104 protein-coding genes, 1 pseudogene and 3 riboswitches (2 of these 108 running past the window's edge) are annotated in these 113,943 nt (G+C 70.4%); of the genes and pseudogenes, 32 read left to right on the top strand and 73 right to left on the bottom strand.

The window, feature by feature from the left end; all coding sequences use genetic code 11:
• Positions 1–694 carry the 5' portion of an HAD family phosphatase gene (locus OG246_RS32355; protein ID WP_266471500.1) on the bottom strand. It extends 47 nt beyond the left edge of the window, so the window shows 694 of its 741 coding nt (coding positions 1–694); it begins with the start codon at positions 692–694; the stop codon falls past the left edge of the window.
• Between the two features lie 75 nt (positions 695–769).
• On the bottom strand, positions 770–922 hold the full coding sequence (locus tag OG246_RS32360; protein WP_266471501.1) for a hypothetical protein: 153 nt from the start codon (positions 920–922) through the stop codon (positions 770–772).
• 148 nt (positions 923–1,070) lie between these two features.
• On the opposite strand from OG246_RS32360, the gene OG246_RS32365 reads away from it, so the two are divergent.
• Together OG246_RS32365 and OG246_RS32370 are read left to right on the top strand one after the other, a co-directional pair.
• Entirely contained in the window at positions 1,071–1,391 is a 321-nt protein-coding gene (locus OG246_RS32365) for a DUF6191 domain-containing protein (RefSeq protein ID WP_266471503.1), read from the top strand.
• Positions 1,392–1,417: 26 nt separating this feature from the next.
• Complete coding sequence (locus OG246_RS32370; protein WP_266474904.1) at positions 1,418–2,113, top strand: nucleoside/nucleotide kinase family protein; 696 nt, start codon at positions 1,418–1,420, stop codon at positions 2,111–2,113.
• Here the strand turns inward: OG246_RS32370 and OG246_RS32375 are convergent.
• The 5 genes from OG246_RS32375 to OG246_RS32395 all read right to left on the bottom strand — a co-directional run bounded on the left by OG246_RS32375 (position 2,043) and on the right by OG246_RS32395 (position 8,556).
• Positions 2,043–3,875, bottom strand: a complete 1,833-nt coding sequence (locus OG246_RS32375) for a hypothetical protein (RefSeq protein ID WP_266471506.1) — start codon at positions 3,873–3,875, stop codon at positions 2,043–2,045. The genes OG246_RS32370 and OG246_RS32375 overlap by 71 nt on opposite strands.
• A 3-nt stretch (positions 3,876–3,878) precedes the next feature.
• A complete protein-coding gene (locus tag OG246_RS32380) occupies positions 3,879–4,766 on the bottom strand; it encodes a carbohydrate ABC transporter permease (RefSeq protein ID WP_266471507.1) in 888 nt (295 codons plus the stop codon).
• Positions 4,767–4,785: 19 nt separating this feature from the next.
• A complete protein-coding gene (locus tag OG246_RS32385) occupies positions 4,786–5,763 on the bottom strand; it encodes a carbohydrate ABC transporter permease (protein WP_266471509.1) in 978 nt (325 codons plus the stop codon).
• Positions 5,764–5,816: 53 nt separating this feature from the next.
• On the bottom strand, positions 5,817–7,148 hold the full coding sequence (locus OG246_RS32390; protein ID WP_266471512.1) for an ABC transporter substrate-binding protein: 1,332 nt from the start codon (positions 7,146–7,148) through the stop codon (positions 5,817–5,819).
• A gap of 274 nt (positions 7,149–7,422) precedes the next feature.
• A complete protein-coding gene (locus OG246_RS32395; protein ID WP_266471515.1) occupies positions 7,423–8,556 on the bottom strand; it encodes an ROK family protein in 1,134 nt (377 codons plus the stop codon).
• Positions 8,557–9,050: 494 nt separating this feature from the next.
• Between OG246_RS32395 and OG246_RS32400 the strand changes: the two genes are divergently transcribed.
• The 6 genes from OG246_RS32400 (at position 9,051) to OG246_RS32425 (ending at position 15,667) form a co-directional block, all read left to right on the top strand.
• The gene (locus OG246_RS32400; protein ID WP_266471519.1) at positions 9,051–9,950 is read left to right on the top strand and encodes a BadF/BadG/BcrA/BcrD ATPase family protein; all 900 of its coding nucleotides are present in this window, start codon (positions 9,051–9,053) and stop codon (positions 9,948–9,950) included.
• A gap of 172 nt (positions 9,951–10,122) precedes the next feature.
• Positions 10,123–12,060 carry a phosphatase PAP2 family protein gene (locus tag OG246_RS32405; protein WP_266471522.1) on the top strand — a complete coding sequence of 646 codons (1,938 nt, stop codon included), beginning with the start codon at positions 10,123–10,125 and terminating at the stop codon, positions 12,058–12,060.
• A gap of 99 nt (positions 12,061–12,159) precedes the next feature.
• Positions 12,160–13,647: an AlkA N-terminal domain-containing protein gene (locus OG246_RS32410; RefSeq protein WP_266471523.1), complete on the top strand. Its 1,488-nt coding sequence runs from the start codon at positions 12,160–12,162 to the stop codon at positions 13,645–13,647.
• Positions 13,648–13,737: 90 nt separating this feature from the next.
• Positions 13,738–14,256: a methylated-DNA--[protein]-cysteine S-methyltransferase gene (locus tag OG246_RS32415; protein WP_266471525.1), complete on the top strand. Its 519-nt coding sequence runs from the start codon at positions 13,738–13,740 to the stop codon at positions 14,254–14,256.
• Entirely contained in the window at positions 14,253–14,999 is a 747-nt protein-coding gene (locus OG246_RS32420) for a 2OG-Fe(II) oxygenase (RefSeq protein WP_266471528.1), read from the top strand. The genes OG246_RS32415 and OG246_RS32420 overlap by 4 nt, the downstream gene beginning before the upstream one ends.
• A 212-nt stretch (positions 15,000–15,211) precedes the next feature.
• Complete coding sequence (locus OG246_RS32425) at positions 15,212–15,667, top strand: GNAT family N-acetyltransferase (protein ID WP_266471530.1); 456 nt, start codon at positions 15,212–15,214, stop codon at positions 15,665–15,667.
• 33 nt (positions 15,668–15,700) lie between these two features.
• On the opposite strand, the gene OG246_RS32430 is transcribed toward OG246_RS32425, so the two are convergent.
• From OG246_RS32430 to OG246_RS42845, 5 genes are all read right to left on the bottom strand, one after another.
• Entirely contained in the window at positions 15,701–16,828 is a 1,128-nt protein-coding gene (locus tag OG246_RS32430) for an LLM class flavin-dependent oxidoreductase (protein WP_266471532.1), read from the bottom strand.
• Positions 16,829–16,843: 15 nt separating this feature from the next.
• Positions 16,844–17,980 (bottom strand): LLM class flavin-dependent oxidoreductase, encoded by a 1,137-nt coding sequence (locus tag OG246_RS32435; protein ID WP_266471534.1) that lies wholly within the window; start codon positions 17,978–17,980, stop codon positions 16,844–16,846.
• A complete protein-coding gene (locus tag OG246_RS32440; protein ID WP_266471536.1) occupies positions 17,977–19,365 on the bottom strand; it encodes an NtaA/DmoA family FMN-dependent monooxygenase in 1,389 nt (462 codons plus the stop codon). The genes OG246_RS32435 and OG246_RS32440 overlap by 4 nt, the downstream gene beginning before the upstream one ends.
• Positions 19,366–19,383: 18 nt before the next feature.
• Entirely contained in the window at positions 19,384–20,643 is a 1,260-nt protein-coding gene (locus OG246_RS32445) for an LLM class flavin-dependent oxidoreductase (RefSeq protein WP_266471539.1), read from the bottom strand.
• Positions 20,644–20,720: 77 nt separating this feature from the next.
• Positions 20,721–20,837, bottom strand: coding sequence for a putative leader peptide (locus OG246_RS42845; protein WP_323178354.1), 117 nt, complete (start codon positions 20,835–20,837; stop codon positions 20,721–20,723).
• Between the two features lie 45 nt (positions 20,838–20,882).
• A riboswitch (SAM riboswitch) is annotated at positions 20,883–20,996 on the bottom strand.
• Between the two features lie 216 nt (positions 20,997–21,212).
• Positions 21,213–21,358: riboswitch (SAM riboswitch) on the top strand.
• Positions 21,359–21,394: 36 nt separating this feature from the next.
• Here OG246_RS42845 and OG246_RS42925 point away from each other — a divergent pair.
• Positions 21,395–21,460 carry a putative leader peptide gene (locus tag OG246_RS42925; RefSeq protein WP_353962418.1) on the top strand — a complete coding sequence of 22 codons (66 nt, stop codon included), beginning with the start codon at positions 21,395–21,397 and terminating at the stop codon, positions 21,458–21,460.
• Between the two features lie 140 nt (positions 21,461–21,600).
• Positions 21,601–22,335: a glutathione S-transferase C-terminal domain-containing protein gene (locus tag OG246_RS32450; RefSeq protein WP_266471555.1), complete on the top strand. Its 735-nt coding sequence runs from the start codon at positions 21,601–21,603 to the stop codon at positions 22,333–22,335.
• A 25-nt stretch (positions 22,336–22,360) separates the two neighbouring features.
• On the opposite strand, the gene OG246_RS32455 is transcribed toward OG246_RS32450, so the two are convergent.
• Positions 22,361–23,056: a peptidoglycan-binding protein gene (locus tag OG246_RS32455; protein ID WP_266471559.1), complete on the bottom strand. Its 696-nt coding sequence runs from the start codon at positions 23,054–23,056 to the stop codon at positions 22,361–22,363.
• A 165-nt stretch (positions 23,057–23,221) separates the two neighbouring features.
• On the opposite strand from OG246_RS32455, the gene OG246_RS32460 reads away from it, so the two are divergent.
• Positions 23,222–25,684, top strand: coding sequence for a polysaccharide lyase 8 family protein (locus OG246_RS32460; RefSeq protein ID WP_266471562.1), 2,463 nt, complete (start codon positions 23,222–23,224; stop codon positions 25,682–25,684).
• Between the two features lie 7 nt (positions 25,685–25,691).
• Here OG246_RS32460 and OG246_RS32465 read toward each other — a convergent pair.
• The 6 genes and pseudogenes from OG246_RS32465 to OG246_RS32490 all read right to left on the bottom strand — a co-directional run.
• Positions 25,692–26,504, bottom strand: a pseudogene (locus OG246_RS32465) (alkaline phosphatase family protein); the annotation flags it as partial.
• A 13-nt stretch (positions 26,505–26,517) separates the two neighbouring features.
• Positions 26,518–27,564 (bottom strand): hydroxyacid dehydrogenase, encoded by a 1,047-nt coding sequence (locus OG246_RS32470; RefSeq protein ID WP_266471565.1) that lies wholly within the window; start codon positions 27,562–27,564, stop codon positions 26,518–26,520.
• A 2-nt stretch (positions 27,565–27,566) separates the two neighbouring features.
• Positions 27,567–28,484 carry a carbohydrate ABC transporter permease gene (locus OG246_RS32475; protein ID WP_266471567.1) on the bottom strand — a complete coding sequence of 306 codons (918 nt, stop codon included), beginning with the start codon at positions 28,482–28,484 and terminating at the stop codon, positions 27,567–27,569.
• A complete protein-coding gene (locus OG246_RS32480) occupies positions 28,481–29,410 on the bottom strand; it encodes a carbohydrate ABC transporter permease (protein ID WP_266474905.1) in 930 nt (309 codons plus the stop codon). The genes OG246_RS32475 and OG246_RS32480 overlap by 4 nt, the downstream gene beginning before the upstream one ends.
• A 161-nt stretch (positions 29,411–29,571) precedes the next feature.
• A complete protein-coding gene (locus OG246_RS32485) occupies positions 29,572–30,879 on the bottom strand; it encodes an ABC transporter substrate-binding protein (RefSeq protein WP_266471570.1) in 1,308 nt (435 codons plus the stop codon).
• 115 nt (positions 30,880–30,994) lie between these two features.
• Entirely contained in the window at positions 30,995–32,086 is a 1,092-nt protein-coding gene (locus tag OG246_RS32490) for a substrate-binding domain-containing protein (protein ID WP_266471572.1), read from the bottom strand.
• A gap of 309 nt (positions 32,087–32,395) precedes the next feature.
• Between OG246_RS32490 and OG246_RS32495 the strand changes: the two genes are divergently transcribed.
• Positions 32,396–34,858 (top strand): SpoIIE family protein phosphatase, encoded by a 2,463-nt coding sequence (locus OG246_RS32495; RefSeq protein WP_266471573.1) that lies wholly within the window; start codon positions 32,396–32,398, stop codon positions 34,856–34,858.
• A 58-nt stretch (positions 34,859–34,916) separates the two neighbouring features.
• On the opposite strand, the gene OG246_RS32500 is transcribed toward OG246_RS32495, so the two are convergent.
• The 3 genes from OG246_RS32500 to rpmF form a co-directional block, all read right to left on the bottom strand.
• Complete coding sequence (locus OG246_RS32500; protein WP_266471574.1) at positions 34,917–35,309, bottom strand: SCO5389 family protein; 393 nt, start codon at positions 35,307–35,309, stop codon at positions 34,917–34,919.
• A gap of 134 nt (positions 35,310–35,443) precedes the next feature.
• Positions 35,444–36,406, bottom strand: coding sequence for an ATP-binding protein (locus tag OG246_RS32505; RefSeq protein WP_266471575.1), 963 nt, complete (start codon positions 36,404–36,406; stop codon positions 35,444–35,446).
• Between the two features lies 1 nt (position 36,407).
• Complete coding sequence (gene rpmF / locus OG246_RS32510) at positions 36,408–36,578, bottom strand: 50S ribosomal protein L32 (protein WP_266471576.1); 171 nt, start codon at positions 36,576–36,578, stop codon at positions 36,408–36,410.
• A 343-nt stretch (positions 36,579–36,921) separates the two neighbouring features.
• Between rpmF and OG246_RS32515 the strand changes: the two genes are divergently transcribed.
• The gene (locus tag OG246_RS32515) at positions 36,922–37,608 is read left to right on the top strand and encodes a phosphatase PAP2 family protein (protein WP_266471577.1); all 687 of its coding nucleotides are present in this window, start codon (positions 36,922–36,924) and stop codon (positions 37,606–37,608) included.
• A 7-nt stretch (positions 37,609–37,615) separates the two neighbouring features.
• Here OG246_RS32515 and OG246_RS32520 read toward each other — a convergent pair whose 3' ends face one another.
• The 21 genes from OG246_RS32520 to OG246_RS32620 all read right to left on the bottom strand — a co-directional run bounded on the left by OG246_RS32520 (position 37,616) and on the right by OG246_RS32620 (position 65,184).
• Complete coding sequence (locus OG246_RS32520) at positions 37,616–38,950, bottom strand: glutamate-1-semialdehyde 2,1-aminomutase (protein WP_266471578.1); 1,335 nt, start codon at positions 38,948–38,950, stop codon at positions 37,616–37,618.
• A 7-nt stretch (positions 38,951–38,957) separates the two neighbouring features.
• A complete protein-coding gene (locus OG246_RS32525; RefSeq protein WP_266471579.1) occupies positions 38,958–39,509 on the bottom strand; it encodes a dTDP-4-dehydrorhamnose 3,5-epimerase family protein in 552 nt (183 codons plus the stop codon).
• Complete coding sequence (locus OG246_RS32530; RefSeq protein ID WP_266471580.1) at positions 39,506–40,747, bottom strand: polysaccharide pyruvyl transferase family protein; 1,242 nt, start codon at positions 40,745–40,747, stop codon at positions 39,506–39,508. The genes OG246_RS32525 and OG246_RS32530 overlap by 4 nt, the downstream gene beginning before the upstream one ends.
• Positions 40,744–41,691 (bottom strand): glycosyltransferase family 2 protein, encoded by a 948-nt coding sequence (locus OG246_RS32535; protein WP_266471582.1) that lies wholly within the window; start codon positions 41,689–41,691, stop codon positions 40,744–40,746. The genes OG246_RS32530 and OG246_RS32535 overlap by 4 nt, the downstream gene beginning before the upstream one ends.
• The gene (locus tag OG246_RS32540) at positions 41,688–42,977 is read right to left on the bottom strand and encodes a hypothetical protein (RefSeq protein WP_266471584.1); all 1,290 of its coding nucleotides are present in this window, start codon (positions 42,975–42,977) and stop codon (positions 41,688–41,690) included. Before OG246_RS32540 ends, OG246_RS32535 begins: the two co-directional genes overlap by 4 nt.
• 5 nt (positions 42,978–42,982) lie before the next feature.
• The gene (locus OG246_RS32545) at positions 42,983–44,266 is read right to left on the bottom strand and encodes a DUF4910 domain-containing protein (RefSeq protein ID WP_266471585.1); all 1,284 of its coding nucleotides are present in this window, start codon (positions 44,264–44,266) and stop codon (positions 42,983–42,985) included.
• A complete protein-coding gene (locus OG246_RS32550; protein WP_266471587.1) occupies positions 44,254–45,279 on the bottom strand; it encodes an NAD(P)-dependent oxidoreductase in 1,026 nt (341 codons plus the stop codon). The genes OG246_RS32545 and OG246_RS32550 overlap by 13 nt, the downstream gene beginning before the upstream one ends.
• A gap of 3 nt (positions 45,280–45,282) precedes the next feature.
• Complete coding sequence (locus tag OG246_RS32555) at positions 45,283–45,930, bottom strand: PIG-L deacetylase family protein (protein WP_266471589.1); 648 nt, start codon at positions 45,928–45,930, stop codon at positions 45,283–45,285.
• Positions 45,927–46,721, bottom strand: a complete 795-nt coding sequence (locus tag OG246_RS32560) for a glucose-1-phosphate cytidylyltransferase (protein WP_266471591.1) — start codon at positions 46,719–46,721, stop codon at positions 45,927–45,929. Before OG246_RS32560 ends, OG246_RS32555 begins: the two co-directional genes overlap by 4 nt.
• Positions 46,718–47,968, bottom strand: a complete 1,251-nt coding sequence (locus OG246_RS32565) for a class I SAM-dependent methyltransferase (RefSeq protein ID WP_266471593.1) — start codon at positions 47,966–47,968, stop codon at positions 46,718–46,720. Before OG246_RS32565 ends, OG246_RS32560 begins: the two co-directional genes overlap by 4 nt.
• Positions 47,965–49,206, bottom strand: a complete 1,242-nt coding sequence (locus OG246_RS32570; protein WP_266471597.1) for a glycosyltransferase — start codon at positions 49,204–49,206, stop codon at positions 47,965–47,967. The genes OG246_RS32565 and OG246_RS32570 overlap by 4 nt, the downstream gene beginning before the upstream one ends.
• 2 nt (positions 49,207–49,208) lie before the next feature.
• Positions 49,209–50,513, bottom strand: a complete 1,305-nt coding sequence (locus OG246_RS32575) for an O-antigen ligase domain-containing protein (protein ID WP_266471599.1) — start codon at positions 50,511–50,513, stop codon at positions 49,209–49,211.
• Position 50,514: 1 nt separating this feature from the next.
• Positions 50,515–52,056 (bottom strand): right-handed parallel beta-helix repeat-containing protein, encoded by a 1,542-nt coding sequence (locus tag OG246_RS32580; protein ID WP_266471601.1) that lies wholly within the window; start codon positions 52,054–52,056, stop codon positions 50,515–50,517.
• Between the two features lie 9 nt (positions 52,057–52,065).
• On the bottom strand, positions 52,066–54,024 hold the full coding sequence (locus OG246_RS32585) for an alginate lyase family protein (RefSeq protein WP_266471604.1): 1,959 nt from the start codon (positions 54,022–54,024) through the stop codon (positions 52,066–52,068).
• On the bottom strand, positions 54,021–56,192 hold the full coding sequence (locus OG246_RS32590; RefSeq protein WP_266471608.1) for a bi-domain-containing oxidoreductase: 2,172 nt from the start codon (positions 56,190–56,192) through the stop codon (positions 54,021–54,023). The genes OG246_RS32585 and OG246_RS32590 overlap by 4 nt, the downstream gene beginning before the upstream one ends.
• 47 nt (positions 56,193–56,239) lie before the next feature.
• Positions 56,240–58,174, bottom strand: coding sequence for an asparagine synthase (glutamine-hydrolyzing) (asnB, locus tag OG246_RS32595; protein WP_266471611.1), 1,935 nt, complete (start codon positions 58,172–58,174; stop codon positions 56,240–56,242).
• Positions 58,175–58,177: 3 nt separating this feature from the next.
• Entirely contained in the window at positions 58,178–59,692 is a 1,515-nt protein-coding gene (locus OG246_RS32600; protein WP_266471614.1) for a Wzz/FepE/Etk N-terminal domain-containing protein, read from the bottom strand.
• Positions 59,689–61,056, bottom strand: coding sequence for a Wzz/FepE/Etk N-terminal domain-containing protein (locus OG246_RS32605; protein ID WP_266471617.1), 1,368 nt, complete (start codon positions 61,054–61,056; stop codon positions 59,689–59,691). Before OG246_RS32605 ends, OG246_RS32600 begins: the two co-directional genes overlap by 4 nt.
• Positions 61,046–62,332, bottom strand: coding sequence for a glycosyltransferase family 4 protein (locus tag OG246_RS32610; RefSeq protein WP_266471620.1), 1,287 nt, complete (start codon positions 62,330–62,332; stop codon positions 61,046–61,048). The genes OG246_RS32605 and OG246_RS32610 overlap by 11 nt, the downstream gene beginning before the upstream one ends.
• Complete coding sequence (locus OG246_RS32615; RefSeq protein ID WP_266471623.1) at positions 62,322–63,638, bottom strand: nucleotide sugar dehydrogenase; 1,317 nt, start codon at positions 63,636–63,638, stop codon at positions 62,322–62,324. Before OG246_RS32615 ends, OG246_RS32610 begins: the two co-directional genes overlap by 11 nt.
• A gap of 82 nt (positions 63,639–63,720) precedes the next feature.
• A complete protein-coding gene (locus tag OG246_RS32620) occupies positions 63,721–65,184 on the bottom strand; it encodes a sugar transferase (protein WP_323178378.1) in 1,464 nt (487 codons plus the stop codon).
• Positions 65,185–66,214: 1,030 nt separating this feature from the next.
• Between OG246_RS32620 and OG246_RS32625 the strand changes: the two genes are divergently transcribed.
• Positions 66,215–66,598 (top strand): luciferase family protein, encoded by a 384-nt coding sequence (locus OG246_RS32625; RefSeq protein WP_266471628.1) that lies wholly within the window; start codon positions 66,215–66,217, stop codon positions 66,596–66,598.
• Positions 66,599–66,607: 9 nt separating this feature from the next.
• On the opposite strand, the gene OG246_RS32630 is transcribed toward OG246_RS32625, so the two are convergent.
• Positions 66,608–67,330, bottom strand: a complete 723-nt coding sequence (locus OG246_RS32630; protein ID WP_266471631.1) for a transporter substrate-binding domain-containing protein — start codon at positions 67,328–67,330, stop codon at positions 66,608–66,610.
• Between the two features lie 150 nt (positions 67,331–67,480).
• Entirely contained in the window at positions 67,481–68,422 is a 942-nt protein-coding gene (locus tag OG246_RS32635) for an LAETG motif-containing sortase-dependent surface protein (RefSeq protein WP_266471633.1), read from the bottom strand.
• A 498-nt stretch (positions 68,423–68,920) separates the two neighbouring features.
• On the opposite strand from OG246_RS32635, the gene OG246_RS32640 reads away from it, so the two are divergent.
• Together OG246_RS32640 and OG246_RS32645 are read left to right on the top strand one after the other, a co-directional pair.
• Positions 68,921–69,589, top strand: coding sequence for a TetR family transcriptional regulator (locus OG246_RS32640; RefSeq protein WP_266474907.1), 669 nt, complete (start codon positions 68,921–68,923; stop codon positions 69,587–69,589).
• A 170-nt stretch (positions 69,590–69,759) separates the two neighbouring features.
• On the top strand, positions 69,760–70,155 hold the full coding sequence (locus OG246_RS32645; RefSeq protein WP_266474908.1) for a Zn-ribbon domain-containing OB-fold protein: 396 nt from the start codon (positions 69,760–69,762) through the stop codon (positions 70,153–70,155).
• 76 nt (positions 70,156–70,231) lie between these two features.
• On the opposite strand, the gene OG246_RS32650 is transcribed toward OG246_RS32645, so the two are convergent.
• The 3 genes from OG246_RS32650 to OG246_RS32660 form a co-directional block, all read right to left on the bottom strand.
• Positions 70,232–71,038 carry a pectate lyase gene (locus OG246_RS32650; RefSeq protein ID WP_266471636.1) on the bottom strand — a complete coding sequence of 269 codons (807 nt, stop codon included), beginning with the start codon at positions 71,036–71,038 and terminating at the stop codon, positions 70,232–70,234.
• A gap of 33 nt (positions 71,039–71,071) precedes the next feature.
• Complete coding sequence (locus OG246_RS32655) at positions 71,072–72,052, bottom strand: polysaccharide lyase family 1 protein (protein WP_266471640.1); 981 nt, start codon at positions 72,050–72,052, stop codon at positions 71,072–71,074.
• A 272-nt stretch (positions 72,053–72,324) separates the two neighbouring features.
• Positions 72,325–73,875 carry a sigma-70 family RNA polymerase sigma factor gene (locus tag OG246_RS32660; protein WP_266471643.1) on the bottom strand — a complete coding sequence of 517 codons (1,551 nt, stop codon included), beginning with the start codon at positions 73,873–73,875 and terminating at the stop codon, positions 72,325–72,327.
• 263 nt (positions 73,876–74,138) lie between these two features.
• On the opposite strand from OG246_RS32660, the gene OG246_RS32665 reads away from it, so the two are divergent.
• The gene (locus OG246_RS32665; protein ID WP_266471646.1) at positions 74,139–74,813 is read left to right on the top strand and encodes a hypothetical protein; all 675 of its coding nucleotides are present in this window, start codon (positions 74,139–74,141) and stop codon (positions 74,811–74,813) included.
• Positions 74,814–74,867: 54 nt separating this feature from the next.
• On the opposite strand, the gene OG246_RS32670 is transcribed toward OG246_RS32665, so the two are convergent.
• Positions 74,868–75,254, bottom strand: coding sequence for a PPOX class F420-dependent oxidoreductase (locus OG246_RS32670; protein WP_266471649.1), 387 nt, complete (start codon positions 75,252–75,254; stop codon positions 74,868–74,870).
• Positions 75,255–75,277: 23 nt separating this feature from the next.
• Positions 75,278–75,916 (bottom strand): HAD family acid phosphatase, encoded by a 639-nt coding sequence (locus tag OG246_RS32675; protein ID WP_266471651.1) that lies wholly within the window; start codon positions 75,914–75,916, stop codon positions 75,278–75,280.
• Between the two features lie 231 nt (positions 75,917–76,147).
• Here OG246_RS32675 and OG246_RS32680 point away from each other — a divergent pair, with 231 nt between their 5' ends.
• Positions 76,148–77,494 (top strand): NAD(P)/FAD-dependent oxidoreductase, encoded by a 1,347-nt coding sequence (locus tag OG246_RS32680; RefSeq protein ID WP_266471654.1) that lies wholly within the window; start codon positions 76,148–76,150, stop codon positions 77,492–77,494.
• A 129-nt stretch (positions 77,495–77,623) separates the two neighbouring features.
• Entirely contained in the window at positions 77,624–79,003 is a 1,380-nt protein-coding gene (locus OG246_RS32685) for a S1 family peptidase (protein WP_266471657.1), read from the top strand.
• Between the two features lie 49 nt (positions 79,004–79,052).
• Here the strand turns inward: OG246_RS32685 and OG246_RS32690 are convergent, their stop codons facing one another.
• The 3 genes from OG246_RS32690 to OG246_RS32700 all read right to left on the bottom strand — a co-directional run bounded on the left by OG246_RS32690 (position 79,053) and on the right by OG246_RS32700 (position 81,699).
• A complete protein-coding gene (locus OG246_RS32690) occupies positions 79,053–79,241 on the bottom strand; it encodes a hypothetical protein (protein WP_266471659.1) in 189 nt (62 codons plus the stop codon).
• Between the two features lie 184 nt (positions 79,242–79,425).
• Positions 79,426–80,121, bottom strand: a complete 696-nt coding sequence (locus OG246_RS32695; protein WP_266471662.1) for a L,D-transpeptidase family protein — start codon at positions 80,119–80,121, stop codon at positions 79,426–79,428.
• A 186-nt stretch (positions 80,122–80,307) separates the two neighbouring features.
• Positions 80,308–81,699 carry a PLP-dependent aminotransferase family protein gene (locus tag OG246_RS32700; RefSeq protein ID WP_266471665.1) on the bottom strand — a complete coding sequence of 464 codons (1,392 nt, stop codon included), beginning with the start codon at positions 81,697–81,699 and terminating at the stop codon, positions 80,308–80,310.
• Positions 81,700–81,759: 60 nt separating this feature from the next.
• Between OG246_RS32700 and OG246_RS32705 the strand changes: the two genes are divergently transcribed.
• A complete protein-coding gene (locus tag OG246_RS32705; RefSeq protein ID WP_266471668.1) occupies positions 81,760–83,160 on the top strand; it encodes a pyridoxal-dependent decarboxylase in 1,401 nt (466 codons plus the stop codon).
• A gap of 11 nt (positions 83,161–83,171) precedes the next feature.
• Here the strand turns inward: OG246_RS32705 and OG246_RS32710 are convergent, their stop codons facing one another.
• The gene (locus OG246_RS32710; RefSeq protein WP_266471671.1) at positions 83,172–83,969 is read right to left on the bottom strand and encodes an SDR family NAD(P)-dependent oxidoreductase; all 798 of its coding nucleotides are present in this window, start codon (positions 83,967–83,969) and stop codon (positions 83,172–83,174) included.
• 50 nt (positions 83,970–84,019) lie between these two features.
• Here OG246_RS32710 and OG246_RS32715 point away from each other — a divergent pair, with 50 nt between their 5' ends.
• On the top strand, positions 84,020–84,559 hold the full coding sequence (locus OG246_RS32715) for a hypothetical protein (RefSeq protein ID WP_266471673.1): 540 nt from the start codon (positions 84,020–84,022) through the stop codon (positions 84,557–84,559).
• A 2-nt stretch (positions 84,560–84,561) separates the two neighbouring features.
• Here OG246_RS32715 and OG246_RS32720 read toward each other — a convergent pair whose 3' ends face one another.
• The 11 genes from OG246_RS32720 to OG246_RS32770 form a co-directional block, all read right to left on the bottom strand.
• On the bottom strand, positions 84,562–85,488 hold the full coding sequence (locus tag OG246_RS32720) for an SDR family oxidoreductase (RefSeq protein WP_266471675.1): 927 nt from the start codon (positions 85,486–85,488) through the stop codon (positions 84,562–84,564).
• A gap of 124 nt (positions 85,489–85,612) precedes the next feature.
• The gene (locus OG246_RS32725) at positions 85,613–86,242 is read right to left on the bottom strand and encodes an MBL fold metallo-hydrolase (RefSeq protein ID WP_266471678.1); all 630 of its coding nucleotides are present in this window, start codon (positions 86,240–86,242) and stop codon (positions 85,613–85,615) included.
• The gene (locus tag OG246_RS32730; protein ID WP_266471681.1) at positions 86,242–87,327 is read right to left on the bottom strand and encodes an S-(hydroxymethyl)mycothiol dehydrogenase; all 1,086 of its coding nucleotides are present in this window, start codon (positions 87,325–87,327) and stop codon (positions 86,242–86,244) included. The genes OG246_RS32725 and OG246_RS32730 overlap by 1 nt, the downstream gene beginning before the upstream one ends.
• Before the next feature lie 86 nt (positions 87,328–87,413).
• Positions 87,414–88,493, bottom strand: a complete 1,080-nt coding sequence (locus OG246_RS32735) for an MSMEG_0565 family glycosyltransferase (protein ID WP_266471683.1) — start codon at positions 88,491–88,493, stop codon at positions 87,414–87,416.
• Positions 88,490–89,326 (bottom strand): carbon-nitrogen hydrolase family protein, encoded by an 837-nt coding sequence (locus OG246_RS32740; protein WP_266471685.1) that lies wholly within the window; start codon positions 89,324–89,326, stop codon positions 88,490–88,492. The genes OG246_RS32735 and OG246_RS32740 overlap by 4 nt, the downstream gene beginning before the upstream one ends.
• Positions 89,323–90,198, bottom strand: a complete 876-nt coding sequence (locus OG246_RS32745; RefSeq protein ID WP_266471687.1) for a carbon-nitrogen hydrolase family protein — start codon at positions 90,196–90,198, stop codon at positions 89,323–89,325. Before OG246_RS32745 ends, OG246_RS32740 begins: the two co-directional genes overlap by 4 nt.
• Positions 90,195–91,637, bottom strand: a complete 1,443-nt coding sequence (locus tag OG246_RS32750; protein ID WP_266471690.1) for an MSMEG_0567/sll0787 family protein — start codon at positions 91,635–91,637, stop codon at positions 90,195–90,197. Before OG246_RS32750 ends, OG246_RS32745 begins: the two co-directional genes overlap by 4 nt.
• Before the next feature lie 3 nt (positions 91,638–91,640).
• Positions 91,641–92,741: an MSMEG_0568 family radical SAM protein gene (locus tag OG246_RS32755; RefSeq protein ID WP_266471693.1), complete on the bottom strand. Its 1,101-nt coding sequence runs from the start codon at positions 92,739–92,741 to the stop codon at positions 91,641–91,643.
• A gap of 10 nt (positions 92,742–92,751) precedes the next feature.
• Positions 92,752–93,273: an MSMEG_0572/Sll0783 family nitrogen starvation response protein gene (locus OG246_RS32760; RefSeq protein ID WP_266471696.1), complete on the bottom strand. Its 522-nt coding sequence runs from the start codon at positions 93,271–93,273 to the stop codon at positions 92,752–92,754.
• A gap of 64 nt (positions 93,274–93,337) precedes the next feature.
• Complete coding sequence (locus tag OG246_RS32765) at positions 93,338–94,153, bottom strand: amidohydrolase family protein (protein WP_266471698.1); 816 nt, start codon at positions 94,151–94,153, stop codon at positions 93,338–93,340.
• Between the two features lie 10 nt (positions 94,154–94,163).
• Positions 94,164–95,471, bottom strand: a complete 1,308-nt coding sequence (locus tag OG246_RS32770) for an MSMEG_0569 family flavin-dependent oxidoreductase (protein WP_266471700.1) — start codon at positions 95,469–95,471, stop codon at positions 94,164–94,166.
• A 276-nt stretch (positions 95,472–95,747) separates the two neighbouring features.
• On the opposite strand from OG246_RS32770, the gene OG246_RS32775 reads away from it, so the two are divergent.
• On the top strand, positions 95,748–97,502 hold the full coding sequence (locus tag OG246_RS32775) for an ABC transporter ATP-binding protein (protein ID WP_266471702.1): 1,755 nt from the start codon (positions 95,748–95,750) through the stop codon (positions 97,500–97,502).
• 46 nt (positions 97,503–97,548) lie between these two features.
• Here OG246_RS32775 and OG246_RS32780 read toward each other — a convergent pair whose 3' ends face one another.
• Together OG246_RS32780 and OG246_RS32785 are read right to left on the bottom strand one after the other, a co-directional pair.
• Positions 97,549–99,009 carry an aldehyde dehydrogenase family protein gene (locus tag OG246_RS32780; protein WP_266471704.1) on the bottom strand — a complete coding sequence of 487 codons (1,461 nt, stop codon included), beginning with the start codon at positions 99,007–99,009 and terminating at the stop codon, positions 97,549–97,551.
• Between the two features lie 205 nt (positions 99,010–99,214).
• Positions 99,215–99,508 (bottom strand): hypothetical protein, encoded by a 294-nt coding sequence (locus OG246_RS32785; protein WP_266471707.1) that lies wholly within the window; start codon positions 99,506–99,508, stop codon positions 99,215–99,217.
• Positions 99,509–99,679: 171 nt separating this feature from the next.
• On the opposite strand from OG246_RS32785, the gene OG246_RS32790 reads away from it, so the two are divergent.
• Positions 99,680–100,045: a nuclear transport factor 2 family protein gene (locus OG246_RS32790; protein ID WP_266471709.1), complete on the top strand. Its 366-nt coding sequence runs from the start codon at positions 99,680–99,682 to the stop codon at positions 100,043–100,045.
• A 202-nt stretch (positions 100,046–100,247) separates the two neighbouring features.
• Here the strand turns inward: OG246_RS32790 and OG246_RS32795 are convergent, their stop codons facing one another.
• Positions 100,248–101,642: a hypothetical protein gene (locus OG246_RS32795; RefSeq protein WP_266471712.1), complete on the bottom strand. Its 1,395-nt coding sequence runs from the start codon at positions 101,640–101,642 to the stop codon at positions 100,248–100,250.
• A gap of 51 nt (positions 101,643–101,693) precedes the next feature.
• Positions 101,694–101,780: riboswitch (ZMP/ZTP riboswitch) on the top strand.
• A gap of 23 nt (positions 101,781–101,803) precedes the next feature.
• Between OG246_RS32795 and OG246_RS32800 the strand changes: the two genes are divergently transcribed.
• Positions 101,804–102,652, top strand: coding sequence for a bifunctional 5,10-methylenetetrahydrofolate dehydrogenase/5,10-methenyltetrahydrofolate cyclohydrolase (locus OG246_RS32800; protein WP_266471715.1), 849 nt, complete (start codon positions 101,804–101,806; stop codon positions 102,650–102,652).
• Here OG246_RS32800 and OG246_RS32805 read toward each other — a convergent pair whose 3' ends face one another.
• The gene (locus OG246_RS32805) at positions 102,653–103,504 is read right to left on the bottom strand and encodes a helix-turn-helix transcriptional regulator (protein WP_266471718.1); all 852 of its coding nucleotides are present in this window, start codon (positions 103,502–103,504) and stop codon (positions 102,653–102,655) included. It abuts the gene before it with no gap.
• Between the two features lie 100 nt (positions 103,505–103,604).
• Here OG246_RS32805 and OG246_RS32810 point away from each other — a divergent pair, with 100 nt between their 5' ends.
• Both OG246_RS32810 and OG246_RS32815 read left to right on the top strand, forming a co-directional pair.
• Positions 103,605–103,733 carry a hypothetical protein gene (locus OG246_RS32810; RefSeq protein ID WP_266471721.1) on the top strand — a complete coding sequence of 43 codons (129 nt, stop codon included), beginning with the start codon at positions 103,605–103,607 and terminating at the stop codon, positions 103,731–103,733.
• Positions 103,730–104,743 (top strand): PHB depolymerase family esterase, encoded by a 1,014-nt coding sequence (locus OG246_RS32815; protein WP_266471724.1) that lies wholly within the window; start codon positions 103,730–103,732, stop codon positions 104,741–104,743. The genes OG246_RS32810 and OG246_RS32815 overlap by 4 nt, the downstream gene beginning before the upstream one ends.
• A 16-nt stretch (positions 104,744–104,759) precedes the next feature.
• Here OG246_RS32815 and OG246_RS32820 read toward each other — a convergent pair whose 3' ends face one another.
• Positions 104,760–105,686 carry a LysR family transcriptional regulator gene (locus OG246_RS32820; protein ID WP_266471727.1) on the bottom strand — a complete coding sequence of 309 codons (927 nt, stop codon included), beginning with the start codon at positions 105,684–105,686 and terminating at the stop codon, positions 104,760–104,762.
• Positions 105,687–105,793: 107 nt separating this feature from the next.
• Between OG246_RS32820 and OG246_RS32825 the strand changes: the two genes are divergently transcribed.
• Positions 105,794–106,489: a type 1 glutamine amidotransferase domain-containing protein gene (locus OG246_RS32825; RefSeq protein ID WP_266471729.1), complete on the top strand. Its 696-nt coding sequence runs from the start codon at positions 105,794–105,796 to the stop codon at positions 106,487–106,489.
• 27 nt (positions 106,490–106,516) lie between these two features.
• Here OG246_RS32825 and OG246_RS32830 read toward each other — a convergent pair whose 3' ends face one another.
• Positions 106,517–106,978 carry a GNAT family N-acetyltransferase gene (locus tag OG246_RS32830; RefSeq protein WP_266471732.1) on the bottom strand — a complete coding sequence of 154 codons (462 nt, stop codon included), beginning with the start codon at positions 106,976–106,978 and terminating at the stop codon, positions 106,517–106,519.
• Between the two features lie 225 nt (positions 106,979–107,203).
• Between OG246_RS32830 and OG246_RS32835 the strand changes: the two genes are divergently transcribed.
• Together OG246_RS32835 and OG246_RS32840 are read left to right on the top strand one after the other, a co-directional pair.
• Positions 107,204–107,893: a DJ-1/PfpI family protein gene (locus tag OG246_RS32835; RefSeq protein WP_266471735.1), complete on the top strand. Its 690-nt coding sequence runs from the start codon at positions 107,204–107,206 to the stop codon at positions 107,891–107,893.
• A 56-nt stretch (positions 107,894–107,949) separates the two neighbouring features.
• Entirely contained in the window at positions 107,950–108,291 is a 342-nt protein-coding gene (locus OG246_RS32840) for a hypothetical protein (RefSeq protein ID WP_266471738.1), read from the top strand.
• A 30-nt stretch (positions 108,292–108,321) separates the two neighbouring features.
• Here the strand turns inward: OG246_RS32840 and OG246_RS32845 are convergent, their stop codons facing one another.
• On the bottom strand, positions 108,322–109,317 hold the full coding sequence (locus tag OG246_RS32845; RefSeq protein ID WP_266474909.1) for a polyprenyl synthetase family protein: 996 nt from the start codon (positions 109,315–109,317) through the stop codon (positions 108,322–108,324).
• A 253-nt stretch (positions 109,318–109,570) separates the two neighbouring features.
• Between OG246_RS32845 and OG246_RS32850 the strand changes: the two genes are divergently transcribed.
• Both OG246_RS32850 and OG246_RS32855 read left to right on the top strand, forming a co-directional pair.
• Positions 109,571–110,830, top strand: coding sequence for a glycosyltransferase (locus tag OG246_RS32850; RefSeq protein ID WP_266474910.1), 1,260 nt, complete (start codon positions 109,571–109,573; stop codon positions 110,828–110,830).
• 350 nt (positions 110,831–111,180) lie between these two features.
• Positions 111,181–112,614: a DUF4157 domain-containing protein gene (locus OG246_RS32855; RefSeq protein ID WP_266471739.1), complete on the top strand. Its 1,434-nt coding sequence runs from the start codon at positions 111,181–111,183 to the stop codon at positions 112,612–112,614.
• A 55-nt stretch (positions 112,615–112,669) separates the two neighbouring features.
• On the opposite strand, the gene OG246_RS32860 is transcribed toward OG246_RS32855, so the two are convergent.
• Positions 112,670–113,353, bottom strand: a complete 684-nt coding sequence (locus OG246_RS32860) for a TetR/AcrR family transcriptional regulator (protein WP_266471742.1) — start codon at positions 113,351–113,353, stop codon at positions 112,670–112,672.
• A 198-nt stretch (positions 113,354–113,551) separates the two neighbouring features.
• Here OG246_RS32860 and OG246_RS32865 point away from each other — a divergent pair, with 198 nt between their 5' ends.
• Positions 113,552–113,943 carry the 5' end (the start) of a YncE family protein gene (locus OG246_RS32865; protein WP_266471744.1) on the top strand. The gene runs 862 nt beyond the window's last position, so the window shows 392 of its 1,254 coding nt (coding positions 1–392); its start codon is at positions 113,552–113,554; its stop codon lies off the right edge, out of view.

The following is a 113,943-nucleotide window of genomic DNA, read 5'->3' on the forward strand; positions in this document are numbered from 1 at the left end:
CGCCGTGCGCGCGCAGGGCGGCTCCCTGGCCGACGCGGTCGACCCCGACGACGTACCCGAAGTGGCCCGAGCGGCCCGCGTCCATGCCGGCCAGCGCGTCCTCGAAGACGGCTGCCTGGGACGCGTCGGCTCCGAGGTCCCGCGCGGCTGCCAGGAAGGTGTCCGGCTTCGGCTTGCCCGGCAGTCTGCGCTCGGCTGCGACGACGCCGTCGATCCTGACCTCGAAGAGGGACTCGGCGCCCACCGCGCGCAGGATGTCCCGGCAGTTGGTGCTGGAGGAGACGACCGCGGTCCGCAGACCGCTCGCGCGGACCGCCTCGACATAGCGCAGTGTGCCGTCGTACGCCTCCACGCCGCCGCTGCGGATCAGTTCGAGGAGCAGGTTGTTCTTGCGGTTGCCAAGGCCTTGGACAGTCGGACTGTCCGGCGGGTCGTCGGGCGACCCCTCGGGCAGTTCGATTCCCCGCGAGGCGAGGAAGGCGCGGACGCCGTCGGCGCGCGGGCGTCCGTCCACGTGGTCGTTGTAGTCGGCGTCGGTGAAGGGACGGAACCCGTCGCCGTCACGTTGGTGGAGGAATTCGTCGAACGTCCGCTGCCAGGCGGCCGCGTGGACGACGGCGGTCTTGGTGATGACCCCGTCGAGATCGAAGAGGCAGGCCAGGATTTCTTTCGGAAGACCGAGCTGCTCTGTCATACGGTGCAGTGTGCCCCGAGGGGCCCCGGCCACGGGGTGGCGCACACCACACGGCCTCGGGGCGGTCGAGGTGCCCTAGGACTTCTTCAAGTCGGCCCGGTAGGTCCGGTAGAGCGCGGTGCCGTCGTCGCAGCGCCGTGGTGGGGTGCTGCACTTCGGGCAGCCGAGCAGGTGGTCGAAGTAGGCGCGATAGCTTTGGGGGGCGAGCGTGGGGCTCTGCTGCGACATGAAGTTTCTCCCCGTGTCCGGCCACTGCGGGCGCCAGATATTGACCAGAATTCAACAGCTGCATCAGCATAGGCCGAATTCACCGCGAAGAGGCCAAAGGCGATACCCGCCTGGCCGGAATCCACCTCCGGGCACGGATACTGGGGCCATGGGATTCGCCGTCTTCATGACCCTGCCCGGACTCGTCATCCTGCTGACGCTGCTGGCCTTCGTGGACCAACTGCTGCTGCGGGTGGGCCGGTCGGGCATGCTGCCCTGGCGGAACGGAGCGCGCCAGGGGCAGATATCCGCAACCGGGTTCGAGCAGCTCCACGCGAGTTTCTCGCCGGGCAAGCAGAACGAGCTCAAGGAGCGTCAGTCGGCGCTGGTGATGCGGGACGACGAGGAGGACGGGGCTCCGCCGAACCGGACGACCGTCGATCTGGACGGCGGGACGGCTGTCGTACGGATACTGCGGGCCGGCCGGTAGGAGGGTCCGTGACCTCGGACGAGCCGATGGCTTTCGACGACCTCCTGGGGCGTGCCGCGTCCCTCGTACGTCCTGGGCACCGCGCCCTCCTCGGCATCGCGGGCAGCCCGGGATCGGGCAAGACGACGCTCGCCGAGCGACTGGTCAAGGAACTGAACGGTGACGGGCCCGCCCGGGTCGCGCACGTGCCGATGGACGGGTTCCATCTCGCGGACGTCGAGTTGGACCGCCTGGGCCGCCGCGACCGCAAGGGTGCCCCCGACACGTTCGACGCGGCGGGGTACGCGGCGCTGCTGCGCCGGCTACGCGAGGACCAGGACGACCTGATCTACGCGCCCGGCTTCGAGCGCACCCTGGAACAGCCCATCGCGGGCGCCGTCCCCGTCCCCCGCACCGCCCGCCTGGTCATCACCGAGGGCAACTACCTGCTGCTCCGCGACGACGCGTGGACCCGGGTACGGTCGCAGCTGGACGAGGTCTGGTTCTGCGAGCTCGACGAGACCGAACGCGTACGCCGTCTCGTGGCCCGGCACGAGGAGTTCGGCAAGGACCACGACACGGCGGTCGCGTGGGTGCTCGGCACGGACCAGCGCAACGCCGACCTGGTCGCCGCCACGCGGGACCGCGCCGACCTGGTCGTCGGGGCTGCGGTCAGCGGGGACCGAGTTCCAGCTCCGGCTCCCCACGAGCATCGCCCGCGGGGTCCCCGATCAGGGCGGTGAACGCCTCGGTGCGGACGGTCAGTCCCGCGGGGGTGAGGTCGAAGACCGGGGTGAACGGGCCGCCGGGGCCGTAGCGCACGGCGAAGATGTGCAGGTCCTCCGGTGCGCCGGGAGCCGGTCCCGCTTCGAAGGCGGTGGAGGCGACGAGGTGGCGCCAGCCCTCGTCCGGGTTGCCGTAGCCGCGCGGGTCGGCCGCGAGGGCGAAGGCCGCCTGCTGCTGCGTCGTCTCCGCGCGGGCGTCGAAGTGGTCCACACTCTCCGTCGCCGGGTGGGTGAGGCGCAGGTCGCCGGCGGAGGTCACGTCGGCCTCAGCGGTCCTGCGCACCCGGTCGCCGTCGTCGGTGGCGTACGGCAGCCCGGCGAGCAGGTAGGGGGTTCCGTCCAGCCGTTCCACGGCGACGGTCATCCACAGGCTCGCGCCGTCCGTGACGTACAGGGATCGGACGTGGCGCAGGACGTGGTCGCGGCCGACGACGGGCTTGGTGACGAGTTTGGCCGTCAGCGCGTCGGTGCGCAGGTCGCGGACCCGGGTCTCGCCCATCGGGCGGCACAGCAGGAAACCGTCGGTGACCGGGCCGAAGCCGTGCTGGCGGTTGACGGCGGCGGGCAGGTAGTACGTGCCGCCCGCCTCGACGAGTGACGGGGTCATCCTGTCGTCGAAGGCCACCGAGACCGTGCCCGCGCGGAGTTGATGGCGTACGGGGTCCTTCGACGGCGTGCGGTGCCAGGGCGTGGTGTCCTGGATCTGCCAGACCAGCATGAAGGCGAAGTGGCCGTCGATGCCGCCGTCCCGCTGGACCGCGTGCCGGCCCCAGCGGGTGTCGCCCCGGTAGCGGCCGAGGTCGGCGCCGATGCGGTCGCCGAAGTAGCGCAGGCCGAGGACGGACTCGAACCCGGAGTGCTGTTCGCTGTAGCGCGGGCCGCCGTTGTCGAAGCCGCCGACGGTCAGGCGCGCGTCGAGGTAGCGGGCGAGCGCGTCACCGTCCTCGGCGAAGATCTCCTCGCCGCTGATCCGGTGGGCCTGGGCGAGGAAGGAGAGGGAGATCGGGCCGTAGTTGTTGTCGTAGGCGCCGCCGTGCTCCGGGGGCAGGAGGGCGCCCCGGTCTCGTACGCGATGGGCGCGGATCTCTTCGACGTACAGGCTGACCGCGTGCGAGCGGACCAACTCCCCTTCCCCCGAAGGGAGATGGCGAGAGAGCATCAGTCCGCCGACGATGCAACCGATGGCCTGGTTGCCGGCCTCCTGCGGATTGAAGAAGGTCGCCTCCGTCAGCCAACGCCAGTAGCCGACCGCCGACTTCAGCAGCTCATCCCGCTGTTCGTCGTCGACGAGCCCGTCGGCCGTATCCAGGACGTTGACCGCCTGGAGCAGCGCCCACACCGTGCTCGGCCAGTCACCGATGGGATGCGCGCCCGCCTCCACCACGTAACGGGCGTACGGCAGACCGGAGTTGCGCACACTCAGGTTCGGGTAGCCGGCGTTGTCCTCGGTGAACACCCGCTCGCGGAGGTGAAAGGCGAGGCTGCGCCGGACGGCCTCCGGCAGGCGCGGGTCCTTCGTGCGCCGCCAGGCGAGCGCGAGCAGGGAGGTGATGCCCAGCGACGTGTCCCCGATGTCGTCCACGGCGGCGGGGTGTTCGAGGCTGCCTTCCGGCGTGAGCCGGGCGAGGGCCTCCTCGGTGACGGCGGCGAGGACGGCGTCGTACGCGGCGGGATCGTCCGGCAGATCGTGCAACGGACCGCGCTGGTGAGGGAGATGCACGTGTCAGCCCTTCATGCCGGAGGTCGCCAGGCCTTCGACCAGCCTCTTCTGGAAGACCAGGAAACAGATGAGCGTGGGCAGGAGGGCGAGTGTCGACATGGCGAACATCGCGCCGTACGAGGAGCCGCTCGTCTGGTCCATGAACAGGGTCAGACCGAGGGGGACGGTGAACTTGTCGTTCTGCTGGAGGTAGACGAGCTGGTGGAGGAAGTCGTCGTAGGTCCAGATGAAGGTGAAGATCGTGGTGGTGATCAGGGCCGGCTTCATCAGCGGCAGGATGATCTTCCAGTAGATCTGCAGGGGGTTGGCGCCGTCCATCATGGCCGCCTGGTCCAGCTCGCGCGGGATGGAGCGGATGAACTGCACCATCAGGAAGATGAAGAAGGCGTCCGTGGCCAGGAACTTCGGCACGATGAGCGGCAGGTAGGTGTTGATCCAGGTCAGGTTGTAGAAGATCGTGTACTGCGGGATCAGGACGGCCTGCGTGGGCAGCATGAGCGTGCCGAGCATCAGGCCGAACCAGATCTTCTTGCCGCGGAACTCGAAGCGCGCGAAGGCGTAGGCGGCCAGCGAGCAGGAGATCACGTTGCCGATCACCGCGCCGATCGTGACGATCAGCGAGTTGGTGATGTAGAGGGAGAAGGAGTTGCCTGAGCCGCTCCAGCCCTCGGAGTAGTTCTCCGGGCGCAGCGCGTTGGGGATGAGCCCGGGGTGGGTGAAGATCTCGGTGTCGGGCTTGAAGGAGCTGCTGAGCATCCACAGCAGCGGGTAGAGCATGACGACCGCGACGCCGATGAGCAGGGTGTGCATGTAGATACGGCGGGAGCCGGTGGCCGAACGCAGCTTCTGGAGCGGCGACTTCGGGGACTGGGCCGGGGTGATGGCGGACATGGGGTAGCGGACTCCTCGCTCAGTCGTCGTAGTGGACCCAGTAGCGGCTGGCGATGAAGTTGACCGCCGTGAAGCCGGCGATGACCAGGAACAGCACCCAGGCCAGCGCGGAGGCGTACCCCATCTGAAGGTCGGTGAAGCCCTTCTTGTACAGGTACAGGGAGTACAGCATGGTCGAGTTGAGCGGCCCGCCCGAGCCGTTGCTGATCACGAAGGCGGGGGTGAACGTCTTGAACGCGTCGATGATCTGCAGGACGACGTTGAAGAACACGATCGGCGTCAGCAGCGGCAGGGTGATCTTGAAGAACCGGGTGACGGGCGAGGCGCCGTCGATCGCGGCCGCCTCGTACACGTCCTTCGGCAGCTGCTTCAGGCCGGCCAGGAAGATGACCATCGGGGTGCCGAACTGCCAGACGGCGAGCAGGACGAGCGTGTAGAGCGCGGTGTCGGGGCTGGAGATCCAGTCCTGGCCCTTGATGCCGAACCAGGCCAGGAAATCGTTGAAGAGGCCGTCGCCGCCGAAGACCTGGCGCCAGACGATGGCGATGGCCACCGCGCCGCCGAGCAGCGACGGCAGGTAGAAGGCGGCCCGGTAGAGCCCGATGCCCTTGAGGTCGCGGTTGAGCAGCATGGCCACGCCGAGCGCGAGCGCCAGCTTCAGCGGCACGGACACCACGACGTACACGAGCGTGGCGTGCACCGAGTCCCAGAAGACCGGGTCCTGGGTGAACATGCGCTCGTAGTTCTCGGTGCCGGTCCACTGCGGGGGTGTCAGCAGGTCGAAGTCGGTGAACGACAGGTACAGCGAGTCGAGCATCGGGTAGATCGTCAGCCCGAACAGGCCGATGAACCAGGGGGCCAGGAAGGCGTACGGCCACCAGCCTCCGCCCCGCCGTCTGGCGAGGCGGCGGCGCATGCGGTCGCGCTCCCGCTGGTCGGACGGGGTCGCCGGAACCGGCGGCTCCTTCACGACCTCGTCGGTCTTCGCGGTGGTCATACTCATCTCCCTGGCCCTCTCCCGGTGTTCGGTGGTGCGGCGGCGAGGCCGGCCTAGGCGCCCAGGATGCCGGGCGCCTGGTCGAAGAACTCGCTCAGCTGCGCCTTGATCGACTTCTTGCCGAAGGCGACGGCGAGGTTCGACTGGAACAGCAGGTCCCAGATCTGGTCGGCGCCCTGCGGCGGGGGCACCGGAGCGGGCAGGGCGTTGGTCGCCTTCCCGACGCGCTGGGAGATGTAGTCGGCGTTCGCCATGTTCAGCTTGTCCGTCTCGGTCAGGCCCGAGGCGATCAGGTTGCGCGCCTTCTCCGTCGGCGGGATGCCGCGCAGCAGCTGCATGTCCTTGATGGCCGTGTCGTCCTGCGCGAAGAACGACATGATCTTCACGGAGTCGGCGACCTTCTTGCTGGCCTTGGTGGCGCTCAGCAGGACACCGCCGTTGACGAAGTTGCCCTCGCGGGCGCCTGACCAGTCGCCCTGCGGGGTGGGCAGGAAGTCCAGCTGGGCGTCGGTGATGGAGCCACCCGCGCCGTAGACACCGGAGTCGAAGGTGAACAGGGCCTTGCCGATGACGACCGCGTTCTTGGTGAGGTCGTTGTGCGCGGCCGAGGTGATCGCCGGCGGCGGGGAGGCGTTGAGCTTGCGCATCTCGGCCCAGAACTCCCACCACTCCTGGAGGGTGGCGGAGGTGAAGCCGAGCTTCGTGCCGTCGTCGGAGAAGAAGGTCTCGCCCTTCTCACGGGCGAAGATCTCGAAGCACTGGAGGGCGCCACCGCCACCGTCGTCGACGCCGTAGATCTTGCCGCCGCTCTTCTTGTAGACGTCCTGGGAGATCTTCTTCAGGTCGGCCCAGGTCCACTCGCGGTCCGGCAGCTTCAGGCCGAGGTCCTCCAGGCCGCTGCGGTTGACGGTGAGCTGGTTGACGCCGATGCCGGACGGGACGCCGTACAGCTTGCCGTCGACGGTGCCCGCCGCGAGAAGCGTCTTGGCGAAGCCCGTCAGGTCCAGGGTCTTGCCGACGTACTCGTCGATCGGGGCGAGGACACCCTTGCGGGCGTACTGGGCGACCAGCGCGGTGTCCATCTGGAGCAGGTCGGGGGCGCTGCCGCCGGCGATGTTGGTGTTGAACTTGTCGAAGTACCCGTCGTATCCGGAGTAGGTCTCCTGGATCTTGATCTTCGGGTTCGACTTCTGGAACGTGGCGAGCGCCTTCTTGTAGGCGTTGTGCCGGTCGTCGCTGCCCCACCAGGTCATGGTCAGCTTGCTGCTCGTGGAGCCTGCCCCGGTACCTCCGGAGCAGGCGCTGAGCGAGCTGCCGAGCGCGCCGGCGACGGCGAGCCCGCTCGCGGTGCGGAAGAGGGTTCTGCGCGAGATCTGGTGACCCACCGGGTCCTCCTTGATGTGCGTGACGGAATTCCCGGCCAGTCGCACGGCACGGGCTGAATTCTGTTCGGAAGGGCACCTTCCGGAGCGCGGCCTCGCCCGGCCGCGCCATCCTGACGGGTGGGGATCCCCGGCCGCCATGGCCGTCGTCACACGAGCACGCCCTCGCGTGGCTGCCGTGCCTCTTGGTGCACGGGCGGGACGCTCACCCCAGGTCGGCGTCCCGGCCGACCTAGAAAGCGCTTGTCCGGACATTGGCAGACTGAGTCGGAAGCCGTCAATCCTTCGTTCGCGCGGCATCGGTCACGGTTCGGACTCCCCGGGCGACCGCGAGCCGGGCGGCGCCCACGACCGTGCCCAGGTCTCCGACGGTGCTGCTGGTCACCTCGGTGGGCCAGCTGAGCCGGGCCAGCTCGGCGCGCACACCGGGCAGGAGCTGCGGATCCGCGCCCGTACTGCCGCCGAGCACGAGCAGCCCCGGGTCCAGTACTGCGGTCACGGCGGCGGCGAGCCGGCCGACGTCGACGGCATGGCGGTCGACGACCGTGCGGGCCGCGGGTCTGCCCTCACCGGCAAGGGCGAAGAGCCGCTCGGCGGTTCGCGGGCACGGCCCGTCGGCGTCCTGCCAGGCCTCGGCGGCCCGTCGCAGCAGGGAGCGGGCGCCGATGTACTCCTCCAGGGCCTCGTGGCGCGGATCCAGGCCGTCGTCCCACGGGTAGGGCAGCCGGGCGAGCTCACCGGCGGCTCCGTTCGCGCCGCGCAGCACCTGGCCCCCGATCACGACACCGAGGCCGATACCGACGCCGACCCGCAGATAGCCGAAGGTGTGACGGCCTCGGGCAGCGCCCTCGTGGAGTTCGGCGAGCGCCGCGCAGTTGACGTTGTTCTCCAGGTGCACCGGAACGCCGGGCGGCAGCGCCACGGCCACGGCGTCGAAGACGGGTCCGCCCTTGTCGGTCGCCGGCCGTGTTCCGTCACCCTCGCGTTCCGGCGGGGTGACGTCGCCGACCGCGACGACGATGGTGCGCAGCGGCGCGTCCGCGCCGAGCACCGCGAGGGCCTCATGGACTACCTCCACGGCCTCCGCGCGTGAGCCGGTTGCCTCGGCGAGCAGGGTGCCGTCCAGGCCGCAGCCACGGACCCGGGTGAGGGCGGGGCCGAGGTCGACGGCAAGCACCGTGCCGGCGGCCGGCCCGATCCTGTATACGGCGGCGTTGCGACCGGTGCCGCTGGAGGCCGTGCCGGAATGCGCGGCGAGCCGGACGCCCTCCAGTTCCGCGACGGCGGAGGACACCGTCGGTTTGGACAGGCCCGCCAGGCTCGCGAGCTGCGGCCGGGTCGCGGTGCCCGCCTGGGCCAGCACGGCGAACACGGCGCTCGCGCTCTCGGTCAGACGGGGGGTGTTCGCCACATCGAGTTCCACAGTTCCCCCAGAGGTCACGGGCCGCGATGCCGGGTGGATCGGCTCTGCCGGATGCGGCGATGGAAGGCGCCGGCGTCACGCACCCCCCGCGCGGAGCGGTCGAGTGGGCGACACCTCTTGACGCACTGTACTTCGTTAGTTAACTTCCTAACGAACGTCACGGTACTCGCCTGCCGTGTTCCACCAGAGGCCCGTCCCGGGGCTTCCCTAAGGCCTGTCTGGCAATTCCCGTCTGCCTCGCGACGCCATGCACGCACTCTCACCGCACCGGGCGCAGACCCAAGTACGTCCAGTACGAGGGTCTACGCCCGGCACGCCGAGAGCACGCACCTACTGCGACACGAACTGCTGCCGCAGCGGGCGCGAGGCCGCCCTCCGGGCGACGACGGGAATTGCCAGACAGGCCCTGGTTCCTCCACTTCCCTTCCTCCAGGCACGGTTCGCCCGCCGTCGCAGCACCGCGGAACGACGAAAGAGGATCCGTGCAGGAATCCGCATGCCTGGTCGTCGGTATCGACGTGGGCGGCACCAAGACGCATCTCCGCGCGCTCTCGGGCGACACCCTCGTGGCCGACCGCGTGCGCGCGAGCGGCGGCTGGCGGCCGCACGATCCCGTGGCCGCCGCCGGGTGGCTGGCCGCACTGCTCGCCGACACCCTTCCGGCGGGGGTGCGCCCCTCCGCGCTCGCCGTCGGCGGACACGACTGCGAGACCCCGCGCCAGTGCGCGCAGATACGTACCGCTCTCCAACTCCACTTCGACGCGCCCGCACTGGTCGTCGGCGATGCCCAACTCCTCGTCCCCGCCGCGGGCCTGGACAAGGGTGTGGGGCTGGTCGCGGGCACCGGTTCGGTGGCGGTGGGTCTGCTCGCCGACGGCAGCCCCGTGCAGGTCGGCGGCTGGGGCGCGGTACTGGGTGACGAGGGCGGCGCGGCCGGCCTCGTCCGCGAGGCGGTCCGGGCCGCATGGGCGGCGCACGACCGCGGCGAGGAGCCCGACGCGCTCGCGCTCGGCCTGCTGTCCGCGTTCGACGTCTCCGAAGTCCCCTTGCTCTGCGGGGCCCTTGAGCGCGCCACGGACATCTCCGCCGAGTGGGGCCGCCACGCGCCCGCCGTGTTCGCGGCGGCCGAGGCCGGATCGTTCCTCGCCCGCACGGTGATCGCCGAGGGCGGGCGGGCACTTGCCGCGCTCGTCGCGCGGCTCGCCGCACGCGGCGTGACCGTCGACGACGTCGTGGTCGCGGGCAGTACGGTCCTCGCCCAACCGTCGTTGTACGAGGCGTTCGTGTCCTCCCTGGCGACCGCCGTCCCAACGGCCCGGCCGAGGCCTCTGCGGGCGCCGCCGGTCGAGGGAGCCGTCGCGATGGCCCGTTCACTCGTCTGACACGTGCTGGTCGTCGTGCCTCCCCCGTTCCGACATTACTCATCAGTAGTTCTTCGCTGGTGCGCCCCAGTAAGCGCATTCAGCACACATGTGTATCCCGGCGCCCCACGAGCCGGCACCGATCGCACCGACTCGCCGGCCGCAGGGCCGAAGAACTCAAGAGAGGCAGCCCATGCCGTCCTCCGCCGGGAAGCAGTCCCCCGCATCGCTCACCGAACGCGCCGTGAACCGACGCGGATTCCTCAAGACCTCCCTGGGCGCCACGGCCGGCGTGGTGGCCGCGCCCACCCTGGCCACCTGGCTTGCTGCCACGGACGCGAAGGCCGCCACGGGCTCCACCGCGTTCGTCGACAGCTACACCACCAACGTCGTGGCCAACACGACGCCGGAGACCAACGCGGTCATCCGGATTCTCGGCGGCATGAGCAAGGTGTGGAAGACCGGCGGCGCCTGGAACACGGGCACACCGCTGAAGCCCGAGGTATTGCGCGCGAACATGCGCTACTGCGCCAGGATCACCGCCGCCCGCACCGAGGCACAGGCGAAGGAGGCATTCATCTATGACCGGCAGCACCAGAGTTACGCGATGATCGCCGGCCTCGGCCCGCTCGCCGACCTCTACAAGTCGGGCGCCAAGGCGGTCACTTCGATCACCAGCGCACCCGACGGCACTCCTTCGGGCAAGATCAGCGACGCCGTGCCCGCCGACGCGCCCGCCGGTTCCGCCCAGGGCGCGGGCTCCTACGACTCCGCGCTCGGCACGGTCGCCAAGTTGGTCGACACGGTGCGCGGCCCGTTCGCCTCCGGCAACCCGGCCAAGTACTCCTTCCAGTACCCGCGTCCGTGGCGCATGACGGAGGACAGCGAGGTCGTCGACACGGGCAAGGTCGACGCGCTCGGCTACCCCGTGTACGACTCCGACGTGGTCGTCGCCCCGCAGTTGCTGTGGCAGCGCAGCGCGACCACGGCCGACGACGGCGGCTTCCCCAGCGGGCACACCAACGCCTTCTACCTGGCGGCCCTGGCGTTCGCGTACGCCGTGCCGGAGCGGTTCCAGGAGCTGGTGGCACGTGCCTCCGAGCTCAGCCACACCCGGATCATGTCGGGCATGCACTCGCCCGTCGACGTGATGGGCGGCCGGACCATGGCCACCGCGCTGGCCGCCGCCACGCTGGCCGATCCGCAGTACGCGGCCCTCAAGGCCGCGGCGCGCGCCCAGGCCGCCGCGTACTTCCAGCAGCAGACCGGTACGACGGCTGACACGCTGTACGCCTACGCGCACTCGGCGGACGTCGAGACCGACAAGTACGCCGACCGGGACGCCAACTCCCGCGCGCTCACCCCGCGTCTGACGTACATCCTGACGCGGCACGGCCGCTCCGAGGACATCACCGTGCCCAAGGGCGCCGAGGTCCTCCTCGAGACACGGCTCCCCTACCTCGACGCGGCCCAGCGCCGCGAGGTGCTCCGTACGACCGCGCTGCCCTCCGGGTACGTCCTGCTCGACGGCGACGAGCAGTGGGGGCGCCTCAACCTCTTCGCCGCCGCCGACGGGTACGGGGCCTTCGACTCCGACGTGACCGTCACCCTGAACGCGGCCGACGGGGGCTTCGGTGCCGCGGACACCTGGCGCAACGACATCTCCGGGTGCGGAGGCCTCGTCAAGCGCGGCAGCGGCTCGCTGACTCTGACGGGAGCCAACCGTCACACGGGCGGCACGGTGCTGGAAGCGGGCACGCTGGCCGCCGGTTCCGCGGGCGCGCTGGGACACGGTGACGTCCGGGTGCAGGGCGGCACACTGCGGGCGACCACGGCCACGCGGGTGCGCGGCTCCTACACACAGGCGTCCGGCGCGACCCTGGACGTGACGCTCCGCGCGGGGCGGATACCCGCGCTCACGGTGGACCGGCGGGTCCTGCTCGGCGGGGAGAGTGTCCTCTCGCTCCGGCTGGACGCTTCCCGTCCGCCGGCCACGGGGACCACGGTTCCGGTGATCGCGGCGCCCTCTCTGCGGGGCCAGTTCGGTCGTATCGAGGTACAGGCGGACGGGTACCGGGCGGTGCCCGTGTACACGGCCGCGGGCCTGTCCGTACGGCTGACCAGGCGCTGATCTTTTGCCCGGGGAGGTGCGGTGACCGGCACCCACCTCCCCGAGCGTGATGTCCGATTTCCGCCAGCGCAGAGCCGCGTCCTGGCACACAGTGGAAGCGTGACGACCGACGACAGCAGGTACGAGGCGGTGTGCAGCCGCGATGGCCGGTTCGACGGTGAGTTCTTCTTCGCCGTGTCCACGACCGGGATCTACTGCCGCCCCAGTTGCCCGGCGACCACACCCAAGCGGCACAACGTGCGCTTCTTCCCGACCGCGGCCGCAGCGCAGGGCTCCGGGTTCCGGGCCTGCCGCCGCTGCCGCCCCGACGCGGTGCCCGGCTCGGCCGAGTGGAACGCCCGCGCTGATGTGGTGGGCCGTGCGATGCGGCTGATCGGCGACGGTGTCGTGGACCGCGAGGGCGTGGCCGGGCTCGCCGCGCGCCTGGGCTACAGCGCCCGGCAGGTACAGCGGCAGCTGAACGCCGAGGTGGGCGCCGGACCGATCGCGCTGGCGCGGGCGCAGCGGGCCCACACCGCGCGGATCCTGCTCCAGACCACGACCCTGCAGGCCGCCGAGATCGCCTTCGCGGCCGGCTTCGCCAGCGTGCGGCAGTTCAACGACACCGTCCGGGAGATCTACGCACTCACGCCCAGCGGGCTCCGCGCGGCGAAACCGGGGCGGTCCACACGCTACGGATCGGTCGGTACGGCGAACGGAGCGGGCGGGGTGCCCCTGCGGCTCGCCCACCGCGGCCCGTACGCGGCCGCCGAGGTGTTCGACCACCTGGGCGAGCGGGCCATCACGGGCGTCGAGGAGATCACCGGCGAACGCGGTGCGCGGACGTACCGACGGACCCTGCACCTGCCCCATGGCACGGGTGTCGCGGAGGTCGGCGAGGTGCTCGGCTCCGGCTGGCTCACGTGCCATCTGCACCTCGGCGATCTGCGCGACCTGACGACGGCGACCCAGCGCGTCCGGCGTCTGTTCGACCTGGACGCCGACCCGTACGCGGTCGGCGAGCGGCTGGGCGCCGATCCCGCGCTCGCGCCGCTGGTCGCGCTGCGCCCGGGGCTACGGGCCCCGGGTTCCGCCGATCCGCACGAGCTCGCCGTCCGCGCGGTACTCGGCCAGCAGGTCTCCGTGGCCGCCGGGCGGAAGCTCGGCAGCGCTCTGGTCGCCGCCTACGGGCAGCCTCTCGCCGTGCCCAGTGGCGGGCTCACGCATGTCTTCCCCACCGCCGACGCCCTGGCCGAGGCGTCACTCGGCGAGCTCGGCATGCCCGACGCGCGCCGCGACACCGTGCGTACGGTCGCCGGCGCGCTCGCCGACGGCACCGTGAGCCTCGACGCGGGCGCCGACCGCGACGAGGCCGAGAAGGCTCTGCTCGGCCTGCGCGGTGTCGGCCCCTGGACCGCCGGCTACATCCGGATGCGCGCCCTGGGCGACCCGGACGTACTCCTCACCGGCGACGTGGCGATCCGGGCCGGGATGCGCCACGCGGGCGCCGAGGCGGTCGACGCCGAAGCCTGGCGGCCCTGGCGGACGTACGCCATGCACTACTTCTGGAGCGCCGCCGCCGACCGGCGCCGACCCGCCGGGGCGTGACGTCCGAATCCCGCCGGCATCGGTGCCCGCGACACCTCATTGTTGGAGGTGGAAGAGATGGAAACGGAATCGGAAGAGAGGACATGACTGATGACGGTCTACACGACGATCGACAGCCCCCTGGGTGAACTCCTGCTCGTGGGCGAGGAGTCGGCCACGGCGAAGGGCGGCACGGCGCTCGCCTCGCTGTCGATGCCCGGCCAGAAATCCGGTGCGGTCGTCCAGGATGGCTGGGTCGAGGACGCGGACGCGTTCGTGGAGATCGTCTCCCAGCTGCGCTCCTATTTCGACGGCAGGCTGACCCACTTCGACATCGAGTACGTCGGCGGCGGCAGCGAGTTCCAGCAGCGGGTGTGGAAGGCCCTCGAGGTCATCCCGTACGGGACCACCCTCAGCTACGGCGAGATCGCCGCGCAGATCGGCGCGTCGAGAGCTGCGGTGCGTGCCGTGGGTACGGCGATCGGCGCGAATCCGCTCCTTGTCGTGCGCCCCTGCCACCGCGTGATCGGCGCGAACGGCGCGCTCACCGGCTACGCGGGCGGGCTGGAGCGCAAGCAGCGGCTCCTGGAGCTGGAGAACGTGCTTCCGGCCGCTCTCCCGTCGTCATGACCGGCACAAGGCGGGCGGCGGTAGTGCACCCGGTCAGCCGCGTGGCAGATCGCGTCGGGGCCGGTGACTGGGACGCGTTGGCCGCCGAGCTCGACGAACACGGCAGCGCGCTCACCGGTCCGTTGCTGTCGCCCGACGAGTGCCACGAGATCGCCGCCCTGTACGACGACACCGACCGCTTCCGTACGACCGTCGACATGGCCAGGCACCGCTTCGGCTCCGGCCAGTACCGCTACTTCACCCACGAACTGCCGGTTGCAGTAAGGGAGTTGCGCGAGGCGTTCTACCCGCGTCTGCTGCCGATCGCCCGCGACTGGGCCGGCAGGCTCGGACAACCGGCGCCCTGGCCCGACCGCCTGGAGGAGTGGGTGGCGATGTGCCATGCGGCCGGGCAGGCCAAGTCCGCGCAGATCCTGCTGCGTTACGGGCCCGGCGACTGGAACGCCCTGCACCGCGACGTGTTCGGCGAGATGCTCTTCCCGCTCCAGGTCGTCGTCGGCCTCGACGCCCCCGGAGTGGACTTCACCGGCGGCGAGTTCATCATGACGGAGCAGCGTCCGCGTGCGCAGTCCCGCGCTTCCTCCACGACCCTGCCGCAGGGGCACGGCCTGGTCTTCACGACCCGCGACCGGCCGGTGGCCTCCAAGCGCGGCTGGTCGACCGGCCCGATGCGGCACGGGGTGAGCACCGTCCGCTCCGGGCGCCGTCACACGCTGGGCCTCGTCTTCCACGACGCCGCCTGACCTCACCTTTCGGCTCGGCCGCGAATCCGGCTCGCGGCTTGCGAACGCGGTGTTTCCGTTCTGCGAACAGGCAGCCGCAGCCGAAGACATGGGCTGACCGCCGGTGTGAGCATGTGCGCATGCTCCAGGGAGAAGATCACGCGGCCGGGCTCTCAGCCCACACCCGTTCACAAGGAACCGTCATACCCCTGCCGCCCACAACTGTCCGCTGGGTGACCGAGGACTGGGACGCCCCGGCTCCGGCCCTGCTCCGCGAACAGATGTCCGCCGAGCTGGCGCCGCGCTACGCACCGGTCGCCCACCGCCGTGTACGCCCGCCCCAGCCGACGGCCGAGGAGATCGTCGTCACCTGGGTCGCGTACGCGGACGGCGTCCCGGTGGCCACCGCCTCGCTGCGCAGGCTGCCCGACCGGCACGAGGTGAAGCGGGTGTTCGTCCATCCCGGTCACCGCGGCCGGGGTCTCGCCCGAGCGGCGCTCCGGGCGGTGGAGTCTTCCGCGCTCGGGCTCGGTGTCGGGCGGTTGTGGCTGCAGACGGGCGAGTTCCAGCCGGAGGCCCAGGCGCTCTACGCACGGGAGGGCTGGCAGCGGGTGCGGCCGTACGCTCCGTACGACCGCAACCCGTTCAGCATCTGCTTCACCAAAACGCTGCAGCCTCTGTCCCGTTGACGTGCACGCGGACCCCGCAGCCTGGGGCCCGCGTCACCTGCGCTGCCACTCCTTGGCCAGCAGCTCGTAGGAGCGCACCCGGTCGGCATGGCCGTGGGTGATGGTGGTGATCAGCAACTCGTCGGCGGCGGTGGCTTCCTGGAGTTGTTCCAGCTGGTCGGCGACCCGGCCCGGGGAGCCCACGAACTGGGTGTCGAGGCGGTCCTGGACCAGCGCCCGGTCCGCTTCGGTCCAGACGTGGGCGCGGGCCTCGTCGGGGGTGGGGAACTCGATCGCGCCCTCCGCCGTGCGGATGCTGCGAACCCAGGGGCCGTAGCCGGCGGCGAGTTCGCGGGCGGTGTCGTCGTCCTCGGCGACAACGACATCGGCGGAGACGCTGACATAGGGCTTGTCGAGTACGTCGGAGGGCTGGAACGCGGCACGGTAACCTTCCGCCGCCTCCAGTACCGTCGCCGGGCTGACGTGGTAGTTCGCCGCGAACCGCAGGCCGTTCCGGCCCGCGACGTCGGCGCTCAGTCCCCCACTGCTGCCCAGGATCCACACCTGTACGTCGGCGCCCTCGCCGGGGACGGCATGCGCCTCGATGCCGTCCGCGGAGCGGTAGGTGCCCGCCAGCAGCGCGAGGACGTCGTCGATCTGCTCGCCGTAGTCCTGCGACTCGGCGTTCGGCTGCTGGAGCAGCTTGCGCTGGAGCGCGATGCGGGGTGAGCCGAGCAGGTACTCGAAGGAGAACCGCGGTGGGATCCGCAGCCCGTTCGGGGCAAGGCCGTCGACGACCGGGGTGGCGGTCGGCAGCGGCGTGGCGGGCCCACCGGGCGGGCGCCCGCCGGAGCGACCGAGCCCCAGATCGAGGCGCCCGGGGTACAGCGCGTCGATCAGCCCGAACTCCTCGACCGTGGAGAGCGCGGTGCGGTGACCGAGCTGTACGGCCCCGGAGCCGAGCCGGATCGTCGAGGTCGCGGAGGCGGTCAGGGCGAGGACGACCGCCGGTGAGGTGCCGGCCACGCCCGGGTTGAGATGGTGCTCGGCGAACCAGTAGCGGGCGTACCCGAATTGCTCGGTCCGCCGGGCCAGGTCGATGGAGTTTCGCAGCGCGTCGGCGGCGGTGGAGCCGGACGGGATCGGGACGAGGTCGAGTACGCCGAGGGGGATGTCGGACATGGGAATCGGTCCTCCTCAGCGGTCGACGGGCTCAGGGACGGACGCGCGCTCTGGTGCATCCGTGACCGGCGGACCGGACGTCGCCGCCGACGGCTCGGCGAACACCGGCCCCCACGCGAACGGCGGGTCCGCAATCTCCCGCCGCAGCACGGGCGCGATGTCGGACTGGAAGAGTTCGAGTGAGGCGCGATGCTGGGCACCGGTCAGCCCGCTCGCGTCCGCGTGCAGGTGCAGCACGGTGTGCCCGAACTGCTCGTGGTAGCGGTGCACCTTCTCGATCACCTGCTGCGGGCTGCCGATGAGCGCCGAGCTGCGCTCCACGAAGTCCTCCAGGGTCGGGAACACGGGCTCCAGGCCCAGCCTCTTCTGGAATGCCAACTGCCCCTCGAAGACCGGCCGGTAGGCGGCGATCGCCTCCTGCGACGTACGGGCCGCGTAGTAGCCCGCCGTCCCGGCGCCGACCGCGATCCTCGCCGGATCGTGGCCGTGGAACTCCCAGCGCTCACGGTAGTAGCGGATCAACTCGGCATACGGCTCGATGGGGTTGGTGACGTTCGCCGAGAACAGCGGGTCGCCGTAGCGAGCGGCGAGATCCACCGACTCCTTGCTGGTCGCGCTGCCGTGCCAGACCCGGATCGGCTGCTGGAACGGCCGGGGCCACACCTCCGCCTCGCTGAGCTCGGGGCGGAAGCGGGTCGCGGCGGTCACCTTGTCCTGCCGCCAGAGCTGCCGGAACACCTCGTAACTCTCGGCGTTGCGGTCCCACTGGTCCTCGGGCGTGACGTGGAACAGCTCCCGCTGGGCGGTGCCGTTGCCCTTGCCGATGATCAACTCCAGCCGTCCGCCGGAGAGATGGTCCAGGGTCGCGTAGTCCTCGTACGCGCGCACCGGGTCGAGGAGGCTGAGCGTGGTGACCGCGGTGAACAGCCGGATCCGGGAGGTGAGCGCGGCGATGTGGCTGAGGACGACGGGCGGCGAGGAGGAGATGAACGGCCGCTCGTGCCGCTCCCCCACACCGAAGCCGTCGAAGCCCAACTCCTCGGCAAGGAGCGCGTTGTCGATGACCTCCCGGAAACGCTCGTTGGTCGGTTTCTTCAGGCCGGTCACCGGGTCCGGCGCGTGCACGATCAGGGTGATGGCGAGGAACTTCATGACGCGGCTCGTTCGGCCGGCGCCTCGGCGTCGGGGTGGGCCAGGCCGAGGTGGTCGCGCAGGGTGGTGCCCTCGTACTCCGTGCGGAAGACACCGCGCTCCTGGAGCAGCGGGACTACGGTGTCGGCGAAGCCGTCGAGGCCGCCCGGCGTGATGTGCGGGACGAGGATGAAGCCGTCGCTCGCGTCCGCCTGGACGAAGTCGTTGATGGTCTCGGCGACGGTGGCCGGGGAGCCGATGAACGCCTGGCGGTTGCCTGTCTCGATGACGAGATCGCGGATGGACCACTTGTTGGCGGCCGCGCGCTCCCGCCACTCGCGGGCGGTGGCCAGCGGGTCGCGGTACATCCGCACCTGGGCGCGCCCCCGGGCGATGGTGTGCTCGCCGAGGTCCGGATCGATGTCGGGAAGCGGGCCTTCCGGGTCGTACGCGGACAGGTCGCGGTTCCACACGAACTCGAGGTGCTTGATGGCGGTGGCGCCGCTCACCTGCAGGCGCCGCACCTCGCGGGAGATCTCCTCCGCCTCGGCGTCCGTGTCACCGAGGACGAAGGTCGCGGCGGGCAGGATCAGCAGCTGGTCGTGGGTGCGGCCGTGGCGGGCCAGGCGCCCCTTGACGTCCGTGTAGAACGCCTGTCCTTCCTTGAGAGTGCTGTACCGGCTGAAGATCGCGTCCGCGCCGGCGGCGGCGAACTCGCGTCCATCCTCGGAGTCTCCGGCCTGGAAGACGACCGGGCGGCCCTGCGGACTGCGCGGCACGTTGAACTGCCCCTCGATGTCGAAGTGCTGTCCCTTGTGCACGAAGGCCCCGGCCTTCGCGTCCCGCAGGAAGGTGCCGCTCGCCTGGTCGGCGACGATCTCGTCCCCGTGCCAGGAGTCGAACAGTTCATTGGCGGTGGCCAGGAACTCCTTGGCCCTGGAGTACCGCTCCTCCTGCGGGAGGAAGCCGCCGCGGCGGAAGTTCTCGCCGGTGAAGGCGTCCCAGGAGGTGACGACGTTCCAGGCGGCGCGCCCGCCGGAGAGGTGGTCGAGGCTCGCGAACTGGCGGGCCACCTCGTAGGGCTCGTTGAACGTGGAGTTGATGGTGCCGGTCAGGCCGAGGTGTTCGGTGACGGCGGCGAGCGCGCTGAGGACGGTGAAGGTGTCGGGCCGTCCGACGACGTCCAAGTCGTAGATCTTGCCGCCCTGTTCACGCAGCCGCAGGCCTTCGGCGAGGAACAGGAAGTCGAACTTGGCGCGTTCGGCGGTCCGCGCGAAGTGCGCGAAGGAGCTGAACTCGATGTGGCTGCCGGCCTCGGGGTCGCTCCACACGGTGGTGTTGTTGACGCCGGGGAAGTGCGCCGCGAGGTGGATCTGCTTGAGCGGCTTGCTCGTTGACTTGCTCATGAGTTGGGTCCCTCCGGCTCAGGCGTGGGCGGCGGCGTAGCGGTTGGCGGGGCGGGCGAGGCCCAGCAGTCCGCGCAGGGTGTCGGCCTCGTACGAGTGCCGGAAGGCGTCGCGGCGCTGGAGTTCGGGTACCAGTCCCCGGGTGATCGCCGGGAGGTCGTGGCCGGCGACGGCGGGACGCAGCCGGAAGCCGGTCAGTCCGGCCTGCTGCAACTCCTGGAGCAGGTCGGCGAGTTGCACAGGGGTACCCGTGAACACCTTCGCGTCGCTGGTGTACGGGTAGCCCGCGAGGGCATCGAGACGCTCCTTACGGGCCACGGCCGCGGCGGGGTCGTTGTCCAGGAACACCACCAGGTCACCGAAGAGGTGCAACGGCTCCTCGGCGCGTCCGGCCGCTTCCTGTTCGGTGCGGACCGCGGCGACGATGGCACGCGCCTCATCGACGTCGTGCGGAGTGACGTATCCGATGTCGGTGCTGCGACCGAGCAGCCGGAAGGGCGCGCCCGTCGTGGACTCATGGGCCAGTGCGGTGACCAGGGGCTGACCCTGCGGCGGACGGGGCGTGATCGAGGGGCCCTTGACGCTGAAGTGCTTGCCCTCGAAGTCGATGTAGTGCAGTTTGTCGCGGTCGACGAAGCGGCCGGTGGCGACGTCCCGGATCTCCGCGTCGTCCTCCCAGCTGTCCCACAGCCGGCGCACCGCCTCAACGTAGTCGGCGGCCTCGTCGAAGAGGTCGACGATCAACTCCCGCAGGGCCGGGGTCTCCAGGTCCTCGATACGGAGCTTCGGGAACGAACGGCGTCCGAAGTGCGCGGCCTCGTGTCGCCGCGCGGACGCCTGGACCCGCAGTCCCGCGCGGCCGGTGCTCACATAGTCGAGGGTGGCGATGGCCTTGGAGATATGGAACGGCTCCGTGTGTGTGGCCACCACGGTCGGCACCAGTCCTATATGGCTGGTCAACGGCGCGACGCGGGCGGCGATGAGGACGGCGTCGAGTCGGCCGCGTACCTGGTCGGTGCGTCCGTCCGGTTCGCTTAGGCGCGCGGACTGGGGGCCGAGCCCGTCCTCGATGGTCACGAAGTCCAGCAGGCCGCGTTCGGCCTCGCTGACCAGATCGGTCCAGTACGAGGCGGTGAACAGTTCGTCGGGGCGGGCCACCGGTTCGCGCCAGGCGGCCGGGTGCCAGCCCGCGCTGTCGAGAGCGACGGCGAGGTGCAGTGCGGCGGAAGAAGGGGAGGAGGGAGGGGTGGGAGAGGGCAGCGAGGATGACGACGACACGACTGGGTGCCTTCCTGATCGACCGTATGAGATCACCGGGCCCTCGGGATCGGAGGGTGCGGCGGCGAGGTGACAGGTCAGGGACGACAGAGCGCGCCGGCCACGCGCTGAAGGTCGATGTGCGGCCGGGAGTACAGGTGCACGCGGCGGCGCGGGGCGAGAACCATGACACGGAGGCGGGGCACAGTCTGCACGTCCGTCACCTCCGCCCTTTCGGCTCGGCGGACTGGAGACCGCCGGCGTCGCGCTTGCGGAACCCGGGACGGGCACCGCCTGGTCGTCACCTGGAGCACCCCGCCGCGAAGGAGGGTTGCCGGTCAGCAAGCCAGGGCTTGACGCTGACGCTCATAACCTGCTGGGGACGTTACGGGAGGCCACAGCGGTGCGCAATGCCCGGAGATCATGGTCGTTCTCACATCGCCGTGCCTCCCCGGAAGGGTCAACCACCCTGCCGCGCAATCTGTTCCACCCCGCGACGCCGGCCTGAGGCGCGCCCGGTGACCACCTGGTGAGACTGCGCCGGAGGCCTTCTTGACGGCCTCACGGAGCGCACCGACACTGACGAGGACGGTCACGATTGTCAGCGCCCCTCGGGCAGGTTTCCTCTGCCCGTACGGTTATCGGCCCCGGCCCGCTGGCAGGCAACCCTTCCACCGCGACGGGGTGCCCCGGGTGACGACCGGGTTCCGCCGGTGCGGCGGGACAAGCGTGGTCTCGCGTCTCGCGAGCCCCGAGTGTGGGACCGGTGGGAATGACCAAGAGCGGTTTGACGAGGCGCCTGCACATCGATCTGTTGCGGGTCTCCAGCGCCTACTAGTCCGAGCGGTACGGACCGGTACGCAGCGCAGTCACTCCGTTCCGCCGCGGTGCCCACAAGGCGACCGTGGCCTCCTCGTCCCAGGGAGAGTCATGTCCGAGACCCTGTCCTCGCACGTCTCAAACACCGGAACGTCCCGCGTGTGTACCCCAACCACGTGCGCCCCCAGCCCACTTGACGCGATCCCGCACCCCCGGATCACCGCCACGCCCGCCACGCGCCAGCACCGCTTCCGCAGCCGCATCGGCGTCGGTCTCGCCGGCGGCTTCTACCCGGCCCCGCACCGCTACGAGTTGTATCTGTCCGCGCACTGTCCCCTCTCGCTGCGCGTCTCCATCACGCTCGACCTGCTGGGCCTCAAGGACTCCGTCGCCACCACGCTCCTGGCGCTCCCCGCCGACACTCCCCGCGCGTTCTCCTCGTTGCGCAGCGCGTACGAGGCAACCTGGCACCACTACGACGGTCCGCTGACCGCGCCCGCGCTGTGCGACCGGTGGAGCGGACGCGTCGTCAGCAATCACACGCCCGATATCCTGCGCGACCTCGCCGACCTCCTCACCGACCGGGCCGGATCCTGCCACTGCCCGCTTCGCCCGTCGGCCCTCGCCGCCGACATCGACGCCCTGCGCGACCTCCTCGACCGGGATGTCACCCCCGGCGCGCCGCCGGAGAGGCGGTCGACGGCCCTCGACCTGCTGGACCGTCAACTCGCCTCCGGCCCCTATGCGTTGGGCGAAGAACTCACCGCGGCGGATGTGGACCTCTGGGTCGCCCTCGCCCCTCTCGAAGCGGCCGGCGACCTGTCCTCGTACGCATTCCTCCAGGACTATGTGCGACGCCTCGACGCCCACCCGGCCTTCCGACGGCATCTGTGATCGGACTGCCGGGCAGGGCCTCTCGTCACGTACGGGATTCCAGGGCGGCCCGGGTGTCGTTGCCGTAGACGCCCGTCTCGTCGCCCCGGATCCCGTACCAGAGCTGGAAGCGGGCCACGGCGGCGGTGAGCGTGGGGTCGTAGGTGCCGCTCGTGGTGCCGTCGGCGTACACGTCCGGGATGTCGAGGAGCCGCTGCTGGAGCTCCGTCACCTCCGTGCCGCTGTCTCCCTCCCGAAGGGTGCCCGCGCCGTCCGGGTCGGCGGCTCCGGAAGGGGGCTGGGCGACGGGTGCCGTGGCGGACGGGACGGCACCGGACTGCGATTCGGCGTCCGCGTCGCCGCCGGGCAGCAGAAGTGCCAGGGCGAATCCGGTCAGTGCGGCTGCCGCCACTCCGACGACCACCGCGGCTCGGCGCAGACCCTTGTCGCGCCCGTCGTCATGCCTGAATTCACGCCCAAGCGGTGCGGCGCCCTTGGCCTCCGCCCCACCGGTGTAGTCCTCGCCGACCAGGACGGGCGGCAGTTCCTCCGTCTCGCCCTCCTGCGCCCGAGGTAAGGCGATCGACTCGTATCTTTCCTCCACGTCCGCGCTCTGCTGGTCCTCACGGAACTCCCTCAGCAGTTCGGCGAGGGCCTCCGTCCGGCGGCGGCGCTGGACATACGTGGGTTCGAGCGCCGGGCGGCGCACAGGCTGCCCCCCGCGTTCGGGCGGTGTCGACACACTGCTCTCCTTCCGTGCGCGCGGTCTCCCGCCATCCCCGTGAAGAGATACGGAGGCACCGGCTCGGGAGTTCAGCCGAACACCACATCACCGCAAGCGATCGATACGCTCAATTCATCAACAGGTATTGAGCGTTTGAGCGATCCCGTGCTAGAAACCGCCGTCATGACGACTCGTTGGTCACGCCGTGGTTTCCTCGCCGCCGGCAGCGGTACCGCCCTCGCGCTCGGGGTGCACACCACCGCCGGCGCCGCTCCCCTCACCTCCACCGAGATCACCTCCACCGAGATCTCCGCCGCCGCGGACGAGTTCGCGAGCCTGCGCGCGAAATGGCGCACCCTGATCCTCGGCGAGGGCTTCAGCCCCACAGCCGAACCCTTCAAGACCCGGCTCAGCGAACTGGGCACCACCGTAGGCCAGTTGCAGGCCACCATGGCGCCCACGTCCGGCTCACTGTGGCCGGACCTCGGCTACGCCGATCCTGAACCGGACACCGACCAGGAGTCGTACGGCTACTCCGGCAACCTCAACGCCAGTTACAACCGGCTCAACACGCTCGCCCAGGCGTACACGCAGCAGGGCACCGGACTCACCGGCGACACCGGTCTCAGGGACGACATCCTCACCGGGCTCGACCACCTCTACTCCGAGGTCTACAACGAGACCCAGGTCCGCTACGGCAACTGGTACAGCTGGCAGATCGGCGCGCCGCAGGCGCTGCTCGACGTGTGCGTCCTGATGTACGACCAGTTGTCGGCCGCGCAGCTCACCGACTACCTCAACGCGGTGGACCACTTCGTACCGGACTCGGCGGTCTCCTCCTACACCGGCACGAGCACCGGCGCCAACCGGGTCGACCTGTGCCGGGTCCTTGCGCTGCGGGGCGTCGTCGGCGCGAGCTCCGCGAAGGTCGCGCTGGCCCGGGACGCGCTCTCCCCCGTCTTCCCTTACGTGAGCGGCGGGGACGGGCTCTACACCGACGGCTCGTTCATCCAGCACACCACCGTGCCCTACACCGGTTCCTACGGTTCGGTGATGCTGGGCGGCCTCGGCATGCTCTTCGCGCTGCTCACCGGATCCACCTGGGAAGTCACCGACTCCAACCGGCAGATCGTCTTCGACGCGGTGGAGAACGCCTGGGCGCCCTTCCTCTACAACGGGCTCGTCATGGACGGCGTCTCCGGGCGGGCGGTCAGCCGCGGTCTGTCCGCGTCCGACGCCAAGCAGATCCAGCAGGACGACCATCTGCGCGGCCATCCGATCCTCGCCGCGATCGTGCTGCTCGGGCAGGGCGCGAGCAACACGGAGAACGCCCGGTGGCGTGGCCTGGTGAAGGGCTGGATGCAGCGCGACTACTACAGCCCGCCCATGAGCAACCCCTCCATCGGGCTCACAAGTCTCGCCCGCCTCAAGGGAGTTCAGGACGACACCACGGTCTCCGCCGTCGCCGAGCCCACCGGGCACCGGCTGTTCACCAACATGTCCCGGGCCACGCACCGCCGCCCCGGCTGGGCCGCGTCGATCAGCATGGCCGACCGCCGGATCACGTACTACGAGACCGGCAACGGAGAGAACCTGCACGGCTGGCACACCGGTTCCGGAATGCTCTATTGGTGGGGCGACACGTTCGGCAACGGCCAGTACAGCGACGCCTTCTGGCCCACCGTCGACCCCTACCGGCTGCCCGGCACCACCGCCTCGCGCAAGGTGCTCGCGGACGCGGCGGGCGGTGACTGGGGCGCCTCCCTGCCGGACGTGAACTGGGTCGGCGGCGCCACGGACGGTCAGCGGGCCGCGATCGGCCAGTACCTCAAGGGCCTGCAGAGCACCCTGCTGGCGAAGAAGTCGTGGTTCTGCCTGGACGACTCGATCGTCTGTCTCGGCGCCGGCATCAAATGCACGGACGGTACGGCGGTCGAGTCGACGATCGAGAACCGCAACCTCGGGCCCACCGGCAGCACCCCCTTCCAGGTCGACGGCGTCACCAAGCCGGCCAGCTACCCGTGGTCGGAGACGCTCACCGGCGCGACGTGGGCGCACATCGGCGGGCACGGAGGGTACGTCTTCCCCGGCGGAGCGACCTTCACGGCGCTGCGCGACGCCCGCGACGGCAAGTGGAGCGCCATCAACACGGGTGGCGCCACCACGGTCCTGAACCGCAAGTACCTGACGATGTACGTCGACCACGGCACCAACCCGACCGGCGGCTCGTACGCCTATCTGCTCATGCCGGGCGCGACCGCCGCCCAGACGCAGACGCGTGCCGCCGCCACGAGCTGGCTGACCGTCCTCGCCAACACGGACAGCCAGCAGGGCGTCAGCGTCCCCTCACTCGGCTTCACCGGGGTCAACTTCTGGTTCGGCGGTACGGTCGGCGATCTCACCGCGAGCAATCCGTGCGCCGTGATGATCAGCGAGAAGAGCGACGGCACGGCGGTCATCTGCGTCAGCGACCCGATGCGCATGCAGACCGGCCTCACCCTCACCTGGAACAGGGCCGTCGCCTCGGTGACCGCCAAGCCGTCGACCGTCACCTCGGCGACCACGGGCTCCGCCCTGACGCTCACCTTCGGCAACCTCAGCACCACCGCGGGCGTCACCCAGAAGATCACCGTCAAGCTCGGCTGAAAGACCGCCCGTCGAGAGTCCAGTGCCGGTCGGCGGAGCAGCCCAGGGACGCGAACACCTGGGCTGCGACGTCGACATGGCGCACCTGTGGGGGCGCGGAGGTGATGCCGGGGCCGTCGGCGATGAGCCAGGCCGTGCGTTCCTCCACGGAACGGCCGCCGTGCCCGCCCGCGTCGACATGGCCGTGGTCGGTCACGACGAGCACCGTCCACCTTTCGCCGTCGTACGCGGGCCGGGAGCGCACGGCGTCCAGCAGGCGTCCCACGCGTTCGTCGGCGCGCAGCACCGCCTCCTCGTACGCGGCTCCGCAGCCGAGGACGTGCGCGGTCTCGTCGGGAGCGCCGAGGTAGACGAAGGACGCGTCGATGTCGTCGCGCGCGAGGACTCCTGCCGCCTCCTCGGTGATCCGTTCGTCGCACTGCTCCCATGCCGCAGGGGTGTCCTCGGCCGGGGCGATGTACGCGGACCTGGACGGGGCCCTGAACAGCGGTCCTCCGTCGCGGACCTGCATGAGCGGCTGCCAGCCGGCGGCGACGAAGGTGCGGCGGCCGTCCTGCCGGGCGAGGCGGGTGGCGAAGTCGGGGAAGACGTCGAGGCGGTGGCCGGTGAAGTCGTTGCTCCACACGCCGTGCTTGTCGACGCCCACTCCGGTGACGACGGTCGCCCAGCAGGGGCCGGACATAGTGGGCGTGCGCGCGTCTACCTCGACCGGCGTGAGGAAGCCGTCGGCCGCGAGGGCGTCCAGGTGCGGGGTGGGCAGCCGGCGCAGCACATCGAGGCGTACGCCGTCGATGCCGACGACCAGGACATGGTCGGCCATGTGGTGCTCCTGTTCAGGCCGAGCGGGTCAGCTCGTCCGGGCCGACTCCGTAGGTGAACGGGAGGCCTTGGGCGTAGCGCCGCACCTCGTCGACGGCCCAGTGCGTCATACGGCCGAGTTCGTTGCCGAGGGAGCCCGCGATGTGCGGGGTGAGCAGCACGTTGGGGAGCGTGTAGAGCGGGGAAGCGGCGGGGGGTACGTCCGGTTCGGTCACGTCCAGAACGGCGTGAACGCGCCCGGAGACGAGGCGCTCGATGAGCGCGTCGGTGTCGACCAGGGAGCCGCGCGCCGTGTTGATGAGCGTCGCGCCGTCCTGGAGGAGGGCGAGCCGGCGCGCGTCGAACATGTGCCGTGTTTCGGGGAGTTGGGGTGCGTGGATGGTGACCACGTGGCTGCGCCGGACGAGTTCGTCGAGGTCGACTAGGTCGACGCCGAGGGCTCGGGCCTCGTTCCGGTCCAGGTAGGGGTCGTAGAGGAGGACGTCGAGGTCGAGCGGGCGGAGCAGTTCGGCGACGCGGCGTCCGATGCGGGAGGCGCCGACGATGCCGACGGTGCGGTGGTAGTTGCCGTATCCGGTGAAGTACGGGAGGAGCGCGGGCTGTTCGCGTGCCTGGGTGTAGGCGCGGGCGGCATCCAGGACCCGTTTGTTCGCGAAGAGGATGGCGGCAAGGGTGAACTCCGCGACGGGGAGGGCGTTGGCGGCTGCCGCGGAGGAGACGGCGATACCGCGCTCCCAGACGGATTCGGTGACGTGGTGCTTGATGGAACCTGCCGCGTGGATGACGGCCCGCAGCCGGGGCATACGGCGCAGCGCTTCCTCGGTGAGCAGCGGGGCGCCCCAGTGGGTGAAGAGGACCTCGGTGTCGGCCAGGACGGCGGGATCCGCGCGGGTGAAGTCCGTGATGTGCAGCGAGGTGTCCACCGAGGCGACATGTCGCAGCCGGTCGAAGGCGGCGTCGGCGAGCAGGGAACCGTGGATCTCGCTGCCCATGGCAAGGACGGTGCGCGGAGACGGTACGACGTGCGGGCCGTTCAAGAGGGTGCCTTCCGGTACGGGCATGGTCACTTCACCGCGCCGGCGGTCAGGCCAGAGCGCCAGAAGCGCTGGAGGCAGACGAAGGCGACGATCAGCGGGACGACGGCGACGAGTGAGCCGGTGATGACGAGCGAGTAGTACTCGGGCTGCTGCTGCGTGACGCTGTTCCACATGAACAGGCCGAGGTTGACCGGATAGAGCTTCTCGTCGTTGAGCATCACGAGGGCGCCGAAGAAGTTGTTCCAGCTGGCGGTGAACGAGAACAGGAAGATGGTCATGAAGCCGGGCGCGAGCATGGGCAGGGCGATCCCGGCGAAGGTGCGCAGCTCGCCCGCGCCGTCGACGCGGGCGGCCTCCAGGACCTCGTTCGGGACGTATCCCTCGGAGAAGACGCGGGCGAGGTAGACGCCGAAGGGGTTGACCAGGGCGGGCAGCAGCAGCGCCCAGTAGGTGTTGACGACGCCGGCCTTGGTGGCGAGGAGGTACATCGGGAGCTGGATGACCGTGGTGGGGACCAGCACTCCGCCAAGGACCAGGCCGAACAGCTTCTCCTTGCCCCGGAAGTCGTACTTGTCGAAGGCGTAGCCGGTGGCGACGCACAGGAACGTCGAGGCGGCGGAGCCGACGACCGAGTACAGGATGCTGTTGCCGAACCAGCGCAGGTAGATGCCCTCGTTGAAGGTGAACACGTGGTGCAGGTTGGCGAAGAGGTTGAAGTCTCCGAAGGAGAAGCCCGCTGTGGCGAAGAGGTCGCCGTGGTTCTTGGTGGCGGCGAAGAGCAGCCAGGTGACAGGCATCAGGGTGTACAGGGCGGCGACGATCAGCAGGCCGTTGACGATGCCCTTGGAGAGCAGAGCGTTGGGCGAGCGGCGGCGGGCGGCCGGGGCCGGCTTGCGCTCGGCGGGTGCCGCGGCCGGGTCTGCCGCCTGGGTGAGGGTGCTCATGACGCCGCCTTCCACCGGTTGCCGAGCTGGGTGACGACGTAGGAGAGGACGACGCCGAGCAGCGCGAGGATCAGGGACGCGGCGGCGGCGAGACCGTAGTCGTGCTGCACGAAGCCGGCCTTCCAGATGAACAGGGTGGGTGACCACTCGGTGTCGATGGTGGGCGCACCCCGCTGATTGAGGAGCTTGGGCTCGGTGAAGATCTGGATCGCGCCGACACAGGTGAACAGAACGGTCATGACGACCGCCGAGGCGATCATCGGGACCTTGATCCGCAGGGCGGTGCGGATGGCGCCCGCTCCGTCGACGACGGCCGCCTCGATCACTTCGCGCGGTACGGCCTGGAGGGCGGCATAGAAGATGACCGTGTTGTAGCCGATCCACTGCCAGGCGCAGAGGTTGACCATCGACGAGAGCACGTGGTCGTTGCTGTAGAAGTTCCATGAGCCGCCGAGGGCGCCGATCCAGTCGAGCACGGGGCTCAGGCCCGGGGTGTACAGGTAGATCCAGATGATCGAGGCGATCAGCCCCGGGATCGCGTGCGGCACGAACAGCGCGAGCTGGAAGAACCGCTTGGCGCGGGCAAGTGCGGAGTCGACCAGCAGCGCGAGAAGGAGCGATCCGCCGATCATCACCGGGATGTAGAGCGCGCAGTACTGCGCGATGTGTACGAAGGAGTCCCGGAAGCCCGCGTCCGACAGGGCCTTGGTGAAGTTGCCGAATCCGGAGAACACCCGCTCCGTGCCGCCGAATCCAAGGCCCGAGGAGTGCTCCTGGAAGAGGCTCATCCACACGGCGTAGCCGATGGGCGCGGCCATGACCACGGCGAAGAGGACGAAGAACGGGGTGATGAGGAGGGCGACGGCGCGGCGCTGACTGCGTCGGAGATTCGAGGTGTCCCGGGGTTTCCCCGGGAGTCTGCTCACGGGCTTCGCGGTTCGGGCGAGGGGTACTGCCACGGTGGGCTCCTTGGCGGGCTGGGCGCTTCAGGGAGGCTTGGGCGGGAGACAGCCGGTGGCGGGGGCCGGCGACGGCCCGTGTCCGAGCCCCGTGCGGACACGGGCCGTCGACGACCGGACCCGCCACGTCACTCGGCGAGCTTCAGCCCGCGCTCCTTGATGCCCGACTCGGCCTTCTCCTGACCGGCGTCGACGCCGCCGGTGAAGCCGGACTTGGCCGCCGCGTCCTGGACCGCGGTGTAGACGTCCACCTGGTTCGGGCCCCACGTCCAGCCGGGGACGATGGTGTCGACCTGCTCGGAGGCGAGCGTGTAGAGGTCCTGGCCGTTCAGGTACGAGGTGTCGAACCTCGCGGCGGCGACCTCACGCATCTCCGGGTTGGCCGGCAGGGCGCTGCTCGGCGACTCCAGGTCCGCGAGGCGGGCCTCGACGCCCGCCTTGTTCGTGGTGAGCCACTCGATGAACTCGGCGGCGGCCTCGGCGTGTTCGCTGCCCTTCAGGACGCCGTAGGAGCTGCCGCCGTAGCTGCCGCTGGCGGCTGTGCCCCAGTTGGGCATGGGAGCGACGGCCCACTTGCCCGAGAGGTCCGGCATCGCGGTCTTCATGCCTCCCGCGGACCAGGAGGCGCCGAGGAAGGAAAGCGTGTCGCCGGAGGTGCGGGCCTTGGTCTCCTCGGGGCTGTAGCCGGTGAAGGACTGCACGAGGTCGTCCTTGATGAGGCCGTCCCAGTAGGCGGCGACCTTCTTGGTGGCGGCGTCGTTCACGGCAGGCTTCCAGGCGTCGCCCTCGGTGGCGAACCACTTGCCGCCCGCCTGCCAGGACAGGGCCGCGAGCAGCGCGGGGTCGGACTTCGGCATGGAGGCCAGGCGGGCGTTCTTGTCCTGCTTCTTGACCTTCGCGGCGGCCGTCTTGAACTCGTCCCAGGTCTTGGGGACTTCGATGCCGTACTTCTTGAACAGGTCGGTGCGGTAGTAGTAGAGCTGCGGTGCGACGTCGTAGGGAACGGTCCAGGTCTTGCCGCCGAAGTTCACCAGGCTCTGGACGGACTCGGGGAACTTCGACTTGACCGTTTCACCGGCGTACTCGGTCAGATCGACCAGGTTTCCCTGGCTCGCGAACTCCGGGACCATCTGGTACTCGATGGTCGCCACGTCGGGTGCGTTGCCCGCCTTCACCGCGTTGGCCAGCTTGCTGTAGCCCTCGGTCCCGCTGGGGATCTCGCTGAACTCGACCTGGATGTCCTTGTGCGTCTTGTTGAACGCCTCGGCCGTCGATTCGGCCCCGAGAGTCCAGGTCCAGTACTCGATGGTCACCGGTTTGCCGTCCGACTTCGTGTCGGTCGAACCGCCGTCGCCACCGCATGCGGTGGCGAACATTCCCAGGGCGGCGATGGTGGCGGTGGCGGCTATGCGGAACGAGCGTGAAGTGCGCGACATGACACGTCTCCTACAAGACCTCGTACGGGAAGAGGCGGATGCAGGACATCTTTTGTGCGCGCACGATCAGAGTCAAGAGCGTTCGACCAATACAATCACAACGATCGAAAAACGCTCATGCCTCGAGCGCTTCGCCACCGCAGGACGAACGGATCCTCAACTCGGGAAGAAGTTCGAGGTGTTGACGGGGCGCCGGATGCTGTCCGCTCCGGCGTTCCGCGAGGCGCTGGAGCAGCAGTTTCGCGGCCAGCTCCCCCACCGAGCGCTTGGGCGGGGCGATGGCCGTCAGGGGCACGTCCGAGAGGCCGGCGACCTCGTCGTCGTACGCGATCAGGGCGAGGTCCCCGGGCACGCTGATGCCGCGCGCCTGGAGCTTGGGCACCAGCACGATCGCGTCCTCGTCGCTGTGTACGAGGGCCGCCGTCACGCCCCGCTTCTCCACGGCCTCGGCCAGATAGTCGAGGGAGGCTTCGTAGTCGCCGTGCTCGCGGACGGTCGGCGCGCCCTCGTCGACGTCCAGGCCCAGCGACCGCACCGCCGCGAGATAGCCCGCCGAGATCTGCGCGGCGTGCGGCCCCTCCTGCAGCACGGCGGTGATGCGGCGGTGCCCCAGGGACGCGAAGTGACCGACGGCGACCGCCGCCCCGTGCGCCCGGTCCGTCCGCACCCGGTCGAGAGCCGCCGCGGGGTTCCCGGCCGGCGCGGAGCGCTCGACCAGGACGGTCGGCACCTCGCACTCCAGGAGCCATTTCTCCTGGCCGCCGGCGGGGACGCCGCCGAACCAGCTTGGCGCGACGAGCAGTCCCTGCGCGCCCCCCGCGATCAGGTGCTCCGCCTGCATCGGGTCCTCGGTGTCGACATAGCCGGACATGCCGAGCACGAGGCGGCCCCCCTGGGCCCCGACGGCCTCGCGGGCGCCTCGCACAATGTCCGCGAAGATGTAGTTCGTGGTCGGCACGATCATTCCGATCACGGCGCCTTCGGCGCTCTCCTGCCGGGGTTCCGCCTCGGCGGTGGTGTCGCCCGGCCAGACCACCGCGCCGTGCAGCCGCTGCACCCGGCCCTGCGCGGCGAGTGTCTCCACGTCACGCCTCAAGGTCACCGCCGAGACACCGAGTTCGGCCGCGAGGTCGGCGACCCGGAGGCTGCCGCGCTCCCGGACGAGTTCGAGTACGCGCTCGTGACGCTGGTCGACGTGCAGTCGCATGGGCTCCCCCTGAGGCAAGGCCGGACGGACGAACTACGGGCGAACGCGGAGCGTGATCCCGTGTGGTCACTGTACGCCCACAAGCGTATCGATCACTTTCGTTCAATACGATCGCCCGAGCTCCGGCCACCTGCGACCAGCACACCGAGGGGCTCTTCGGACGCCACGGGCCGAGGGCCGCCGCGAAATCCGCATCCGGCCCCGGCACGGCCCGCCGTGCGACTCACCAAAGCCCGCGCGACAGTCGTACAACGTGAAGAATGGGCAACGAGGGGGTAAGACCACCTTCGGGGAGCGGAGAGGGTCGCGGTGGGTTCGAGCAAGGAACGGGACGTGCCGGCCCGGCAGCGCTTCGACATGGCGGACGCCGTGCCACTGCTCCTCGATGCCCGTATGGCGGTGACCAGCTGGACCGCCGACGCCGAACGGCTGCTGGGGTACCCCGCGGGCGAGGTGCTGGGACGGCCCGCGGCCGACCTGCTGATTCCCGAGGACGCGGCGCGCATCCCCGACCTGGCCGATCGGTGCCACGAAGACGGCGGCTGGGTCGGGCTGCTGTCCGCGCGGCACCGGGACGGGCACCCGCTCAAGCTGATGGTGCGTGTCGTCCCCCTGCGGGCGACCGGGGCCCCGGTGCGCTCCGTGGTGCTGCTCGCCGAGCTGGCCGACGGCCCCGGGTGGCACATGAGCCGGTCGGTCCTTGAGCGGATCACCTCGCGTTCCCCGGTGGGCATCGCGATCGTGGACCCGGACCTGCGGTACGTCTGGTCGAACGCCGCGCTGGAGCAGTTCGGCGGGGGCCCGCCCGAGCAGCGGCTGGGACGGCGGCTCGCCGACATCCAGCCCGGCCTCGACGCCGAGCGGATCGAGGCGCAGATGCTCCGGGTGCTGGAGACCGGCGACCCGGTGGTCGCGTACGAGCACGTGGGCCGCCTACGCTCCGCGCCGCACCGCGAGACGTCCCACGCCATGTCGTTCATCCGTCTGGAGGACGACCACGGCCATCCGATCGGTGTGTACTACACCGTCGTCGACATCGGCGAGAGCTACCGCGCCCGGCGGCGGCTCGCCCTGCTCGACCGGGCCGGCGAGCACATCGGCCGCAGCCTGGACGTCATGCAGACCGCGCAGGAACTGGCCGATGTCGCCGTGCCGGGGCTGGCCGACTTCGTCGCGGTCGACCTGCTGGAGTCCGTGCTCAAGGGAGGCGAGCCGGCGCCCGGTCCACGGAGCGACGCGGACGCCGTGCCGTTGCGTCGTGCCGGGCACCAGTCGGTGCAGGGCGGGGTCCCCGAAACCGCCGTCGGCATCGGCGATGTGGCGTCCTACGTGGCCGGGTCTCCCCCGATCAGATCTCTCACCGACGGCGAGTCCTGGCGAGAGGAACGGCTGGACCCGCTGGCCAAGGAGTGGACCACGGGTACACCCGGGAGCCGGGCCGCCTCCTTCCTCGATCTCGGGCTGCACAGCGTGATGATCGTGCCCGTCCGGGCCCGCGGCGTCACCCTGGGCATCACCACGTTCTTCCGGCGCAGCCGCCAGGACCCCTTCGACGAGGACGATCTGAGCCTGGCCGAGGAGTTCGTGGGCCGGGCCGCCCTCTGCGTCGACAACGCCCGCCGGTACACCCGCGAGCGCGACGCGGCCCTGATCCTTCAGCGCAACCTCCTCCCCCACCGCTTCCCCGACCAGGACGCGGTGGAGGTCGCCGCCGTCTACCGGCCCGCCGACGAACTGACCGGTCTCGCCGGGGACTGGTACGACGTGATTCCGCTGTCCGGAGCCCGGGTCGCCCTGGTGGTGGGCGAGGTCGCCGGTCACGGCATCGACGGCGCCGCGGCCATGGGGCGGCTGCGGTCCGCCGTACAGACCCTCGCCGACCTGGACCTGACCCCGGAGGAAGTACTCGCCCACCTCGACGACGTGGTCAGCCGCGCCGCCCGGGAGGAGGGCACCGGAGCCGACGACCGTACGAGCGGGATGCAGGCGGTCGGCGCCAGCTGTCTGTACGTGGTGTACGACCCGGTGAGCGGGCAGTGCTCCATGGCGGGCGCGGGCCATCCCGCGCCCGCGATCGTCGATCCCGACGGCACCGTCACGTTCGCCGACCTCCCGCACGGTCCCCCGCTGGGGGTGGGCGGCCTGCCCTTCGAGTCGCTCGAGTTGAATCTCGCGGAGGGCAGTGTGCTGGCGCTGCACACCGACGGTCTCATCGCCACACCCCGTACGGGACGGGACCCGGAGGCCGGCAGGGAGCGCCTGCGCCGCGCGCTGGAGGCGCACGGGCAGCCGCTGGACGGACTGTGCCGCCGCATCGTGGACGATCTCGTGCCGACGCGGCCCTACGACGACGTGGCACTGCTGCTGGCCCGTACCCGTCGGCTGGGTGCCCAGCAGGTCGCGACCTGGGACCTGCCCATCGACCCGGCCGTCGTCGCCGAGGCCCGCAAGTCGAGCACGCAGCAGCTGCACACCTGGGGCCTGGATGAGCTGGCCTTCACCACCGAGCTGGTCGTCAGTGAACTCGTCACCAACGCCATCCGGCACGCCTCCGGCCCCATCCGGCTGCGGCTGATCACCGATCAGGCCCTGATCTGCGAGGTCTTCGACGGCGGCGCGACCGCCCCGCACCTGCGCCATCCCAAGACGACCGACGAGGGGGGTCGCGGGCTGTTCCTGATCTCCCAGTTCACCCAGCGCTGGGGCACCCGCTACACCTCCGAGGGCAAGATCATCTGGGCCGAGCAGTCCCTCACGGATCCGGCGGTCTGACGTACGCGGGGTGGGGCCGTTCCGCCGAACGGCCCCACCCGCACCTGTCGACTCAGGCTCAGCAGTCGCGGAACTCGGGCGACTGGTTGAGGATCTGCGAGCGCAGCGAGGTGAACCGGGTGTGGGTCTCGCCGCCCTGTGCCTCGGGGCGGAAGACGGCGACGCGGTGGCAGTTCATGAAGGCGAGGGTGACGCCGAAGTGCCTCTCCAGGCTGGAGCGGATCGCGTCGCTGGCCAGCGCCCGCAGCAGCTGGCCACGCTCCTTCTCCGAGGGCGGCGGGGTGTGGTTGTCGGCGAACTCCCGTGCGCTGTCCCGCAGTTCGCCGACCAAGGCGGCGATGAGGTCGTAGGCGTACGGCAGGGAGGTTCGGACGGTTTCCACGAAGTCCTGTTCGCGGACCTGACCGCGTTCGGCTTCGGCGAGCAGCTTCGGGGAGACGTCGAGTGACATGAAAGGGCAGTCCTGTCGCTAGCTGGTTCGGGTGGTGCGCGGTGGTGCGTCGGCTGTGTACGGCCGCGTCTTCGGCTGCGCACAGCTGCGCCGACGGCGGGCCGCAGCCGCCTCGTCGGCCGTGTCGTGGTCGCTCATGCGGGGTTCGGTGCGAAGGCTGCCGGGCCGTGCCGGAAGCCGGGGTCGATCTGCGCGGAGAGGTCGCTGCCGGTGGCCCGGTCGGCCCAGGCGGCGGCGTTGCGGAGGTGGAAGTCGACGGCATGTGCCTGGAAGGCCGTCCAGTCCTTCGTACGGGCGTCCAGTGCGGTCCGCAGCTGGCTCAGGGCGTGGCGGTTGTGCGGTTCCAAGTCGCCCTGTGGACGGCCCTGTTCGCGTGCCCGTACCCAGGAGGAGTGCTGAAAGTACGTCAGGAGGTCGTCGCCGACGTGCTCCTTGAGGAAGAGAACGTCGTCCTCGCAGGTGACCTTGTTGCCGATCACCGCGATCGGGATCCCGAACTCCTCGGCGTGGTCGCGGTATTGGCGGTACACCGAGACACCCTTGCGGGTGGGCTCGGCGACCAGGAAGGTCATGTCGAACCGGGTGAACAGGCCCGAGGCGAAGGCGTCCGCGCCGGCGGTCATGTCGACGACGACGTACTCACCGGGCCCGTCGACGAGATGGTTGAGGTACAGCTCGACGGCTCCGAGCTTGGAGTGGTAGCAGGCCACTCCGAGATCGCTCTCGTCGAACTCGCCGGTGACCATCAGGGGTACGCCGTCCACGTCCTGGATGTGGTGGGAGTGCACGGCGTCGTCGCCAAGGAGCCTCAGCAGACGCGAACCCCGTCCCGGCGGGGTGGTCTTGACCATGGCCTCGCGTGAGGTGATGCGCGGATTGTCACCCCGCAAGAAGTCCTTGATCTCGCCCAGCCGTGCGCTGAGGGGCGCGGCGGTGAAGGATTCGTCGTCGCCGAGACCGAGGGCCTGGGCCAGATGCTGGTTGATGTCGCCATCGATGGCGACGAGAGGCGCTCCGGAGTGCGCGAGGTGGCGGGAGAAGAGGGCCGACAGCGTGGTCTTGCCGCTGCCGCCCTTCCCGACGAAGGCAGCGCGCACGTCAGCCCTCCGGGCGCAGCAGCCCGCGCTCGTACGCCTTGGCGAGTCGCTGCGGTACGAGGTGGGACGAGCCGTCCACGGTGACGGGGACGAGTTGCACGGGGGCCGCTTTCCACTGGGCGCGGCGGTGGCGGGTGTTGCTGCGGGACATCTTCCGCTTGGGGACGGCCATGTCGGTCTCCTGTGGTGGGTGGGCTGGCGAAGCTCACGCTATATGGAAATGGATCCCATTACCAAGCTGGGCTCGCTCGGCATGGCGCCACTTGTCGGCCCGCTACAACTCCGGCATTCCGACGGCGGTTTGCCGCGACCGGTTTGTTGGTTAGGGTGACAAGTGAGGTCGGACACGACGGGGGGCTCGCGTTGGATCGCCTGGCCGGGACGGACCGGGAAATCGGCCAAGACCAGTACGTGCCAGGGCGCCTGCAGGGCGACGACGTAGTCCCGCAACGCCCGACGCTGCGTACGGCAGGCAAGAAGGTCACTACCGCAGGTCGACCGGACGCGGTGGGCGTGTGACCGGCCGGCCGGCGCCCGCGACGCTGCCCCCATCGCTGCGCGCGTGGCTCGGGCTGATCGCGGCCCTGGCCGCGCTGGTGGTCATCGTGCTCGGGGTCCTGTACGCCGGTCACAGCGAGCCCGGCAGGGTGGACAGGTGGATCATCGACCCGACGGCGGACAGTGTGCGGCCGCCCTGGCGACGCGTCGCCCTGGCCACGGACTTCTTGGGAGAGCCCGCCGGAGCGGCGCTGCTGGTCCTGGCCGCCGTGACAGGCTGCCTGCTGCTTCGGCGTCCTCGTGCGGCGGTGCTCATCGTTGTCGGCGTCAGCATGACCGTGGGGACGGCGACGCTGCTCAAGTCGCTGGTGGGACGCACCATCCACGGCGACGACAACCTGTCCTACCCGAGCGGGCACACCGCCTTCCTCACCGCGCTCGCCCTCATGGTGGCGCTGCTCGCGACCGCCCGGCTCGGCCTCGGCAGGACGGCCGGCACGCTACTCGTACTCGCCGCGGCGGTGGTTGCCGGAGCCGCGATGGGATGGGCGCAGGTAGCCCTGGGCGCGCACTACCCGACCGACGTCCTCGGCGGCTGGTGCACCGCGCTGGCGGTGATACCGGCGACCGCGTGGCTGGTCGACCGGACGGCTGACCGGCTGGTCGACCGGATGGCCGACGCCGGTCAGCACGAGCGTCGGTGACGTCCCGTCACACCAAGCGGCGGAACACGGGCTTCACCGGCCGCCCGGCCAGCCAGGGGGTGGGGTCCGCGGCGTCCAGTGCCTTCCGGTACACCGCACATGCCTGAGCCACCACATCGACGGTGCGGTCGATGTCGGCGTCGCTGAGCGCGCTGCTCACCACGAACGACGGGGCCAGCACCCCGCCCGCGAGGAGCCTGCGCAGGAACAGGGTGCGGTACTCCTGCGACGGCTGCCCGTTCTCGTCGAGGGTGGCGAAGACCAGGTTGCTGGCCCGGCCCCGGACGACGATGTGGTCGCCGACGCCCATGCCGGCCGCGGCGTCGCGGACACCGGCGGCCAACCGCTCGCCGAGGGCGTGCAGCCGCGCGGTGATGCCCTCCTCGACGTAGGTGGTCTGCACGGCCATCGCGGCTGCCAGGGAGTGCGTTTCCGCACCGTGCGTGGTGGACAGCAGGAACACCCGGTCGCCGGAGTGACGCAGCCCGCCCCGCTCCATCAGTTCGCGGCGTCCGGCCAGCGCGGAGACGGCGAACCCGTTGCCCAACGCCTTGCCGAACGTGGAGAGGTCGGGGACGACGCCGTACATGCCCTGGGCACCCGCCTCGGACCAGCGGAAGCCGGTGATCATCTCATCGAAGATCAGTACGCAGCCGTGCCGGTCGGCCAGCTCGCGCAGGCCGGCGAGGTAGCCGGGCGGCGGCTCGGACTGGGTGGCGGGTTCGAGGATCAGGCAGGCGACCTCGTCCTGGTACCGGGAAAGCAGCTCCTCCGTGGCGGCCAGGTCCCCGTAAGGGAACGCCACGGTGAGCTCGTTGGTCGCCGCCGGAATGCCGGCGGACATCGGCGTGGTGCCGATGAACCAGTCGTCGGTGGAGAAGAACGGATGGTCGGCGCAGATGGCCACCCGCGGGCGCCCGGTGGCGGCGCGGGCGAGGCGCACTGCCGCGGTGGTGGCGTCGGAGCCGTTCTTCGCGAACTTGACCATCTCGGCGGTCGGCACCGTGGCCAGGAAGCGTTCCGCGGCTTCGACCTCCACGATGGACGGCCGGACGAAGTTGCTGCCGCGGTCGAGTTCCCGCCGCACCGCCTCGAGCACGCGCGGGTGGGCGTGGCCGAGGCTCACCGACCGCAGGCCGGAGCCGTACTCGATGTAGCGGTTGCCGTCGACGTCCCACACGTGGGCACCGCGGCCGTGGCTGATGACCGGAGCCAGGTTCTCGGGGTACTGGTCGTCGCCCTTGGCGTAGGTGTGCGCGCCACCGGGGATCAGGGCGTGCAGCCGCTCGTTCGCCATCCGCGAGCGGGGCAGGAGGAGTTCTTGGGTGTCTTCGGTGGGCACGCCGACCTCAACTTTCTTTGTGCTGCAGGACCTTGGCGAGGCTCGGCGCCTCCCGGTCCCGTTGGGACATCGATGTGACCGGCAGCGGCCAGGGAATGGCGAGCTCCGGGTCGTCGAAGGCGATCGTCACGTCCTCGGCCGGATCGTGCGGGCGGTCGATCCGGTACGAGGTGTCGGCGGTCTCGGTCAGCGCCTGGAAGCCGTGCGCGCACCCCGCCGGGATGTACAGGGTCACCTGTGTCTCGCCGGACAGCTCGAAGAAGGCCCGGCTGCGGTACGTCGGCGAGCCCGGCCGCAGGTCCACGACGACGTCGAAGATCCTCCCGTACGAGCAGCGCACCAGCTTGGCCTCGCCTGCGCCGGAGCGCAGGTGCAGGCCGCGCAACACCCCCAGGACCGAACGGGACAGGCTGTCCTGGATGAAGGCGTCCGGGTCGAGGCCCACCGAGCGGACCACGTCGGCGTCGAAGGTGCGGCAGAAGAAGCCGCGCTCGTCGGCGTACGGCGTCGGCTCGAACAGGTACGCGCCGGTGATCTCCGGGACTTCGATCGCCTTCATGGAGCCTTCCGCAAGGTGTGGACGTGGTCGGTCGCCGGGAACAGGGCCGCGGTCAAGGAGTTGAACTGGTGCTCGAGTCGCCGGGCGGCGGCCAGGTTCCGCTCGGTGAGGGTCTGGCGCAGCTCGGCCGAACGCTTCTCCAGCGCGCGGAACTGCTCGAGCAGTCGGTCGGCGTCGACCTCGCGCGCCGGGTGGCAGTACGCGCCGAGGCCCATCTCCGCCATGAGCGCGTCGCTCTTCGCCGCGTAGCAGAGAGCGAGCACCGGCGTACCGGTCTTCAGCGCGCAGATCAGGTTGTGGTAGCGGATCGCCACCACGGTGTCGGCAGCCGCCATCTCCTTCATCAGGTCGGCCAGTGAGGACGGCTCGGCATCGGAGACCAGCGGCGAGTCCACCGCGTCGAGGATCGCGGCGACCACCGACGCGTCACAGTCGTCACCGGTGAGCAGCCGGACAGCCCTGCCCTCCTCGACCAGCGTGCGGACGAACCGGATCGTCCCGTCGAGGTAGCGCCGGTATATCTCATCGGCCCGGGCGCGATCGTCGTTGCCGCCGTGGAAGTCCATGACACCGACGCAGACCGGTCCCGGCGGTGCCGACGGGTCCGAGGGCGCGCTCGCCCGCGGCGTCGGCAGAGCGAACGCGAGGTCCGGGTAGACCTCGTCGCGCGCGGTGTCCACGCCCATCGTCCGCATCGCGTCGCGGGACTGCGCGTCCCGGTACGACCGGTATGCGGCCAGCCGCGCCGACCAGCGGACCAGGAGCCGGGTAGGCCGGTTGCCGATCGTCGCGGCGCCGACGCCGACCAGCGCGACAGGGGTGGAGAACAGGCGGCCGGATGCGCAGAGCAGGAACAGCGAGTACGGGAAGCCCCACGGCCGCAGCGGCAGCGTGGCCTCCAGGACGCCCATGCCCGGCACGATCACCACGTCGTGCCGGCGCACCCAGGCAGCGGTGCGGAAGACGTCGACGAGTTTGCCCAGGCCCTTCCCCGCGATGGCGCCCGCACGCGAAGCGGTCCGGTACTCCCCTCGGTACCAGTGCAGCCGCGTCGCGGGGATCCCGAACCGGGTCGTCACGGCCTCGGGCCCGCCGCACAGCGCGTCCACCAGCGCCTCCGGGTGTGCGGCGCGGAGGTACCCGAGCAGGGCTTCGAGCGATCCGTCGTTGCCGAGGTTGCCGGAGCCGAGCAGGCCGAACACCCCGACGCGCACCGGAGTTTCGTCCCCGGACATCATGCCTGCCTCCCCTCGCGGCCGGCGACGAGGGCGTCGACGGAGACCGTGAGCTGGGCCGGATCGACCGGGGCACGGTCCTCGATCCGCTCGCCGGCGCCCGGCCGGACCCGGCTGGTCATCCACGCGGCCAGGTGGCGGTAGCACTCGCGCCGGTCGGCAGGGGACAACGGCGCCCGCCGGATCGCCGAGGCGAAGCCCCAGATGTACTCGGCGAGCAGCCGGGGCGTCGGGTGCAGCAGGCCTGCCCGGCGCGGGTCCAGGTTGACGCACCGGGAGCGCTTGGAAGGGTTCGCCCGCTCGGCGCGTGTGGGGTGGTCGCGGCGGAAGTACAGCAGCTCCGGCACCTGGTGGAAGGGCCCGTGCAGGGTGATCTCGGCGACGTACGTGCGGTCCGCGTGGTGGTAGCTGTCCATCGGTTTCACCCGGCGCAGCATGTCGGCCCGCATCACCCCGTAGAAGTCGTCGCCACCCGGCTCGAACAGCAGACTGCGGAAGCGCGTCGGTGCGTGCGGCGAGTCGGTGGCGAGCCCGTAGTCGTAGGGGACCGTCACCTGGCCGCCGCCGTCGATGACCGCCTGGCCGGTGTGCGCGAGGATCATGTCCGGCCGCTCGTCCAGCGCTTCGACGCAGCGCCGCAGCAGGTCGCGGCCGTAAAGGTCGTCGTGCGAGGCCCACTTGAACAGCTCGCCGCGGGACTCGGCGAGCACATGGTTGTGGTTCGGCGTGGCGCCGATGTTCCGGGGCAGCCGGAGGTATCGGATGCGCGAGTCCCGGGCTGCGTACTTGCGGCAGATCTCCTGGGTCCCGTCGGTCGAGGCGTTGTCGGAGATGACCAGCTCGAAGTCCTCGTAGGTCTGACCGAGCAGGGCGTCGAGCGACTCGGCCAGGTACTCCTCGCCGTTGTACACGGGCAGGCCGATGCTCAGCCTGGGTTGGGCGGTCATGAGGTCCTCACTTCGGGGATGGGATTGCGGTGGCGCTCGCGCAGGGCGGACCGCAGTTGCAGCCACCACACGGCGGAGCTGCTGACGGTTGCGGCGGCGACGCCCCAGGCCGAGCCGACCGTGCCGGCGACGACCGCCCCACCCAGCCCGCCGCTGACGTAGCAGGCGGAGGCGAACAGTTGGGAGCGCAGGCTGCGCCGGGCCGCGCCGAGCGCGCGCAGCCCGGCCGCCGCGCCGGTGCCGAGGCCCGCGCCCGCGACGCCGAGGGTGACCGGCACGATGAGTTCCGAGGCGGAGTGCCAGACGTCGCCCAGCGTGAACTGGCCGAGCCGGTTCGGCATCAGCAGCAGTGCCCCGCCCCAGAGCAGCGCGGCGGCGGCCTGCCCGCCGCCGAGGAGGAGGCAGAACTTCCCCAGCCGATGCGGGGCCCGCCGCAGGACCCGTGCCGCCTCCGGGACGGTGACCAGCGAAAGCCCCATGAGCACGGCGAGGAACGGGCCGAGCAGGAGTTCGGCGCCCCGTACCGCACCCACCGCGCCGACCCCGACGATCGCGCCGAGCCCGTACGCCCGCAGCTGGCTCGCGCCGCTGAGGCTGACGTTCTCGACCAGGTACCGGTAGCCGAGATCGCGCTGCTCGCGAAGCCACCCGCGCGCCTCGGTCAGCCGGGGCCGGATGCCGGACTGGATGTAGCCGTACCCCGCCGCCACCGTGGCGGACGCGCCCCAAGCGAGCACGAAGGCGGCCACGGTGCCCGCACGGGCCGCCACCACCATGGCCGGGACGAGCGCGACACCCCACACGACGTCGTTGACGAACGCCTTCCGTCCGGCGCCGGCGGCGAAGAAGGAGAACCGCCAGGCGTCCTGCAACAGCAGCCCGGGCAACATGACACCAAGGGCGGCGAACGCGGGCCCCACGCGGCCGCCGAGGCCCAGCCCGGCCGCCAGACACACCACGCCGAGGGCCGCACCTACGCCGAGGGCGGTACCCGACGACCGGGCAACCGCCCCGCGCCAGGACGCGTCCGGCACGCCGCTGAAACGCACCACGAGCGGATCGGTGGCAAGGCCGCGGGAGACGTTGAGCACCACGCCGTAGGTCACCCAGGCGAGGCTGAACACGCCGAACGCGGTCACGCCCAGCGAGCGGGCCACGTAGATGCCCACCACGAAGTTGCTCACGCTGGAGGCCGCCTGGTCGGCCAGTCCCCAGGACAGCCGGCCGACGAGGGCCCGCCTGGCGGATCCGGGCGGCGCCTTCGCCTTCTCCCCCTCGGTGGTCATCGGCGTCATGCCTTGATCAGCCCGGCGCCGTGCAGGGCACCGGCCGCGGCGGCGACGGTGTCGAACGGCAGCCCGGACCGCTCGGCGACGTCCAGCAGACTGTGCTCGCCCTCGGAGAGGCTGAGCACCCAGAGCATGGCCATCTGGGCCTGCTTCGCATCGCTGCGGCCGCCGAGTGAGTCGTACAACCCACGTCGGCCCAGCTGAGGTTCGCCGTACGGGCTGAGGTTGGTGTACCGCCGGTTGCGATCCAACACGGCGAACGCCTCGCGGCAGACGGCGAGCGTGTCCGCCATCGCCTCCGGGGAGACGAAGTCCAGGTTGTCCGCCGAAGTGTGGTACTCGGGGTAGCCGGCGTACGGGGTCCGGCTGAGCGAGCCCACGCCGAGATTGAACCCGGGCGAGCAGAACTGCCGCTCGTCATAGCCGTACGGAGTGAACTCGGTGACGTGGTGCGGGCGTTCGGAGGCGGCCAGCACATGCCGCATCACGCGGTCGATCTCCGCGTCGCCGCGCCTGCTCTGCTTGTACGTGAGTTGGCCCGAGTCACCGGCGCAGGCCAGCACCAGACCGTGCTTGACTCGCTCGATCCGCTCCGCGTTGCGGGCCAGCCAGGTGATCGCCCCGATGGTGCCGGGCGCGTAGATGAACCGGTAGGTGTAGTACGGCGTCTCCTGCGCCAGCGCGCGGGCCAGGAACGTCGCCACCGCGATGCCGGCCAGGTTGTCGTTGGCCAGCGACGGGTGGCAGACGTGGCAGGAGACGATCACCTCGTCCGCGACCTGCCCCGGGACCACGTGCTCGGCGTAGGTGAGGTGGCCGTCGGCGAGTGTGGAGTCGATGTGCACCTCGTACTCGCCGTCCGGCAGCGCGTCCAAGGTCTCCTGGGCCAGGCAGAACCCCCATTCCGGCTTGTAGTAGCTGGTGCGGTACGGCACCCAACTCGGGTGGTCCGGCAGGGTGTGCAGGTGTTCGCGCAGCTCGGACAGCGGCATGGTCCGCGACACCGGCACGCTGTAGCCGAGCACGTGCAGGCTGGACGCAGCGAAGTCGACGACCCGGTTGCCGGCGGTGTCGGCGACGTACGCGTCCCGGATGTTCCACTCCTGCGGCACCGTCCAGTCGAGCACCTGGGTCCCGGTCGGCACCTCGTGCATCTGCAGCGGGATGTACTCGTTGACGATCTCCAGGGTGGCGCGCACACCGTCGCCGGTGATGCTCCGGCAGAGCGGGTACAGCCGCTCCACCAGCGCGTGCATCTCCGCCCCTGCCGTGATCATCGGCGCCACCGCAGGGTGTCGTCGACGGTCCCTGCGTCGGACGCCGCGCGCAGCACGGCAAGGCGGGTGAAGCGTTGCTCGAAGTCCTCCCGGGTCAGGCCGTGTTTCCGGTAGGCGTCGGCGAGTTCGAGCGCGCCCTGCTGCACCGTCCACTCGCAGTCGAAGCCGGGTATCGCGGCGCGGAACCGGGAGAAGTCCACCCGGTACGACCGCGGATCGGCACCGTTCTCCCCGGTGATCACCACCTTCGCGCCGGACACCGCCTCGGCGACCTGCTCGGCGATCTCGGCGACCGTGACGTTGTTGATCTCGCTGCCGATGTTGAAGGCCCGGTCGTGCACCGCTTCGCGCGGCGCGGTCAGCGCGGCCGTGAAGGCCCGTGCGATGTCGGCGGCGTGCACCAGCGGGCGCCAGGGGGTGCCGTCGGAGAGCACGAGGACCTCGCCGGACAGGAGTGCGTGGCCCACCAGGTTGTTGAGCACGATGTCGGCGCGCAGCCGGGGCGAGTAGCCGAAGGCGGTGGCGTTGCGCATGAACACGGGGGTGAAGTCGCCGTCGGCGAGCGCGTGCAGGTCGTCCTCCACCCGCACCTTGGACTCCGCGTACGGCGTCACCGGGCGCAGCGGGGCGTCCTCGGTGACCAGGCCCTCTCCACCGGAGGCGCCGTAGACGGAGCAGGTCGACGCGTACAGGAAGCGCCGCACTCCGGCTTCGCGGGCCAGCCGGGCCAGCCGTACGGAGGCGTGGTGGTTGATGTCGTAGGTGAGCTCCGGCGCCAGCGATCCCAGCGGGTCGTTGGACAGCGCGGCCAGGTGGATCACGGCGTCCACCCCGGCCACGTGCTCGGCCGTGACGTCGCGCAGGTCCACTTGATGCCCGGGCGGGTCCGCGGGCTGCGGGCCAAGAACGCAGTCGGCGAACAGGCCGGCGTCAAGGCCGACGACTTCGTGTCCGGCGGCCGCGAGGACCGGGGCCATCACGGTGCCCAGATAGCCCTGGTGTCCGGTCAGCAGTACGCGCAAGGTTCATTCCCCCAGGTTCAGAGTGAGTTTGGTGACGGCGAACGCCTCGGCGTAGCGCGCGTGGCATTCGATGCCGCGGATCCGGGCAAGGCCGAGAAAGGCCTCCCGGTCGTACCAGGGCCGGTGCCGCTGCGAGGGGTAGTGCTCCTGCAGCAGTTGCACTTTCTGTTCGGCGATCTCCGGCGACAGCGGCTGGTACGCCCCCATACGGCCGAGATCGCCGTCCCACTTGACGATCTCGTAGCCCAGCACGAGGTGGTCGCGGAACGCGGTGGGCAGCAGCTGCGCCAGGCCGCGGTGATCCTGGTGCGCGTCATCGGTACGCGGCGCGAGCACCAGATCCGGCTCGGTCGCCGCGCGCAATTCCTCGACCGCGGCCTTGGCCTCCTCCCAGTGCGCGGGCATCCGGCCGTCCGGCAGCTTGAGCACGGTCAGCCGCAGGTCGGCACCCGGGCAGAAGGCGGCGAGCGCGGCCTGCTCCTCCTGCTCCCGGTCGGTGCCGCCGCCGGAGAGCACCAGCGCGTCGACGCGGACACCCGGCCGCGCCAGGCACAGCGTCAGCAGGGTGCCGCCGGCGCCGATGGCGATGTCGTCGCAGTGCGCGCCCACCGCGACGATCCGGTCAAGACGACCGGCCCCGAGCCGGATCACGCGCGCACCCCCGCGCCGTCCCGTTCCCACACGGCCCACGGACGCTCGCCCCGGGTGTAGGCGTCGTCGAGCGCGGCCCGCTCCTTCACGGTGTCGGTCGGCTTCCAGAAGCCGCGGTGCTGGTGCGCCACCAGCCGCCCGCGCTTGGCCAGTTGGGCACATCCGTCGGCGACCAGGTCCCCGTTCTCCGGTATGTGGTCGAAGACCTCCTGGCGGAGCACGAAGTAGCCCCCGTTCTCCCACAGCGGCATGTCGCTCACCGCGGTGATGCCCCCCACCAAGCCGTCCTCGCCCAGTTCCACGCAGTGGAACGAGGACTGCGGCGGCACCACCATCATCGACGCACCGGCGTCGCGCAGTGAGAACCGGTCGATCATCTCCGGCAGCGGGGCGTCGGTGAGCACGTCGGCGTAGTTGGCGAGGAACATCTCGTCGCCGTCCAGGTGGTGCCGCACCCGGCGCAGCCGCTCCCCGATCGGCGACTCGATGCCGGTCTGCGCGAACGTGATCGTCCAGTCCGCGATGTCGGTGGACAGCAGCTCGGTCCGCCCGCCCCGCAGCACGAAGTCGTTGGACGCCGTCTCCTCGTAGTTGAGGAAGAAGTTCTTGATGTGGTGCGCCCCGTACCCGAGGCACAGGATGAACTCCGTGTGCCCGAAGTGCGCGTAGTAGCGCATGACGTGCCAGATCAGCGGGCGCGGCCCGACCATCGCCATCGGCTTGGGCACGTCGTCGGAGGTTCCGTTGCGCATGCGCATCCCGTAACCGCCGCAGAACAGAACGACCTTCATGCTGTGACCTCCTTCAAGGCGACCTCGACAATGCTCAGTTCGGGGATCGGAAAGACCAGCCGGCCGCCCCACTCGTGCACGAAGGACAGCTGCTCGACCAGCTCGGCCCGCAGGTTCCACGGGAGGACGAGGACGTAGTCCGGCTTGTCGGCGGCTATCTGCTCGGGAGGCAGGATCGGGATGCGGGTGCCGGGGGTGAACCTGCCGTGCTTGTACGGGTTGCGGTCGACCGTGTACGCGAGCAGGTCGGGCCGGATGCCGCAGTGGTTGAGCAGGGTGTTGCCCTTGCCCGGGGCGCCGTAGCCGACGACCGTCTCACCGCGCTCGGCCGCCTCGATGAGGAACCGCAGCAGGTCCCGGCGCACCTTGGCCACCCGGGCGGAGAACTCGGTGTACCCGGACAGCTCCTGCAGTCCGGCGGCCTTCTCCCGGTCCAGCACGTCGGCCACCCGCTGGGTCGGCTCGCCGGCCACCTCGGTCGGCCGGGCCCACAGCCGGATGGAGCCACCGTGCGTGGGCAGCAACTCGACGTCCACGAGCGCGAGTCCGCCGCTGGCGAGGGCCCGGATCGCGGACGCGACCGTGTAGTACTGGAAGTGCTCGTGGTAGATCGTGTCGTACTGGTTGTCCTCGATCAGGGTCAGCAGGTGCTGCACCTCGATGGAGACCCAGCCGTCGTCGGCGACCAGGGCGCGCAGCCCCTGGGTGAACCCGACCACGTCGGGGATGTGCGCGTACACGTTGTTGGCCACGACCAGGTCCGCCGGGCCGTGTTCGGCGCGGACGGCCGAGCCGGTGTCGGGGCTCAGGAAGTCCGTGAAGGTGGGCACACCCGCCTCCCGCGCCGCGGCACCGACGTTCACCGAGGGCTCGATGCCCAGGCAGCGGATCCCCCGGTCCACCACGTGCCGCAGCAGGTAGCCGTCGTTGCTCGCGACCTCGACCACGAAGGCGTCGGCGCCGAGATCCAGCCGCTGTACGGCGCCGTCGACGAACGTGCGCGCGTGCTCCACCCAGGAGGTCGAGAACGAGGAGAAGTACGCGTACTCCTTGAACGTCTCCTCCGGCGTGATCAGCGGCGGGATCTGCGCCAGCCAGCAGTCGGTGCAGACCCGCAGGTGCAGCGGGTACGCCGGCTCCGGCTGGTCCAGTTGGTCCGCGGCGAGAAAGCTCTCACACGGCGGGGTCGCCCCCAGATCGACGACGCTCGCCAGCGTCGCCGAGCCGCAGAGTCGGCATCGTGTCATCTTCTGTCCCCATCCCCCCTGCTCGCGCGGGTGTCCCCACCGCGAGCCTGTGCTGACCGACCCGCGATCGCGGTGCGGTACTCCTCCACCAGGCGCTCAAGGCCGACGGCCGGGCTGAAGTCCCGCTCGTAGCGGCGCCGGGCCGCCTGGCCCATCTCCTGGTTGCGGTCCGGATCGGCCGCGATCCGGCGTATGCAGGACGCGAGCGAGGCGGGCTCGCCCGGCCGGTGCAGCAGCCCGGTCACCCCGTCCTCGACGAGTTCGACGAAGGCGCCGTGACCGGCGGCGACGGCCGGGACCCCGGCCGCCATGGCCTCCACGACCACCAGGCCGAACGCCTCCAGCCACGTCGAGGGAGCCACCACGGCGACCGACCGCGCGAGAGCCTTCTGGCAGTCCGCCGTGTCGTACAGGCCGACGTAGCGCACGTCGTCCCGGCCCGCCGCCCAGGTGGTCACCTCCCGCTCCAGCGGCCCCGCGCCGGCGATCACGAGCGGCACGCCCACACCGCCGCTCGCGGCGATCTCGTCCCACGCGGCCATGAGCAGCCGCACGCCCTTGGCCTCCGCGAGCCGGCCGAGGTAGAGCAGATGCTCGCCGGGGCCCGTTCGACAAGTGCCCGGGTCCGGCACGAAGTTGTGCTTCACCGCCAGCCGCTCGGCCGGCATGCCGGCCCCCACCAGGACATCACGCTGCGCCTCGGTGAGGCAGAAGAACCGCTCCACGCCGGACCACCACCGCCGCCGGTTGACCGACAGGCTGACCGCGAGCGGCACCGTCGCAAGCCGGGAGTTGCGGTAGCAGCCGTGCCGGACGGCGGGCAGTGGTGCAGAGCCGACGCACTCGGTGCACGGCCGGCCGTTCCGCTGCAGCGTGCCGGGCGGGCAGACCTGGGTGTAGTTGTGCAGCGTGGCGACGGCGGGCACACCGGCGTCGGCGCAGGCGGCCAGGACCGCGGGCGACAGGAGCGGGAAGACGTTGTGGACGTGGACCACGTCCGGCCGCTCGGCGCGCAGCCGGGCGGCCAGCTCCGCGCGGACCCCCGGGTTCCACGGCACAAGGAGCGGCACCGCGACCTTTCCCGGCAGGGACAGGGCGGCGATGTCGTCGCTGCGCCGCTCGAACACCTCGACCCGGTGGCCGCCCGCGCGCAGCAACTCGACCTCTTGGTCGACGACCTTGTTCTCCCCGCTCGGCTGTGCCGAGGCGTAGTAGTTGTGCACCACGAGGACGTGCATGGTCAGGTCACCTCCGATCTCTGGGCCCAGCGTGGGACGCGGCGTCGAGGGACTGCGGGCGTCGGGAGCGACGTGGCCTCGGCAGGTGCCGCCAGCAGTGAAGCGGCCAAGGCCAGATGCAGCAGGTACGGCGAGGCGTCGCCGAGGCCTGCCTCGGTGTACGACGCGATCGCGCAGTAGCTGATCAGGAAGATCGCGCAGGCCCTCTGCAGCGACGGTGGCCGCAGCAGTGCGACGCCGCCCAGCACAACGATGATCGCCGCCACGATGGCGGCACCGGTCAGGCCCTGCTCCTGGTAGACGGCCAGCCAGCTGTTGTCGATCGGCAGCCCGCCGAACGACTTGTCGCCCAGGCCCGTGCCAAACAGCTGCTCCGAGGCCGTCCGGGGCGCTGCCAGCAGGGCGTCCCAGACCTTGGCCCGACCGGTGAGATTGGAGAAGTTCTCCTGGGTCTGCCCGCGCAGGAACCACGCCTGCAGCGCGGAACTGAACCCCACCGCGGCCACCGTGGCGCACAGCACCGTCCAGGAGAAGAACCGGCGGGCGGCGGCGCTGGTCAGGATGAGCGAGCCGATCGCCAACACCAGCCCGATCAGCAGGCCGAGCGTGGCCGTCCTGGTGTGGGTCAGCGCGAGCAGGACGAGCGACGGCACGATGACCACCGCCGCGCTGACCCTGTCGGTCCGGCGCCCCAGGACGAGCAGCACGGTGAGCCCGATGATCACCGCGGCGTACTGTCCGATCTGCGGCGGGGTGAGCGGCCACAACGCGCCGACGAGGCGTCCGCCGTAGAGCTCGGGCAGGGCCGCGCCCGGTGAGATGACCAGCCCCGCGGCCACCGACCCGAGCACCGCGAAGTACATCCGGATGTGATGCCGGACGAACGACAGGCCGCCGTCCCACCAGCGGCTGAGCAGCCACAGCGTGCCGATGAAGAGCGCCAGCCGGGCGCAGCGGAACAGCGCGCCGAACCCGGACTCCAGGTCCACGCTGGAGATCACGCTCGGCACCAGCAGCAGAGTGAGCAGGAACAGGAAGGCGCTGGCTCGGAAGCGCAGCCGGAGATTGACCGCCAGCGCCAGCGCGAACGCGGCGACCAGCGCGCCCATGGTGACCATCTGGATGAGGGAGCGGGGCAGCGGGACGATGGTCTTCGCCCCGGCGGAGCCGAGCGTGTTGAGGACCAGCAGCCCCCAGACGAGCCCGACGGTCTTCGGCGTGCCGGCCGGGCGCGGTTCGGCGCCGGGCTGCGTGCCCGCCGTGTCCGGTCCGCCCGGCAGCCCACGGCGCCGCAGGTCCGCGCCCATCTCAACCACCGGCCCGTTGGGCGAGGGTGCTGCCCGCGTCCTGCTGGTAGGGCGTGCCCTGCCACTCGCCGAAGTCGAACACCCGGCTCTGGTCCTGGGCGACGAACTTCCATGGTCCGAGGTAGACGTTGTCGTGCCAGCGGTTGTGCTGCTTGGTGGTGATCGTTTCAGCCACCAGCTCGCCCTTGTACGGCGACCAGTCCGGATAGGTGCCGTAGTTGGCGAGGACCGCCATCCGGTCGCACATCACCGTGCACTTGACTACGGACTTGTCCAGCACGAAGCGGTTGTCGTGGATGTCCACCCGCTGGGTCTTCCACCGGCAGTCGGCGTAGAGCGGTGCGGTGGCGATCGCCGGCTGCACGCAGCGGTTCGTGTTCTTCACCAGCAACGTGCAGTCACCGGAAGAGGTGTTGGCCGGGCTGTTGCAGAACCGGTCGGCGTTCTCCCACAGGGTGATCCCGGACCAGTTGTTCTCCAACACGTTCCCGGAGATTTCGATCTTGTCCGTGCGGGCTGGGACCCGTGGTTCGCCGCCCGACTCGGACAGATAGACGGTCCCGTACGGGAAGTTGTCGCCGCGGTCGGCTTCCCTGCGGCCCTCGACCCAGTTGTTCCGCCGGATCGTGTTGTTCCGGATGACCGCGTTGTAGCTGATCTCATAGATCAGCGCGGCACCGTCGTTGTCCTCGAGCACGTTGTCCTCGATGCGGAAGTCGTTGTTGTTGGTGTCCGCCCACAACCCGGTTCCGCGGTTGTCGTGCACCCAGTTGCCGCTTATGTCGGCGCCGTTGACGGCCCAGAACTTGATGCCTCCCGTGCAGCCGCAGCCCTCCCGCCGACGCTCCCAGTCGCCGGTGTTGTTGCCCACGATCTCGTTGCCCTCGACCACCAGGCCGGTGATGCGGCCGTTGGCCTTGTACGCGTTCATGCCGTACTGACCGTTGTCGCGAAGGCAGCTGGCGCGGACCTGCTGGCGGGCACCGGCCATCAGCCCGGCGCCGGAGTTGTTCTGGATCGTCGCGTGCTCGATCACCCATCCGTCGGACGAGTCATGATTGACCACGCCCTCGTCGGGCGGCGCCACGAAACCCTGCACGGTCAGGTAGCGGATGGTGACGTTGCGGGCGCTGCCGCCGAACGCGTACTGGTTCTTCTTCCGGCCGTCCAGCACCGCGCCCGGTGCCCCGAGGTAGCGGTCCCCCTCCTTGGGGATGACCTGGGCGTAGCGGTCCGGGTCGAGCGTGTGCTTGCCCGGTCGAAGCCAGAACGTGGTGTTCGGGGGGCTGCTCTTGGTCTTCGCTGCCAGGTCACCGACCACCGCGGGGTCGACGGTCACCGCGCCCGCCGGCGCCTTCGCCGGCCCGGCCGCGGGCTTGGCGCACACCCCGGCCACGGATCCGGCCGCGGACGTGGCGGACGTGGATGGCGCGGCCTTCGGATCCGTCTTGGTTCCCGAAGTGCTCTCACAGCCGGTCGCCGTCAACAGGGCCAGCGCCAGCGGTGCCGCCGCCAACGCCCAGTACCGCCTCTTGATCCCCATTCGCCCCCCCTAGCCTCTGAACCTGAGCACGGTGGTGAAGCCTTCCGCGCCGTCGGTGAAGCCGGTGCCGATCAGGGTTGTGCTGGGTTCCTTTCGCCCGAAGCCGGCGGAGTACCAGCCCAGCGGCGGGGCGGTCTCGCCGCGATGCGCCCGCCAGGACAGCTGCCCGGGCAGGTCGAGCACCGCGGAGCGGTCCTCACCGTCCCGGGTCCAGGTGAGCCGAGCCCGGTTGTCCGCCAGGTCCGCGGCGATCGCCGGGCCGAGGTGGAACGCCAACTGCACGGCCCGGCGCGGGCCGCGCACCTCGTCGACCACCCTCAGCTCCTGGCTCGCGGCCGTCAGCTCCACCCGGCGGCGGTGCACGGAGCGCTGGTAACCGTCGTGCTCGGCGGACCAGCGGGCCGTCCCACCGTCGGAGGCGTCGGACGTATCCACGGCCAGGACGCGGGTGCGGGCTTGCCGCGTCCACAGGAACGGGCCGCCGGAGACGGACTGGTCACTGCCGTCCAGTTGCAGGGTGTTGTGGCCGAGGGTCGACCGGAAGTACTGCCGCCACCCGGGTTGCCCGTGGTAGCAGTACGTCCCCGGGTCGGCGAGCACGTCGACCCCGTCGTGCCGGACCTCCACGGACAGTGCGTCCGCGTGGGCATGCGCGGCGATGGAGAGGAAGCCGTGCGGACCACCGTCGCAGCGGGCCCAGATCTCTCCCGGACCGCGCAGGATGGTGAGCCCCGCGTCGGCGAAGTGGGCCGGGCGGCTGGAAGGGCGGGTCACGGTTCCGTCCTTCGCGTACGGCCGGATGAGTGCGGCAAGGAGCGGGGTGCGCACATCGGTGCCGGTCACCGTCGGCCACCAGGCGAGCCGGCCGAAGACGGCGTCCCCGGTGGCCAGTAGCGAGGCCCAGCGCTCGGTGCCCGCGCCGTCCACGACCAGGCCGTGTCCGTCGTCCGCGTCCCCCTGGCGCGGCGGCCGTAGCCGGCTGTCCACGACGGCCGCGAGCGCGTCGGTCATCCGCAGCAGCACCAGCCGGATCGACGCGGGGACCGGCACGTCGGCGGCATCCGCCTCGGCCACCGCGGCCAGGCCGAGCTCCAGCACCAGGCCGTGATACTCGGTGGCCAGCTCGCGGTTGAGGCCGGAGGCGAAGGTGTTGCCGCGCAGCTGCCGCTCCAGGGACCGCAGCGCGTCGGCTCGCCAGCGCGCCGAGGAGGGGAACCAGTCGAACGCGCAGGCCCCCGCGAACTGCCCGGCGGCCTCGGCGATGATGTGGTTGTTCGCCGAAGAGCCCCGGCTGGGGAAGGCGGCCAGCCAGCGCTGGTGGTGCCAGATCTGGTTCAGCGCCACCGTGTTGTCCTCGAACAGCCCGGCCGTGCCCGGCCAGCCGTCGAGCAGTCGGCGGATCCACACCCAGGACAGCAGCCGGATGCCCAGCTCGATGCCGCTGATCCAGTGCACGCCGCGCAGCGGTGGGTTGGCCGCCCACCACGACCGCAGGTGCTCGGCAACTCGCTCGGCGTACCGCTCGTTCCCGGTGATCGCGTAGGCGGCGGCGAGCACGGTGAGGTACTGGTGCCGGGACAGTTCCCAGATCTGCTTGATGTCCCCGACCGCGTCCTCGTTCCGGTACGGCACGTCGAAGGCGTAGCCCCACGGAGCCCGGCGCCCGGTCTTCGGGTCGTACCACCAGTCCGGGTCGGTCAGGTCGTCGCGGACCACCCCGAAGTACTCGACGTGCCCGTACATCAGCCTGTCCGCCTCGGCGATGAGACGTTTGGCGGCGTCCGGAGGTATCGCGGCGATCGTCCCGGCGGGCAGCACCGCGGTGAACCGGGCGCCGGTCACGCTCGGGCAGTCCGGCCGCGCCGACCGCCACCGCCGCCTGCGCACCGCGTCGCCCGCCCGGCCGCCGACCTCCCGCGGTCCCATCCGGGACAGCCGCCGCAGGTACCAGCCCACGCTCATGGTCATCGCGCCCTCGCCAGCGTCACCGGCGCGCCGCCGACCAGGCCTGTCTGCACGGCGAGGGTGGCCGCCGTGGTGGCGACCAGCGACTCCAGCGGCACCGGCATCGGCCCGCCGGTCCGCACGGCCTTGATGAACGCGGCCAGTTCGGCGTTCTGGCCCTTGTCCCGGGCCTTGGGCAGCCGCGAACTGACCCACCGCTTGCGGCCGTACACACTGGCGCGGACGAAGTCGTCGAGCCGCAGCACCTTGCCGTCCGCGACCAGGTCCAGCGTCTCCTTGGGGAAGCTGGCCGCGCCGGTGGTGACGTAGCTGATGGTGGCGGTGGACCCGTCCGGGTAGCGCAGCACGACCTGCAGGTCCTCGTTGCCGGACGTGGCTACCGCGTACACCGAGACCGGGTCGGCCTCGAGCAGCCAGCTCGCCGTGTCGATGAAGTGTCCGCCCTCGCCGGCGAACCGCGAGCCCTCCGTGCCTTGTTGGAGGTACCAGCTGCCGTGCCCGAGGAGGCCCGCGTTGACCAGGTAGCGGAGACTCGCCGGACCGGTCCGGGCGCCGAACCGCTCCTTCGCCTCCTGGAGCAGCGGAGCGAACCGGCGGTTGAAGCCCACCTGCAGCCGGTCGTTGCCGGACTCCTCCACCGCCGCGAGCACGCCGGCCAGCTCGTCCTCGGTGAGCGCCAGGGGCTTCTCCACGAACACCGTCTTGCCGGCAAGCAGCGCCTTCCGGGTCAGTTCGGCGTGCGAGCTGTGCCGGGTGACCACGAACACCGCGTCGATGGACTTGTCGCCGAGTACGGCGTCGAGGTCGGTGGTCGCCTCGGCGAAGCCGAACTTCCGCTGTGCGTTGGCCGCGGACAGCGCCGTCGTGGTGACGACGGTCGACAACTCGACACCTTCGCGCTGTGCCAGATGCGGCAGCAGCATCGACGTCGCGTAGTTTCCCGCGCCGACGAACGCGAGCCGTACGGGCGTCTTGGCGACCCGGGTCGGATTCCGCTTCACGTTCACCGCGGGCACGGCCACCACCGGAGCCTCCGCCTCCCCCGCATGTTCGAGGTACCGGAACAGCACGGCCACGGCCTTCAACTCGCCGTCCTTCAGGCGCTGGTACGTCTCGACGGCGTCGTCGAAGTCGGCGACGTGGGAGACCAGGGGCTCCACGTCGACGCTGCCGCGGGCGAGGAGATCGAGGAAGCACGCCAGGTTGCGGCGCTCGGTCCAGCGCACATAGCCGATCGGGTAGTCCCGCCCCTCGAGCTCGTACGCCGGGTCGTAGCGCCCGGGGCCGTACGAGCGCGAGAACCGGACGTCGAGCTCCTTCTCGTAGTACGCGTTCCACGGCAGGTCCAGGCGGCACTTGCCGATGTCGACGACCCGGCCGCGGTCCCGGCAGAGCCGGGCGGCCAGCTCGACGGGCTGGTTGCTGCCGCCGCCGGCGGCCAGATACACCTGGTCCACGCCATGACCGTCGGTGAGTTCGGCGACGGCGGCCTCCACGGCCGCGGACGCGGGATCGCCGCAGGCCGCGGCGCCCAGGCGCTCGGCGAGCTCGCAGCGCACCGGGTCGGGGTCGACGCCGACGACGCGGACCCCCGCGGCGGCGAGGAGCTGCACCACCAACTGCCCGATCAGACCGAGACCGATGACCAGCGCCACCTCGCCGAGCTGCGGCTCGCCCTGGCGAACGCCCTGCATCGCGATCGACCCGACGGTACCGAAGGCCGCGTGCCGCGGCGCGAGGCCGTCCGGCACCGGGGTGTACAGGTTCTTCGGCACCCAGTTCAGCTCGGCGTGCAGCGCGTGCTCGTTGCCTGCGCAGGCCACGAGGTCGCCGACCTTCACGTCGTCGATCCCGGTGCCGACCTGCTCGACCACCCCGCACAGCGAGTAGCCCAGCGGCGTGTAGGAGTCGAGCTTGCCCATCACCTTGCGGTACGTGGCGGGCACCCCGTTGGTGGCCACGCTCTGCATGACCTTGGCCACCTGGTCCGGCCGGGAGCGGGCCTTGCCCAGCATCGACATGCCTGCCTCGGACACCTTCATGAGCTCGGTCCCGGTGGATATCAGCGAGTAGGCGGTGCGGACAAGGACACCGCCCGGCTTGCACCCCGGTACCGGAACGTCGAGCACCGCCAGCTCGCCGCTCTTGTAGTTCTGTACGACCTGCTTCACTCGAAGTCCCCTTGTTTCTCAGCCGTCTTCGCCGTCTTCGCCGTCTTCTACGCCGCCGAGCGAGTGCTCTGTCCGGACCCGGAGGTCGCGTCGCGGTACCAGTATTCGAGCGTCAGCACATGCCACAGATGCTTGGAGAAGTCCCGCTGCCCGGCGGCGTCCTCGGCGACCATGCGCGCCAGCGCGTCACGGCGCAGGATCCCGGAGTTGACGAGCACGCCGTCGTTGACCACCTCGCGCACCAGCGGTGCCAGATCCCGGCTCATCCAGGCGCGCAACGGCGCGCTGAACAGGCCCTTGGGCCGGTACACGATCTCCCGCGGCAGGATCGAGGTGGCCGCCTCCTTGAGGACGGCCTTGCCCTGTCGTCCGACGATCTTGCGATCGCCGGGCACGGCGAACGCCGCCTTGACCACCTCGACGTCCACGTACGGCACCCGCACCTCGGTCGAGGCGGCCATGCTGGAGCGGTCCGTGTAGGCGAGGTTCAGGCCAGGCAGGAACATCCGGGCGTCGCCCAGGCACATGCGGTTCACGAAGTCGTCGAGGTCGTTGTCCTGGTAGATGTCCGCATGCTCGGTCAGCACGTCCTCGACCGTCCCGGCCAGGTCGGGATTGACCAGGGCGAGCAGCTCGTCCTGGTCGTACATGGTGTAGCTGCGCCGGAACGCGGTCTCCTCCGGCAGGTCGGCGAAGGAGAGGAACCGCTTCGCGAAGCGCACCGACCGGTACCCGCGGCGGGCCGTGGCGACCGGCAGCCGGTCCACGCCCGCGGACAAGCCGCGCCGCAGAGGCCGCGGGATGCGCTGGTAGCGCAGGGCGAGCAGGTTGGCCAGGTGCTTGCGGTACCCGGCGAACAGCTCGTCGGCACCCATCCCCGAGAGCATCACCTTGACCCCGGCCTCCCGGGCGGCCTGGCAGATCAGGAACGTGTTGATCGCGGCGGGGTCGCCGATCGGCTCGTCCAGGTGGTACGTCATCTGCGGCAGCAGGTCGAGCACATTCGGAGCGATCTCGATCTCATGCAGGTCGACGCCGAACTGTTCGGCCACCTGCCGGGCATAGCGCAGGTCGTCCGGCATGGCCTCGAACTTGGCGTCCTCGGCGCGGAATCCGATCGTGTAGGCGGAGATCCCGGGTCGGTCGCGGGCCGCCAGCGCGGTCAGGTAGCTGGAGTCCAGACCGCCGGAGAGGAAGGTCGCCACGGGTACGTCGGAGAGCAGATGGCGCCGGGTCGACTCCTCGACGATGGCGGCCAGGTCCGGCATGTCGCCGTCCCGGGCCCGCTCCCGGCCCTCGGCGGCGACATCCCTCAGGTTCCAGTACTGGCCGCGCTCCACCCGGCCGTCGGGCCGGCACCGGAGCCAGCTCCCCGGCGGCAGCTTCTCCGCCTCGCGGAACGCGCAGCGCGAGTCCGGCACCCAGTAGTACAACAGCGAGGCCACCAGCGCCGCTTGGTCCACCTCCAGCGACCCGCCGGTCACGGCGGCGAGCGCCTTGAGCTCGGAGGCGAACACCAGACCCTCGCCGCGCCGGAGCAGGAACAGCGGCTTGATGCCCAACTGGTCGCGGGCGAGCACCAGTTCACCGGTTCGCTCGTCGAAGATCCCGAACGCGAACATGCCGCGCAGCCGGGGCAGGCAGTCCGTGCCCCAGCGCCGCCAGGCCTCGAGGAGCACCTCGGTGTCGGAGGTACCGCGGAAGCGCACCCCTGCGGCTGCCAACTCGGCCCGCAGCTCTGGAGCGTTGTACAGCTCGCCGTTGTACGTCAGGACGAGGCCGCCGGAGACCATCGGCTGGGCGCCGGTCTCGGACAGGTCGATGATGGCCAGCCGGCGGTGCCCGAGGTGCACTTCGCCGTCACCGGCGGAGTGGCTGTACCGGCCCGCCCCGTCCGGACCGCGGTGGGCGAGGGTTTCGGTGAGCCGGTCGGTCACGACCTTCCCGTCAGGCCAGTGGTACGCGCCTGTGATGCCACACATGTCTTACTGCGCCTCCTGGTCGATGTCCGGGACTCGTGCCCACGACGGCCGCTCCGTCCGCGGCCGGCCCGTCGCGTTCTCCCGGGCCAGCCGCTCGTTGTGGCCGCGCAGTGCGGTGTGCAGCCCGTCCCACAGGGTGCCGTCGGTCCGGTCCCGCGGATCGGGGTCGATCAGCACCACACCGATCACCGGAATGAGCAGGTCCGCGAGCTGCCGCGCCACGGTGTGCAGCCATGCGGCGCTGCCGTGCCCGGCACGCACGACGAGCACGGTCTGCGTACCGAGGTCCTGGAGGGCGGGCCACGCCGTGCCGGGCGCAACCGAACCGACACCGAATCGGCGCTCCTCGTGCGACAGGGCCGCAGCCCGCTCGCCGCTGACCACGGTCGGGTCTCCTGGCTTCGGGCGGCGGCCCCCGAGCTGCAGGCCGGGCAGGCCGTCGATGACGACCACCGGCCCCTCCGCCGCCAGTGCCCTGGCGAGGTCCATGGCGATCCTGCTCGTGTTGCGCGCACAGCCCAGTTCCAGCAGCGACACCGGTTCCGCGGAGCCGCGCACGGTACGGGCCAGGGTCGCGGTGAGGCGTTCGCGTGCCGCCCGGGTCCGTCGGCGCCGCCACAGCCTGCCCGACCGGCGGGGCAGCTCCGCGATGACCGAGGCGCCCAGGTTCGCCGCGATGTCCCGGCGCAGCACGGGGCGGTCCGCCACCACCGTGCCGACCGCGGCCACCGCGAGTCCGAGGACGAGTCCGAGGACGAATCCGATCGCGGCGTTGGTGGCAGCGGCCTTGGGCAGGGAGTGCTTCACCGCGCGCGGTGCGTCCACGATCTGCGTGCCGGCGATGACCTTGGGCGTGCCGGTGCGCGCCTCCTCGGCGCGCTGGTCGTAATCGGCGATCCGCGAGTTGAGCTCCGCCCGGCGGGCGAAGAGCGACTCGATGCTCGCCGACGACTTCGGGTCGCTCTCCGGCGATCCGTCCCCGATCTCCCTGTTGACCTGGGCGAGTTCGACCCGCATGCGGTCACGCTGGTCGGCGAGGGCCTTGGCCTCGGCCTTCGCCGCTTCCTGCATCCGGCTCACATGGTCGGCGACGAACGCGTCGGCCAGCGCCTTGGCCCTGGCCACCGCTTCCGCGTCGCTGTCACCTGTCACGTCGATCTGCAGCAAGTTGTTGGTCAGGCCGGTCCCCCGGTAATCCCGCATGAAGTCTTCGGGTTTTTCCGGGGACTTGAGTGCCTGCAGGGCCTTGTCGGCGATCCGCGTGGTCCCCAGCAGCGCGACGTCGGTGCGCATCAGCGTTCCGGTGTCGTTCGGCTGATCGTCCTCATGCGCGACCAGGACCTTGGTCACCGCTGTCGGCGGCGGAGGCCGCAGGACCGCCACGGCCGCGCCGACCAGCAGCCCCAGGAGCGCCAGGGAGCACCAGAGGCGGCGGCGCCTGCGCACCGACACCACCAGTCCTTGCAGGTCGAAGAGCGGAGTGGCTGCCGACGACTCCGAAGTCGTGCTCGTCGTCACAGTGAACCTCCCGTCGCGTTGCCGCGAACCGAGAGCGCCGCAGTGGCGTTGTGCGGAGGATGGCCGGCAGATCGCGTCGGACCGGCGCTGACCGCGCCGGCGACGACGATGCCGACGACCTCATGTCTGCCGTCCGCGCACGCCTCGGCGATGCCGGCGAGCTCCTCAGCGGTCCAGCTGCCCGCGCTGAGCACGACCAGGGCACCGGACTCGGTGTCGCGGTCCGGCACCATCGGCCGGTCCACCGAAACCTCCACCACCCGCAGCACCGGATCGCTCTTGGCCTCGGCGACGAGCTGCCCGGCGGCCCGGAGGGCGATCTCGTCGCCGTCCGGTACGACAACCAGCAGACGTCGGGGGGCCGGGAACTGGTCCCGGAGGCGAGCGCACACCCGCCGGTAGCGGATCCGCCTGCCGGCCTCGTCGCCGGACCGCAGCGGGGTTGGTATGTCCCACCGGGTGTCGACGCCGAGGAGTCGGCGGAGCCGGGCCCGTTGGCCACGGTCTTCCGGCTTGTGCGTGGGCGGTTCACCCGGTACGTCGACGGTGCCGAGCAGCGCCGAGCCCAGCGCCGCGGCGATCTCCGGCTCGGTGCGCAGTCGGCGATTCACCCGTGCTGCGACGAGATGGCCGATGACCGCGAACAGGAAGAACAGCAGCGCCCCGGCGACGATGAGCTGCATCCTCGTCGGCGGCGCCTCGCCGGTCGGCCGGGCCGCCGACCCCATGACGACCATTCCGGCCTTGTTGGTCGCAAGGTCGGCCTCGTCCAGCTTCGTCATGGCCTCTTCCAGCGAAGTGCGCAGCTTCTCGAGCTCGGTGCGGGCCTGCACGCTCTCCACGGTCTGCCCCGGATCGGCCGCATCGGCCAGGTCGGTGATGCGGCGGTTGGTCTCCGCCACCGTCTGCCGCAGCGCCTCGGTCCCGGTGGCCGCGTCGGGGTCGGTGCTGCCGCCTGCGATCTGTGCGGCGAATTTGACGAATTGCTGGGCCATCCGGTCGGAGAGCTGCTGTGCGCGCTCCGGGGTGTCGGCCGTACCTGAGATCTTGATGATGTTCCCGTCGGCGGCCTTGGCGCTCACTTGATCCTGCAGCTCGGTGCCGCTGACTCCGCTCCACTCGAGAGCGGCGGCCGCGCGGTCGACCACCGTCGAACTGGTCGCGATGTCAACCTGGGTCAGCAGCTCGCGCTCTTCCCACTGCCCCGGCAGCAGTACCGATGCCGACGTCGTGTACTGCGGCGGGAACACCACCGAGGCGCCGTAGCCGACCAGTGCGCCCACCACGGCGAGGGCGGCGAGCAACCGCCACCGTCGGCGGAGAATCCGTCCGATCGTGACCAGGCGGATCGTGTCATCGCTCAATGGTGCTGCCTCTTCCCTGTGCTGACCGGGTCGCCCGCGACACCGGAGTGTGGTCACGGCACGCAGCGGCATAGGCAGCGAGCAGCGACGCTTGCGAGTTCCGCCAGGAGAGCTCTCCGCTGATCCGCTCCTGGCCGATCCTGCCCATCCGGGCCCGCTTCTCCGGATCGTCGAGGAGCAGCGTGATGAGCTTGGCGAATTCGGCCTCGTCGTTGGCGGGCGCGTAGAGGGCGGCGTCACCGGCGGAGACGCGCGCCTCCCGGAGGTCGAACGAGACGATGGGCCGGCCCATCGCCATGTACTCCAGGACCTTGTTCATGGTCGACACGTCGTTGAGCGGATTGCGCGGGTCGGGGGAAAGGCACACGTCCGCCGTGGACAGGTAGCGCACCAGGTCTGCGTCCGGGATGCGCCCGGTGAACTGCACCTGCTCGGAGAGCCCGAGCTGCCCGGACAGCTCCACCATCGCGTCGAAGGCGTCGCCGGAGCCGACGAACACCGCATGCCAGTCGGTCCGCCCGAACTCGTCGCGCAGCTTCGCGAGGGCGCGCAGGGCGTAGTCGACGCCGTCCTGCGGGCCCATGACGCCGAGGTAGCAGAGCAGATGAGGCTTGCCGCGCTTCAACTCCGGCTCGGGCGGCACCGGTTGGAACCGGTCGGTCTGGGGCGCGCTGCGCACCACGAAGACGTCCTCCGGCCGCCGGCCGCCACGGCTGAGCGCGACGTCCCGGTAGCTCTCGTTCGTGGCGAGCACGATGTCCGCGGCCCGGTAGGTCCGCCGTTCCAGCGCGCACACGGCGCGGTACAGCAGGTCCTCGCCGCGGTCGAACCGGGAGAGGTACAGCTCGGGTACCAGGTCGTGCTGGTCGAAGACGAACCGCGCCCCGCGCCGCTTCAGCCACAGTGCAGGCAGGAACAGCAGGTCGGGCGGGTTGCAGGCGTGGACCACATCGACCGGGCCGACCTTGCGGGCCAGCCGGATCGTGTGCCACAACGCCGATCCGTACTCCCGCAGATAGCCGGCAGGACCGCCGGTGGCCGCACGCAACGGGTAGCGGTGGATCCGCACCCCGTCGATCTCCGCCTCCGGCTCGGTGTCCCGCTTGCTCCCCCGGGGGCAGATGACGTGCACCTCCCAGCCCGCGTCGCGCAGCGTCGTGCACTCCTGCCACACCCGCCGGTCGAACGGCACCGACAGGTTCTCCACCAGGATCAGCGCGCGCCGGTCCGGCCGGTCGCCGCCGGCTGTGTCTTCGAACGATCTGTCACCAAGCAAGGCCCACGTACCCCGGTTCGGCCCGTCGCGCCTCGGCGTCGGGAAGGTGGATGAGGTCGATCAGCACCGGTCCTTCGCCATGGGGCAGCGCGGACAGTACGCCCGGATCCCTGGTCCCGACCAGGCATACCTCGGCGTGTTCGAGCACCTCGCCGACGGAGTCCGCGAGCAGCTGCCCGAGGTGCGGCAGCCGGGTCTCGATGTACTCGCGGTTCGCGCCGATCAGTCGGGAGAGGCTCACGTTGGCGTCGTAGATCCGCAGGTCGTAGCCCTTGCCGAAGAGCCTCTCGGCCAGCTCGACGAGTGGGCTCTCGCGGAGATCGTCGGTGCCGGGTTTGAAGGACAACCCGAACAGGCCCACCCGGCGCTTGCCGGTGCGCTCGACCAGGTCCACCGCGCGCTGCAGATGGTCGGAGTTGGAGGGCAGCACGTGGGCGAGGATGGGCACCGAGACGTCGGCCCGGTGCGCCGCGTGGACCAGGCTGCGCAGGTCCTTGGGGAGGCAGGAGCCACCGAAGGCGAAGCCGGGCCGCAGATAGGCGGAGCTGATGTTGAGCTTGTGGTCGGCCAGGAACACGTCCATCACCTGGTGCGAGTCCACCCCGAGCGCCTGGCACACCGCGCCCAGCTCGTTCGCGAAGCCGATCTTGAGGCCGTGGAACGCGTTGTCCGCGTACTTGATCGCCTCGGCCGTCGGGACCGGCACCCGGAACACCTCGCCGGGCACGCCGTCGTACAGCGCCATCACCGCGTCGCCGCTTGCCGGGTCGAGCTCGCCGATGACGGTCTTCGGCGGGTCGAAGAAGTCCCGCACGCTCGTGCCCTCGCGCAGGAACTCCGGGTTGACCGCGACCCCGATGTCCACCCCGGCGGTGCCGCCGACGTACTTCTCCAGGATCGGTACCAGCAGGTTCAGGCAGGTGCCCGGGAGCATGGTGCTGCGGAACACGACGGTGTGCCGCCCACCCCGCTCGGCCAGCGCGGCGCCGATCTGCTCGGTGACCCGCTCCAAGTACGTGGTGCACAGGCTGCCGTTGGGCTCCGACGGCGTGCCCACGCAGACCAGGGATATCTCGCTGTCCATGATCGCCTCACGGACGTCGCCGGTGGCGCGCAGCGCTCCGGTCCGCACGACCTCGGCGGTGAGCTCCCCTATCCGCTCCTCGACCACCGGGGCCTTGCCGTCGTTGACCAGGTCGACCTTCACCTGGTTGACGTCCACCCCGATGACCTCGTGACCCATGCTGGCCAGGCATGCGGCCGACACGCAGCCCACGTAGCCGAGCCCGAAAACGCTGACTCTCATGACCCGTTCCTCCCCCCAGGCAGGCCCTGAGGGCCTGCGGTCCGCGCGCCGGCGGGACCGTTGAGTTGCAGACTCCCGCCCATCAGTAGGCCCCCTGCCCGTAGAGCACCGCACGCAGCGTCTTCCACAAGATCACTGTGTCCAGGGCGAGCGACCAGTCCTCCACGTAGCGCAGGTCGAGCCGGACCGCCTCCTCCCACGACAGGTCGCTGCGTCCGCTGATCTGCCACAGTCCGGTGAGCCCCGGCTTGACCAGCAGACGCCGCCGGATGTCCGGGCCGTACGCGGCGGACTCCTCCGGCAGCGGAGGCCGCGGACCGACGAGCGACATCGATCCGGTGAGCACGTTGAAAAGCTGCGGGAGCTCGTCGATCGAATACCGGCGCAGTACTGCTCCCACCCGGGTCACCCGCGGATCCCGGCGGAGCTTGAACAGCAGCCCTGCGCCATCGTTGCGGGCGGCAAGCTCGGCACGTGCCCCGTGAGCGCCGGTGACCATGGTGCGGAACTTGAGAATGGTGAACTCGCGGCCGTTCTTGCCGACTCTGCGCTGGCGGTAGAACGCCCCGCCCCGGCTGTCCACCAGCACGAGCAGCCCGACGAGCACCATCAGCGGCGCGAACAGCATCAGCAGGACCGCCGCGCCCATCCGGTCGACGACCCCTTTGATCGCCCGGCGGCCCCCGGTGAAGGTCGGCATGCTGACCCGCAGCAGCGGGATCCCGAGCACCGCGTCGACGTGCAGCCGCGGGCCGGCCACCTCCATGAGTACGGGGGCCACGACCATCTCGGCCTCGCTGCCTTCGAGGTTCCAGGCCAGCCGTTGCAGCCGGTCCGGTGACCAGTGCGGGTCCGGTGTGACCGCGACGACACGGTAGCCGTCGCGGCGGACATGGTCGGCTACGTCCGCCAGTCGCCCGACGACCGGCACTCCGTCCAGTTGGTCACCGTCGACCCCGAGACCGTCCGTCGTGCACACCGCGTCCACTCGCCAGCCGAGATGCGGCAACTTGCGCGTTCTGCTGATCAGATCGCGCACGGTGGCCGGGCTCCCGGCAGCGAGCACCGGTCTCAGGCACTGCCCTTCCTTCCGCTGCTTGTGCAGCCAGAGGCGGAGCAGATACCGCTCGGTCATGGTGACGAGCGCGATCGCGGGTATCGCGACGAAGATCCAGAGCTTGATGTTGCGCGAGGTGAGGGCGATCCCGCCGAGCGCCAGCACGACGACCGCCATGAACAGTGAGCGTCCGAGCCGGTGGAACTCCTCGGCGCCCTGACCCAGCACCGCCGGAGCCCACGACCGGCTCACCGCAAGCGCTCCCAGTACCAGCAGTTCGGTACAGAAAGCGAGAATTACCCATTTCTCGTGCCAGTTGGCCGCGTCCCGGGCCCCGAAGAAGTTGCCTATCGCGGCCACCACACAGGCGGTGGCCACGGTATCGCTGGTGATCACGGTACGGCGGTACCGCTGCTCCCAGTCTTTCGCCGGCTGGCTGATCGCCCCGTCCGCCAAACGCTCGCGCGCCGACGGAAAAGGGCCGACTATTCCCCCCTGCCGCACAGAACCCCCCGGTTCCCAGTGGTTCGACTTCGTCGTCCAACACTGTCGCTCCCCATCGGGAGGCCCCCGCCCCCCGCACAGTCCCTCCCCTCGGGAGCCCCCCGGCCCCCACGCACGCCATCGCGGCCACTTCAGCGCCACTCGATCAATCCGGCCTGGCGGCAGCGGACTTGCCTGCCCCGCCAGACCCTCGAGGTGCGCGGGAACCCGTCGAAACCTCGGGTGATCCCGCACCCAAGGACCCTCTCGGCTCCAGGAATTGATCACCCCCACGTCTGGGGGTGGAGGCGCAGCGGCTGGCTGTCCGCAGCGCCTGACACATAGATGCTGATTTGTCGCCTCGTGTCCCAGCATGTGAAGCACGGTCAATCTAGACCATCGGGGCCGGTCTGAAGAGAGGGATGTGTGTAATTTGTGCTCACTATTTGAAGTTGGGTCAGGGAAGGGTGACCGTCCGCGGGTGCTTTGATGACTAAGAAAGCCTTGTGACCTGCGATGACGGGAGTTCTCCGGGTTGTCGGCACCGGCAACCCGGAGGCGTCCTGGCTCGCATCCGCCGCCCCGTGCTCACCGGCAAGACCCGCTGGACAGGCCCTGAGCGCGGCCCGGTTGGCAGAGCGGACCAAGGCGAACTGACCGCGCACGCGCGGGCTCTACGAGCAGAAGCCCGACCGGCGGCCGGTCGGCCACTCCGCCCGGAAATTGCGGTAACTCGCGGGAGCTGGAAGGAAGTTGCCCACAGTCGCCAACGCTCCGGGCCAGGTCAGCCGCGGTCCGGCCCAGGTCAGCAGCGGTTCGACTCAGGTCCAGGATGACCACGGTCTTCTTCTGAAATGGCGTGAATCAATCCGCGGTTACTCAGGGAGCATTCGAAATCACTCGGAGTCGGCCCATATGCAGCGCGGTGTGCCGGGCCTCGGATTTCGATCCGGTATCCGGAAATTCAGGCCATGCGTACCAGTGACGAGTTGCCCAAATCCTGGTGGACGGACGGTAAGCGGGTCATGATGTCGTCATGACGTTGGCCCTGCGCGCCATGACGCGACTGGCGAATTGGCCGGACCTGGCCGAGGCCCTGCCGAGCTGCGGCACGGGGCGGGCACTGTGCTCGGAGCAGGGCGAGATCGTCCACTTCCATTCGGAACAGGACGTCGACCTGCATCTCACGGTCCCTGCCATCCTGCGTTTCGAGGACCATTTGAAGAACGTGACCGCGGTCCGTATGGTGCCCGGTTCGCGCTGGGTGACGATACGTCTTGAGGTCGACTCGGACATCGATCTTCTGCTGACCTTGGTGAGTTTCGCGCTCCATGCCCACCAGTCGTGGCCGGTTCCGGACGATTCACCATCGCCGGATTGCAATGATCGCCGCGGCATGGCACTTCCGCGCCGACCGTAGGCTCTCCCTCTATCCGGGCGGGGCGACCAGAGAGTCCGACTGGTGCGCACGGCGCAGGGCGTCCGCGATGAAGCCGTCGGCCTTCAGCTCCTCGACGAGGTCGCGCAGGAACTGGACGGTCTCGGGCCGTCGGTTCACCGTCGTGCCCACCGCTTGGCGGATCTGCATGAACCGGCCCTCGATCAGCCTGAGTTCGGGATGTGCCGCGACGTACTGGGCCAGCGGCTGACGGATACCGGCCGCGACCTCGAGGTCCTGGGCGCGGAACGCGTCGACTCCCTCCTCACCGCGCACGACGCTCGCGTGCTCCAGCGTGCGGGAGAGGAAGAGGTCGTAGGCGGACCCGCGCTTCACGCCGATGCGTACGCCCGCCCGGTCGACGTCGGCGACCGTGGTGAGGTCCGAGTGACGGGGCACGGCGTACACGCCCTCGATCACGACGTACGGCGCGGTGAAGGCGACTTCGGCCTCCCGTGCTGGCTCGATGGCCAGGAAGCACAGGTCGGCGCGGCCCGTCTTCAGGGCCTCGTACGACTTCCGTGCCGCGTCGAAGCAGACGAGCTCCACCGGCACGTCCAGCCGAGCACCGACCTCGCGCGCGATGTCGACGGTCACGCCGGCCGGTGCGGTCGGGGCGCCTTGGGCCAGTACCGGATTGCCCAGATTGATCGACGCCCGCAACACGCCCTGGGGCGCCAGATCTTCGATGAGGGCGGCCGTCGGGATCGTCATGGGCGGAGTTTAGGACACGCCTCCTGGCGGCTCGGGAACGCGAGCGGCCCCGGCACTCACGTACTGAATGAGTGCCGGGGCCTTTCACACTCACGTACTGAATGAGTGCCAGGGCCTTTCAGAACCGTCGAGGCCCGGGGACGCCGTGCGTCAGGCGCGGGTGCCCGTGGCGCGTCGGCGGCGGGTGACGACGGTGATCGCGGCACCGGCCGCGAGGAGGGCCGCGGCGCCGGCGGCGATCGGCAGGGTGTTGCCGCCGCCGGTCTCCGCGAGGTCGCCGGGCGCGGTGGACCCACCGCCGTTGGGCGACGGGGCGGCGGGCGTGGTCGACTCGGACTCCGACGGAGTCGCCGGCGTCGTCGACTCGGCGGGCTCCGACGGAGTCGGGGTGCCGGGCGTCGACGCGGGCGGCGTCGAGGCAGGCGGAGTCGACGCCGGGGGCGAGGAGGCCGGAGGCGTCTCCGGAGTGGTCGGCGGCTGCGCCGTGCAGTCCTTGGTGCCGCCGTTCCACGCCGCGATCAGCTTGTCCTTGATGACCGGGCGGTCCGGACCCTTGGGCAGGTCACCGTGCTCGAAGCCGTCGTTGGCGTCGAAGAGGCCGTCGAACTTGACGGCGCCACGGTAGAGGTCAACCTGCGCGTAGCAGCCGACGTCGGGCACCGAGATGTCCAGGGAGTCCGTGCCGCCCGGCTTGACCGTCACCGTGTCGAAGTCGTGGAAGACCTGCTCGCCGGAGGTGTTGAAGGTGGCACCGTGCGCGCGGTACGAGGCGAGCGAGGCGGTGCAGGTGGAGGCGTCACCGGCGGTACGGACCTTGATGTGGACCTTGCCGTCGTCGGTGGGCTTCAAGGTCTGGTCGTCGACACGGACCGAGTCGTAGAAGTTCGTCCCGTCCAGGGAGAACTGGCAACGATCGGTCTCGGTCTTCGTACCCGCGCCATTCCCGGGCTTGTAGTCGCCGCCGGTCTTGTCCCAGCCGTCGCCACCGGGGGTACCTGTGGCCCAGGCGCCGGTCGTCGACGCCGAGAGGGCGAGCACCACCGCGCCCGTCCCCAGCAGGCAGCGGAGGGTGACACGTCTCGCTATGGACATGCAGATCCCATCTAGATGTTGCGGGACCCGGTCGACGGCAGCACGGCATGGCGAAGCAGCCGGGGGCCGAACCGGGGGTAAGTGGTCGAAGAATCACTGGGCGCATTGGTCAAATGGGCCACAGCTCGACCACATAGTCGATCAGCGCGTGGAGGCTGTCAACCTCGCTGAATACACGGCGACTTCACAGGTCATCGCATTTCAGACACATGGGGAATCATGTGATCCGGAACCGGCATCCGTGCCGCTCGAACGGCGTCTACTGCTTGCACGAACGGCTCGTACGGCTTGTACGGCGGCATGCACCGCGGGGTGGTCGCCCCCCACACATCAGCCCAGCCACTTCAGCCCAGCGGGAGACCACGCACACACAAGGCACTCAGTCCCCTCAGCGCTGCGCACTGAGTGCCATTCCTCCCGCTCGGTGCTAGGTTCCCGTCCATGAGCGAGGGACCCCGGAGCCGCGAGGCCGCCGACGCGACGACCGTGAAGCCACCCATGCGGGACGCCCTGGTCGCGGCAGCCTTCCAGCTCTTTCTGGAACGCGGCTACGAACAGACCACGGTCGACGACATCGTGGCGCTCGCCGGAGTCGGCCGGCGGTCCTTCTTCCGCTACTTCCCGTCCAAGGAGGATGTGGTCTTCCCGGACCACGAGCGCTGCCTGGCCGACATGACGGCGTTCCTCAGCGACGGTGCCGACGAGGACGATCCGGTGCAGCGGGTCTGCGACGCGGCCCGGCTCGTGCTGCGCATGTACGCCGAGAACCCGACGTTCTCCGTCCAGCGCTACCGCCTCACCCGGAAGGTCCCCGGCCTGCGCGCGTACGAACTGTCGGTCGTCTGGCGGTACGAACGGGCCCTCGCCGAGTATCTGCGCGGACGTTTCGCGGGCCGACGCGACGGCACTCTGCAGGCCGACGTCATCGCCGCGGGTGTGGTCGCCGCACACAACAACGCCCTGCGCTCCTGGCTGCGTTCGGACGGACAGGGCAACGCGACCGCCGCGGTGGACCACGCGCTCGGGTACGTGCGAGGAACATTCGGCGACCGGCCCGGTGACACTGCGGTCGAGGACCAGGAGGACGTGGTCGTCGTCATCTCCCGACGGGGAGCGCCGATGTGGCGCGTCGTCCGGGAGATCGAGTCGACTCTCGGACGGGACTGACCACGCACCCCCTCCCCCTCACCTTCGAGCCCACACATTCGGAGACACTGAGGGTACCGAGTGCCTTCACAAGTGGCACTCAGTGCCATACCCTGTGGCTCGTGCACGGCGATCCGAGCACATCAGATTCCGGCGGAGCGCAGGGAGATGACATCGTGTACCACCCAGGAATCGCCCTTCATCCGGGTGTCGGCCCCGCGACGGACGGGACTTCGGCCGGGACCTCGGCCCCGGACACCCTCCTCTTCCAGCGTTGCCAGTGGTGCGGCACCGCGATGTACCAACGGCTCCTCTGCCCGGTCTGCGCGGGCAGCGACCTGCGGACCGAAGCGAGCGCGGGCACGGGCATCGTGCGCCACTCGACCGTGATCCATCGCAACACCCCCGCGGCGCGCAACGTCTCCCTCGTCGAGATGGCGGAGGGATTCACCGTTCGCGGCAGGGTCATGGGCCCGCTCGTCGGTATCCACAGCGGAGACCGGGTCAGACTCGCCACCGCACAGGATCCGGTGCGCCGGGAGCCGGTGTTCCAGATGGTCGACGAGCCGTTCCGAAGCTGGAGTTGACACCCCAGCGAGTCTTGGCCGTTCGCGGTGCCGGAGCCTCCCCCGGCACCGCGATCAGCGGTGGATCAGCGGTGGGTCAGCTGTAGGTGATGTCGGACGTGGCGTACTTGCAGTACGTGCTGTCGGGACCGGTGCCGTTGGTGGTCGGCTCCGCGCCCGTGTTGTTACCGATGTACTTCTGGCAGGGGATGACCTTCTTGCTGGTGTCCCCGACGATCTTGATGCCCCTCAGGGTCGCGCTGTCGCCGTAGTTGGTGTTGATACCGACGAGGCGGCTGCCCTTCCAGGTCACCTCGATGGTGTTGAGGTTGATCGTCCGCTTGTACTGCGTGGAGCAGTTGCCGCACGAGCGGATGAAGGTACCGAAGGTCTTCACCGCGAAGTTCGAGACGTTCAGGGTTCCGGCGCCGTTGAACTGGAACACCTTGTCGCTGGCTTCCTTCGCGCCACCGCCGGAGACGGTGTACACGTTGGACGACGAGGAGCCCCGGAACGTCGCCGCGTCCTCGCCGACGTCCTCCCACCAGACGTTCTGCAGCGTGCAGCTGCCCAGGCAGTGGATGCCGTCCGCGGCCGGGGCGCCGATGATGACGTTCTTGAGGACGGTGCCGGCGGCCAGTTGCAGGATCGGCCCCTGATCCTCGTCCTGGCTGCCACTGCCCAGATCACCGGTGCCGTACAGGCGCAGCATCCCGTAGTCCTTGGTGCCGGACAGCGAGATGGTGGAGGAGACCGCCTGGCTGCCGCTCGCGGTCGGCCAGGTGGCGGCGCTCGCCGGCGGCACCGCGCCATCGATCATGATCATGCCAACCGAGAGCCCGAGTGCGGCCAGGGCGCCGGTCAGTGCGCGCCGGGTGGCGCGGGTACGTAACGAAGAAGTCATGTCCCGATTCCTTCTTCCTGCTGGTGGGGGTGGTCAGAGCTTTCCGGCACCCGCGCCGGACGTCACCGAGGCGACGACGGTCGAGGCGGGCTCGGCGGTGTAGCTGTAGGGCGGGGCTGTGAAGGTGCCCACCTGCGAGATCTCGGTGACGGCATCGCCGAGGTCGTTGCCGCGCAGGTTGGCGTAGCCGTCCACGTCGCTGCTGCGGTTCGTCGTCACCGCGATCTTCGTCGTGCGGAAGACGTTGTTCTCGACGAGCATCTGGGCGCCCATGCGTGAGTGCACGGCGGTGTCGGCGCCCTGGACGTAGTTGTCGTAGAAGTGGCCGGTGCCGAAGCGCAGGCTGGGGATGCGCGAGTAGACGTTGCTGAAGTGGTTGTGGTGGTACGTCACCCGCAGATGGCCGGTGTCCTCGGAGGCGTTGTTGTCGCTGTGCCCGACGAGTGAGCCCTTGAAGTGGTCCTTGAAGGTGTTCCAGGACACGGTGACTTGGTCCGAGCCGTGATTGATGTCCAGCAGACCGTCGTAGTAGTCCTTGTCGTGGTCCCGGTCCGCCGAGAAGGAGTTGTGGTCGATCCACACCTTCGTGGACTTCTGGACGGTGATCCCGTCGGCGGGCGCCAGGGGCTTGCTGATGTTCAGGTTGCGGACGACGACGTTGGTCTCCTCCTTGATGCGCAGTCCGCCGCCGGTGAACCCGGACGACGAACCGACGCCCAGGACGGTGGTGTTGGAGCCGATGTCGACCTGACCGCTCAGCGTGATCAGGCCGTTGACCCGGACCACCTTGGCCGTGTCGCCGGTGACGGACGTCTTGAAGGCGTCGAGCGTGGTGACGGTGACGGCGGTCGCGCTTCCGCCGCCGGTGGTTCCGGCGCCGAAACCGACCGGGGACGTCTCGGCGGCTCCTGCGGGCTGCGGCAGGACGAGAGCACCGGCGACGGCCAGGGCGGCCGTCGCGGCCACCGTCAGGGGCAGTCTGCGAGAACGCGGTCGTGGGGGGCGGGTACGCATGCGGGTGTGTCCCTTCGAGAGTGCTCGCGGGTCATGTACGTGCACGATGTTCGCCATGTTGAATCGCGTGCGGCACACGGCGACATCCGTACGAGGATTCAAAAGGGCCCGGGAGGCTCACTTGCCCAGGTTGTGCGGCTCGGAGATCTGATGTCTCGTATACGAGATGTCACACGCGGGTCATGTCGCTGAACGGGAAACGTAGGGGGTAAGCGCTTTCTAGTCAACGCTTCAGGCAGAACACATCCAGCCAACTCCCCTGCCGGGAAAGGTCAGGTCCAGGGTGCGGCGACGACGAACGAGCTGCTGGCGCGGTACGCGGCGGTCTCCTCGTCGGGGTCGAGCCAGAGCTCGAGGTTGTCGCGGTGGCGGAGGTAGCGGCCGGGGTAGTTGTACGACTCCAGGGCGAGCGACCCGTCGGCCGAGCCGGAACGGGGGCAGAAGGTCGCGTCCTTCTGGAAGATCGCGGACCCGTCGTTGGCGTCCAGCCGGATACGGAAGGAGTAGTGCCGCAGGTATCTGCCCGTGGTGTCCATGAGCGAGTAGCAGTCGGAGTCGGCGAGCCCGGCGACGAAGGTGAACGTGGCGTCCTGCCGGGTGAGCGCGGAGCTCGCGGAGCCGACCTGTTCGAGAACGCCGAGGTCGCCGGACTGGCTCACATAACGGCCGGGGGCGTCGACGGACCGCAGGGCGTGGGGGCCCGAGAGCCGCGTCGCGGCGGTCCGTGACGGGGTTGGAGTGGGAGTGGGCGACGGCGTCGCGGACACCGACGGTGTCGGTGTGGCGGGCGAGGCGGCAGGCGGTGCCGGGGCCACGGCCGCGGGCTCTCGCCCGGGTGTCTCGGAGTGCGTGGCGGCGTACCAGGCGACTCCCCCGCCCGCGAGCACCACCGCTCCCGCGGTCACCGCCGCCACCGGCTTGGCCGCCAACCGGCCGAGCAGCCGGGCCACTTGCCCCGCTCCGCCCGGCCCCTGCGCGGCGCCACTCGCCGCCGCCCCGGCCGCCGAGCCCGCGGGCAGCAGCTCGGTCAGCACCAGGCCTGCCAGGCCGATCGGCACCGGCACCAGCGCGAATCCACCCAGCAGCCCTTCGGCCGGTATCAGCTCGGAGGTGCTGAACAGACACTGCGGGCACTCACGGACGTGACGAGCCAGCCGCTTGCGCCACTGCGCGGACGGCCGGCCGTCCCACGAGGGCAGCAGGGCGGACAGCTCCGTACAGCGCGGCGAGGCGGCCAGGGCACGCACAACGGCGCGCGCGGACTCCAGCCGTTCCTTGACCCGCTGCACCCGCACCGCGGTGTGCTGCGGCGTGAGGTCGCAGGCCGCTGCCAGATCGGCGCGGCTCAGTTCACCGGCCGCCTCCATCCACCACAGCGACAGCACCTCGCGCTCCTCGTCCTCCAGCCAGCGCGTCGCCTCCGCAGCCTCACGGCGCTGTCCCGAAAGGGCCAGCCGGAGGATCGCCAGATCGGCGAAGTCGGCCTGTGGATCCACCTCCTGGGCCAGGTCCTCGGGCGGGTTCGGCTGCGGACGGGACTGTCCGCCGCGCCACCGGTCACGGACCTGCCGTACGGCGATGGCGACAAGCCATGACCGGAACCGCTCGGGTTCCGCCAGGCCAGGCAGCCCGTCCAGCGCCCGCAGCATGGTCTCCTGGACCACGTCGTCGACATCGCTGTGGCCGTCAAGGGCCCGCCCGACGATGTTGTAGACCAACGGCAGCCAGCCCCGCACGAGCTGCTCCAGCGCCTGCGGGTCACCGGCCCGCGCCGCCACGACCACCGCGACGTCCGGCCGCTCCTGCACGTCCTGCGAGCGCACCCGCCCCACCGCCCGATGTTGAAGTACGAACAGGTGGCAGTGTGCCAGGGGCGGTCCGGCGGGGGCGCGATCGGGGCCGGTGCCGCGGATCACGGGCACTGCCTTGATGGCCGGCCTCGGGGAACGACCAACGCACGCTCCGTTTGTGAGCGTTGGGGCGATGGCCGGATGAGGCACTCAAGGATCTATAGCGTGTTCCTGCCACTATTCATGTGTGTGCACCACGTGCACGAGGGGGGATTTTTCACATGAGGAGCAAGCGCATGCCCAGAGTGCTGGGCAGACTGGCCCTCGCGTTACTCGCGGGGGCCGTTCTCGTCCTGGCAGGGCCGGGCTCCGCCCAGGCCGAAACCAGTGTCGAGATCCCGGCGCCCACCGACGGGGGAATCTCGGCGACCGTCAGGTTCCACGGGGCTGTGGTGCCGCAGCCCTACAATCCCGACCCGAACGCGGCCTTCGGACCTCGCAAGTGCCAGCTCATTTACCACGACTACAACCCGACGCCCGGCTGTGGCGGCTTCAGTCTCGGCGTCACCCTCCACAACGTGCGCAGCCAGCCCGGCTATCTGGCCGGACTCCCCAGCACCGGGGGCTACTTCAGCGCGTCCGCGGACACCGCGCGCACCTTCGGTTGTCTGCGGCCCGACGGAACCTTCGACCACGGCACGAGTTTCGTCGTACGCACCGAACAGATGCCGTTGTCGGGGGTGTACTACGAGCCGGACAGCAATTGGCTGCTCGGCCAGTTGGCGCGCTACCCCGACCAGGACTACGGTCCGCCGTTCTTCGTCAACTTCCCGGCCGTGCAGGTGAATTGCCCCGAGGGCATGACCGCGACCCAGTACGGCCTCAAGGTCACCAACGTGAACATCTTCATCGATGACGCGAACGTCTTCGGTACGACGACCTGGAGCACTCCGGGGCCGTTCTACGCGTAGACGCGGTGCGTACGGGGGCCTGGTCCACGCCGGGCTCCCGTACGCGCGCGTGAGTCAGGGGGCCAGGGTGATACGGATGCCCACCGTCCCGGACACCCCGCGTCGCAGGCGGCTGCCGAAGAGGCTGAGACGGCCGAAGATGCCGTACTTGCGGGCGATCAGCTGACGGTAGTGGGCGGTTTCGCCCGCGTCGAGGATCTCAGCCGTGGCCGGGATCTGGTCGCCCGTCGGCCTGCCACGCACGTCGCACGGACCCACCAGGACATCGGCCCGGTTGCGGATCCGCTTCACTTTCCAGCTGTCCGCGGGCGTCCACGCGCCGAGCACCCCGCCGTCCCTCACCACCCACACGGGCGTCGCGACTCCCGTGCCGTTCTTGCGGTAGCTGGTGATGAGCAGGTACTTGCCCGAACCGAGCTTGTCCAGCGAGGCCTCGTCCATGGCGGAAGTGTAAGCAGTCGGGGTCAGGACAGCTGACCGTCGTAGTCGGGCAGTTTGAAGGTGCGCTCGGCGTGGCCGCCGACGAGGTCGGTGTCGTTGTTGCCGACGTTGGCGATGATCGTGTAGCCCTGGGCCTCGATCTCCGCACGCTTGCCGGTCTTGTACGCGCTGACCTCGGCGAACAGGTCCGGCAGATCACGGACGTAGAGGCCGTCGACCGGGTAGCCCACGGACGTCAGGTTCGACTTCGTCAGGCTGTAGATGATGCCCGGGCGCGCGGTGACGAAGAAGACGGCGACGCCGCGCGACTTCGCGTACTTGGCGAGCGCCAGGGAGGGCTTGACCGCCGGGGTGGGGAGCACGTACCAGGGGTGGAAGTCCGTCTCCAGCGTGGTGTTGTCGATGTCGAAGACGACGGCGAGCTTCTGCCCGCCGGCCTGCGCGGTGCGCTGCCCGACGTAGGGCGTGGCCTGGTCGATGACGGCCTGGACGTCCTTCTGCCAGGTGGCGTAGTCGACGTCGGCCTGCGCCGCCGTCACGCTCGCCACGGCCTGGACCGGTGCCGCGGCGGCGGTCCCCGCGGCGGTGACCGTCCCCCCGATCCCCAGCGCCACGACTGCCGACACCGCGCCTATCCGGCGCCCCACACCGCGTCCTGTCATATCCGTCCCCTTCTCGCATCGGAGCGGCGAGGGAGCCTCGCCCCTCGCCGCGTCTGTCATGGTCACGCCCCATGATGTACGGGAGAGGAAGCAAAAGTTACTCCCCGGTAGACAAATTCGCGGCAACGATCTCCCTGCTCCGGTGCGGGGTGGCAGGCGCGCTCGTCCCGTGTGAGCCTGGGCTCGCGGTCGGCGGGCCGCGCTGTCGGCACAGGGAGAGAGGCTGCTGGGATGGACGCACCGAACATAGTGATCGTCGGCGGCGGATTCGCCGGGGTCGAGACCGCACGGGGGCTCGAGCGAGCGCTCGCCCCCGCCGACGCCCGGATCACCCTGGTCAGCCCGAACAACTACCAGCTCTACCTGCCGCTGCTCCCGCAGGTCGCCGCCGGTGTCATCACCCCTCAGTCGGTGGCACCCTCGCTGCGCCGGATCCTGCGCCGCACCGAGCTGGTGCCTGGCGGGGTGATCGGCGTGGATCCGGCGGCCAAGATCTGCGTCGTACGCAAGATCACCGGTGAGCTCGTCGACCTGTCGTACGACTACCTGGTGCTCACGCCGGGCAGCGTGACCCGCACCTTCGACATCCCCGGCCTCGCCGACGAGGCGCGCGGCATGAAAACACTGTCCCAGGCCGTGTATCTGCGTGACCACGTGATCGCCCAACTCGACCTGGCGGCGGCCACCTCGGACGAGGAAGAGCGGGCGGCACGGCTGCAGTTCGTGGTGGTCGGCGGCGGCTACGCGGGCACGGAGACGGCGGCCTGTCTGCAGCGGCTCACCACCGCGGCGGCCAAGCAGTACCACCCGCGTCTCGACCCCGCCCTGATCAAGTGGCACCTGGTCGACGTCGCTCCCAAGCTGCTGCCGGAGCTCGGTGACAAGCTGGGCACGAGCGCCTTGCGCATGCTGAGCAGGCGTGGGGTGCAGATCTCCCTGGGAATGTCGGTCGTCTCCGTCACCGAGGACAAGGTCACCCTCACCGACGGCCGGGTGCTGCCCTCACGGACGCTGGTGTGGACGGCCGGTGTGGCGGCGAGCCCGCTGGTCGACTCGCTGGGCGCCGAGACGGTACGCGGCAGGCTCGTCGTCGAGGCCGATTTCCGGGTGCCGGGCCTGGACGGGGTGTTCGCCCTGGGGGACGCGGCCGCCGTGCCCGACCTGGTCAAGGGCGACGGCTCGTACTGCGCGCCGACCGCCCAGCACGCCGCCCGGCAGGGACGGCACGCCGCGAAGACCCTGACGGCGCTGCTGCGCGGGCTGCCCACCACCCCGTACAAGCACAAGGACCTCGGTCTCGTCGTCGACCTGGGCGGCCACGACGCAGTGTCCAAGCCGCTCGGCATCGGCCTCAAGGGCGTGCCCGCGCAGGTCGTGGCCCGCGGCTATCACCTGTTCGCGCTGCGCACCGGCGCAGCCCGCTTCCGCACCGGCGCCAACTGGTTCCTCAACGCGGTCGCGGGCGACGACTTCGTCCGCACCGGTTTCCTCGCCGGCCGCAAGGGAACGCTGCGGGACTTCGAGCACACCGACGCGTATCTGACCCCGGAAGAGGTGGCCGCCCGAACTCGCGCCTGACAGTGGGTTCTTGACGGGTCGGACGAGGCCGTGAACGCCTGGACGCGGGCGCACGTATGAAGGGAGGGCTCTCGACCGGAGCCCCCGGCGGTGGTAGACGCCGCGGTGTTCGGCTTCGGGAGCCCATGGATGAGGCACGCACGACGACAGATCGTCCAACGGGGGGCGCGTATCGCGGCCGTCGGAGGGCTGCTCTGCGGAGGGCTGATGGTGACGCACGCGATGGCGAGCGAACCGTCCGCGACGTCGCGTGCCGGCGAGAGCTCGACCCAGGCCGCCGCTGACAGAGGGGCCCAGCTGGTCTCCACCCTGGGCACCTCGCGTACGGCCGGCAGCTGGATCGCCGCCGACGGACAACCGGTCGTCGCGGTGACCGACACGGGCGCGGCAGCCGAGGTGAAGCAGGCGGGCGCCCGCCCCAAGGTCGTCGACCACAGCATGCAGGACCTCAAGTCCGCGACGGAGACCCTGAGTTCGGCGCCCCGGGTGACCGGCACCGCCTGGGCCGTGGACTACAAGAACAACGAGGTGGTGGTGCGGGCCGACAGCACGGTCTCCGCCTCCGACTGGTCGCGCATGACGACGCTGGCCGAGGGCATCGGTGACTCCGTACGCATGGAGCGGACCGAGGGCACGTTCACGACGCGGCTGAACGGCGCCGATGCTCTTCTCTCGACGGGCGGACGCTGTTCGGCGGGCTTCAATGTGACCGCCCCGCAAGGCCAGTTCATCCTCACCGCCGGGCACTGCGGGCCGGCCGGCTCCGTGTGGTTCGCGGACGAGCAGGGCACACAGCAGGTGGGCCGGACGATCACCACGTCATTCCCCGGTGACGACTACTCCCTCGTGCAGTACGACACCGGGAAGGCGCCGGGGGACAACATCGTGGCCATCGGCGGCGGACAGGGCGTACGGATCACGGGCGTCGCCGATCCGACCGTCGGCCAGCGGGTCTTCCGCAGCGGCAGCACCAGCGGACTCCGCGACGGTCAGGTGACCGCGTTGAACGCGACGGTGAACTACCCGGAGGGCACCGTCTCCGGGCTCATCGAGACCACGGTGTGCGCCGAACCGGGCGACAGCGGTGGCCCGTTGTTCTCCGAAGGCATCGCACTGGGCGTGACCTCCGGCGGCAACGGTGACTGCACCTCGGGCGGCACGACGTTCTTCCAGCCGGTCACCACCGCCCTCGCCGAGCTCGGCGTCACCCTGGTGGGACAGCCTCAGGCCTCCAGCAGCCCCACGGGCCAGGCCTCCGCCGCGCCGTCCGCCGCGGCCTCGCAGGGCGCGGCAGTCGCGCCGGGCTCCGCCGCACCGGGTGCGGTCGAGTCGGTGGACATCCCTGGCACCGCCGGGACGCTCATCGCACGGCTCACGGATCCCAGGAACGTGGGCCCGGGGCTCCTGGTCATCGCGGGCAGCATCATCGCGCTGGTGGCGACCCGCTATATCCGCACGGAGCAGGACCGCAACCGCTATCGGCGGCAGTACTCGCAGAGTTGGGGGTGACCCGGCTCACAGCGGGCGGGTCGAAGGAAGAGGGGCCGAGGCCGGCTCGTCACGCAGCCCGGGTGGGCGAGTGAGGGGCGGCTTCCGCCCACTCCAGGACGAGCCGCTGGTACTCCCGCCGCTCGTCCATGCTCAGCGTCCCGCCGGTGCGGAACCAGAGGGCCCGGATCTCCTCGTTGACCTCGGCGGCGGACCGCTCGGAGGCGGCTTCAGGAGTGGTGGACATGGTGTGAAGCATACGGACCTTGACGTGAAGGCGATGTGAGTAAAGGTACGTCGGGAGACATTACGGACCGTGAAGCTCATCACTCGCGCCTGCGCGGAACTGCTGGGGAATGCACGGACGAACTCATCCGTCTTCTCCCCCAGCAGGTCGGCGACTTGATCCGGCTCTAGCGAGGCGAGCGGTCGGCCGGGCCCGGTCAGGTGCCCGGCTTGCGGCCGTACACGAAGACGTCGTCGCCGTTCTTCAGCAGCGACCAGTACTTCTTGGCGGTGGTCTTGGTCATGTTGACGCAGCCGTGCGAGCCGGGCGGGTTCCACATGCTCAGGCCGACCGAGTGGAATGCCTGGCCGCCGTCGAAGAACTGGCTGTAGGGCATGGGCACGTTGTAGATGCTCGAGACGTGGTCGATGTCCCGCCAGTAGATCTTCTTCAGTCCGGTGCGGGTCTCATAGTTGTTGCGACCCGTGCGGACCGGCACCGGCCCGTAGACGAGCGTGCTGCCGTCCTGGATCCAGCTGATCTGAAGCGTGAGGTTGACGCAGGCGATGCGGCCCTTGTTGACCGGGCACTTGCCGTCCTTGTTGGGCTTGTTGCCGACGGCCTTCTGCTTGTTCATCAGGTCCATCACACCCCAGGTCACGGGTCCCGCGTACCCGATGTTCGGGGTGATGCCGTGCTTGTTCTGGAAGGCCTGGATGGCCTTGCAGTCGGCGGTGGACTGCCGTCCGTCGACCGGGCGGCCGAGGAACTTCTCCACCTTCTTCTGATACGGACCTGCCTGCGTCGTACAGCTCGCGGCCTGCGCGGGCCCCGCGCCCAGCGCGAGCGTCAGCGGCGCCACCAGTCCGGTGATGCCGAGCGCGACTGCTCCGCGTCTGCGTATGTCCCCCATGACGGACCTTTCCCTTGCGTTCTTCTCGCACGTCTCGCGATGTCTCACTGCTAGACCCGCGTCGGGGGCTGTGCGTTGTAGGGCTGGTCAGGCTGCGACGAAACGGTGACATTGCCGCGGCGGAGGCAGCTGAAGCAGGCGATCCGTGGTTGCCATGAATGCCGTGGACGCCGTGGACGCCGTGGGTCAGCCCGTGAGCAGAGCCACCGCCCGCGTGAGCACGTCCCGCGTCGCCGTGAACGGCAGCCGCAGATGGTGCGCCAGGCTCGCCCGGTCGACCGCGAACAGCGGACCGGGCGACACGGCCAGCCCGCGTCCCGCGGCGCGCGCCGCCAGCTCCGTGGCCGTGGTCGGCTCGCCCAGGTGCAGCCAGAGCGACAGTCCGCCGTCCGGGACGGTGTACGTCCATCCCGTGCCCGCGAGCAGGCCCGCCAGGTGGTCGCGCTGCCGGCGCAGGCGGGCACGGCGGTCGGCGAGGACGGCGTCCAGGCCGTCGCCGCCTCCGTCACCCTCGCCCAGCAGCTCGGCGGCGATCAGTTGCTCCAGCGGCGGTGGCGAGAGCTGCGCCTGCAGCGGGTTGCGCAGTACCTCGCGTACGAGGTCCGCGCTCGCCCTGATCCAGCCGATCCGCAGTCCGCTCCACAGCACCTTGCTCGCCGAGCCGATCTGGATCACCCGGGCACCGGACAGATGGGGCTCGGTGCCGGGCGGCGTCCGCAGGTCCAGGTCGCGCATCGTCTCGTCGACGACGACGGTCAGCGCGTGCCGTTCCGCGAGGGCGGCGACCGCCGTCCGGGTCGGGGCGGTCATGTGGGCGCCGGTGGGGTTGTGGAAGTCCGGGATGAGGTAGGCGAGTTGGGGACCGTTCGCCCGTACCGTCTCGGCGAGCCGTTCTGTGTCCCAGCCGTGCGCGGCGGTCACCGGCACCGGCAGCAGGCGGGCCCGGCGGCGGCGCAGGATGGCGAGGGCGCCCGGGTAGGTGGGGCTCTCCACGACGACCGGTGAGCGGCGGTCCGTGTGGAGCCGGTCGACGAGGAGTGTCAGCGCGGCCTGTGCGCCGGAGGTGACCAGGATCTGCTCGGGGCGGGTGGCCAGGCCCGAGCGCGTGTAACGCTCGGCGAGGAGTTCGCGCAGCCGGGGCAGTCCCGCGGTCGCGACGCCCGAGTCGACGAGGAGGGCCGCGCTGCGCTCGACGGCCCGGCCCAGTGCGGCGAGGTAGGCCTCGTGGGGTGCCGCCGTGACGGCGAGGGTCAAGTCGAGGTCCGCGTCGCCTGCGCCGCCCCGGTCCAGGGACCAGGGGGTGGTGCGCTCGGTGAGGCGCGCGGGCAGGCGTACGACGCTTCCGCTGCCGTGCCGGGTGTGCAGCCAGCCGTCGTCCCGCAGCCGGGTGAGGGCCGTGACCACGGTGCCGCGGCTGAGTTCCAGGGCGCGGGCGAGTTCTCGCTCGGACGGCAGCCGGGTCCCGGCGGGAATGCGGCCGTCGACCACGGCCTCGCGTACGGCGGTGGCCAGCGACCGGGCCAGCGGTCCTTCCTTGGTGCGCCAGTTGCCGAGCGCGGCGGCGAATCCTCTCTGCATTGGTCCAGTTTCCACCAAGTGGACCAGGATTTTCGCGTGCCGTCCGCCTACGCTGCCGCCATGGACCGCACACTCGCCGAGGACCTCGCCCGGCTCCCCGAACTCCTCCAGTCCGCCCGCGACTTCGCCGCCCGCGAGGTGAGCGGGGTGGACGACCGTCCTGTGGCCCACCTCGGCAAGGCACCCGATCTCGAGCCCCTTCCGGCCCGGGGAACCGGTGCCGAAGGCGCATTGGCCCGCTTCGCCGAGCGCTGGGCCCCGGGCTTCTCCGGCTCCGCGGGCCCGCGCTATCTCGGCTTCGTCACCGGTGGCGCGACGCCGGCCGCGCTCACCGGGGACTGGCTGACCAGTGCGTACGACCAGAACGCGGCCGGGGGCGGGGACTCCTCCGCGACCGCTCTGGAGCACGAGACCCTGGGCTGGCTGCGCGAGCTGTTCGGGCTGAGCGAGGAGCACAGCGGTGCCTTCGTGACCGGGGCGACCGCGTCCAACACGGTCGGGCTGGCCATCGGGCGGGAGTGGCTCGGCGAGCGCCAGGGGGTGTCCGTGTCGAAGGAGGGAGTCGGCGCGCTCGGTCCGGTCGAGGTGCTGTCCGGCAGTCCGCACTCCAGCGTCACCAAGGCGCTGTCCGTGCTCGGCATCGGGCGCGACCGGTTGCGGCAGGTACCCCTGCTGTCCGGGAACCGCGAGGCGATCGATGTCGAGCGGCTGGACGCCGCCCTCGACGCCCTCGGCGGTCGCCCGGCGATCGTCGTCGCGAACGCCGGGACCGTGAACACCGTCGACTTCGACGACCTGCGGGCCATCGCCGCGCTCAAGGAGCGGTACGACTTCTGGCTGCACGTGGACGCCGCGTTCGGTGGCTTCGCCGCGCTGTCACCCTCGTACGCACATCTCGTCGAGGGCATCGACGCGGCCGACTCCGTCTGTGTCGACCTGCACAAGTGGCTCAACGTCCCCTACGACGCGGCCGTCCAGTTCACCCGCCGCCAGGACCTCCAGGTGCGGGTCTTCCACAACTCCTCGCCCTACCTCGGTCTGCCGACCGGCGACCCCGACTTCGTCCACCTCACCCCGGAGAACTCGCGTCGGCTGCGCGCCCTGCCGGCCTGGTTCGCGCTCACGGCGTACGGACGGGAGGGGCACCGCGAGATCGTCGAGCGGAACGTCGCGCTCGCCCGGCACCTGGGCGAACGCATCGCTCAGGAGCCGCAGTTGAGGCTCCTGGCGCCGGTCCGGCTCAACGTCGTGTGCTTCACCCTCGCCGATGATCCGGGCAAGGAGCAGGTGCACGGGCTGGCCCGCGCGATCGCCGCCTCCGGCGAGGCCTTCGTGACTCCGACGTTCTACGACGGAACGCACGCGCTGCGGGCGGCGTTCAGCAACTGGCGTACGTCCGAGGCCCATACGGACCGCGTGTTCGACGCGCTCCAGCGCCACAGCCGTAGCGGACGGCCCTGAGAGAGACGGCCCTAAGAGTCGCCCCGCTGCCGGACCGCCTGCCGGAAACCGGTGTTGACCGCCAGCAGGCCGCCGTCCACGCACAGTGTCGTCCCGGTGATCCAGGCAGCGTCGCGGGAGGCGAGGAAGGCGACGGCGGCCGCGATGTCCTCCGGCTCACCGACCCGTCCCAGTGGATACAGCCCGCTCGCCACTTCGAGATCGGCGTCGCGGCCTTCCCACGCCGTGGTGCGGACCGTGCCCGGTGCCACCAGGTTGACGCGTACACCGCGCGGGGCGGCGTGCCCGGCAAGGGTACGGGTGAGGGACACCAGCCCTGCCTTGGCGGCGCTGTAGGCGTGGTTGCCGAAGTCCTGGAGGCCGTTGACCGAGCCGATGCTGACGATTGCGCCGCGGCCCGAGGCCACCAGGTGAGGGAGGGCCGCGCGGGAGCAGCGGTACGCGCCGGTCAGGGTGAGGTCGAGGTCGCGGGCCCACACCTCGTCGGGCTCGTCCTCGAAGAGCGGGGCGTCGGGGGTGCAGCCGTACGCGTTGTTGACCAGCACATCGAGCGAGCCGAAGGTGTCCACGGCGTGGGAGACGGCCTCCTCGACCGAGGCCCGCTCCCCCACGTCGCACGCGAACGCCTCGGCCCGCGCGCCCAGTTCGCGGATGGACGCCGCCGTCTTCTCCGCCTCGGCCAGGTCCACGTCCGTGACGAGCACCTGGGCGCCTTCCTCGGCCAGCCTGCGGGCGGTGGCCGCACCGATGCCTCGGGCCGCGCCGGTGATCAGTACCCCATAGCCCTCGAAACGCCTCATCGCAGTCATGGGACGGACGGTAGTGCCGTGATCGTCACGGCGACAGATAACGTGCGCCCATGTCCGCGTTCATACAACAACTACCGGCGCTGATCGGCGTGGTCGTCGGCGCCCTCGGCTCGTATCTGGCCGTCATGCGGGGCGAGCAGGTCCGGTTCCGTCGCGAACAGGCGGCTCGCTGGGAGGAGCGGCGGCTCGCGGTGTACTCGGACTACGCGACAGCCCTCAAGAAGGCCGTCACTCTGACGTACCGCATCGCCGCCCACCTCGGGAACGACCCCCACCCGCACCCGCTGTCCCCCGAGGACGCCGCTCCCCTCCTGGCCGAAGCGACCGTCGGCCGCGATCCGGCGGGCGAGACGCTGTTGCTGCTCGGCACGCAGGAGGTGGTGGACAAGGCGCGTGTCTGGGTCCTCTCGGTCATCGACATGGAGCGGTTCCTCAGCGAACGTGTCCACGATCCGGAGGCATGGCAGGTCCTGCTGGACCGTCAGCGCGCCGGGCGCGAGGAGTACTACTCGGCGGTCCGCAGGGATCTGGCCCTGCCGCCCGGCCACTCGGCGCGGTGGGAGATCCCGCCGCCCCCTGGACGCGGATGACCTCAGCGGTACCCCGTCGCGTCCGCCGCCTTGCCGACGTCCTGGACCTCGACCATGTAGCGCCAGGCGTCCGGGCGGCTGCCGTCCCGGTCGGTGAAGCCGTACACCTGGGCGAGTTGTCCGCTGGAGAGCGAGCCGCCGTTCCAGCGGGCGACGTCCGGGTCGGCCGCCAGCGCGGCGACGGCACGGCCCACGTAGAAGGGTGTCTCGGAGATGCCGAAGTGCGGGACGCGCTCCAGGGCGTCGCGCCAGTTCTCCTCCGTCACGCCGAAGTTCTCGAGCATCATCTCCGAGCGCAGCCATCCGGGGGTGAGCGCGACCGCGGTGGCTCCACGCGGGCCCAGTTCGTGGCCCAGCGCGAACGCCATGCGCAGGACCGAGGACTTGGCGAGGTCGTAGAAGAACGAGACGCGGTAGGTGTTCCGGTTGTACTCGGCGGTGCCGTCGGTCATCTCGACGACCAGTCCGCCGGGGTTGCGCAGCAGCAGGGGCAGCGCGTGGTGGTTGGTGATCGCGTGCGTCTCGACAGCGAGGCGCAGCAGCCTGAGGCCCTTGTCGAGGTCGTGTTCCCAGACCGTCGAGTCCCACTCGAAGAGCGTCTCGCCGCCCCAGATGTCATTGACGAGGACGTCGAGGCGGCCCTGTTCGTCCGCGATGCGGGCGACCAGGGCCTCGACCTCGGACGGGACCAGATGGTCGGTCGGGACCGCGATACCGCGGCCTCCCGCCGCCGTGACCAGCTCCGCAGTGTCCTCGATGGTCTCGGGACGGTCGTACTCCGAACGCTTCCCGCGCGTGCTGCGGCCGGTCACGTAAACGGTGGCACCGGCCGCGCCGAGCTCCACGGCGATCCCACGACCCGCGCCCCGTGTCGCCCCGGCGACGAGTGCGACCTTGCCTTCCAACGTGTTCTGCAGCGGCCCCGACATGTCCGACCTCCGTGCTCGTAGAGCTCACGCGATGCCTTCACGCATGCGTCCCTACGAGGGTCCCGCGGAAGCCGGACATCTCCTGTCGTCTTTCTTCGGCGCGTCCGGGGCATTGCCGCGCGGGTCAGTGACCGCGCGCGATCCACTCCTCCAGGTGGGGGGCCTCGGCGCCGATGGTGGTGGAGTCGCCGTGTCCCGTACGGACGATCGTGTCGGCCGGGAGCGTGAGCAGCCGGTCGCGGATCGAGTCGACGATCGTCGGGAAGTGGGAGTACGAGCGGCCGGTGGCTCCCGGGCCGCCCTGGAAGAGCGTGTCGCCGGTGAAGACGGTGCCCAGGCCCGGGTCGTACAGGCAGACCGCGCCCGGAGCGTGTCCCGGAGTGTGCAGGACTCTCAGGTCGGCGCCGGCCGCCTCGATCACCTGGCCGTCCTGGAGCCAGGCGTCGGGGAGGCGGTCGGGGTGGGTCTGCTTCCACAGCGGCAGATCGTCGGGGTGGAGCCAGATGGTGGCGCCGGTGCGCTCCGCGAGGGCGGGAGCGGCGTCGATGTGATCGTTGTGAGCGTGGGTGCACACGATGGCCAGGAGGCGCCGGTCGCCGATCGCCTCGGCGATGGCGTCGGCGTCGTGGGCGGCGTCGATCACGATCGCCTCGTGATCGTTTCCGACGATCCACACGTTGTTGTCGACGTCCCAGGTGCCGCCGTCGAGCGAGAACGTGCCGGAGGTGACGAGGTGCTCGATACGCGCGGTCATCAGAGCACCACCACCGAACGCAGCACGTCGCCGTGGTGCATCCGCTCGAAGGCGGGCTCCACCGCGTCCAGGGCGATCGTCTCGGTCACGAACGCACCCAGGTCCAGGCGCCCTTGCAGATGCAGGTCGATCAGCATCGGGAAGTCGCGGGAGGGCAGGCAGTCGCCGTACCAGGACGACTTGAGCGCTCCGCCGCGTCCGAAGACGTCGAGCAGCGGCAGTTCGAGCTTCATCTCGGGGGTCGGTACGCCGACGAGGACGACCGTGCCCGCGAGGTCACGGGCGTAGAAGGCCTGCTTGTACGTCTCCGGGCGGCCCACCGCCTCGATGACGACGTCGGCACCGAAGCCGCCCGTGAGCTCGCGGATCGCCTCCACGGGGTCGGTCTGGGCGGAGTTGACAGTGTGCGTGGCGCCGATCTTCGACGCGGTGGTCAGCTTCCGGTCGTCGATGTCGACGGCGATGATCTTCGCCGCTCCGGCGAGGCGGGACCCGGCGATCGCCGCGTTGCCGACGCCTCCGCAGCCGATGACGGCGACCGAGTCGCCCCGGCCGACGTTCCCGGTGTTGATCGCCGCGCCGATGCCGGCCATCACGCCGCAGCCGAGGAGCCCGGCCACCGCGGGAGACACGGCCGGGTCGACCTTGGTGCACTGGCCGGCGGCGACCAGGGTCTTCTCCGCGAAGGCGCCGATGCCCAGGGCCGGGGACAGCTCGGTGCCGTCCGTGAGCGTCATCTTCTGCTTGGCGTTGTGCGTGTTGAAGCAGTACCAGGGCCGCCCGCGCAGACACGCACGACAATTCCCGCACACCGCACGCCAGTTGAGGATGACGAAGTCGCCGGGCTCGACGTCCGTGACGCCCGCGCCGACCGACTCGACCACGCCCGCCGCCTCATGGCCGAGCAGGAACGGGAAGTCGTCGCTGATGCCGCCCTGTTTGTAATGCAGGTCGGTGTGACAGACCCCGCATGCCTGGATCTGTACGACGGCCTCGCCCGGCCCCGGATCCGGCACGACGATGGTCTCGACACGCACCGGCTCGTTCTTGCCCGGTGCGATCACGCCCCGTACTTCCTGCGCCATGTTGGTGAACCCTTCCGTAAGGTCGACGTTCCGTCAGAACCTGCGGCTGATTCCCGGCCGGATCAGACACAAGTTCTCCACCGACCCTACGGCGTGACCGACCGGTAGAAGGCCAGGTGGTGCGCGGCGGCCTCCGCCCAGGTGTGGCCGGCGGCCAGCTTCCGGCCGGCCGCGGCGCGAACCGGGTCGTACGAGACGAGCGCGCGGCCCAGTTCGGCGGCGAGGGATTGCGGTGAGTCCGCAAAACGGGCGGCCGGGCCGAACACCTCACGCAGCACGGGAAGATCCCGGACGACCAACGGGACCCCGGCGGCGAGCGCCTCCATCGCGGCCAGCCCGAAGCCCTCCTTGAGGGACGGGAAGGCGAAGGCGTCGGCGGCTGCCACGAGTGAGGGCAGTTCGTCGTCGGCGACGGCGCCCAGCACGACGGGCTCCACGCCCAGCTCCACCGCGCGGGTCTCCCACCGTGCACGGTAGTCCCGGTAGTCGAAGAGGGTCTCGCCGCCCGCGATCACCAGCCGCACACCGGGCTGTTCGGCGCGCAGAACGGCGTACGCCTCCAGCAGGTCGAGCGATCCCTTCCGTGGCTCGATGCCGCCGACGGTGAGGACGTAGGGGCCCAGTCGGGAGCGCCACGCGGCGCGCGCCGCCCGGTCCGTGGCGGCGAAACGCTCGTACGCCACCCCGTTCGGGATGACCGCGGGCTTCAGTCCCCACCCGTCGGCGAGCTCGTCGGCGACCGATCGCGAGACGCAGATGTGCGCGTACGGCTCGACGATGGCCCGTTCGTGGCAGGCGGCCAGCTCGGGGGTGGTGAAGTGGTCGAGGTGGTGGACGGTGCGGACGCAGCGGCCCACCGCGTTGGCGCTGATGCAGTCCTGGGCGTGGACGATGTCGTACGGGCCGGCGTCGAAGGCGTCGCGGAGGGTGGCGATGGAGCGCAGGATGCGTGCGCCGACGGTCTCGTCCGGCGGGCCGTCGGGGAACGGCACGATGTGGACGCGCACGGCGGGGTCCACGGGCCGGAAGAAGCCGGAGTCGCCGCCCCGGCCGAGCGTCCAGACCGTGACGTCCGCACCGGTCGCGGCCAGTGCCTCGGCGAGGGCGAGGGTGTGGACGACGCCGCCGCGCGGCTTGGTGGAGTAGCTGAGCAGGGCGATCTTCACGACGGAACCTCCCGGTAGGCGGCGGGGCGGCGCTCGTCGAGGTGGCGCAGGACGCGGCGGGCGCGGTCCATCTCGGCGGCGACGTCGACCTCGGCGACGGCGAGGCCCGCCTTGGCCCAGGTGCGGGCGAGGATGTCGCCGCCCGGGCCGACGACCTTGGACTGGCCGAGGAAGCGCATGCCGCCCATGGCACCGGTCTGGTTGGAGGAGGCGAGGACGACCTGGTTCTCGGCGGCGCGGGCCTGGTCGTACAGGTCGAAGAGCTTGGCCTGCCGGTCCTGGGCCATGCGCGGGGCCCGGTTGGTGATGCTGGTGGGCCAGGCGGACAGGCAGGCGAGGATCTCTGCGCCGTCCAGGGCCAGGGAGCGGGCGGACTCGGGGAACGTCTTGTCGTAGTCGATGAGCATGCCGATGCGGCCCACGGGGGTGTCGAAGGCGTCGAAGCGGTCGCCCGGCGCGTACGCGGCGACCTCGCCGGCCGGGAGATGGACCTTGCGGTGGCGGCCGAGGACTCCGTCGCCGCTGACGCACACGGCAGCGTTGTAGTGCTCGGTCCCGCCGTCCTCGCAGTAGCCGACGCAGACGACCATCTCGGCGGCGAGGCGGGCGACTTGGAGGATCAGCGGGTCGTCCGGCTTGAGTGCGGGCGGCAGGGCTTGGGGGTCGGGGTGTCGCAGGTCGGCGAGGTAGCCGCCGAGCGCGGCGTCGGGCAGCACGAGCAGTCCGGCGCCGGAGCCCCGGGCGTCCTCGATGATCTTGGCGATGCGGGCGAGGTCGAACTCCAGGTCGCGGCCGAAGTGGGCGGCGGCGGCCGCGATCCGGATGGTGCTCATGGGCTGACTGCTCCTGCGTGCGTGTAGGTTTCCGGGCGCCGGTCGCGCAGGTGCCCCATCGAGCGGCGGGCGGTCTCCAGGGCCTGGGCGACATCGAGTTCGGCGATCGCCAGACCGGCTCCGACCCCGGTGTCGGCGAGGATCTCACCGCCGGGGTCGACGACTTTGGCGCTGCCGACGAAGCGTAGCGACCCGAAGGTACCTGCCTGGTTGGCGGAGATCCATACGATCTGGTTCTCCAGGGCGCGGGCCCGGTCGAAGAGGTCGAAGCGGCGCTTCCAGCGGTCGTTGACCAGGTCCGTGGTGGCGTGGGTCCTGGCGCCCGGCCAGGCCGAGACGCAGACGCCGATCTCGGCGCCGTCAAGGGCCAGCGCCCGCGCGGACTCCGGGAACGCCTTGTCGTAGCAGATCATCATGCCGATCCGGCCGACCGGGGTGTCGAAGGCGTGGAAGCGGTCGCCGGACGCGTAGCTGGCGTCCTCGCTGAGCGGCTGGTGGACCTTGCGGTGATTGCCGAGCACGCCGTCGCCGTTGACGCAGACGACGCTGTTGTAGCGGGCGTCGCCGTCGGCTTCGCAGTAGCCCGCGACGACGGTCAACTCCCCTGCCAGGGCGGCCAGTCGGCGGATCTCGGGGCCATCGAGGGTAAGCGGGGGCGGGCCTTCGTCGGACGCGGAGTCGTCGAGGCTGAGCAGATAGCCGCCCAGGCACGCCTCCGGGAGTGCGAGAAGTCGTACGCCCTCGGCCCGGGCCTCCTTGATCAGCCGTTCCACTACGGCGAAGTCCTCTTCGAGGTCACGGCCGAACTCGGCGGAGACGGCGGCCATCCGAAGGGGCCTTGCGCCGTGGGTGCTCGTGCGGCGGGTGCTCATGCGGTCCCCATTCCGGTCACCGGTCCGGTGACGGCTTCGGTGATCTCTCCGTCGGGCCAGCGCAGCCCGACTCCGTGCCCCGCGGTCAGCTCTCCGCAGACGGCGCCCGTGGCCGGGCCGGCCGGGAGGGGCGGCGCGTCCGGCTCGTCGGCTGTGAGCATCGCGAAGCCCGGGAAGCAGGTGAGCCAGTCGCCCGTGGCCGCCGCTCCGGGCCGCGGTACGGCGGCCATGTCGAGCACGGCGCCGCATCCGCTCGCCTCGGCGAGCATGCCGAGAGTCCCGGCGATCCCGGCCATCGACACGTCCTTGGCGGCGGCGGGCCGAACCGCGGCCACCGCCCCGGTCATCGTGCGGAGTTCGTCGGTACGACGGTGGCTCGACGAGTCCCATTGGCGCCCCCGGTAACCCCGGCGCCAGCCGCCCCCGAGGTCGGCGGTGAGCCGCACCGCGTGCCCCGGTCGTCCGCCGCCGCCCGGCACCGGGTGGTCCGTGCGGCCGAGCGCGGTCACCGACAAGGCGGCCGGCACGCCGAGTTGGGTGTGGCCGCCGAGGACCGGGACACCGTAGGCCCGGGCGGCGCGGCCGAGTCCGGCAAGGATCCGCGCGGCATGCGCGGCGTCCTTCGCGCCCACCGCGTCGAGCAGCCCGACGGGTGAAGCTCCCATCGCCGCAAGGTCGTTAACGTTGACGAGGACCGAGCACCAGCCCGCCCAGTCGGGGTCCCGCTCGACCATCGACGGCACGATCGCGTCGCAGGCTGCGATCACGTCCGTACCGGGGACGGGTGCGCCGTCGTCACCGACGTAGCCGCGCGGCGGCGGTGGCAGCGAGCCGAGCAGCTGTCCGAGCGGGGCTTTGGTGGCGGCGGCCTGCGCGGCGATCCGCCGGATCGGCCATCGCATCAGGACATGGGGACTGTCCGCGACCATCACCTCCCGGACGGACTGCCAGCCAAGTCGCCTGAACAGCAGCCGGTTTCGGATCTGGACGGTGGCGTCGAAGCGCAGGACGCCCTCGGCCTCCGCCCGCGCGCACGCGGCCCGCACCAGTGCGGCGCCGATCCCTTGCGGGCCCCGGGCGCCGGGCGCGACGACCAGACGGCCGCCCGCCCACCAGCCGATGTCCGGGCCGTCGTCCACAGGGCCGAGCCGCACGCCTCCGAGGACCGCGCCAGAACGGTCCTTGGCGACCAGGACCAGGGTGCGAGGGTCGTCGTCGCGGTCATCGAGGTCATGAACCGCGAAGAGCCCTTGCTCGTGGACGAAGATGTCCCGGCGCAACCGCCGGTGGGCATTCAACTCACCTTTGCCCGCTGCCTCTTCGATGTGGAAGTCGGGCTGCCGGGCGAGTGTGCTGCGGTCGCCGAGCAGCGCGAGTATGTCCTCCGCTTGTTCCGTCGCCGTCGGCACCGGCAGGGTCGTCGATCCGTCGAGGTACACGGCTCAACCACCCGCCGTCCTGAGCACACTGCACGCCCCGCAAGCCGCACAGCCGGCCCGCTGATCCGCGCCGGTCATACCCGCCGCCCGCAGCTTCGCCGCGACCCCCTCGGTGACGTGCCGCAGCAGCTCGGCATCCGGCGCCTCGGCACCCTCGCGGGCGGCCAGCGTGCCGCCCATCGGGCGGAAGGGGACGACGAAGGGATAGACACCCCGGTCGATCAACTTCCCCGCGCCCGCGACGAGTTCGTCGGGATTCTCGCCGAGGCCGACCAGCAGGTACGTGGAGACACGGTTGGGTCCGAACACCCGGACCGCCTCGTCCCACGCGGCCTCGTACTCCGCCCGCGGCACGGTCGACTTGCCGGGCATCCAGCGCCGCCGTACCGCGTCGTCGAGGGACTCGATGTGGATGCCGATGGCCGTGGCCCCGGCCTCGTGCAGCTCACGGATCCAGGCCAGGTCGGCGGGCGGTTCGCACTGCACCTGGACGGGGAGTCCCGGCACGGCTTCGAGGACGGCACGCACGGAACGTACGAGATTGCGGGCGCCCCGGTCCGGGCCGGTCGTCGTGCCGGTGGTCATCACCATCTGCCGGACGCCGTCCAACCGGACGGCCGCTTCGGCGACTTCGGCGAGTTGCGCCGGGGTCTTGGCGGCGACCGTCGCACCGGAACGCAGGGACTCCTCGATGGTGCAGAAGCGGCAGCGATCGGACTCGGCGTAGCGGATACAGGTCTGCACGACGGTCGTGGCGAGGACGTCGGCGCCGTGGAGGCGGGCGATGTGCTCGTACGGGATGCCGTCGGCGGTGGTCAGGTCGTAGAACCTGGGGCGCTGTACGGCGGTCAGGGTCAGGCCGGTGTCGTCGTCGCCGAGCCATACGCGGCCGTCCCGGACCGAGTACGGGCTGTCGGGGTTGCGGGGCAGCGCCGCGTTGGCACCGTCGACAAGGACGTGCCCGTCGTCGCTCGGTCCCGCACCGTCGGGCCGCCGTACGGGAGCCTCCAACCGGACTCCGTGGAGGGCGAGTTCGGCGCGGGTCGTGATCCGGACGTCGACCGGACCCGTCCCCCTCGTCTGTGTACCGGTGCCAACGCTCACGGCTTGCCCCTCAGAGCTGGTAGGTCGAGTTGATGATGGCGCCCTTGCGCGCGTAGTGGATCAGCGCGTCCTGGACGTCGAGCGGGTGGGTCGGGATGACGCCCTCGATCAGGTCCTCCTCGCGGGCGCCGTGCAGGGACAGTCCGAAGCGGCAGCAGTAGACCTTGCCGCCCTCGGCGATGAACGTCTTGAGCTGGTTGTTGATGTTGTGCTCGCCGGGGAAGGCCGAGTTGCCGACGGTCGGAAAGCCGCGCGTGGCAAGGCAGTTGAGCGAGCCCGGCCCGTAGAAGTAGATGGCGGTCTCGAAGCCCTTGCGCAGGGCGCGGGTCGCCTGCAGTACGGCGACGAAGGAAACCGAGGACTCGTGGGCGATGCCGTGGACGAGGGTGAAGTACGTCTCGCCGTCCTCGGCCTTGTAGTCGGGGAAGACCTTGGTGTCGCCGTAGATGCTGGTGCCCTCGGGGAGGGACGGGTGCGGGATCTCGGTGAGGGACTTCTGCTCGATCTCGGTGAGTTCGACGGTTTCGGACATGGCTGTCTCCTTGGACGTGGGTGAGAACGGGATCCTTCTTGGGCGTGCGTGAGAGCGGGATGGATCAGTCGTAGAGCGTGGCGAAGGTGTCCCGGAAGACCCGCTCGCCGAGTTCGCCGCCGCCGGCCGCGGCGGTCATCCGGGCGTACTCGCCAGCGAAGTCGCCCCAGGGCTGGTCGCTGGCGAAGAGCACCCGGTCGTGGCCGATACCGCGGTGCTCGATCTCCCGGGCCAGCCAGTAAGGGGCGAAGCCGATGGCCCAGGAGAGGTCGGTGTAGACGCGCTTGCCGGACTCGATCCAGTCGAAGAAGCGGGAGCCGGCGAGCTTGATGTGGCCGCTCATCCCGCCGCCGAAGTGGACGAGATGGACGGGGACTTGATCGGCGTACCAGTCGACGAGGAGACCGACCTCGTCGATGTCGGAGGCGGCGCCGGGTGAGGTGTGCACATGCACCACGAGGTCCAGGCGCCCGGCCTCGTGGAAGATCCGGTCGAGCAGCGGGCGGCAGGCGGGGTCGGAGGGCCGCCCGCCCAGGAGGAAGCTGAGTTTGAGGGCGCGTACGCCGTCCTCGCGGGCCAGGGCGAGAGCGTGCGCGGTGCGGTGCTCGTCCTCGGGGCGCGGGGAGACCCACAAGCCTGCCCGGATGCGGTCGTCGGTCTGGGCGGCTTCGATGGCCAACTCGTTGAAGGAGAAGGCGATGTCGGGGTCGGGGACGCCGTAGTTGGGGAGGACGAGGGCGCGTTCGGTGCCCTCGGCGTCGAGGTCGGTGAGGAGTTGTTTGACGGTGGCGCGGGCGGTGGTGTCGGGGTTGACGGGCGGGCCGCCGTAGAAGGGGTACGCGGGGAGGACACCGATGTGGCGGTGTGCGTCGAAGACCATGTCCGTGCTTTCAGCCGACGGGGAGTGCGGAGGCGAGCTCGGTGGGGGCGCCGGTGAGGGTGCCGCAGACATCGGCGAGACGGCGCGAGGCGTCGATGTGGTCCGCGAGGAACTCGGCGTCCCTGCCGACGGCTTCGAAGCGGCCGGAACCCCACGAGTACTGCCAGGGCAGGCCCAGGAAGTACAGGCCGGGGGTGCTGGTGACGCCTCGCCAGTGCATGGGGTAGCCGCGGCCGTCGAAGACGGGGATCTCGATCCACCGGTGGTCGCGGGTGAAGCCGGTGGACCAGATGACGGAGGTGATGCGGGCCTCGGCCAGGTCGAGCGCCTCAGGCTGTTCGGCCGGCTCCCACACGGGGATGTAGCGGGCCTCGTCCGGCGCCGGTACGCCCTGCGCGGTGATGTGCGCGTCAATGGCGTCCTTGATGCCGTCCGCCACCGCGTCGGCCCGGTCGAGATTGACCTTCAGGTCGTCGGCGAACTCCAGGATCCCGCCGTCGATGCCGGTCAGCCGCCCGTAGAGGCGCATTCCGTCGCGGGCGAAGGCGCGGAGGTCGATGTCCCGGCCGCCGCCGCGTCCGGTGACGTAGTGGTTGACGCGCATCCGGACGGCGGAGACGTCGTCGAAGCTGTCGATGCCCTTGGCGTAGTGGCCCATCTCGTCGAGCCAGGCGACGCAGTCCCGGCCGCGGTAGAAGCGCGCCACCCGGGGTGCGCTGCCGACGGCCAGATGGACCTGGCGCCCCGCGAGGTGCAGATCCTCGGCGATCTGGCAGCCGGACTGTCCGGTGCCGACCACCAGGACGGCACCGTCGGGGAGTTGAGAGGGGTTGCGGTAGCGGGAGGAGTGGATCTGCTCGACGCCGCCGGGCAGCCGCTCGGCCATCCGCGGGACGGAGGGGGTGTGGTACGGACCGGTGGCGACCACCACCTGATCGGCGGTGAACTCCCCCGCACTGGTGGTGAGTTCGAACACTCCGCCCGGTGAGCGGCGCAGCCCGGTGACGGACACGCCCTCGACCAAGGGCGGATCGAAACGGGCGACGTACTCCTCCAGGTAGCGCACGATCTCCGCGCGCACCATGAACCCGTCCGGATCTGGTCCCGTGTAGGGGTGACCTGGCAGTCTGCACTGCCAGTTGGGGGTGACCAGGCAGAAGGAGTCCCAGCGCCGCTCGCGCCACTCGTGGCCGACCCGGTTCGCCTCGACCACCACGTGTGCGATTCCGCGCTCGCGCAGACAGTGGCTGACGGAGAGTCCCGCCTGACCACCACCGACCACAGCCACCGGATAATGGGCTCCGTACAGCTCAGGCATGAAGTCCTCCATGCGTGGGGCGAGTTGTCAGGGGCGACCGTCTCGGGTCTCGCACCTCGCCGCTGCTTGTGGGAACCACTTCAGCCACGCCCGATTACCGGATCGCTTCATCCGGAACAAAGCGGGGTTACCAAACCCTCACTCGTTGCCTGGCAGGCAAGATTTCCCATCGAAGCGATCGGCCTCTTCGACTCCGTCGAGATGCCCGCGCGCGACGTCCACCCCTCTCGCCGACGTAGCCTGAATGCTCCGCACAGATCCCTCACAAGGAGCGCCGTGAGCATCACCGCAGCCAAACCCGAGGCACCCGCGTGGCGCCTGCTGATCGGGTACGTACGACCGCATCGATGGGCGTTGCTGGCGGGCGGATTGCTGGCGCTCACGACCGGGGCCACCGGCCTTGTGCTCCCGCTGGTGGCGCGGGGACTCATCGACGACCTGTCGCACGACCGGCCCATCGCGGGTGCCCTGTTCGGCATGGCAGCGCTGGTGGTGACCAACGCGGCGGTGGGCGCGACGGGTTCGTACGTGCTGCGGCGTACCGCCGAGTCGGTGGTGCTCGGGGCACGGCGCGCCCTGTCCTCGTATCTGCTGCGGCTGCGCATACCGGCCGTCGACCGCAGCGAGCCGGGCGATCTGATGGCGCGGATCACCTCCGACACGACACTGCTGCGCGAGGTCACGACCGATTCGCTGGTCGGCTTCGGGACCGGAGGCCTCACCCTCGTCGCGACGGTGGTGATGATGGGCCTGGTCGACCCCGTGCTCCTGGGTGTCACGCTGGCCGTGATCCTGTGTGCGGGCACCGTGCTCGGTGTGATCGTGCCGCGCATCAACCGAGCGAGCAAAAAGGCCCAGGACGCCGTCGGCGTGATGGGCGCCTCGCTGGAACGGATCCTCGGCGCGCTCCGCACGATCAAGGCGTCCGGTGCCGAGCACCGCGAGGAGCAGGTCATCCACGCGGCCGCCGAGGAGTCGTGGCGGCAGAGCGTGCACGCCGCCAAGTGGTCGGCGGCGGCGGGCAACACGGCCGGTCTTGCGATGCAGATCGCGTTCATCACGGTGCTCGCGGTGGGCGGCGCGCGCGTCGCGACCGGCGCCATCGACGTCGGCACGCTCGTCGCCTTCCTCCTCTACGTCTTCTATCTGATGTCGCCGATCCAGCAGGTCGTCGGCGCGATCACGCAGTACCAGACCGGCGCCGCCGCCCTCGCCCGCATCCAGGAGGCGCTGCAGCTCCCCGCCGAGCCCGCGGCCCTGCCCGCGCCGCTGCCGACCCCGGGTGCCGAGCCCGCCGCGCTCGCCTTCGACGACGTCCGCTTCCGGTACGCCGACGATCTTCCGTACGTCCACCACGGCGTGACGTTCGCCGTCCCGGCCCGCGGAATGACGGCGTTCGTCGGCCCCTCCGGCGCGGGCAAGACGACCGTCTTCTCACTCATCGAGCGGTTCTACGACCCCGAGGCGGGCGTCATCACCTTCGACAGCCGCCGGCTGGACGACTGGGATCTGCCCCAGCTCCGTTCCTCGATCGGCTACGTGGAGCAGGACGCCCCGGTCCTGTCCGGCTCCCTCCTCGACAACCTGCGGCTCGGCAACCCGGACGCCGACGACACCGAGGTCACACGCGTACTGAAGACGACCCGCCTCGACGGCCTCGTCTCCCGGTTGCCGCGCGGCCTGGACACACTGGTCGGCCACCGCGGAACCAAGCTGTCGGGCGGCGAGCGGCAGCGGGTCGCCATCGCCCGCGCTCTGCTGCGCCGGCCCCGCCTGCTGCTGCTCGACGAGGCGACGTCACAACTCGATGCCGTGAACGAGGCCGCGCTGCGCGACACGGTCGCCGATGTCTCCCGTACGACGACGGTCCTCGTGGTCGCGCACCGGCTGTCCACCGTCACGATGGCCGACCGGATCGTCGTCATGGACGCGGGCCGCGTCCGCGCGGTGGGCACCCACCGCGAACTCGTGGCAGGCGACCCGCTCTACGCGGAACTGGCGGCCACGCAGTTCCTCGCCACCGCCGGCTGAGCGGCCTGCCCCCGGACGGACCTCCCGGGGGCTTCCGCACGCCGGGTCAGAAGGGGTAGTGCGCCTGCTGCGTGGCGATGGTCACCCAGCGGGTGTTGGAGAACGCCTCCAGGCCCCAGCGACCGCCGAAGCGCCCGTAGCCGGAGGCCTTGACGCCGCCGAAGGGCGCGTGCGGCTCGTCGGCGACGGACTGGTCGTTGATGTGCACGATGCCGGTGCGGATACGGCGGGCGACCGCCAGCCCGTGCGTGGCGTTCTCGGTGATGACACCGCAGGTCAGGCCGTTGTCGGTGTCGTTGGCCACGTCGACGGCGGTGGTGTCGTCGGCGAAGGTCTCGATCACGCAGACCGGGCCGAACGCCTCCGCGTAGTAGATGTCCGCGTCCTTCGGGACATCGGTGAGGACGGTCGCCGGGTGCACCGCGCCCTCCGGCTCCCCGCCGCCGGTGAGCACCGTGGCGCCCTTGGCCACCGCGTCCTTGATGAGCGCGGCGACACGCTGCGCGGCGGAGGCGCTGACCAGCGGGCCGACCACCGTGTGCGGGTGGGCCGGGTCGCCGGCCTGGAGCTGGGCGACCTTCGCGGCGAACTTCTCCGTGAACTCCTCGGCGAGCGACTCGTGTACGAGGATGCGGTCGCCGGACATGCAGATCTGGCCGGAGTTCATGAACACGCTGAAGGTGACGGCGTCGACGGCGTAGTCCACGTCGGCGTCGTCGAGCACGACGACCGCGTTCTTGCCGCCCAACTCCAGTACGGCGGGCTTGAGATGCGCGGCGGCGTGCGTGCCGATGATCCGGCCGACTCCGGTGGAGCCGGTGAAGTTGACGGCGCGGACACGCGGGTCGGCGATGAGCACCTCGGCGATCTCGGCGGCATCCTCACGGGCGTTGGTGACCACGTTCAGCACACCGTCCGGCAGTCCGGCCTCGCGCAGCACGTCGGCGACGAGCAGCGCGCACGCGATCGGCGCGTCCTCGCTGGGCTTCACGACGACGGTGTTGCCCGCCGCGAGCGGCGCCGCGACGGCCCGTACACCGAGGATGACGGGAGCGTTCCAGGGGGCGAAGGCGGCGACGACACCCAGCGGTTCGCGGATGGCGAGGCCCAGCGCGCCCGCCTCCTGGGCGCTGAGTACCTCACCGCGCGGCGCGGTGATCGCGGCGGCGGCCTCACGCAGGATGTTCGCGGCGAGCCCCACGTTGAAGTACGCCCATGGACGGGTGCCGCCCGCCTCGTGCGCCATCAGCTCGGCCACCTCCTCACCCTTGGCGTCGAGGAGGTCGGCGGCCTTGAGGAAGATCGCGCGGCGGGCGAAGGGGGAGAGCGCGGCCCAGTCGGCGAAGGCCGCGTCGGCGGCGCCCACGGCGAGGGCCACGTCCTCGGGACCTGCCGCGGCGACGGTCGCGTACACCTCGCCGGTGTAGGGATTGATGTCCTCGGCGGTGCGGCCGGAGGCGGCGGGCACGTCCTTGCCGCCGATGAACAGTTCACGGGTGATGGCCATGGCGGGTTCCTTCGGTACGTAACGACGTCGGTACGCGGTGGTTCACGACAACAATAGGGAGTTCACGCCGCAAGTTGTTCGCCACGTGAAACTTCATTCACTAACCTACTAGGATGCTCCGACCGGACCACACGAAAGTCAAGGGCATACGCGTCTGCCCCCGGCACCGAAGTACCGGGGGCAGACGAACCTGTCGGACGCCGTACTACGGCTGAATGGCGGGGAGCACACTGGTGACGGGCGCGACCAGGTCGGTCAGCTGGTGCATCTCGTTGAGGCCCTCGTTCAGGCCGTTGAGCCCGGCCAGCTGCTGCGAGACCTTCGGGAGTTGCGCCTGGTGCTCCGCGGGGATGTCGCTCACAGCGAGCCGGTCGAGCTCGGCGATCGGGTTCAGCGGCTTCGGCGCCTCGGAGACCGCGGCGCTCGCCATCGGCGCGGCAAGGCCCGTGACACCGACGGCGAGACCAACGGCGGCGACAATACGTCGTGTTGAGATCATGCTTTCAGCAACGGCTCCGGGGCCCGGGCGGACACGGCCCGCCCCCGCCGCTCACCCGAGAGGCTCACAGGTCCTGCTGCGCTTGCCGTGCGCCCCGCGTCGGAGGAGTCTCGAGGGAGAGGCCCTTCGCGGCCCGCTCCTCGGTGGGCCGCGGCCTTCAAGGAGGTCATCATGGGCAGCGCGCTAGGCCCCGCCTTCGACACCGAAGCGCTACGCCGGGGCATTGAAGGACACAGCGCGGCAGATCTGCTGTCGCTCTACGCCGACGACGCGGAAGTCCGCGTGGTCGACCACAACACCCAGCCCAGTCACCCGATGGTCAAACACGGTCGCGGCGAGATCGCCGACATGCTCAACGACGTCTACAGCCGGGACATGACGCACAAGCTGGAGCAGTGCGTCGTCGACGGCAACCACGTCGCTTTCACCGAGTCCTGCCAGTACCCGGACGGCGTGAAGGTACTGGCCAGCTCGATGATGTCGCTGCGCGACGGCAAGATCGTCGAACACACGCTGCTGCAGGCATGGGACGAGTAGGAAGGCACTGGCCGAAGGTCCGGATCAGTTCGCACCTGACCTGGACCTTCTCGGCGAGCGCGGGCATGGGCCGGTCACGGACACACCGGAATCGCCTGCCCCGGCCACTGTCCGCGGCAGGGGTACGGATGTCCGCCTCCGTGCTGCGCTCAGCGCTGCGGGGAACACGTGCGCCCTCTCGCCGAACCCGCCGGATCCGGCCTCACTGAACCCCAGGGACCGACTCGTCCAGCAGTCGGTGCATGACCTCCACCGGAAGCGCGGGATTGCCGGCGGCGGGCTGGGCCGTGTCTTGCTGGGTGAGCAGTTCCTCGATGCGGGCGAGCGGAAGACGGGGGTCACCGGCGGCCGTGTACCTGACGCCGGTGGACGCGTCGTGGCTGAGTCGCTCGATCAACTCCGGTGAGGCGTCCGGGTCGTACACGGCCAGCATGCGTACGGACGGATTCTCGTCCTCGGCGTACCGGACGAGACCCTTCCTGGGGAACTGCGGCCGGGCCAGCATGTCGGCACGGGTGTAACCGGCCCACTCCAAGACCATGGCCAGGAGCGCATCCGGCGGAGCGGCGGGCTGGTACTCGCAGGTCAGGAGCCGGACCGCGAAGTCCTCGTCGTGCGCCAGAGGCTCTACGAGGTCGGCCGGCAGGTGTCGGTTGGCGGCGGCGGACCGGCGCAGCAGGACATGGCTGGAGGTCGCGCACCGACGCAGGACGTCGATGTCGTCGGCGCCGAGGTTCCAGACCCAGCGGACCGGGCCGGTCCGGTCCTTCGGGTCGACTCGGTAGTCGACGGCGGCTCGCTCGTCCTCGGTGAGGTCGGGTCTGACCGATACCGCCAGACGGACGTGGTGTTCGGGGTCCGAGGCGAGGCGCGCGACCAGGTCCGGCGGCAGTGACGGGTTCGAGGCGACGGCGTGCCGCTCCTCCGAGTCCTCGCTCGCCACGAGCCGCTCGGCCGTGGCGCGGGTCAGCCGGCCTTTCATGAGCACGTCTTCGCGCGGCCATTTGTCGAGAGTGTCCAGCAGTTCGTCGGTCAGAGCTCCGTCGTCGACGCAGGCACGCAGCGCGGCGGCCCGGCGGACTTCGGTGTCGGGATCCGCGAGGAGCGTTTCGCGGGTGGCCGGGGCCAGTCCGTCCCACACCCCGCAGACCGCGGCGCGTACAGCGGGGTCCGCGTGGTCGGCGTACCCGGCCAGGATCCGCGGCGGGATGCTCCGGGAACGCACCGCCCAGTAACGCACATCCTTGTCCGGATCGGACAGGAGTCGCTCGTAGGCGGCGTCGGGCAGTGGCGCGACGTCCGTCCGGAACGGTTCCGGTCCGGAGGCAAGCGCCATCCGGACTTTCGGCTCGGGGTCGTCGACCAGCCGGGCGCGGTCGGCCGGGTCCGCGTTCCAGCTCTCGGCGATGCTGCCGCGTACCCGGAAGTCGGAGTGGTTGATCATCGCGTCGACGAGTTCGGCGGGCGGATCGGGCCGGAGGCACAGCCAGAACCAGGCCGACGAGGCCTCCGGGCTCAAGAGGCGCAGCAGCACACCGTTCGGCGCGGCAGGATTCCGCGCCAGTCCCTTGAGGATGTCGTGCCGTACGTCCGTCACTGGTGCCCTCTCCCCCTGCCGCCCGGCCGATCATCGTACGGGCTAGGCTGGTCGGTGGGCCGTGACTGGCGCTGAGGTGGAGTACCACCGGGGAGCGGTCTGACGAACGGGTCTTTGCCGCGCGCCTGGGCGATTTTGTCGATGACGCTCAGGAGCAGCTCATGTCCCAGGCCCAGCTCATGGACGGCGCCGGTCTCGCGCGCCGCATCGTCGAGGAGACCGCGAAGCGTGCGGCCGGCCTCAAGGACCGCACCGGTGTGTCGCCGTGCCTGGCGACGGTACTGGTCGGCGAGGATCCCGCCTCGGTCACCTACGTCCGGATGAAGCAGAACCGCAGCCGCAAGGCCGGTATCGAGTCGCGGCACGTCACCCTGCCCGCCGAAACCACCACGGCCGAACTGGTAGGCGCCCTCGACGCGCTGTCCGCCGACCCCACCGTGCACGGCATCCTGCTCCAGCACCCTGTCGGTCCGCACATCGACGAGCGGGCCGCGTTCGAGGCCATCGCGCCGGAGAAGGACGTCGACGGGGTGACGCTGAGCTCGTACTCGACGATGAGTTTCGGGCTGCCCGGCTTCGTGTCCTGCACACCCGGGGGCATCATGCGGCTCCTCGACGAGTACGACGTCGACCCGGCCGGCAAGCGTGCCGTCGTCGTGGGCCGCAGCGCGATCCTCGGCAAGCCGGTCGGCATGCTGCTGCTCGGCCGCGACGCGACGGTGACGTACTGCCACTCCCGTACGACGGATCTGTCCTCGGTTGTACGGGAGGCGGACATCGTGGTGGCCGCCGTGGGGCGGCCCCGGCTGATCCGCGGCGAGGACATCAAGCCAGGAGCCGTCGTCATCGACGCGGGCTACAACGCCGGGAACGTCGGCGACGTCGACTTCGACACCGCCGCCGCCCGGGCCGGTCTGATCACACCCGTGCCGGGTGGCGTCGGCCCGATGACGATCGCGGTCCTGCTGGAGCAGACGGTGACCGGAGCCGAACGGCAACTCGGCGTCTGATCAGGTGGCGATGTCCATGCGCTGGGTGCCGATGACTTTGAGCAGTTGCAGCGTCCGGTAGGCGCGGGAGTCGGGTTCAGCGGTGAAGATGATCAGCTGGTGGTCCTGGCCCGGCACGGTCAGGACGTCGAAGTCCAGGTCGATCGGCCCGACTTGGGGGTGCTGGATCTCCTGGTGGTTGTGGTGTTCGATGCGCAGCTCGTGGGAGTTCCACAGCCGGGCGAAGTCCTCGCTGCCGGCGAGCAGTTCGTCGACGAGACCGCGGAGTTCGGCGTGGTCCGGGTAGCGGGCGGTGGCGACACGCAGATAGCTGACGGCGGCGGTCACGAAGCGGTGGGGCCGGGTCATGCCGTAGCCGCGGTGCTCGGGGTCGGGGTGCAGGAAGTACCGGCGGATGACGTTGCGGTCCGAGCCGGTCAGGGCGGAGAAGTCCTCGAAGAGGGCTGCCGCCAGGGGGTTCCAGGCCAGCACCCGGCAGGTGTTGTCGAGCACGAGGGCGCCGGCGTCGGTGAGGCGCTCCAGCAGCTTCAGCGTGCCGGGGTCCACGTCCTGGGAGGGTCCCTGGGCAGGCTCGGGTGCCGCCTCTCCGGCGAGGCGGAAGAGGTGGGTGCGCTCCTGGTCGGACAGGCGCAGCGCGCGGGCGATGCCGGTCAGGACGGCGTGCGAGGGATGGCGTCCTCGGGCCTGTTCCAGGCGGCTGTAGTGGTCCACGGAAATGTGCGCGAGCTGGGCGACCTCCTCGCGGCGCAGCCCCGGAGTGCGACGCCGGGGGCCGTGCGGCAGACCGACGTCCTCCGGGCGTACGCGTTCCCGCTTGCCGCGCAGGAACTCCGCGAGAGCGTGCTTGTCCATGGTCACCACGGTACGGCGGGGCACGTCGGCCAGCCACGGACTCCTGGTCCCTGGATACCCCCGAGCCACCACCGCAAGGTCAATGCACAGGCAGAACGACGTGGAACGAAGTGAGGGCAAGGCCATGCGGGTATTCATGACGGGCGCGGCCGACCATGCAGGCGGCGTGGTGGCAGAGCGGACGGTGACCGTCCGTTTCTGCGCGATGGACCAGGGGGCACGCCGGTGAGCGCGGCGGTGACGGCACTGGCCGTGATCGGGGTGGTGGCGCTGGTGTGCGCCGCCGCGTACGGGTACTTCCTGCACAGCCCCAAGCCCGCTGAGCTGCGGCTGAGCGCCCCGGTGACGGTGGACACCATCACCGTGGACGACCGGTCGCGTGCGTACCGGGCCTTCGTGCCGGCCGATCTGCCGCCCGGCGCGCCGCTGCTGTTCGTCCTGCACGGCTCGCAGCAGGACGGGAAGACCATTCGTACGGCCACCGGGTACGGCTTCGACAAGCTGGCCGAGCGGCACGGGTTCGCGGTGGTCTATCCGGACGGCTACAAGCGTGGCTGGAACGACGGCCGCACCGCCGCGGTCACCCCCGCCCGCAAGGAGGACGTCGACGACGAAGGGCTGATCGGCGCGCTCGTCGAGCGGTTCCGGGAGCGTCACGGAATCGACCCCGCCCGGGTGTTCGTCACCGGCTTCTCCAACGGCGGGCAGATGGCCTTCCGTCTCGCCGCCCGGACGCCGGAGAGGATCGCCGCCATCGCGGTGATCGGGGCGGGTCTGCCCACTCCGGACCAGTGGGCCGTCACGGAGCCGAAGCGTCCGCTGCCCGTGCTGCTCGTCGCCGGTACGCGCGACCCGATCATGCCGTACGAGGGCGGCGAGGCCAGCATCTTCGGCTTCCAGAAGCGCGGCACGGTCCTGTCCGCCGAGGCCACCGCCCGTGCCTTCGCCGAGGTCAACGGCATCACCGAGCCTCCGACCAGCTGGCCGCCCGCAACGTTGCCCCTGGATGGGTCCGGCGGTGCGGACGGTCCATTGGTCACCGAGACCCGCTACGCCCAGCCCGGCAAGGCTCCCGTCGTGGCGTTCGCGGTCTCCGGCGGCGGCCACACGATCCCCAATCCCGACTACCGCTTCCCCCGGCTCATGGGCAGGACCGATCACACGCTCAATGCCCCGGCCGCCATCTGGGACTTCTTCAGCGAGGCCATGCGGGCGGACGCTCATCGGCGCCCGCGGTAAGCGCCTCGGCTCCGGCCTACCAGGACCGGGCGGCGTCGAGGAGTGCGTCCCGGACCCGCACGGCGTCGTGGCCGAGCACGGATCCGGTGCGCTGGGCGAGGAAGCCCGTGTTGATGGGCGGGTCCTCGGGCTCGACGAGGGCGACGAGGGCGCCGGTCCGCAGTTCGTCGGCGCACAGGTAGCTGGGAAGTACGGTGAATCCCGCTCCCGCGGCGACGGCGGACAGGACGCCACGCAGGTCGGCCATCACCAAGGCGGGCCGCAGGGTCAGCCGGGTGCGGAAGACGTGGCGCCAGTAGCGGCGTGCGATCGGCATGTCCTCGGCGTAGGTGACCAGGGGGACGGCGTGCAGAGGGTGGGGGTCGTCGCTGGTGAGCGGGCCGATGCGGGCGGCCCAGGACGGCGCGCTCACCAGGACGAACTCCTCGTCCATCAGCGGTGTCGCCAGGACCGAGCGCCCGCGCGGACGCACGGCGGACAGGACCAGGTCGAAGCGCCCGGCGCGCAGACCGTCGAGCAGGTCGTCGGCGAGCCCGGGGGTGACGCGTAGCTGCAGCCCCTGCGCCACCAGCGGCGCGAGGGCCGGCAGCGCACGGACGGACAGCAGTTCGGCGGGCCCTCCCAGGTGTACCGGCTCGGTGACGCCCGACGTGTCGCGGTCGGCCACCGTGGCGAGCTGGTCCATGGGGGCCGCGATCCGGGCGGCCAGGTCGTCGGCCACGGCAGTGGGGGCGACTCCACGGGGCAGCCGCTCGAAGAGCTGGCGGTCGAGCTGCCGCTCCAGGGAGCGGATCTGGCTGGTGACGGTGGGCTGGGCGAGCTTCAGACGGCGGGCCGCCTCGGTGAGGGAACCGGCCCGGTACACGGCGAGGAACGTGCGCAGCTGGGTCAGATCCAACGCCTTGTCGCCGGTCCGCATTCCATCGGTATTCCTATCGGGCATAGGGAGGAGCCTATTGGTTTTACGATCGCACGGCGATCTACCGTCGGGACCGTCAACCGGCGCGCGCGGTCTGCCGCCGCCGGATCAACACCGAAGGAGTACGCACTGTGGGCAAGATCCTCTTCGTCATGACGAAGGCCGACCATCTCACCCTGAACGACGGCACCCGGCATCCCACGGGTTTCTGGGCCGAGGAGTTCGCGGCCCCCTACCGCGCGGTCACCGAGGCCGGGCACGAGGTGGTCGTCGCCACCCCGGGCGGTACGGCGCCCACGGTCGATCCGGCGAGCCTCGCACCGGACTTCAACGGCGGCAAGGAGGGCGCCGAGGCCGTCGCCGCGTTGCTGGACCAGGCAGCCGTACTGCGCCGGCCGATCGCCCTGGCCGATGTCGACCTCGCCGACTACCTGGCGGTCTTCTACCCCGGCGGTCACGGCCCGATGGAGGACCTGTCGACGGACGCCGACTCCGCCCGGCTGATCACCGCCACCCTCGACGCCGGCCGGCCCCTGGCGCTGGTCTGCCACGGCGTGGCCGCCCTGCTCGCGACCGAGCAGCCGGACGGCACCTCACCGCTCGACGGCTACCGCGTCACCGGGTTCACCAACGCCGAGGAAGCCCAGTCCGGACTCGGCGACAAGGTCAAGTGGCGGTTGCAGGACCGCCTTGTCGCGCTCGGCGTGGAGTACACCGAGGGCGAGCCGTGGGCCTCGTACGTGGTCTCCGACCGGAACCTGATCACGGGCCAGAACCCGGGCTCCTCCGCCGAGTTGGCCACCGCCCTCCTCAAGACGCTCGCCTGAGCCGGCGACCGGTCGAACAGGGCTGGTTCAGCCCTGGATGGTGATGGCCATCTGCGGCAACACCCTCCCGGCGATGGAACCCGAGGGGACGTCTCCTGTGCGCACCGCGCCCATCCCGCGGTAGAAGGGCTCGGCGTTCGGGTCCGCGTCGATCGTGAGCCGGGTGAACCCCAGGTCCCGTCCGGCAGCGATGGTGTGCTCGAACAGCAGTCGGCCGATCCCCCGGCCGATGGACTGCGGCTCGACGAACATCATCCCCAGAACGCCTATGGGTGGCTTCCCCTCAAGAGTCGTGAAGCCCAGGATGCGGCCGTCTTCGTCGGCCACCGTGGCTCGCCGACGTGCGAGTTCACCTGCGCCGACGGTGAGTTCGTCCCGGCACGCCTCCAGGAAGTCCGCGTCATAGCCCCAATGCGCCTTGGATCGCAGTGCCAAGTCGCTGAGGATCTCGGCTTCCGCCGCCCGCGCAGGCCTGATCAGCACGCTCATCCACGCCCCCGGTCAGATGTAGGTCTCACGATCTTCGCACCCTGCAGGCGGGCGGGAGAAGTATGCGATGGCCTGCGGTTCTCCCAGCTATGACCGCCCTCCGAGCAATGGCGATATCCCGTTGGAGGCTGTCATTAATGCCACTGGGAGACGGTTCGGTGGCCGGTTTAGCGTCGAGATGTCCGGCGTAGAGACCGGCCCCGTACAGCGTCCGAAGGAATTCGCATGCACGCCCAGATCGTCTTGTTCGACGGCTTCGATCCGCTCGATGTCATCGCCCCCTATGAGGTGTTGTACGCGGGCGGTACCGCGTCCGGCGGCGCGGTGAGCGTGGAACTGGTCTCCGCCGAGGGGGCGCGCGAGGTGGTCAGCGGTACCGGTGGCCTCGCGTTGCGGGCCACTGGCGCCCTCGACCCCGGGCGGGCGGGCCTGATCCTGGTTCCTGGCGCCTCGGGCCGGGTCGGAGAGCCCGGTGAGGTCCCTGACCAGGACGCGGGGGCCGGGGAGTGGCGGCAGGACGAGTTCATCCCCGTGCTGCTCGGCCGCACGCTGGCCACCGAACTGCCCGCGCTGATGAAGGAGGCGATGGGGAATCCGGAGGTGACGACCGCCGCGGTGTGCGGGGGTTCGCTCGTCCTGGCGATGGCCGGCCTGCTGGAGGACCGCCACGCCACCACCCATCACCTGGGCCTGGACATGCTCGACGCCACCGGCGTGCACGTGGTCCGCGCCCGCGTCGTCGACGACGGCGACCTCGTCACGGGCGCCGGTGTCACCTCCGGACTCGACCTGGCCCTGTATCTGCTGGAGCGCGAGGTGGGCCCCCGGATCGCCCACGCGGTCGAGGAGTTGTTCGCCCACGAGCGCCGCGGCACGGTCTGGCGCCACCAGGGCCCCGCGCCCGTCGGCCTCTGACCAGCCACAGGCTCTCGCGTACGTCCATCCCGCACCGCACCGTGAGGAAGAACAGCATGTCCGTCGAAGGCACCTGGGACCTGTCCGTCTCCACCCCCATCGGCAAGATCAAGGCCGTGGTCGAACTCCGTCGGCAGGACGGCGTCCTGACCGGGACGGCCCACGGGGCGGGAGAGGAAGTCCCGCTCGGCGACGTCGCCCTCGACGGTGACCGCCTCACCTGGACGCAGGCCATCACCAAGCCCCTGCGCCTGAACCTGGCCTTCGCCGTGACGGTCGAGGGCGACACCCTCGCCGGTACCTCCAAGGCCGGACGTCTGCCGGCCTCCAAGGTCACCGGCAGCCGTCGTCCCGTCCGGTCAGAGGCCGCGGTCCAGGAGCCGAAGAAACTCCCATGACCAGGACCGGCTCCGCCCTCGGTCGCTTCCCTACGCCGATGCCGCCCCCGCGCTGACGAGGCCGGGCTGGAGAAGCATCCGGGAGGAGTGGTCCACGAGCTGCCGCAGCACCGGCACATAGGCTTCGTCGCCGCCCAGTTCATCAAGAATGGCGTGCGCCTCATGGCGGAATGTGTCGAGGTCCTCTTCGTAGCGCCGCAGAACATCCGGCGCCAGGAGCACTTCGGTGAGTTCCGCTCTGGCGCGATGAGAATTCCTGGCGTCGGCGTGCAGGCCCAGGACTCGTTCCCTGCACTGGGGAGCCGCCTCCTCAACGGCACACGCGAAAAGGTAGGTCACCGTGCCGTTCAGCAGGTCTTCGTTGCGGCCGGAAAGGATGTCTTCCTGGTCGTTGAACATCTGCCACAGGACACCGAAGACATTGCCGAACTCACGCCAGAGCTCCACCCTTCCTTTCTCAACACCCGCCAGTTCCGCAGCCATTGCCGTGATCGCGCTGAAGGGTGCGCCGGACTTCCCTCTGTACGCCGTGACCACCGAGTCCCGCGCCACGGCACCCACGTCCCCGCCCAGGTCGCTCAGTTGCCCCTCGGTCGCGACGATCCAGCAGTTCACGACCTCCGCCGTGAGAGCTCCGCGCACCGACTCCGGAATCCGTGGCGAGTGGACGACGAGAACAGGAAGGGAATTTCCGCTGATGACCGTGGCGAGCAGCGCCTCGCTCTCACTGAGGTCACCGGCGACAAACGCTCCCTGACCGTCGGCCAGGTCGTCCAGATAGCACGCCGAAGTCCACCACAGCTCATGCACGACGGCCAGCGGAACAGCCGGTTGGAGCGTGCCGGTCTCAATGCCATGGACGATCATCGGCAGTACTGACAGCGGGTACTTGAACTTGCGATGGCGCAGGAGTTCGGCGACCGCCCCTTTGACCGCTTTCGCCGATCTGCCGAGCCGTTCGAGAGTCTCTTCCCGCTCCGCCTCGATATCCGCGGACACTTCACGGTACAGATCCTCGTACGACATGGAACGCACGCCAGAACTCCCACCATTGAGATTGGATCAAGGACCGATTCGATCATTCCGGTTGGAGGCGAGCTAGAGCGACTTTGCGCCATGGCCAGTTCGTTGCGACGCCAGCCCCCTGGACGCACCAAGCCTTGGCCGAAAGCGAAGACCACCGCGTGGACACGATCGCGCAGGCCGAGCTCATCGAGGACCCACCTGCGGGACCCCGGCCGTGAATCGCGCCATACTGACCGTCGTGCGAGTAGCGATCATGACCGCGGGTTCGCGGGGCGACGTGGCGCCGTACACCGGTCTCGGGCACGGTCTTGCGCGTGCCGGGCACGAGGTCACCCTGGTGACGCATGGGTGTTTCGCGCGGCTGGTGGCCGGTTCGGGGGTCGCGTTTCACGCGCTGCCGGTGGATCCGCGGGCCGAGTTGGAGTCGGTACGCGGGCAGGGGCTGCACCGCAGCACCAGCGGGGCCGGGAAGCTCATCCGGGTGGTCGAGATGGCCAGGTCCCTGGTCGGGCAGATGACCGACGACCTGATCGAGGCCGCGCACGCAAGCGACGTACTCCTGCTGTCCAGTTCCCTGGGACCACTCGGGCATGCCGTCGCCGAAGGGCTGTCCCTGCCAAGCATGGGGGTGTATCTCCAACCCCTCGCTCCCACAAGGGAGTTCGCACCTCCGGTGACCGGGGTCCGCTCCTGGGGGCCCGCGGTGAACCGGGCGGCCGGGTACGGCGTGAACATGGCCGTGGAGCGAGTGTTCGCCCAGACCGTGCGCACCCTACGGGCCCGGCTCGGTCTGTCGCGCAGCGGTCCCGGCGCCGCGCGTCGCGCCCGCGAGCGGGAGGGCTGGCCCGTGTACCACGGGTTCAGTCCTCTTGTGGTGCGACGCCCGCGCGACTGGCGTGCCGGGCTGGATGTCGCCGGGTACTGGTGGCCGTACGACGGCTACGACTGCGACGGCGGTGACGGCGACAGGAGGGGCCAACTCCCGCTGCCACTGCGGGACTTCCTGGACTCAGGGCCTCCCCCGGTCTTCGTGGGTCTGGGCAGCGCCACCGTGCCCGATCCCGAGCGGCTCAGCGCCGAAGTCGTACGCGCCCTGCGGGCAGCCGGGCTGCGCGGGGTGATCCAGCGGGGCTGGGGTGGGCTGCGAGGCGCCGGCGACGACATGTTCACGGTCGATGAGGTACCGCACTCCGTGCTCTTTCCGCAGATGGCCGCGGTGGTCCATCACGGGGGCGCGGGTACGACGGCGGCCGGGCTGCGGGCCGGGGTGCCGGCCGTGCCCGTACCGATCCAGTTCGACGAGGGGTTCTGGGCGGCCCGCCTCGTCTCCCTCGGCGTAGCACCCCGGGCCGTGCCGCTGCGCGGCCTCACCTCCTACCGTCTCGAGGCGGCTCTCGTACGGGCCACGACGGAACCGTCGTATCGGCGGCGTGCCCAGAGTCTGGCTGCCGGCATCGGTACTGAGGACGGGGTGAGCCCTGTCCTCGATGGAGTGAACCGGCTCGCTGGGTAGTGGCCCTGACGCCACGCTCCTCGAAAGTCAGGCTCTGGGACAGCCCAGGGGCCGCAGGCTCGGCTCCGCACCGGTGGTCGAAGCACGTGAACAGGCTTACCGGCAGTGCGAGATGGCTTCGTCACCGCGGCGGCACCGCGTGACGGTGATGCCACAGTGACGCTTCGGTGACGTCGGGGCGGCAGGGTGTGCGGCGCTCGCGGCAGGAGCACGGAGAGGGGTGGCACGTGACCCGGCATGCGCAACGGGCGGTGGTCCACCATTCCGCCCCACCCCGAGCCGGCGTTGCGATGTCTGCCGAGGCCACGTCGTGGCTCTCCGCCAGGTCGTCAGGTGCGCCCCTGGCTCCGATGATGCGGTCGACGATGGAGGGGCTGCTCGGGTACGACCTGAGCGACGTCCGGATCCATAGTGACGGGGCGGCCGCGACGTCGGCCCGTCGGATGGAGGCCCGTGCCTACACCGTGGGAGACGACATCGTCCTCGGCGGCGACGTCCCGTCGCTGCGGACGCGTGCCGGACAGCACGCGCTCGCACACGAGCTGATCCACGTCGTTCAGCAGCGGCTCGGGGGACCTGCGGCCGGAGCCGAGGTCGACAGCCCGTTCGAGCAAGACGCGGAGGCGGCCGCAATGGCGTTGGCGGACGGCCGCAAGCCGCCACCAGTCGTCCGCGGGACGGCAGTCGGTGTCGCACGGCAACCGATGGACCCGCGGCACGCCCGCGGATACGCGGGCGAGCAGGCGATGGGGTTCACGCACTACAAAGAGTCCGAGGGCTGGATCTTCTTCGAAGGCCCCAGCGGCGCAGGCGGTCACGGCGTGACGCAGTCGGGCTTCGACGGCGTCGCCTACAACACCCGGACCGGCGAGGTGCACCTGGCCGACAACAAGTCCCTCGCAGCCACCGGGAATGTCAGCAGCGCCACCGCGATCGACCCGGCTCGGAACCTGGGGAAGAACCTTGACGGCCTGATCCAGCGGGTCGAGGCCACGAAGGACGTGCCGGGGCGCATCCGGCTGCTCGGGCTGCTGAGGCAGACGAGGGCGGCCCTCACCACGGGCAAGCCCTTCCCGCCCGCGGTCAAGCTCGTCGTCACGAGCGAGGGCGGCCGGACGACGGGCGTGTCAGCCAGGCTCGCGGCCGCAGGTGTCGAGCATCTGCCGCCGAACCCGGCGCCGTCGGCCCCCCTCCCCTCACCCCCGTCGACCTCCGCCCAGACCGCGAAACCCACACCGACGCCGAGCACCCCGCCACCCGTCGAGGTACCGCAGACACCCACAGCGGCGCCCACGACGGCGCCCATCGTCGAACCGTCACCCACGACAGCGCCGGTCGTCGAACCGTCACCGACGCCGGTGGTCACGCCGTCGATGCGGCCCGCGTCTCCCTGGAGAGCCGGACTCAAGGCCGGTGGACAGGCACTTGCCTGGGCCCTTGTCTTCGCGGGGCTGAGCTACTTGGTCCACAAGCGGCTCGCCGAGCAACTGGAGCGGGACATCGACATGTCGAGGCAGGGCTCGATGCCATGGGCCCGCCGCACGAAGGCCGACAACCCTTCGAAGCCCGTATACCTCACGATCACAGTGCGCTCGGAGGAGTACAGCCGGTACGTCCCGCTCCTCGGCTGGATGCCCGAGAGCCCCCGGCTGTTCCTGGCGGGAATCGAGATCAGCGACAGGAACGTCGACCCGCCGTCCGTCGTCGTCGAGGACCACAGCCTGGACATACTGCGCCCCGGGAAGACCGTCACCGTGACCTACAGCGAGCTCAGAATTCCCTGACCCAGCCGCCCCGGCCCAGGAAATCACCTTCTTCAGGCTGATCCGCGAGGTGACGTCACTGGCCGCCGTCACAGTGCGGGTTGTCGTCCGGATCCCACCCCGCGGGCCGCAGGAACCCCAGCAACTGCCGGACCAGTTCCTCGACCACCTCGTCGAGGGTCGCGTCCACCCACCCGGCGTTCCAGTCGTGGAGCAGCCCGTTCACGCTGCCGATGAAGGCCGTCGCGGCGAGGCGGTAGTCGCGTGGTGCGGCCTCGCCGCGGACGGCGGCCGCGGCCGCCTCCGCGCAGATGAACTCCACCCAGCGGGAACGGCGGGCCAGCCGTTGTTCCTCCAACCGTGGGCTCACGCCGATGATTTCGACGAAGGTGATGCGGATGCGGCGCGGATCGCTCGTCACGTTCGCGGCGTAAGCACGGAAGATCGCGGTGGCGCGCTCGGGAAGCGGCAGGTCCCCCGCTTCGGCGAGGGCGGCGAGGGCGGCCCCCTCGGCCCAGTCGTTGACCTGGAGGTGCAGGGCGGCCAGGACGTCTTCGAGGGTGCGGAACTCCTCGTAGAACTGGCGGGTCGACAGGCCCGCCGCCTCGCTCAGTGCGGCGACCGTCGTGGACCTGAAGCCCGGGCTGTCGCCGAACAGTTGGAGTCCTGCTTCCAGGAAACGGCGGCGCCGCTCGGCCTGCCGCTCCTCGGCGGTTCTGCCCCCGTAACGGCCTGTCGGCTGTTTGAGCCTGCCCGCCACGCGTCCTCCCTCCGTCCATCCGGTGAACCGTTCATGCTCCGGCAATTTTGTCGTGTACGGACCCTTGTGAAGAGGGCCGCCCCCTCCTTACTTTCCAGTAAGTCAACTCTGAACGCGCGCCTGTTCAGATTCTCCCTTGTCATGCGCTTGCCACAGGCAACTTTCCACCCGCACTCCCCACCTACGACAGGGACCCACATGTCTGTCCTCAGACCCAGACGCCTTTGCTCCGTCGCCGTCGCGCTCGCCCTCACCCTCGGCGGTACGGCCACCGCCGCCACCGCGCAGAGTTCCGCAGCCGCCGAGCTGCGTGAGGTGATGTTCGTGGGCAACAACTGGGACGGCACCGCCGATGTCATCAAGTCCACCGGTGACTTCGCGAAGATCGGCCGGATCAACGTCGTGCCGGACAAGGAAGCCCGGCTGGCCGCGATCAACGCCGATCCGATCAAGTGGATCTACTTCCTCGCCATTCGCAACGGCGTCGGGGAGGGCCACGACCAGTTCGTCGACGACATGTACTCCACGCCCGACGGCAAGTCGATGGTCGTCTCCCGCCCGAGCTTCGCCGACGTCGTCTCCATCGACCT

It is taken from the genome of Streptomyces sp. NBC_00620, assembly GCF_026341825.1.
GTDB lineage: Bacteria > Actinomycetota > Actinomycetes > Streptomycetales > Streptomycetaceae > Streptomyces.

Bases quoted from the DNA above. Each gene is read 5' to 3' on its own strand.
- OG246_RS32800 (WP_266471715.1), top strand. From the start codon at position 101,804: ATGTCCCAGGCCCAGCTCATGGACGGCGCCGGTCTCGCGCGCCGCATC.
- OG246_RS32770 (WP_266471700.1), bottom strand. From the start codon at position 95,471: ATGCCTGAGCTGTACGGAGCCCATTATCCGGTGGCTGTGGTCGGTGGT.
- OG246_RS32405 (WP_266471522.1), top strand. From the start codon at position 10,123: ATGCCGTCCTCCGCCGGGAAGCAGTCCCCCGCATCGCTCACCGAACGC.
- OG246_RS32500 (WP_266471574.1), bottom strand. From the start codon at position 35,309: ATGTCACTCGACGTCTCCCCGAAGCTGCTCGCCGAAGCCGAACGCGGT.
- OG246_RS32585 (WP_266471604.1), bottom strand. From the start codon at position 54,024: ATGACCATGAGCGTGGGCTGGTACCTGCGGCGGCTGTCCCGGATGGGA.
- OG246_RS32365 (WP_266471503.1), top strand. From the start codon at position 1,071: ATGGGATTCGCCGTCTTCATGACCCTGCCCGGACTCGTCATCCTGCTG.
- OG246_RS32625 (WP_266471628.1), top strand. From the start codon at position 66,215: ATGACGTTGGCCCTGCGCGCCATGACGCGACTGGCGAATTGGCCGGAC.
- OG246_RS32855 (WP_266471739.1), top strand. From the start codon at position 111,181: ATGATGCGGTCGACGATGGAGGGGCTGCTCGGGTACGACCTGAGCGAC.
- OG246_RS32430 (WP_266471532.1), bottom strand. From the start codon at position 16,828: ATGTCCGACATCCCCCTCGGCGTACTCGACCTCGTCCCGATCCCGTCC.
- OG246_RS32760 (WP_266471696.1), bottom strand. From the start codon at position 93,273: ATGTCCGAAACCGTCGAACTCACCGAGATCGAGCAGAAGTCCCTCACC.
- OG246_RS32485 (WP_266471570.1), bottom strand. From the start codon at position 30,879: ATGTCGCGCACTTCACGCTCGTTCCGCATAGCCGCCACCGCCACCATC.
- OG246_RS32690 (WP_266471659.1), bottom strand. From the start codon at position 79,241: ATGCTTCACACCATGTCCACCACTCCTGAAGCCGCCTCCGAGCGGTCC.
- rpmF (WP_266471576.1), bottom strand. From the start codon at position 36,578: ATGGCCGTCCCCAAGCGGAAGATGTCCCGCAGCAACACCCGCCACCGC.
- OG246_RS32730 (WP_266471681.1), bottom strand. From the start codon at position 87,327: ATGGCGCAGGAAGTACGGGGCGTGATCGCACCGGGCAAGAACGAGCCG.
- OG246_RS32530 (WP_266471580.1), bottom strand. From the start codon at position 40,747: ATGATGTCCGGGGACGAAACTCCGGTGCGCGTCGGGGTGTTCGGCCTG.
- OG246_RS32535 (WP_266471582.1), bottom strand. From the start codon at position 41,691: ATGACCGCCCAACCCAGGCTGAGCATCGGCCTGCCCGTGTACAACGGC.
- OG246_RS32685 (WP_266471657.1), top strand. From the start codon at position 77,624: ATGAGGCACGCACGACGACAGATCGTCCAACGGGGGGCGCGTATCGCG.
- OG246_RS32820 (WP_266471727.1), bottom strand. From the start codon at position 105,686: ATGCCCGATAGGAATACCGATGGAATGCGGACCGGCGACAAGGCGTTG.
- OG246_RS32440 (WP_266471536.1), bottom strand. From the start codon at position 19,365: ATGAGCAAGTCAACGAGCAAGCCGCTCAAGCAGATCCACCTCGCGGCG.
- OG246_RS32570 (WP_266471597.1), bottom strand. From the start codon at position 49,206: ATGCACGTCCTCGTGGTGCACAACTACTACGCCTCGGCACAGCCGAGC.
- OG246_RS32560 (WP_266471591.1), bottom strand. From the start codon at position 46,721: ATGAAGGTCGTTCTGTTCTGCGGCGGTTACGGGATGCGCATGCGCAAC.
- OG246_RS32435 (WP_266471534.1), bottom strand. From the start codon at position 17,980: ATGAAGTTCCTCGCCATCACCCTGATCGTGCACGCGCCGGACCCGGTG.
- OG246_RS32490 (WP_266471572.1), bottom strand. From the start codon at position 32,086: ATGCGACTGCACGTCGACCAGCGTCACGAGCGCGTACTCGAACTCGTC.
- OG246_RS32845 (WP_266474909.1), bottom strand. From the start codon at position 109,317: ATGTCGTACGAGGATCTGTACCGTGAAGTGTCCGCGGATATCGAGGCG.
- OG246_RS32830 (WP_266471732.1), bottom strand. From the start codon at position 106,978: ATGAGCGTGCTGATCAGGCCTGCGCGGGCGGCGGAAGCCGAGATCCTC.
- OG246_RS32720 (WP_266471675.1), bottom strand. From the start codon at position 85,488: ATGTCGGGGCCGCTGCAGAACACGTTGGAAGGCAAGGTCGCACTCGTC.
- OG246_RS32725 (WP_266471678.1), bottom strand. From the start codon at position 86,242: ATGACCGCGCGTATCGAGCACCTCGTCACCTCCGGCACGTTCTCGCTC.
- OG246_RS32740 (WP_266471685.1), bottom strand. From the start codon at position 89,326: ATGAGCACCATCCGGATCGCGGCCGCCGCCGCCCACTTCGGCCGCGAC.
- OG246_RS32850 (WP_266474910.1), top strand. From the start codon at position 109,571: ATGACCGCGGGTTCGCGGGGCGACGTGGCGCCGTACACCGGTCTCGGG.
- OG246_RS32665 (WP_266471646.1), top strand. From the start codon at position 74,139: ATGCCCAGAGTGCTGGGCAGACTGGCCCTCGCGTTACTCGCGGGGGCC.
- OG246_RS32835 (WP_266471735.1), top strand. From the start codon at position 107,204: ATGCACGCCCAGATCGTCTTGTTCGACGGCTTCGATCCGCTCGATGTC.
- OG246_RS32615 (WP_266471623.1), bottom strand. From the start codon at position 63,638: ATGAGAGTCAGCGTTTTCGGGCTCGGCTACGTGGGCTGCGTGTCGGCC.
- OG246_RS32695 (WP_266471662.1), bottom strand. From the start codon at position 80,121: ATGGGGGACATACGCAGACGCGGAGCAGTCGCGCTCGGCATCACCGGA.
- OG246_RS32785 (WP_266471707.1), bottom strand. From the start codon at position 99,508: ATGATCTCAACACGACGTATTGTCGCCGCCGTTGGTCTCGCCGTCGGT.
- OG246_RS32745 (WP_266471687.1), bottom strand. From the start codon at position 90,198: ATGAGCACCCGCCGCACGAGCACCCACGGCGCAAGGCCCCTTCGGATG.
- OG246_RS32710 (WP_266471671.1), bottom strand. From the start codon at position 83,969: ATGACTGCGATGAGGCGTTTCGAGGGCTATGGGGTACTGATCACCGGC.
- OG246_RS32370 (WP_266474904.1), top strand. From the start codon at position 1,418: ATGGCTTTCGACGACCTCCTGGGGCGTGCCGCGTCCCTCGTACGTCCT.
- OG246_RS32575 (WP_266471599.1), bottom strand. From the start codon at position 50,513: ATGGGCGCGGACCTGCGGCGCCGTGGGCTGCCGGGCGGACCGGACACG.
- OG246_RS32475 (WP_266471567.1), bottom strand. From the start codon at position 28,484: ATGAGCACCCTCACCCAGGCGGCAGACCCGGCCGCGGCACCCGCCGAG.
- OG246_RS32380 (WP_266471507.1), bottom strand. From the start codon at position 4,766: ATGTCCGCCATCACCCCGGCCCAGTCCCCGAAGTCGCCGCTCCAGAAG.
- OG246_RS32765 (WP_266471698.1), bottom strand. From the start codon at position 94,153: ATGGTCTTCGACGCACACCGCCACATCGGTGTCCTCCCCGCGTACCCC.
- OG246_RS32385 (WP_266471509.1), bottom strand. From the start codon at position 5,763: ATGACCACCGCGAAGACCGACGAGGTCGTGAAGGAGCCGCCGGTTCCG.
- OG246_RS32415 (WP_266471525.1), top strand. From the start codon at position 13,738: ATGACGGTCTACACGACGATCGACAGCCCCCTGGGTGAACTCCTGCTC.
- OG246_RS32805 (WP_266471718.1), bottom strand. From the start codon at position 103,504: ATGGACAAGCACGCTCTCGCGGAGTTCCTGCGCGGCAAGCGGGAACGC.
- OG246_RS32840 (WP_266471738.1), top strand. From the start codon at position 107,950: ATGTCCGTCGAAGGCACCTGGGACCTGTCCGTCTCCACCCCCATCGGC.
- asnB (WP_266471611.1), bottom strand. From the start codon at position 58,174: ATGTGTGGCATCACAGGCGCGTACCACTGGCCTGACGGGAAGGTCGTG.
- OG246_RS32675 (WP_266471651.1), bottom strand. From the start codon at position 75,916: ATGACAGGACGCGGTGTGGGGCGCCGGATAGGCGCGGTGTCGGCAGTC.
- OG246_RS32650 (WP_266471636.1), bottom strand. From the start codon at position 71,038: ATGACTTCTTCGTTACGTACCCGCGCCACCCGGCGCGCACTGACCGGC.
- OG246_RS32360 (WP_266471501.1), bottom strand. From the start codon at position 922: ATGTCGCAGCAGAGCCCCACGCTCGCCCCCCAAAGCTATCGCGCCTAC.
- OG246_RS32420 (WP_266471528.1), top strand. From the start codon at position 14,253: ATGACCGGCACAAGGCGGGCGGCGGTAGTGCACCCGGTCAGCCGCGTG.
- OG246_RS32630 (WP_266471631.1), bottom strand. From the start codon at position 67,330: ATGACGATCCCGACGGCCGCCCTCATCGAAGATCTGGCGCCCCAGGGC.
- OG246_RS32540 (WP_266471584.1), bottom strand. From the start codon at position 42,977: ATGACCACCGAGGGGGAGAAGGCGAAGGCGCCGCCCGGATCCGCCAGG.
- OG246_RS32670 (WP_266471649.1), bottom strand. From the start codon at position 75,254: ATGGACGAGGCCTCGCTGGACAAGCTCGGTTCGGGCAAGTACCTGCTC.
- OG246_RS32655 (WP_266471640.1), bottom strand. From the start codon at position 72,052: ATGCGTACCCGCCCCCCACGACCGCGTTCTCGCAGACTGCCCCTGACG.
- OG246_RS32525 (WP_266471579.1), bottom strand. From the start codon at position 39,509: ATGAAGGCGATCGAAGTCCCGGAGATCACCGGCGCGTACCTGTTCGAG.
- OG246_RS32640 (WP_266474907.1), top strand. From the start codon at position 68,921: ATGCGGGACGCCCTGGTCGCGGCAGCCTTCCAGCTCTTTCTGGAACGC.
- OG246_RS32565 (WP_266471593.1), bottom strand. From the start codon at position 47,968: ATGACACGATGCCGACTCTGCGGCTCGGCGACGCTGGCGAGCGTCGTC.
- OG246_RS32705 (WP_266471668.1), top strand. From the start codon at position 81,760: ATGGACCGCACACTCGCCGAGGACCTCGCCCGGCTCCCCGAACTCCTC.
- OG246_RS32790 (WP_266471709.1), top strand. From the start codon at position 99,680: ATGGGCAGCGCGCTAGGCCCCGCCTTCGACACCGAAGCGCTACGCCGG.
- OG246_RS32680 (WP_266471654.1), top strand. From the start codon at position 76,148: ATGGACGCACCGAACATAGTGATCGTCGGCGGCGGATTCGCCGGGGTC.
- OG246_RS32715 (WP_266471673.1), top strand. From the start codon at position 84,020: ATGTCCGCGTTCATACAACAACTACCGGCGCTGATCGGCGTGGTCGTC.
- OG246_RS32470 (WP_266471565.1), bottom strand. From the start codon at position 27,564: ATGCCCGTACCGGAAGGCACCCTCTTGAACGGCCCGCACGTCGTACCG.
- OG246_RS32635 (WP_266471633.1), bottom strand. From the start codon at position 68,422: ATGTCCATAGCGAGACGTGTCACCCTCCGCTGCCTGCTGGGGACGGGC.
- OG246_RS32700 (WP_266471665.1), bottom strand. From the start codon at position 81,699: ATGCAGAGAGGATTCGCCGCCGCGCTCGGCAACTGGCGCACCAAGGAA.
- OG246_RS32780 (WP_266471704.1), bottom strand. From the start codon at position 99,009: ATGGCCATCACCCGTGAACTGTTCATCGGCGGCAAGGACGTGCCCGCC.
- OG246_RS32580 (WP_266471601.1), bottom strand. From the start codon at position 52,056: ATGGGGATCAAGAGGCGGTACTGGGCGTTGGCGGCGGCACCGCTGGCG.
- OG246_RS32460 (WP_266471562.1), top strand. From the start codon at position 23,222: ATGACGACTCGTTGGTCACGCCGTGGTTTCCTCGCCGCCGGCAGCGGT.